71 protein-coding genes, 1 tRNA gene and 1 pseudogene (2 of these 73 cut by a window edge) are annotated in these 115,343 nt (G+C 61.6%); 55 read left to right on the forward strand and 18 right to left on the reverse strand.

Features of this window, described 5'->3' with window-relative positions; translation table 11 throughout:
• Window positions 1-138, forward strand: the 3' portion of a protein-coding gene (locus AC1DUY_RS21990; protein ID WP_478117049.1) for an ABC transporter ATP-binding protein. Its footprint begins 924 nt before the window's first position; only the last 138 of its 1,062 coding nucleotides appear in the window; its start codon lies off the left edge, out of view; it ends in the stop codon at window positions 136-138.
• On the forward strand, window positions 138-977 hold the full coding sequence (locus AC1DUY_RS21995; RefSeq protein ID WP_478117051.1) for a phosphodiesterase: 840 nt from the start codon (window positions 138-140) through the stop codon (window positions 975-977). Before AC1DUY_RS21990 ends, AC1DUY_RS21995 begins: the two co-directional genes overlap by 1 nt.
• A 1-nt stretch (window position 978) precedes the next feature.
• Here the strand turns inward: AC1DUY_RS21995 and AC1DUY_RS22000 are convergent, their stop codons facing one another.
• Both AC1DUY_RS22000 and AC1DUY_RS22005 read right to left on the reverse strand, forming a co-directional pair.
• A complete protein-coding gene (locus AC1DUY_RS22000) occupies window positions 979-2,457 on the reverse strand; it encodes a GH1 family beta-glucosidase (protein ID WP_478117053.1) in 1,479 nt (492 codons plus the stop codon).
• Window positions 2,458-2,488: 31 nt separating this feature from the next.
• Window positions 2,489-3,325, reverse strand: a complete 837-nt coding sequence (locus AC1DUY_RS22005; protein ID WP_478117055.1) for a siderophore-interacting protein — start codon at window positions 3,323-3,325, stop codon at window positions 2,489-2,491.
• 313 nt (window positions 3,326-3,638) lie between these two features.
• Here AC1DUY_RS22005 and AC1DUY_RS22010 point away from each other — a divergent pair, with 313 nt between their 5' ends.
• Window positions 3,639-4,460, forward strand: a complete 822-nt coding sequence (locus AC1DUY_RS22010) for an aspartate dehydrogenase (protein ID WP_478117057.1) — start codon at window positions 3,639-3,641, stop codon at window positions 4,458-4,460.
• Between the two features lie 3 nt (window positions 4,461-4,463).
• Here AC1DUY_RS22010 and AC1DUY_RS22015 read toward each other — a convergent pair whose 3' ends face one another.
• From AC1DUY_RS22015 to AC1DUY_RS22025, 3 genes are all read right to left on the reverse strand, one after another.
• Window positions 4,464-5,138 carry a peptidoglycan recognition protein family protein gene (locus tag AC1DUY_RS22015; protein WP_478117059.1) on the reverse strand — a complete coding sequence of 225 codons (675 nt, stop codon included), beginning with the start codon at window positions 5,136-5,138 and terminating at the stop codon, window positions 4,464-4,466.
• Window positions 5,139-5,259: 121 nt separating this feature from the next.
• Window positions 5,260-6,075 (reverse strand): MetQ/NlpA family ABC transporter substrate-binding protein, encoded by an 816-nt coding sequence (locus tag AC1DUY_RS22020; RefSeq protein ID WP_320444700.1) that lies wholly within the window; start codon window positions 6,073-6,075, stop codon window positions 5,260-5,262.
• Between the two features lie 33 nt (window positions 6,076-6,108).
• Window positions 6,109-7,017, reverse strand: a complete 909-nt coding sequence (locus AC1DUY_RS22025) for an aliphatic sulfonate ABC transporter substrate-binding protein (RefSeq protein ID WP_478117263.1) — start codon at window positions 7,015-7,017, stop codon at window positions 6,109-6,111.
• Between the two features lie 423 nt (window positions 7,018-7,440).
• Here AC1DUY_RS22025 and AC1DUY_RS22030 point away from each other — a divergent pair, with 423 nt between their 5' ends.
• From AC1DUY_RS22030 to AC1DUY_RS22050, 5 genes are all read left to right on the forward strand, one after another.
• Window positions 7,441-8,403, forward strand: a complete 963-nt coding sequence (locus AC1DUY_RS22030; protein ID WP_478117062.1) for an aliphatic sulfonate ABC transporter substrate-binding protein — start codon at window positions 7,441-7,443, stop codon at window positions 8,401-8,403.
• A gap of 207 nt (window positions 8,404-8,610) precedes the next feature.
• Window positions 8,611-9,732, forward strand: a complete 1,122-nt coding sequence (locus AC1DUY_RS22035) for a methionine ABC transporter ATP-binding protein (RefSeq protein ID WP_478117064.1) — start codon at window positions 8,611-8,613, stop codon at window positions 9,730-9,732.
• Complete coding sequence (locus tag AC1DUY_RS22040; protein WP_068732062.1) at window positions 9,722-10,387, forward strand: methionine ABC transporter permease; 666 nt, start codon at window positions 9,722-9,724, stop codon at window positions 10,385-10,387. The genes AC1DUY_RS22035 and AC1DUY_RS22040 overlap by 11 nt, the downstream gene beginning before the upstream one ends.
• 45 nt (window positions 10,388-10,432) lie before the next feature.
• A complete protein-coding gene (locus AC1DUY_RS22045; protein ID WP_439064235.1) occupies window positions 10,433-11,227 on the forward strand; it encodes a MetQ/NlpA family ABC transporter substrate-binding protein in 795 nt (264 codons plus the stop codon).
• A 1,144-nt stretch (window positions 11,228-12,371) separates the two neighbouring features.
• Window positions 12,372-12,445, forward strand: a tRNA-Gly gene (locus tag AC1DUY_RS22050).
• A gap of 72 nt (window positions 12,446-12,517) precedes the next feature.
• On the opposite strand, the gene AC1DUY_RS22055 is transcribed toward AC1DUY_RS22050, so the two are convergent.
• From AC1DUY_RS22055 to AC1DUY_RS22065, 3 genes are all read right to left on the reverse strand, one after another.
• Window positions 12,518-13,762, reverse strand: coding sequence for a hypothetical protein (locus tag AC1DUY_RS22055; RefSeq protein WP_478117067.1), 1,245 nt, complete (start codon window positions 13,760-13,762; stop codon window positions 12,518-12,520).
• Window positions 13,759-13,944, reverse strand: coding sequence for a hypothetical protein (locus AC1DUY_RS22060; protein WP_478117069.1), 186 nt, complete (start codon window positions 13,942-13,944; stop codon window positions 13,759-13,761). The genes AC1DUY_RS22055 and AC1DUY_RS22060 overlap by 4 nt, the downstream gene beginning before the upstream one ends.
• A 739-nt stretch (window positions 13,945-14,683) precedes the next feature.
• Complete coding sequence (locus tag AC1DUY_RS22065) at window positions 14,684-15,313, reverse strand: IS110 family transposase (protein ID WP_478117071.1); 630 nt, start codon at window positions 15,311-15,313, stop codon at window positions 14,684-14,686.
• 212 nt (window positions 15,314-15,525) lie between these two features.
• Here AC1DUY_RS22065 and AC1DUY_RS22070 point away from each other — a divergent pair, with 212 nt between their 5' ends.
• The 8 genes and pseudogenes from AC1DUY_RS22070 (at window position 15,526) to AC1DUY_RS22105 (ending at window position 33,816) form a co-directional block, all read left to right on the forward strand.
• Window positions 15,526-16,221 (forward strand): lytic transglycosylase domain-containing protein, encoded by a 696-nt coding sequence (locus AC1DUY_RS22070; RefSeq protein WP_478117073.1) that lies wholly within the window; start codon window positions 15,526-15,528, stop codon window positions 16,219-16,221.
• A 202-nt stretch (window positions 16,222-16,423) separates the two neighbouring features.
• Window positions 16,424-17,488: an IS110 family RNA-guided transposase gene (locus AC1DUY_RS22075; RefSeq protein WP_478117075.1), complete on the forward strand. Its 1,065-nt coding sequence runs from the start codon at window positions 16,424-16,426 to the stop codon at window positions 17,486-17,488.
• A gap of 627 nt (window positions 17,489-18,115) precedes the next feature.
• Window positions 18,116-18,544 (forward strand): annotated as a pseudogene (locus tag AC1DUY_RS22080) (DUF3363 domain-containing protein); the annotation flags it as partial.
• A gap of 295 nt (window positions 18,545-18,839) precedes the next feature.
• Window positions 18,840-19,421, forward strand: coding sequence for an STN domain-containing protein (locus tag AC1DUY_RS22085; protein WP_478117077.1), 582 nt, complete (start codon window positions 18,840-18,842; stop codon window positions 19,419-19,421).
• Window positions 19,418-19,969, forward strand: coding sequence for an RNA polymerase sigma factor (locus AC1DUY_RS22090; protein WP_478117079.1), 552 nt, complete (start codon window positions 19,418-19,420; stop codon window positions 19,967-19,969). Before AC1DUY_RS22085 ends, AC1DUY_RS22090 begins: the two co-directional genes overlap by 4 nt.
• 27 nt (window positions 19,970-19,996) lie before the next feature.
• Window positions 19,997-20,977: a FecR family protein gene (locus AC1DUY_RS22095; protein WP_478117081.1), complete on the forward strand. Its 981-nt coding sequence runs from the start codon at window positions 19,997-19,999 to the stop codon at window positions 20,975-20,977.
• A 119-nt stretch (window positions 20,978-21,096) separates the two neighbouring features.
• Window positions 21,097-32,160, forward strand: coding sequence for a filamentous haemagglutinin family protein (locus AC1DUY_RS22100; RefSeq protein ID WP_478117083.1), 11,064 nt, complete (start codon window positions 21,097-21,099; stop codon window positions 32,158-32,160).
• Window positions 32,161-33,372: 1,212 nt separating this feature from the next.
• The gene (locus AC1DUY_RS22105) at window positions 33,373-33,816 is read left to right on the forward strand and encodes a DUF1403 family protein (RefSeq protein ID WP_478117085.1); all 444 of its coding nucleotides are present in this window, start codon (window positions 33,373-33,375) and stop codon (window positions 33,814-33,816) included.
• Here AC1DUY_RS22105 and AC1DUY_RS22110 read toward each other — a convergent pair.
• On the reverse strand, window positions 33,768-37,754 hold the full coding sequence (locus tag AC1DUY_RS22110; protein ID WP_478117087.1) for a BTAD domain-containing putative transcriptional regulator: 3,987 nt from the start codon (window positions 37,752-37,754) through the stop codon (window positions 33,768-33,770). The two genes, AC1DUY_RS22105 and AC1DUY_RS22110, sit on opposite strands and share 49 nt — an antisense overlap.
• Window positions 37,755-37,933: 179 nt before the next feature.
• Between AC1DUY_RS22110 and AC1DUY_RS22115 the strand changes: the two genes are divergently transcribed.
• Window positions 37,934-41,053 carry an autotransporter outer membrane beta-barrel domain-containing protein gene (locus AC1DUY_RS22115; protein ID WP_478117089.1) on the forward strand — a complete coding sequence of 1,040 codons (3,120 nt, stop codon included), beginning with the start codon at window positions 37,934-37,936 and terminating at the stop codon, window positions 41,051-41,053.
• A gap of 596 nt (window positions 41,054-41,649) precedes the next feature.
• Here the strand turns inward: AC1DUY_RS22115 and AC1DUY_RS22120 are convergent.
• Window positions 41,650-42,732, reverse strand: coding sequence for a tetratricopeptide repeat protein (locus AC1DUY_RS22120; RefSeq protein WP_478117091.1), 1,083 nt, complete (start codon window positions 42,730-42,732; stop codon window positions 41,650-41,652).
• Window positions 42,733-43,056: 324 nt separating this feature from the next.
• Here AC1DUY_RS22120 and AC1DUY_RS22125 point away from each other — a divergent pair, with 324 nt between their 5' ends.
• Both AC1DUY_RS22125 and AC1DUY_RS22130 read left to right on the forward strand, forming a co-directional pair.
• A complete protein-coding gene (locus AC1DUY_RS22125; protein WP_478117093.1) occupies window positions 43,057-43,647 on the forward strand; it encodes an SMI1/KNR4 family protein in 591 nt (196 codons plus the stop codon).
• A gap of 360 nt (window positions 43,648-44,007) precedes the next feature.
• Entirely contained in the window at window positions 44,008-44,238 is a 231-nt protein-coding gene (locus AC1DUY_RS22130) for a ribbon-helix-helix domain-containing protein (protein WP_478117094.1), read from the forward strand.
• A gap of 1,061 nt (window positions 44,239-45,299) precedes the next feature.
• Here AC1DUY_RS22130 and AC1DUY_RS22135 read toward each other — a convergent pair.
• Window positions 45,300-47,795: an autotransporter family protein gene (locus AC1DUY_RS22135; RefSeq protein ID WP_478117265.1), complete on the reverse strand. Its 2,496-nt coding sequence runs from the start codon at window positions 47,793-47,795 to the stop codon at window positions 45,300-45,302.
• A gap of 528 nt (window positions 47,796-48,323) precedes the next feature.
• Entirely contained in the window at window positions 48,324-48,671 is a 348-nt protein-coding gene (locus AC1DUY_RS22140) for a hypothetical protein (protein WP_478117096.1), read from the reverse strand.
• 800 nt (window positions 48,672-49,471) lie between these two features.
• Here AC1DUY_RS22140 and AC1DUY_RS22145 point away from each other — a divergent pair.
• Together AC1DUY_RS22145 and AC1DUY_RS22150 are read left to right on the forward strand one after the other, a co-directional pair.
• Complete coding sequence (locus AC1DUY_RS22145) at window positions 49,472-49,717, forward strand: ribbon-helix-helix domain-containing protein (RefSeq protein ID WP_478117098.1); 246 nt, start codon at window positions 49,472-49,474, stop codon at window positions 49,715-49,717.
• A 755-nt stretch (window positions 49,718-50,472) separates the two neighbouring features.
• A complete protein-coding gene (locus AC1DUY_RS22150) occupies window positions 50,473-50,709 on the forward strand; it encodes a ribbon-helix-helix domain-containing protein (RefSeq protein WP_478117100.1) in 237 nt (78 codons plus the stop codon).
• Window positions 50,710-50,935: 226 nt separating this feature from the next.
• Here AC1DUY_RS22150 and AC1DUY_RS22155 read toward each other — a convergent pair whose 3' ends face one another.
• Window positions 50,936-54,043, reverse strand: a complete 3,108-nt coding sequence (locus AC1DUY_RS22155) for a bifunctional diguanylate cyclase/phosphodiesterase (protein WP_478117102.1) — start codon at window positions 54,041-54,043, stop codon at window positions 50,936-50,938.
• 750 nt (window positions 54,044-54,793) lie between these two features.
• Between AC1DUY_RS22155 and AC1DUY_RS22160 the strand changes: the two genes are divergently transcribed.
• The gene (locus tag AC1DUY_RS22160) at window positions 54,794-56,008 is read left to right on the forward strand and encodes a GGDEF domain-containing protein (RefSeq protein ID WP_478117104.1); all 1,215 of its coding nucleotides are present in this window, start codon (window positions 54,794-54,796) and stop codon (window positions 56,006-56,008) included.
• 217 nt (window positions 56,009-56,225) lie between these two features.
• On the opposite strand, the gene AC1DUY_RS22165 is transcribed toward AC1DUY_RS22160, so the two are convergent.
• From AC1DUY_RS22165 to AC1DUY_RS22180, 4 genes are all read right to left on the reverse strand, one after another.
• Window positions 56,226-57,068 carry a universal stress protein gene (locus AC1DUY_RS22165; protein ID WP_478117106.1) on the reverse strand — a complete coding sequence of 281 codons (843 nt, stop codon included), beginning with the start codon at window positions 57,066-57,068 and terminating at the stop codon, window positions 56,226-56,228.
• A gap of 833 nt (window positions 57,069-57,901) precedes the next feature.
• A complete protein-coding gene (locus AC1DUY_RS22170; RefSeq protein WP_478117108.1) occupies window positions 57,902-58,207 on the reverse strand; it encodes a hypothetical protein in 306 nt (101 codons plus the stop codon).
• 107 nt (window positions 58,208-58,314) lie between these two features.
• A complete protein-coding gene (locus tag AC1DUY_RS22175) occupies window positions 58,315-58,602 on the reverse strand; it encodes a GCG_CRPN prefix-to-repeats domain-containing protein (RefSeq protein ID WP_478117110.1) in 288 nt (95 codons plus the stop codon).
• Between the two features lie 75 nt (window positions 58,603-58,677).
• Window positions 58,678-58,986: a hypothetical protein gene (locus AC1DUY_RS22180; RefSeq protein ID WP_478117111.1), complete on the reverse strand. Its 309-nt coding sequence runs from the start codon at window positions 58,984-58,986 to the stop codon at window positions 58,678-58,680.
• Between the two features lie 178 nt (window positions 58,987-59,164).
• Here AC1DUY_RS22180 and AC1DUY_RS22185 point away from each other — a divergent pair, with 178 nt between their 5' ends.
• Together AC1DUY_RS22185 and AC1DUY_RS22190 are read left to right on the forward strand one after the other, a co-directional pair.
• Complete coding sequence (locus AC1DUY_RS22185; protein ID WP_478117113.1) at window positions 59,165-59,875, forward strand: response regulator; 711 nt, start codon at window positions 59,165-59,167, stop codon at window positions 59,873-59,875.
• A gap of 24 nt (window positions 59,876-59,899) precedes the next feature.
• A complete protein-coding gene (locus AC1DUY_RS22190) occupies window positions 59,900-61,237 on the forward strand; it encodes an ATP-binding protein (protein ID WP_478117115.1) in 1,338 nt (445 codons plus the stop codon).
• 576 nt (window positions 61,238-61,813) lie between these two features.
• On the opposite strand, the gene AC1DUY_RS22195 is transcribed toward AC1DUY_RS22190, so the two are convergent.
• Window positions 61,814-61,945 (reverse strand): sigma factor-like helix-turn-helix DNA-binding protein, encoded by a 132-nt coding sequence (locus AC1DUY_RS22195; protein ID WP_478117267.1) that lies wholly within the window; start codon window positions 61,943-61,945, stop codon window positions 61,814-61,816.
• 238 nt (window positions 61,946-62,183) lie between these two features.
• Between AC1DUY_RS22195 and AC1DUY_RS22200 the strand changes: the two genes are divergently transcribed.
• From AC1DUY_RS22200 to AC1DUY_RS22350, 31 genes are all read left to right on the forward strand, one after another.
• Window positions 62,184-62,858: a secretin and TonB N-terminal domain-containing protein gene (locus tag AC1DUY_RS22200; RefSeq protein WP_478117117.1), complete on the forward strand. Its 675-nt coding sequence runs from the start codon at window positions 62,184-62,186 to the stop codon at window positions 62,856-62,858.
• Entirely contained in the window at window positions 62,855-63,370 is a 516-nt protein-coding gene (locus tag AC1DUY_RS22205; protein ID WP_478117119.1) for an RNA polymerase sigma factor, read from the forward strand. Before AC1DUY_RS22200 ends, AC1DUY_RS22205 begins: the two co-directional genes overlap by 4 nt.
• Window positions 63,371-63,448: 78 nt before the next feature.
• The gene (locus tag AC1DUY_RS22210; RefSeq protein ID WP_478117121.1) at window positions 63,449-64,450 is read left to right on the forward strand and encodes a FecR family protein; all 1,002 of its coding nucleotides are present in this window, start codon (window positions 63,449-63,451) and stop codon (window positions 64,448-64,450) included.
• A 167-nt stretch (window positions 64,451-64,617) separates the two neighbouring features.
• Window positions 64,618-76,542, forward strand: coding sequence for a filamentous haemagglutinin family protein (locus tag AC1DUY_RS22215; RefSeq protein ID WP_478117123.1), 11,925 nt, complete (start codon window positions 64,618-64,620; stop codon window positions 76,540-76,542).
• 710 nt (window positions 76,543-77,252) lie between these two features.
• Window positions 77,253-77,606, forward strand: a complete 354-nt coding sequence (locus AC1DUY_RS22220) for a GrlR family regulatory protein (RefSeq protein WP_478117125.1) — start codon at window positions 77,253-77,255, stop codon at window positions 77,604-77,606.
• Window positions 77,607-78,628: 1,022 nt separating this feature from the next.
• Window positions 78,629-79,309, forward strand: coding sequence for a hypothetical protein (locus tag AC1DUY_RS22225; protein WP_478117127.1), 681 nt, complete (start codon window positions 78,629-78,631; stop codon window positions 79,307-79,309).
• The gene (locus AC1DUY_RS22230; RefSeq protein WP_478117129.1) at window positions 79,302-79,877 is read left to right on the forward strand and encodes an RNA polymerase sigma factor; all 576 of its coding nucleotides are present in this window, start codon (window positions 79,302-79,304) and stop codon (window positions 79,875-79,877) included. The genes AC1DUY_RS22225 and AC1DUY_RS22230 overlap by 8 nt, the downstream gene beginning before the upstream one ends.
• Window positions 79,874-80,833: a FecR family protein gene (locus AC1DUY_RS22235; protein ID WP_478117131.1), complete on the forward strand. Its 960-nt coding sequence runs from the start codon at window positions 79,874-79,876 to the stop codon at window positions 80,831-80,833. Before AC1DUY_RS22230 ends, AC1DUY_RS22235 begins: the two co-directional genes overlap by 4 nt.
• A 160-nt stretch (window positions 80,834-80,993) precedes the next feature.
• Window positions 80,994-92,114 carry a filamentous haemagglutinin family protein gene (locus AC1DUY_RS22240; protein WP_478117133.1) on the forward strand — a complete coding sequence of 3,707 codons (11,121 nt, stop codon included), beginning with the start codon at window positions 80,994-80,996 and terminating at the stop codon, window positions 92,112-92,114.
• 252 nt (window positions 92,115-92,366) lie between these two features.
• The gene (locus AC1DUY_RS22245; protein WP_478117135.1) at window positions 92,367-92,699 is read left to right on the forward strand and encodes a hypothetical protein; all 333 of its coding nucleotides are present in this window, start codon (window positions 92,367-92,369) and stop codon (window positions 92,697-92,699) included.
• A 511-nt stretch (window positions 92,700-93,210) separates the two neighbouring features.
• A complete protein-coding gene (locus tag AC1DUY_RS22250; RefSeq protein ID WP_320444642.1) occupies window positions 93,211-93,849 on the forward strand; it encodes an STN domain-containing protein in 639 nt (212 codons plus the stop codon).
• Window positions 93,850-93,859: 10 nt separating this feature from the next.
• Window positions 93,860-94,582, forward strand: coding sequence for an energy transducer TonB family protein (locus AC1DUY_RS22255; protein WP_478117137.1), 723 nt, complete (start codon window positions 93,860-93,862; stop codon window positions 94,580-94,582).
• A 146-nt stretch (window positions 94,583-94,728) separates the two neighbouring features.
• Entirely contained in the window at window positions 94,729-95,235 is a 507-nt protein-coding gene (locus tag AC1DUY_RS22260) for an RNA polymerase sigma factor (RefSeq protein ID WP_244499726.1), read from the forward strand.
• 226 nt (window positions 95,236-95,461) lie between these two features.
• Window positions 95,462-96,439, forward strand: coding sequence for a FecR family protein (locus AC1DUY_RS22265; RefSeq protein ID WP_478117139.1), 978 nt, complete (start codon window positions 95,462-95,464; stop codon window positions 96,437-96,439).
• A gap of 237 nt (window positions 96,440-96,676) precedes the next feature.
• Window positions 96,677-98,446 (forward strand): ShlB/FhaC/HecB family hemolysin secretion/activation protein, encoded by a 1,770-nt coding sequence (locus AC1DUY_RS22270; protein WP_478117141.1) that lies wholly within the window; start codon window positions 96,677-96,679, stop codon window positions 98,444-98,446.
• Between the two features lie 53 nt (window positions 98,447-98,499).
• Window positions 98,500-100,440: a DUF2341 domain-containing protein gene (locus AC1DUY_RS22275; protein WP_478117143.1), complete on the forward strand. Its 1,941-nt coding sequence runs from the start codon at window positions 98,500-98,502 to the stop codon at window positions 100,438-100,440.
• A 5-nt stretch (window positions 100,441-100,445) separates the two neighbouring features.
• Window positions 100,446-100,850 (forward strand): ExbD/TolR family protein, encoded by a 405-nt coding sequence (locus AC1DUY_RS22280; RefSeq protein ID WP_068731594.1) that lies wholly within the window; start codon window positions 100,446-100,448, stop codon window positions 100,848-100,850.
• 7 nt (window positions 100,851-100,857) lie between these two features.
• Window positions 100,858-101,337, forward strand: coding sequence for a hypothetical protein (locus tag AC1DUY_RS22285; protein WP_478117146.1), 480 nt, complete (start codon window positions 100,858-100,860; stop codon window positions 101,335-101,337).
• On the forward strand, window positions 101,334-102,059 hold the full coding sequence (locus tag AC1DUY_RS22290) for a TonB C-terminal domain-containing protein (protein ID WP_478117148.1): 726 nt from the start codon (window positions 101,334-101,336) through the stop codon (window positions 102,057-102,059). Before AC1DUY_RS22285 ends, AC1DUY_RS22290 begins: the two co-directional genes overlap by 4 nt.
• Before the next feature lie 62 nt (window positions 102,060-102,121).
• The gene (locus tag AC1DUY_RS22295; RefSeq protein ID WP_478117150.1) at window positions 102,122-103,981 is read left to right on the forward strand and encodes a putative porin; all 1,860 of its coding nucleotides are present in this window, start codon (window positions 102,122-102,124) and stop codon (window positions 103,979-103,981) included.
• A gap of 2 nt (window positions 103,982-103,983) precedes the next feature.
• Window positions 103,984-104,577: a hypothetical protein gene (locus AC1DUY_RS22300; RefSeq protein ID WP_478117152.1), complete on the forward strand. Its 594-nt coding sequence runs from the start codon at window positions 103,984-103,986 to the stop codon at window positions 104,575-104,577.
• Window positions 104,577-105,641: a peptidylprolyl isomerase gene (locus AC1DUY_RS22305; protein ID WP_478117154.1), complete on the forward strand. Its 1,065-nt coding sequence runs from the start codon at window positions 104,577-104,579 to the stop codon at window positions 105,639-105,641. The genes AC1DUY_RS22300 and AC1DUY_RS22305 overlap by 1 nt, the downstream gene beginning before the upstream one ends.
• A 27-nt stretch (window positions 105,642-105,668) precedes the next feature.
• Window positions 105,669-106,166 carry a YbjN domain-containing protein gene (locus tag AC1DUY_RS22310; protein ID WP_478117156.1) on the forward strand — a complete coding sequence of 166 codons (498 nt, stop codon included), beginning with the start codon at window positions 105,669-105,671 and terminating at the stop codon, window positions 106,164-106,166.
• Window positions 106,167-106,185: 19 nt separating this feature from the next.
• Entirely contained in the window at window positions 106,186-107,019 is an 834-nt protein-coding gene (locus AC1DUY_RS22315) for a lytic transglycosylase domain-containing protein (RefSeq protein WP_478117158.1), read from the forward strand.
• Between the two features lie 27 nt (window positions 107,020-107,046).
• A complete protein-coding gene (locus tag AC1DUY_RS22320) occupies window positions 107,047-107,409 on the forward strand; it encodes a hypothetical protein (protein WP_478117160.1) in 363 nt (120 codons plus the stop codon).
• 27 nt (window positions 107,410-107,436) lie between these two features.
• Window positions 107,437-108,237 carry a S1 family peptidase gene (locus AC1DUY_RS22325; protein ID WP_478117162.1) on the forward strand — a complete coding sequence of 267 codons (801 nt, stop codon included), beginning with the start codon at window positions 107,437-107,439 and terminating at the stop codon, window positions 108,235-108,237.
• A gap of 50 nt (window positions 108,238-108,287) precedes the next feature.
• On the forward strand, window positions 108,288-108,716 hold the full coding sequence (locus tag AC1DUY_RS22330; protein ID WP_086937012.1) for a hypothetical protein: 429 nt from the start codon (window positions 108,288-108,290) through the stop codon (window positions 108,714-108,716).
• Between the two features lie 389 nt (window positions 108,717-109,105).
• A complete protein-coding gene (locus tag AC1DUY_RS22335) occupies window positions 109,106-109,741 on the forward strand; it encodes an STN domain-containing protein (RefSeq protein ID WP_478117164.1) in 636 nt (211 codons plus the stop codon).
• Window positions 109,738-110,286: an RNA polymerase sigma factor gene (locus AC1DUY_RS22340; protein ID WP_478117166.1), complete on the forward strand. Its 549-nt coding sequence runs from the start codon at window positions 109,738-109,740 to the stop codon at window positions 110,284-110,286. Before AC1DUY_RS22335 ends, AC1DUY_RS22340 begins: the two co-directional genes overlap by 4 nt.
• 42 nt (window positions 110,287-110,328) lie before the next feature.
• Entirely contained in the window at window positions 110,329-111,315 is a 987-nt protein-coding gene (locus AC1DUY_RS22345) for a FecR family protein (RefSeq protein ID WP_478117168.1), read from the forward strand.
• A 132-nt stretch (window positions 111,316-111,447) separates the two neighbouring features.
• Window positions 111,448-115,343, forward strand: the 5' end (the start) of a protein-coding gene (locus AC1DUY_RS22350) for a filamentous haemagglutinin family protein (RefSeq protein WP_478117170.1). The gene runs 8,443 nt beyond the window's last position; the window shows 3,896 of its 12,339 coding nt (coding positions 1-3,896); it begins with the start codon at window positions 111,448-111,450; the stop codon falls past the right edge of the window.

Below are 115,343 nucleotides of genomic sequence, written 5' to 3' on the forward strand. Positions count from 1 at the left end.
CAGCGTCTCGTGGTGACGGGTGCGGCGAACAAGCCGTTGACGGTGGACGCGCCGAACACCATCAATGTGCGTGCAGGGGAGCGCGTCGGCCTGTCGGTCGCGCCTCAAGCGGTTCGCGTGTTGCCGAAAGAAGATTGATGTCGAAGCCCACCATCATCGCGCAGATCTCCGATCTGCATATCAAGGCGCCAGGCGAGCTGGCCTATGGCAAGGTCGACACGGCCAAGGCGCTGGAGCGCTGTGTGGCCGAGCTCAACGCGCTCGAACCGCGGCCGGATCTCGTTGTCATCTCCGGCGATCTCGTGGATACGCCGACGCCCGGCGAGTACGAGCATCTGTGGCGACTGCTGGCGCCGCTCAAGATCCCGTTCATCGGCGTCCCCGGCAATCACGACGCCCGCGACATGATGCGCGCGGCATTTCCCGATTGGGCCTATGCCAAGTCGTCGGGGCCGCTCGATCAGGCGCGGACGGTTGGTCCGCTCGATATCATCCTGCTGGACTCGCATGTTCCGGGAAAGCCGCACGGCACGCTGGAAGCGGCAACGCTGGAGTGGCTGGATGCCACGCTGGCATCGTCGCGCGAGCGGCCGGCATTGTTGTTCCTGCATCATCCGCCGTTCCGCACTGGCATCACCCATATGGACGTGCAGGACCTGTTCAAGGCGGATGAGCTCGCTACCATGGTCCGCAAGTATCCGCGCGTTAAGATCGTCGCCGCCGGCCACGTCCATCGCGCGACACTGACGACATTCGCCGGAACCGTCGCGACCATCTGCCCGGCGCCGAACCACGCGGTCGATCTCGATATCGCCGAATTGCGTCCGCCGTCTTTCCGCGTCGAGCCGCCGGCTTTCCACCTGCATGTCTGGTTTCCAGACGGCGAGGAGGGCGGCCATCTGGTGACCCATCAGGTGCCGATCGGCGACTTCGACGGCCCGCATCCGTTCTTCGGAGCGGATGGGAAGTTGCTCTAAGCTAGACGAGCGCGTTCGCCGCGATCAGGCTGCGATAGAACTCCGCGCTGAGCTTCGGCGCACGCTTCTGCGTTTCGAAATCGACGTGATACAGCCCGAAGCGTTTTTCATATCCATCCGACCATTCGAAGTTATCCATCAGGCTCCAGTGGAAATACCCTTTTACGGGGATGCCTTCCGACGTCGCGCGCTGCAGATGCGTGAGATAGTTCCTGAGATACATGACGCGGTCGAGGTCGTGGATCTTGCCGTCACCGGCCGGCCGGTCGGCGGCGGATGTACCGTTCTCGCTGATATAGATCTGCTTGACGTTCCAGACCTTGGCGACATTGCGCGGAGCCCAATACAGCGCTTCCGGCCCGATCCGCAGCCAGTCCGAATCCATGCGCGGGAACGAGGTCGGGAACGGCACCAGTGCGAAGCCGTTTTGATCCCCACTCGCCACCACATAATATTGCGGCATGTAGACGTTGAGACCGACGAAATCGACGGGGGAAGAAATGATCTTCAGTTCTTCGGCGGTGAAGCTCGGCGCATTCTTGCCGGCATAGGCGAGAAACGCATCGGTGTATCTGCCTTCGAGAATGACGGTCATATAGCCACCATTCATCTCGCGCGTTGCGATTTCGGAGGCGCGGATATTGGCCGGTGTTTCGATGGCCGGGACGCAGGATGCGACATTCTCGGCGAGGCCAACCCTGGTGTCGGCGCGTCCATTGGCGCGGATCGCCTGTACAGCCATGCCATGGCCCAGTGCGACGTGATGGCGAACCTGGTTGAGCTGCGGCTGTGGCAGCTTGAGGCCGGGCGCGAGCTCCACCGGGCCGCGGCCATAGCCGAAATCCACGAAGGTCCCGCATTCATTGATGGTGAAGATGTTTTTGACGCGGTCGGTGATGCGCTGCGCGACATGGGCGGCATAATCACCAAACGCCTTCGATGTATCCTGCGACGCCCAGCCGCCGACGCGGTCCTGCAGCGCCTGCGGCAGATCCCAGTGATACAGGGTGGCGAATGGCTCGATCCCACTGGCGAGCAATTCGTCGATGAGACGGTTGTAGAAATCCAGCCCTTGCGGATTGGGCGTGCCCACGCCGGCCGGAAACACGCGCGACCAAGAGATGGAGAAGCGATAGGCCTTCCCGCCCAGCGCCTTCATCAGTTGGACGTCTTCCTTGTAGCGATGGAAATGATCCACCGCGTGGTCGCCGTTGCCGCCGCCGCGGATCTTGCTCGGTGTGTGCGAATAGCTATCCCAGATCGAGGGGCCGCGGCCTTCGGCCGCGACGGCACCCTCGATCTGATAGGCCGACGTTGCGGTGCCCCAGACGAAATCCGCCGGAAAACGCCGGTCGTTGGGAAGCGCCGCCGGTGTGGCCGAGACTGTTTGAGCCTCAGCCTGCGCAGTCGGGACGGCGAGGCCGGCGGCGAGCGCGCCGGCCGCCCCAGTGAAATCGCGGCGCGTGAAACGATGGGACACCGGTACTCCCTGCTATCTGCAGATGTGACGATCAATCGTCATGCGGTTCATGATAGTTCTCTGCGCCGCCTTTCCAATAGCCAGACGCCTTGACCCACGCTTTGGGATGCTGGCGCTCGTCGACGAGAATCCTGCGGAGGCGCTTGGCGACTTCGGATTCCGTGGCAATAAAGGCATAGCCGTCGCCAACGGGAAGCTTGAGGCTGCGCAGAGCATCTTCCATCAGGGTGGTCGAACCGGCGCTCTGCTGGCCACGATGCAGCCAGTTGATGGTGACGGAGGCCTTCGCTGCGAAGACCTGCTCCTCGGCGGCGTCGGCGACTTCTGCGATCACGATGGCCCGCGTGGCAGGACGCAGTTCTTCAAGTCGGCGGCCGATGGCGGGCAGGGCAGTCTCGTCGCCGATCAGCAGGTACCAGTCGAAGTCGTCCGGCACCACGAACGAGCCGCGCGGGCCGCCGATACCGATTTTATCGCCCGGCTTCGCTTCGGTGGCCCAGGTCGTGGCAGGCCCAGCATCATGAATGGCGAAATCGATGTCGAGCTCTTTGGCGGCTGCGTCATAGCGCCGGGGCGTGTAGTCCCGCGCGATTGGCCGCGCGCTCTCATCGACCAGCACGCGGCCTTCGCTGAAGACGGGCATCAACGGTTCGTTTTCGCCGGGGCGCGGAAAGAACACCTTGACGTGGTTGTCATAGGACGCGCTGACGAAGCCATCGAGGTCGTCGCCCGTGAGGGTGATGCGCTTCATATGCGGCGTCACCGACGTCACGCGCTTGACGGTGAGCAGACGGCGCTTCAGCTCGTGACGAACGCGCGTGATGCGATGAAGGTCGTTGGAAATTGCTTCTGAAGATGTGTCGGTCATGTGGATTCCCGGGGAATCCAGATCGGCCTGTTTGACACGATGTCGCGCAGGTCGAGCCTGGATCAGGTTCGATCGGCGCGTTGGTTCACGTTAACGCTTACGTGCGGCCTCGCCGAGACAGCAATCACGGCAGAGGTAGCGAAACGTCCTTTTACGTGCAAGCCCGGGATTGTCGCACGTGCTGCACGATGGCGTGAGGCCGGAAGCCTTCTAAACTGGCTGACGTCACCGCATGGACATTGCGGCCTTTCCGGGGGAGAACCGTTTCCGGATGTGGCGGTATGCCCCTGAATCATTGAACGAGATCGACGTAATGAGCACTGAAGCAAAGTCTCCCACGCGCGTGGCCATTGTTGGTCTTGGCCCGATCGGCCGCAAGGTGGCCGAAGCCCTGGACCGCGGTATTGACGGTCTGGTTCTGGCGGCGGTCGCCGTGCAGAATCCGGAGAAGCATCAGGCGTTCCTGTCAGGTCTCGGCAAGGCGCCGCCGGTGCTGCCGATCGCGGATCTCGTGGATGTCGCCGATATCGTGATCGAATGTGCGCCCGCGGCGTTGCTGCCCGAAATCGTCAAGCCATTCGTCAGCAAGGGCAAGACCGCGATCGTGCTGAGCGCTGGAGCGCTGTTGTTCAATGAGGATCTCGTCGCGCTGGCCAAGCAGAACGGCGGTCAGATCGTGGTGCCGACTGGCGCCCTGATCGGGCTCGATGCGGTGACCGCAGCGGCCGAGGGCAAGATCAATTCGGTGAGGATGGTGACGCGCAAGCCGGTGAAGGGCCTCGCCGGCGCGCCCTATATCGTCGAGAACAAGATTGACATCGAGAGCATCACCGAACCGATGAAGATTTTCGAGGGCACTGCGCGCGAAGCCGCCAAGGGCTTTCCCGCCAATCTCAACGTCGCCGTCGCGCTGTCGCTTGCAGGCGCGGGGCCTGATGCCACGACGCTGGAGATCTGGGCCGATCCGGCGCTGACCCGCAACGTCCATCGTGTCGAGGTGGATTCGGATTCCGCACGGTTCTCGATGCAGATCGAAAACATCCCGTCAGAGAACCCGAAGACCGGCCGCATCACCGCGCTGTCGGTGATCGCCTATCTGCGCAAGCAGCGCGCGGCGCTGCGCGTCGGAACGTAAGGCCTACTTGCTGCTCTCGGCTTGATGCGCAGGGGCTATCTGCTGCGCAGTCTCGATTCCCTGGGTCCGGGCGATCCTGGCGAGTTCGCAGCCTTCGCAGTAGCGGCGATCCTTATAGTCGATCCAGTTATGGGCGAAGACACGCTCATTCGGGATGTCGTAGCGGGCCTGCAGCACGCGGACGAGTACGCGCCAGGCTGCGATCTGCGCATCAGTCGGCGGCTTGCGGACATTGGGGTAGTTGCCGACGAACTCGACCCCGATCGATGAGTCATTGTCGATCTGCTGATAGGTCCCGCTGTTGTCGATATACTTGTTGTCGTTGCGGTTGCCGCGGTTGAGATGGTTCGGCACCGCCCATTCGGGCGTCGACCAGTAAACCGTGCCATCGGTCTCGATCCAGATGGCGACGCCGCGACGATCAGGTTTCTGCATCTGCGCGACCGCGTTACGCCAGGCGGAGCCGACCGCGCCTTCCGACTGATGCACGACGATGTTGCGCCATTCACGGGCGTGGCGGAGATCGGTCCATGGCCTTAGCCAGACCATGTTGAGGCCGGGAATGTCGGGGGTGCCGCGGGAGCGGGCGGCGATCTCGAAGCTTGACAGCGTCTGGGCGGTCGCCGGTGTGGCGATCGCGTACAAAACCAGCAATAGCCCGACGACCCGACCTCTCATGTCCCTCGTTTCCGAAGGCGTCTCATAACGCCTCCGGAAAGCGTAACCGAGCCGCGCTGGGAGTCAAATCCGCGGTTCGGTATGATTGTCGCCTATGGCAGCCTGCGCGCGTAGGTTGCGCTCAGTTGAAGTATTCGGGCAGGGTGAAGCCGGCGTAGAACTTGTCGTTGCGGATGGCGGTCTTGAACGTGTCCGACTGATAGGCGGCAACGATGTCCTTCGCCCACGGCGCCTCGGCATTGCCCCGGCGGACGGCCACGACATTGGTGTAGGGCTTGGTCATCTTTTCCAGCGCGAAGGCCTCGGTCAGCTTCAGCCCGCTATAGATCGCGAAATTGCCCTGCACAGCGGCGAAGTCGGCATCACCGAGGGCGCGGGGAGCCTGGGCGTTTTCCAGGGGGACGATCTTGATGCCCTTTGGATTCTTGATCACGTCGAGCTCGGTGACATCGACGGGGTTATTGTCCTTGATCTCGATCCAGCCGAGATCGCGCAGGATCCACAGCGCGCGCTGCAGGTTTACGGGATCATTGGGCACCACCACGGTAGCGCCGGCCTTCACGGCATCGGATGTCTTGTGCTTGGTCGAATAGAGACCCATCGGCGGCGTCGGCACCGTGATAATGCCGGTCAGGTCGGTCTTCTGGCGCTGGTTATAGCTGTCGAGGAACACCGTGTGCTGCATCACATTGGCGTCGATGTCGTTCTTGAACACCGCGGTGTTGGCTTCCAGGCCCGTCGAGAACTCATAATATTTGACGGTGTAGCCCTTCTTTTTCAGCTCGGGCTCGACGCCCTTCTTGAAGCCGTCGATATAGGGGCCGGGCACGAAACCGACCTTCAGTTCAGGCTTGGTGGCGGACTGCGCATTGGCATGCTCGCCAAAGGAGACGAGTGCGAGCATCGCGGCGGCGATGACGGAGAGGGCGGTCTTCATTGTCGTTGTCTTTCAGGGAATGTCAGAATGGGATTATTTCGGCGCCCAGATCCTCACGTCGCTGGCGTCGACCTTCACGGGGATCAGTTTTTCGTTGAAGAAGGCGTCGGCGATGATCTGCTGCTCGGACAGGCCGGCCTTGGTGACGGCGCCGACCTTGTAGGAGCGGTGGCTGTTGGCTTCCTCGACAGTGGCGGCGTCGATGCCCCACAGGCTTGAGAGGAGCTTGGCGGCTTCCTTCGGCTCGGCCTTGGCCCATTTGCCGGTTTCATCGAGCTTCTTGAAAATGACGTTCAGGACATCGCCGCGCTTGTCGGCATAGGCGGCCGACGACAGGTAGTAGCGCTTGTAGCTGGCGAGTCCGTTACTGCCATCGGCAAGCACGCGCGCATTGGACTGACGCTGCGCGCTGGTGAGGAACGGATCCCACGCCACCCAGGCATCGACATTGCCGCCGACAAAGGCGATGCGACCATCGGCCGGTGGCAGATAGGCAGGCTGGATGTCCTTGAAGGTGAGGCCGGCTTTGCTCAGTGCGGCGAGCAGCAGGAAGTGGCTGCCGGCACCCTTGGTCACCGCGACCTTCTTGCCCTTGAGATCGGCGACCGTCTTGAGCGGCGACTCCGCTGGAACCACAATCGCCTGTGCGGCTGGCGAGGCGGCTTCCTCGGCGATGTAAGCGAGCTTGGCGCCGGCCGCCTGCGCGAACAGCGGCACGGTGTCGGCGACATCGGCGCCGAAGTCGACATTGTTGGTGTTGATGGCTTCGAGCAGCGGCAGGCCGCTGGTGAATTCATGCCAGCTGATCTTCACGCCGAGCGGCGCGAGCGCCTTCTCCAATTCGCCATTGGTCTTCAGCACGGCGATAAGCGTCGACGACTTCTGATAGCCGATGCGCACCGTGTCCGGTGTCTGTGCGCAGGCGAAGGAGACCGACAGCATGGAGGCCACGGCGGCCAGTTGCAGCGCCCGGGTGCGCCGGAACACGAAGCGTTCGATGAAGCGGGCGATGTGAATCGGAAGCATGTTGGGACTGCTTTGCTGATGATGTTTCGTGAGCAGCAAAGGTGCGAGAGCAGCGCGTTTCCGTCAATGAAATGGCCAACTGTAGTTCCGGGCGCGGCGATGCAGGCATGCTGCGATGGCCTTGTTGTGCAGCGGAAACGTTCTCCGCATGCCTTCTGGCTGGCTCCGGAAGAGCAGGTTATTTCCCTGCGGCGGAGATGAAGCTGCTCCCGGAGCTGACCTTCGGATTGCAAAACTTGCAGACTGCCCGCGACCTTTGAAAGCACAATCTTCGCAATCGCGCGTAGCGTTTCAGCATCACGCCCTTGCATCGCCCGGGCGCAAATGGAGCAACAGCGCATGTCCTATTCCCGACGATCTGTGGTCGCAGGTCTCTCTGCAGCACTGTTGCTGTCAGCCGGACTGATCGCATCGCCAGCCGCGGCGCAGGAGCTGAAGGAAATCCGCATCGGCTTTCAGAAGGCCGGTATCTTCCCGGCAGTGAAGCAGCGCGCGACGCTGGAGAAGGTGTTCAAGGAAAAGGGCATCAGCGTGCGCTGGGTCGAGTTCCAGTTCGGGCCGCCGATCCTCGAAGCGATCAATACGGGTAATGTCGACTTCGGCTATGCCGGCGACGCGCCGCCGATCTTCGCGCAGGCTGCGCGTGCCAATCTCGTCTATATCGCCGCCATCCCGTCGCGGGGCTACAATCAGGGCATCGTCGTTCCCGACAATTCGCCGATCAAGACGCTCGCCGATCTCAAGGGCAAGAAGGTCGGCTTCGGCAAGGGATCGAGCGCGCATAACACCATCATTGCTGCGCTGGAGAAGGCCGGATTGACCTATGCGGATATCACGCCGGTCTATCTCGGCCCCGCCGACGCGGTGGCAGCATTCGCCGGTGGCAATATCGACGCGTGGTCGATCTGGGATCCGTATCTCGCGCTCGCCGAGGGCAAGCAGGCGCGGGTAATTGCCTTCTCCAAGGACGTGCAGGATTCCATTTCGTTCTTCCTCGCCAACAAGGATTTTACCACCAGGCATCCGGATATCGTCGCGCTGTTCAACAAGACCTTTGCCGATGAAGGAAAGTGGGCCGAGGCCAATCGGCCGGAGGTCGCAACGAAGCTTCAGGAGGCGACCGGCGTCGACAAGGCGGCGACCACGCGCGCCGTCGAACGTTCGAACTACACGGTGGTGCCGATCAATGACCGGATCATTGCCACCCAGCAGGAAACGGCGGATCGCTTCCACAAGCTCGGCCTGATCCCCAAGGCGATCAATGTGAAGGACATCGTCTGGACCTGGACCCCGGGCTCGTAAGCTCCCGAAAACTCGCCGGGAGACGATTAGCGCTGTCACCAGCCGTCTCCCGGCACTCTTTTACTCCCGCAGGCCATTGAAACCGCTGGATTTTCCTCATTTGTGCAGTGCGGTTGAAATGTTGCCCGAAATCAGTAGGTTGCAGCCACGGCGCCCGCGACACGCAGGCCGGCCCCGTGCTTCACAACTGCGCAGAAACGTCATTCAATGAACGCTCCCCTGTCCAAGCCGACCGGAGCGCCCGTGCCAGTTCTCGATCCGCAAGATCCTGGCCAACAAGGGCGTGCCATCATCTCCTTCGATGGCGTCAGCAAGATCTTCCCGTCGCGGAAGGATTCCGCCGAGGTGAAGGCGGTCGACAACATCGACCTCGTGGTGCCCGAAGGCGCCATTGTCGGTGTGATCGGCAAGAGCGGCGCCGGCAAGTCGACGCTCATCCGTCTCATCAACGGGCTTGAGCAGCCGACCCACGGCAAGGTCACCGTCGACGGCCTCGACATCGGATCGCTGGATGAGAAGGCGCTGCGCCAGGCGCGCCGCTCGATCGGCATGATCTTCCAGCATTTCAACCTGCTGTCGTCGCGTACTGCGTTCGACAATATCGCGCTGCCGCTGGAGATCGCCGGCACGCCGCGCAAGGACATCAAGGGAATCGTCGAGCCGCTGCTCGACATGGTCGGCCTCGCCGACAAGCGCGACCGTTATCCGGCCGAACTCTCCGGCGGTCAGAAGCAGCGCGTCGGCATCGCACGCGCGCTCGCCACCAAACCGAAAGTGCTGCTGTCGGACGAGGCGACTTCCGCGCTCGACCCCGAGACCACCGCGCAGATCATCGCGCTGCTCAAGCAGATCAATGCCGATCTCAATCTCACCATCCTCTTCATCACCCACGAAATGTCCGTGGTGAAGAAGCTCGCGCAGCGCGTCGCCGTGATGGAAGGCGGCCAGATCATCGAGCAGGGCACCACCTACGAGATCTTCTCGAGGCCGACCCACGCCACGACCAAGCGTTTCGTCGGCGAAGTCACCGGCGGCAATGTGCCGGAATGGCTGCAAAGCAAGTTGCTGGCGGACTATGCGCCCGGCCGTCAGGCCGTGATCCGCATCGCCTTCACCGGCGCCGATGCCGATGAGCCCGTACTCTCACGGCTAACGCGTGCCTATGGCGTGGACTTCAACATCATGCATGGCCAGATCGAATATGTCGCCGACCATCCGTTCGGCACGCTGATCGCCTCCGTCGCGGCCGAGCCGGAACTGCAGGCGAAGCTGATCGCCGATCTCACCGCGACCCGCAACACCGTGGAGCATCTCGGCTATGTCGCCTGAACTGATCAACATGATCCTGTGGTCGACGCTGGACACGCTCACCATGGTGGCGCTGGCTGGCATTTTCGGCACGCTGGCCGGATTGCCGCTCGGCATCTTCCTGGCGACCAGCCGGGCCGGTGAGCTGTTCCCGGCGCCGAACGTCAATCGGCTGCTTGGCCTCGTGGTGAATGCCACGCGCTCGACGCCGTTCATCATTCTTGTCGTCGCCATCGTGCCGCTGACGCGGCTGATCGCCGGCACCTCGATCGGCACCAGCGCCGCCGTCGTCCCGCTGACCATTGCCGCGACGCCGTTCATCGCCAGGGTCATCGAAGGCGCCATCCGCGAAGTCGATCAGGGCCTCGTCGAAGCCGCGCGTGCCTTTGGCGCCAGCCCGCTGCAGATCGTCTGGAAGGTCTTGTTGCCGGAAGCGATGCCGGCGGTGACGCTGGCGCTGACGCTCGCGACCGTCAGCCTGATCGGTTACTCCGCCATGGTCGGCGCCGTCGGCGGCGGTGGCCTCGGCGATCTCGGCATCCGCTACGGCTATCAGCGCTTCATGCCGGAAGTCATGGCGACCGTCGTCGCCGTGCTGATCTGTCTCGTGCAGGGCGTGCAGAGCCTTGGCGACTTCATCTCGCGCCGCCTCGACAAGCGCACGCGACATTCCTGAGTGGTCACCCGCTGCAGCGGGCCCGCTCACACTCGTTTACTCACAATGGAAAACACAATGTCTCTTCGTCGCTATCTTCTCTCCATCCTCGCTTTCGCCGCGCTCACCGGCGCCGCGTCAGCCGAGACCATCAAGGTCGGCGTGACTCCCGGTCCGCATGCGCAGGTGCTGGAAGCTGCCAAGGCCGTCGCCGCCAAGAAGGGCCTCGACATCCAGATCGTCGAATTCTCCGATTACGTCGTGCCAAATGCGGCGCTGGAAGCCGGCGACCTGCAGGCCAATTCGTTCCAGCATCAGCCCTATCTCGACAACCAGGTGGCCGATCGCAAATACAAGATCGTCGCTGTGGGCAACACCATCAACTTCCCGATGGGCATCTATTCGAAGAAGGTGAAGACCTGGGACGAGGTCAAGTCAGGCGCCACGCTGGCGATCCCGAACGATCCGACCAATGGCGGCCGCGTGCTGATCCTGCTGCGCGACAAGGGCATCATCAAGCTGAAGGACGGCGTCGGCTTCAAGCCGACCCTGCTCGACATCACCGACAATCCGAAGAAGCTGAAGATCACCGAAGTCGATGCCGCGCAGCTCCCGCGCACGCTGCCTGACGTTGATGTCGCAGGGATCAACACCAATTACGCCACCCAGGCTGGCCTCGATCCCGTGAAGGACGCGATCCTGCGCGAGGACCCGAAGGGTCCTTACGCCAACATCATCGCCGTGCGTGCCGTGGACAAGGACAAGCCCTGGGTGAAGACGCTGGTGGAAAGCTATCAGTCGCCCGAGGTGAAGGCGTTCATCGACGAGAAGTTCAAGGGCTCGGTGCTCGCGACCTGGTAGGGCAGCGAGCGCTTCGCCGAGCAGGCGAGGCGTTCTTTCTTTTCCCTCCCCCTAGCGTGGCGCAGCCACGCGACGCGGGGAGGGTGGATCGATGCGAGCGTTCAGCGAGCATCGAGACGGGTGGGGTGTTTCCACAAGCGACGTACCGTGTGGCACCCCCACCCCGGCCTATCGGCCGACCCTCCCCGCAAGGGGGAGGGATTCCTCTGGCGTCCGTGCGCCATCGCAGATGTAAATTTCAAACAGCCCCACCGTCCTGAAAACACGCTTCCGCATTCTCGCGGCGCCAATGGCGTCCGAGTTTTGCGCATTCCTTCCCACCCTCAATCGAGAGGGCGTGCGGAACGCCGGGTGCCCGATGCACCCTTGGGCCTGATGCGAATGCGGTCTTCCGCATGGGGTAATGCATCAGGACTTTCGGAGGCGCCGAGCGATTGCCCGACGTTCCGCCTGCGGTGTTTTTTCGGTTGCTTGCACTTTGCCTCAGCGAACGATCCGATCACCGAATTAAAGTCCCAAGGCGATGGGAAGGGAGCCTCAAGCGAGTAAGCCGAACGCGTTTTGACTTGGTCGTCCGTCACACTGTCCAGGAGTCTTTCCATTCCAAGGTCGGCCGTCTCCTGCCAGTGGCAGTGCTGGCGCAGATCCGTCCTGCCCGAAGACAGACGTTCCCCCATGAACCGCGTGACGCCGCATCTCCGGCGTCCACCGCATCCCACCCCGCGAACGTGACGATCGCGATCGCCCCTCTCGGTGGGGCAGGACAAAGGAGAATATAAACCTGATGGGGATATTGTCAACGGGAGATAGGAAAAAATGTTTGGGCGCTGTCTTGCCGCCCCCACACTCGTCATTCCGGGGCGGGACCGGCGCCGCAGGTGACGGGACCGAGTCCGGAATCCCAGCATGTTCAGCGCTAAACACTCCGGGATTCCGGGCTCAGTCCGGCCCGCTTCGCGGTCCGTCCTGCCCCGGAATGACAAAGAGGGCGGCCCGGCATTGACGGCCGGCCTTCAGCCGCACATCGCATGTCCACACGCCATCCCCTTGAAATCCAACCGTAATCCGCCGGTCGCAGCGGGCAGGGGATGCGACCTCGCATGAGGTTGAGACCCGCCGCGCAACGTGTTACCTGACGCGACACGCGGGTATAGCTCAATGGTAGAGCAGCAGCCTTCCAAGCTGAATACGAGGGTTCGATTCCCTCTACCCGCTCCAATGTTTTCAATGACTTAGCGCGTCAAGAACATTCCATTCCGACAAGCTCGACAAATTCATTCCGACAAACGTTCACTTTTTGGCCGCCTGCTCGCGCCGTTTAATGCGCTTGATCTGAGCTTGCTGCTTGCCTTCGTCGTCGTCGTGCAGGTAGTTCGCCATCGCCGCCACCGACGACCACTGACCCTTGTCCATCAATTGCAACGTGGTCAGTCCCGACGATTTAGATTCAGTGGCCCCGCCGTGCCGACCGAACGATGTGAAGGTTAGCTCAGGTCGCAAGCCCGCAGCGATGATGATCTTTTTCGAGATGCGCTCCACTTGCGTCAGCATCTCGCCCTTGCCGCTCCACGGCAGGTTGCTGCCGTCCCGCCGCAACATCAGGCCGCCTGTTGGCCGCAGCGCCTTCATGGCATCCAGCTCAGCCATCAGCAGGGGATAAAGCGGCTTGCCCTTCTTATCGAACAACGGTTCCCATGAGCCGGTGCTGGTTTTGTAGTTGATGACGTAAACGTGGTTCGGGTGGCTGTCCGGGCGATAGTGCTCGGCCATAAATCGGATGAAGATATGCGCCTTGCGCTGGAGCCATTCCCAGCCGATCAGAACGCCGGTTGCCAGCGACGCGAATTCCATTTCGAATGCCTTGGCGCGGAAAGCCATCAGTTCATCAAAGTTCGCGTGCGGCGTCTCGCGCGATGTCGATCGCAGGCCCATCTTTTCGAATGGGTTTCGCGGCGGAAACATGTGAGGGTGCGCCCGTGAGATTGTGTTCCACGCGCCGCGCGCGGTTTTCATGGCGTGATTAACGGTAGTGCGGCGTTCGATCTTCTCGCTATCAACTTTTTTGTAGAGCAGCTTCTCGAACAGATCGTCAGCAAACGCCGTGTCGATGCTCGACACCCGCCGCGCGCCTAGACGTCTGCCATCCTGCAACAGATATTCGCAGATCATCTTGATGCCGGTTTCATGGACGCGGCATTGTCCGGGGCTCAACGGCTGCAATCGCTTCGCAGTTTTCTGTTTCCACGTCCGGCGGTACTCGTGAAACATCCAGTCCAGCGTTCCGATCACCACGCCGATGCCGACCGGATTTGCATCTTCGCCGCCGCTCAGCCAGCTGTCGAACGCGGGTAGTAATATCCTTTCGGCGCGCTGCACCGCCAAGTCGTAATCGGTACCCAGCGGTTCATTCTTGATTGGGCAACCGCTCTTGCGTGCCCACGTCGGCGGATCGAAAAAATATCCGATCCCGCCCTTCTTGAGGCGTTTGCGCCTCGTGTAGCGCGGCAAGGGCAGGGCAGATCGGCCAATTTTCACAGAAGCCTCCGCGACACCTCCGGATCATCTTCCGGGGCGATCGAGCGGTGTTTGTCCTCTTTGACTGTAATCGATATGCGTCCGTCAGGCCAGATATCAACGCTCGCGACCCTGCCGCCGCCATCGATGATGCCTTTCACGGCGCGCTTAACATCGGCTTCTGTGAATTTGGCTTTCGACATTATTGTAGCGCAAAAGGTGAAGTCTCTACGACCGGTGACTCAGTTTTTGGCTGGCCGTCTGCCGCGTCTTTACGGATCGCGCCAACCGAAATTCTGAAGTTGAGGCCCGTGCGTGCGTTCAAAGAATGCCTCCCGTGTCAACGAGGTGCTGCACCATCAAATCCGTTGAGTCTGTGTATGGAAAGAGCCCTTATTTCCGTATGCGGCAATTTGCGGTGATCGGGTGTAGATATGTCGATCTGGCGCAAGCAATCGAGCCTATAATCCGTCTACAGCGCTGCGGCTCGATGGCGCGCACCATGTCTTTGGTGACGACCCTGTTGGGAAGCGACCATCTGCGGGCCGCCTTTAAGCACCGTTTTATAAGCCTTCCAAAGATTCTTTGACGTTGCCCAGGCCAACCGAAAAGTAGGCCCGAGTGAGCCGTGGGCAGATGCGAGGAGCGATCTGGACTGTAGTGTAGGTCTTCCAGACGAGGTGCTTTTGGGAGGTTTGCGGTGGAAAGACCCTGACCGGATCGGCGCTCTACTATCCAAACATCGACGTGAGCGATCAGACCTGGCTACGTTCGGCGCTCCTGTACTGGGACAATATCTACACCATCGTGCCGAAGGCCATTCGGAAACCTTACGAGACCCCGGATACGCAAATTTGTGTCACTGAGGGCCACCTTCGGCCGCTTTATTGCGACGACTACCCGACGTCATTAAAAGCTTGGGAAATCATACGCTGGAGCTCCTTAAGCCTCAAAGGCCCCGCTGCCGTTTTGCTTGGATGTCTGCTCTTGCAAAGAGGTAAGTGCGATCAGCATCGGCTCGATGATCGTAAGCAGAATTGGGTGATCCTGGATGGCCGTCCGGACCAATTGAACGTACCGGAGTTGACTGCCGATCTTGAGCACCACTCCAAAGGTCTTGAGCAACCCGCGGACAGTATTTTTGATCTTCAAAGCCGTGCTGACGAACTGCGCTCGTGCGGTGGTCATGGCACGGACGGCGTGCGTCTGCATACTCTTTACCGGCACTTGCCGATACCAACCGACGCGCACGATTTGAGCAATGCCGTGCGCATCGTTCGCGCCTGTTTTGTTGATCTGCAGCGATACCGCCGCTTTAGCGGGACGCGCATCAATACAAACCACCGGCAGTCCGCAGCTCTTGAGTTCATGGAACAACCAGACCGAACGCATCCCCGTCTCGAGGCCAATGCGAGCGGCGTTCGGCGCATGCTTACTGACAAGCTTCTCAATGTCGTCCGGTATAGAGGCGCACTTACCGCGCCAGATCGGACGGCCGGATTCGTCGACTACGCAAGCTTTGGTTTCCTCAAGAGAGACATCGAGGCCAACATATTGGGCAATCGGTTGCATTTTGCTGCTCCTGTCATTGGGGATCAGAGCGCAAAGACTAGCAATGACGGCGCTCCGCGATAACCCATTTCCCGACCAACAATCGCAAAGCCGCCGCGCGCAGTTGCGGTCCAGGGCGGCCGCAAGGCCGGCGCGAAGAAGCTTCACCCTGGACGGGCGCGAGTACGGTGGCATGTTTGCGTCGTTTAGGGACGGTCGCTTGTACCGTCGTAATGGTGTTGTCGTTTGCGATCGTACCGGTGAATGCAGCACAAGCCGATAACGCATCAACCGGACATCCGGCGAGCGCACGACTTGCCGGACCGTTTGCGAATTTAATCGAAGAGGCCTCACGCCGCTTCGCTATACCGGCGCACTGGATACGCGCCGTGATGACCGTCGAAAGTGCTGGTGACGCGTGGGCCAGATCGCCAAAAGGTGCCATGGGGTTGATGCAGATCATGCCCGAGACCTGGGCAGATCTGCGCACGCGTCATCGCTTCGGTGACAATCCCTACGATCCGCGTGACAACATCCTGGCCGGTGCTGCGTACCTCCACGAACTGCACGACCGCTATGGCTCGCCCGGCTTCCTAGCTGCGTACAATGCGGGACCAGGCCGCTACGAACAATATCTCGGAGGCCGACCGCTGCCGGCCGAGACCCGCGCTTATGTGGCGACCCTTGCTCCTTTCTTCGGTAACGGTGAACTTGCCAATTCGATCTCCGTCGCAGCTGTTCATTCGAAGTCATGGACCGAGGCGCCGCTGTTCATCGGACGACCCGAACGCGCAACCGCTACCGATCGTGTGTCGGCTGAGCAGCGATCGGACCGCGCTCAGGCGGGCGATCCGATGCGCAATATCTCTGCAGTCCTGCCGCAAGCGCGAGGCCTGTTTGTTGCTCGATCCAGTGCGGGAGGCCTGTAATGACGGGATTTGCAGCTTGTCGTGCCATGGCGTGCTCCAGGATAGAACGGCCGGGAAGAGGAGAGCAGCAGGGAGGCACGACAGCGGGACGGCTCTTCAAATCGGGCTCCGAGAAACCGGTGCACGGGGATAAGCGAACCGTGGCGGAATCCGGAGCCTGGTGCAACGACTTAGGCTGTCGTTGGCACAAAGGAGAGCTCCGATGAAACTCTACGTTGGATTGGACGTCGGTCTTGAAGAAACCAGCCTTTGCATCGTCGATAGCGAGGGTCTCACGGTCCGCGAAGTTAAGATCAGCACGGAGCCCGCGGTGATCCGCGCCGCTCTTGAGGGCTGCGCGGATCGCCTCGATCGCGTGGGTGTTGAAGCGTCATCGCTTGGCATATGGCTGTATCGGGAACTGCAGCCCGTTGGGCTGCCGGTCATTGTCGTGGAAGCGCACCACATGCGGGTGTCGTTGTCGACCATGCGCAATAAGACCGATCGGAACGATGCGCGTGGCATCGCACAGATGATGCGGCTGGGCTGGTATCGTGCCGTCCACGTCGAGAATATCGAGATGCAGAAGATGCGCTCGTTATTGGCCAACAGGAAGCTCCTCACGCGCAAACTGATCGACATCGAGAACCATATTCGTGGCACGCTGAGGGCTTATGGCTTGCTGATTGGCGCAGTCGGCCGGGGAGGATACGAGGCTCGGGTCCGGGAGCTGATCGAGCACGGCGACCCGGTATTTTCTCTGATGATTGAGGCCATGCTGGACGTAAGGCGGGCGATCTTCGAGGGGTATGAACGACTTCACCGAGTGGTGCCGCAAGTGGTTCAGCACGATCCGGTCTGCCGCCGCTTGATGACGGTTCCAGGCGTCGGTCCGGTCGCCGCGCTCTCGTTCAAGGTTGGTGTGGATGATCCCTTGCGCTTCACTCGATCGCGAACAGTCGGTGCCCATTTTGGGTTGACGCCCAGGCGACATCAATCCGGCACCTCGATCGACTTTGAGGGGCGCATCACTAAACAAGGCAACGTCAACGTCCGCGAAGCGCTGTGCGAGGCGGCCGCGAGCCTGCTGCTGCGAATTAGAAGGTGGTCTGCGCTACGGGCGTGGGGCCTTCGCATCGCTAAGCGATCAAGCATGTTGTGCGCGATCGTCGCGGTGGCGCGCAAGCTTGCCGGAATCCTGCATCGCATGTGGATCAGCGAGACCGATTTCCACGTCGGCTTCGGCGCCAAGGTTACGCAGCGGCTGCGATTGAAACCTGCGCAGTAACTGCTGCACGGATCGCAAGGAATTAGCGCTGGTGTTGCATCCAGCATGTTGAAGAGGAGCAAAGATTAGAGATCCGCGCGCGCGGTGAGCGTCCCCTGGCGGGGCCGCGAAACGGGGAATGTCCGCTATCTCTTGCCTGCTTCCGTCCATGTGACGAGAGCGCCGGACTGCTTGGACAGCCCTGTTTACGAACCTGATGAAGAGCATGCGACAGCCAAGTGCTGAACGCGAAGGAACGCATGGACCCCGCCTGGAGAATGCAGATCGTGCACGTGGTCATAGCGGACTCTGCTCGCCATCAGCGCAGAGAGAAAGGAAATGGTGATATGCGGAAAATCGCGAAAAAGCGTAGTGAAGTGTTGACTTTGCACGCCCGATTAGGAAGGCGAGATAAAAGAGGCTCGCTGGTCGAACCACAAGCCATTGCGATGGCTTGGGTTCTGCCGTGCCGGTCGGTCGGGGCGCGTGCCGCCCCTGATGCTTTCGCCAATGAATTCAAGAACATTTTCGGCACTGCTCCACATTCCGCGTTCGTGGAGCCTTTGCCATGAGCGCAGGCGACAGCGAGTTACGCATCCGGCCTGGCCGCATCCGCGGCACACGAGCGCCAAAGCCGAAGAGCTTTATCAGACCGGCGCCGACCTCGTGATCTCCAGAGATTACATCAGCCGGGGCCTGCGCTCGCGCGTCGAGGAGTTCGCGTCTATCGAGCTTGGTCCAAAGCCCGAGCACGAGATCCGCAACGCTCTGGAAAAGGAGATTGCGGCCGAACGCTGGACGCGGCTCGACGTTGAGATCCGCATGGCCGCCGATGAGACGGGCGCCATCGACCTGCGCCCCGAAAATCCTGGCGCGGCCGACCCCGAAATCCGCCGCCTGATGATCGGACGGCTCCAGCACCTGGAGAAGATGGGCCTTGCCGCGCCTGCCGGCCCCGGCGAATGGATGGTCGGGCTGGAGGCCGAGCGCAATCTCCGCGACCTTGGCGTGCGCGGCGACGTCATCAAGACCATGCACCGCGTCTTCACCGACCGCGGGGAGGCCCGTGGCGTCGCAATTCCTGTTCATTGGATTGTCATACTATACCGGTATCACGCCGCCGATTGCCTTTGGCTCGCGGGGGTGACGTGTTGCTGGGCAATCCTGCGCGCAGAAAGGGTGGGGCATGCTTGGCCAAGGCGCTGGCGGCGCGATCGTCGCGCTAAGGGCATGTGTTCTGCTCGCGTCGTCCCTTCTCGTGACATTCCTCGAGCCGGTGCGTGCCGAAACAACGCGGGATTCGTCGTTATCAGGACCGGTAAGTTTCGACATCCCCGCGCAACCGTTGGGAGCCGCACTGGACGCCTATAGTATGACGACGGGGCTGGATGTCTTCTACAACGCTGCCATCGCCGAACGACGTCATTCCAATGCAGCGCACGGAACATTCACGCCGCTTCGCGCCATTCAGATCATACTTGGTGGTTCAGGCTATGTCGCGCATGTTACGGCACCCTGGTCCTTGACGATCGTCCCCGAAAACACTGGAGCGCGCGCAGCGTCCGGGCCCGGCAGGGCGGATGTGCGCTTCGAGCCGTATTTCTCGCTTGTTCAGCAGCAGGTTGACCAAATTCTCTGCGATCTCTCGGATGAGGCCACCGGCCGTACCGAAGTCTTGCTTCGGATGTGGCTCAAACCAACAGGCGAGGTTGTACGTGCGGATGTGCTCGCCGATGCAAACGGTGCAAGCCGGCCGCTCGCCAGTATCATTAGTCAGTTGAGGTTTGTCGCGCCTCCTGCGGACATGCCGCAACCCGTCACATTAGTGATTTTCCCGCCGGTGTCGAAAGCGGACCGGCAATGCTTGGTCGCGCCCCGCAAAGATTCTTCAAACGACGACGTCGGTAAAAAGTCGCCGCGGTCTGCACAACAGCTTGAAGCGGTGCAGCAATGACGCATTCAAACGGGCAAAGTCTTCGCCGGCTGCTGCTCGTCGATTATCCCGAGCTCAAGAAGCAACTTACCCGGCGGATCGGTTCTGCGGAGCGGGCGGAGGATGCCCTGCAGGATGCCTGGATGCGACTCGAAGGCGTGACGCCCGCCGAGCCGATTCGCCGGCCGTTTTCCTATCTGCTGCGTATTGCGTATTTTCTCGCTCTCAAACGTCTTCATAAGGAGCGCGTTAGCGCGACTATCGATGATGCCCGTTCGGCACTGGACCTGATCGACGAGACGCCGGATCCCGAACGGGTTGCGGTGGCGCGATCCGAGCTGGCTGCGGTGCGTGAAGCGCTTGCGGAGCTGACGCCGCGCCGTCGGCAGATTCTGCTCGCGGCCCGTATTGAGGGATTGCCGATGCGTGCGATTGCCGAGCAACATGGCATTTCGCTACGGATGACCGAACTCGAGCTGAAAGCTGCGATCCGGCATTGCGGCGAGCGGATCGAACGAAAGATCATCCAGCGTTTCGGTCCCAGGGCGGCCGATGCATCCGATACATGAGATACCTAACGCGACGATCGACGAAATATGGACGCGATGGCCAAGGCTGAAGACACATCGAGGCAGACAGGCCTTCCGGACCGCGACGCCTATGACTGGGTGGCGCGATTTGCATCGGGCGATGCAAGCCAGAAGGACATCGACGATCTGAAGCGCTGGGCGGCGCGCGATCCCGCGCATGCGGAAGCCTTCGATCGCGCCAGCCGGGCGTGGCAGACGATCGGCACCGCAGCATCGGAGACACCGCATCCGGCTGGTGCGATGCGCGTTGTGCGACCCAGCCGTCGGCTCTTTATTGGCGGTGCGTTGGCGGCGTCGGCTGCGGCAGCGACTGTCGTTGCTGTCCGCCCGCCGCTCGATCTGTGGCCGTCATGGTCGGAACTCGCGGCCGACTACCGGACCGATATCGGCGAGCGCCGGCAGATCAAGCTGTTCGACAATATCGCCGTCGACATGAACACGCGGACAAGCATCGCCATGCTATCCTCGAAGTCTGGCGACGATCGTATCGAATTATTGACTGGCGAGGCTGTGGTTGCGACGCCACTACAAAGCTCGTCAGCACTGACGGTCGTTGCGGGAGGTGGCCACATCGTCGCACGCCGTGCGCGCTTTAATGTGCGGCGCGACCCGGCATCGGTCTGCGTGACATGTATCGATGGTGAGACGACGATCGAGCGCAACTCAGCCAGACAAATCCTGACGGCCGGACAACAGATCGTCTATTCGGATCAAGGAGTCGGCGTCACATCGGCGGCCGATACGGGCACGGTGACCGCATGGCAGGGCGGCCTCATGATCTTCAAGGCAATGCCGGTTGCCGATGTTGTCGTTGAGGTCAATCGCTATCGACGCGGCCGGATCATCCTGACCAATGCGGCGCTTGGACGTGAACGTTTCAGTGCCCGGTTCAGGATCGAGAACGTGGACCAAGTCGTGCATCAGATAGAGCACATTTTCAACGCACGTGTGACAGCGCTGCCGGGTGGCATCATTCTGCTCGGTTGAGCGTTCTCAAATAAATTTCATTCGGTCGTTTCGGTTTGCGCCTGCAATCGGGATCAGCATGACGAGAGCATCGCAAACATTCTGTGATGCTTCGCTTTGCCAGATCTGAAAGTGCAGTCATGTCCGCATTCCATGCCAGTGCCCGTCGCTCCTCCCGCATCGTCCGCCGGGCGGTGTTTCTCGCAGGTGCCAGCGCACTGGCTTTGATTGGATCGATGGGCGCCGCCGGTGCCCGCAATCTGAACGGCAGCGCCTCCACGCCGGTGACCACGCAGGCCGCGGTGGCGGCACAGGCTGGCGCCCAGCAGGCCGCCCAAGCGGCGTCGCTGGCGATGCGTCGCGCATCGGCCGCGATGGAGAATATGCGTGGCGTGCAGGCGGCAGCGCGGGCAGCGGCTGCTGCCGCTGCGGCATCGGCGGTGCCGAATGGGCTGGCGCCGGGCGGCCTCGTCGTGGCGCCAGGTGCAGTCCCGGGCACGACTGATGGCGGCGCTGGTCTGTGGCAGGGCGCCAATCTACCCACGCAGACGGCCACGGGCGGACGGACGCAGGTCGAGATCAAGCAGACCGAGGCCAAGGCGATCCTGACCTGGGACAAGTTCAACATTGGTCGCGAGACGGATCTGTATTTCAACCAGACGGCCGGCGGTGCCGACAAGGCCAACTGGATTGCGCTCAACCGCGTCACAGATCCCTCGCTGGCACCGAGCCGGATTCTCGGTACCATCAAGGCGGATGGGCAAGTCTATGTCATCAATCGCAACGGCATCGTGTTCGGCGGAGCGAGCCAGGTCAACGTCCACACGTTCGTGGCGTCCTCGCTCAGCCTGAGCAACGAGCAGTTTCGAGCGGGTATCAACAACACGCTCTCCATCTTTGGGAGCGACGGCTTCGATCACGGTATTCCGACCTTCGGGGACAGTTCGACCGACACGGAGCCGACGAACATCGTTCATTACGGCCGGACGCCAGGAAATGTCGTTGTCGAGGCGGGCGCAATCATCGAAAGCCATAGCGGTGGCAAGGCGATGTTGTTCGCACCACGTGTCGCCAACGCCGGAACGATCCGGACGCCGAACGGCCAGGTGCTTTTCGGAGCGGGCGAAAATGTCTGGCTGGCGGATCCGAAGTTGAATGACGCGAGCACTACCATACGCGGCCTTGACTTTGCCGTGTCGTCGCCGTTGGCGGCTCTGCCGAATTATTTGCTATTGAGCAGGGCGGTCGGCAACCCCAACATAAGCCCGGCTTATGTGGCGGTGATGACTGAAATGGACGCGCGTGCCGCCAGCGTCGGATATCTCGTGTCGAATACCGGAGCCATCGAAGCTCCCCGCGGCAATATTACGATCAAGGGCCGGGAGATTCAGCAGAGCGGTACGGTGGTCGCATCGACCGCGCTCAACAATCAGGACGGCTCCATCAATATCAGTGCCTGGAGTCAGGGCATCGTGGGAGTTCACACCGACTTCCCGTCCGGTCGTGGCCTCTATTCGTGGGGCAGCGGAAAGCTGAGCCTCGGTTCGGGCAGCCTCACGATGGTCATGCCGGACCTGACCGATACAAGCGTCATCGAGCAGAGCAATGTCGGAACGCGTTATCGCGCGGGTACGATCGATCTGCGCGGCACGTTGATTGACATTCAATCCGGAGCCAGCGTCGTTGCACCTTCTGGCACGATCACGGTGATCGCCAGCAAGCTTCCGCCAACGATTCCCGGCGCCGTGCCTGGCGCGTTGGACAAGACTGACGATGGCAGCCGCATATATATGGATTCCGATGCGTTGATCAGCGTTGGTGGTCTGCGTGACGTGGTGCTCGCGATGGAAACCAATAATGTGACGGCGGAGCTGCGCATCAACGAGTTGCGTGACAGCGTTCTCTATATCGACTCGTGGTTGCGTGGCGCGACGGTTCATATCGACAAGCGCGTGAATGGGACGTTTGCCGATGGCCCAATGGCGGGCGTGCAGTGGTTCAAGGACAAGAGCGGCACTTACCAGACCGGACGCTGGGAAGGGACGCCGATCGGCGATGCGAGTGGATGGATCGGAACCGGCAACACGACCCTCGCCGAACTATCGACCGCCGGTGGCAAGATCTCTCTGAGGGCGGGCGGCGAGACGATCATTCGTGCCGGTGCGATGCTCGACGTGTCCGGCGGTTCGGTGCGCTACACCGATGGCTGGATCACCACGACCAAACTGCTGGGCGCCGATGGTCGTATCTACGATATCGGCAACGCAATGCCCGACCAGCAATATGTCGGATTTCCCGGCAGCTTCATGCGTCATCATGAACGCATCAACCTGACGGAGACGTGGCGAACTATATTCGATCGCAACACCGTAAGACGTTTCGAACTGGGCTATATCGAAGGCCGCAATGCCGGTAGCATCCTGATCTATGACGGTGCCGGTCTGGCCATGGAGGGTGAACTCGACGGCCACGTCATCACGGGCCGACGCCAGCTGGCAAATGGCAAGCCCGCCACCGCCGGTATATTGCAATTTGGGGGCGGCAGCGTTCCGGAGGGACCGTGGCTGGGTTCAACATTCGTGATCACGCATGCTGCGCCGACGCTTGGCAGTGGCTTTACCGTCGCCAGCAAATTGCCGAGTACCTTCTACGATCCGCGATTGAACGACGCCGATATGACGCGCGAGCAGCCTGCGCGCGCGAAGACAGTCTACATCGAGGATGGCATCCTCAACCGATCGGGCATGGCCAGGATCGACATCACTTACAACAAGATGTTCAGGCTTGAGGAGGGCGCGCAACTCGATCTGACGCCGGGCGCAACGCTGAACGTCCTCCAGCATGGCGCCCCGAGCGATGCATTACCAGCCACCGCAGAAATCAACGGCAGTATCCGCATCGCTGGCGGCACTATCAGTATTGGGGTCGGAAACAAGATAAGCGTGGGTACCAAAGCGGTTCTCGACGTCAGTGGAAGCTGGCTCAACGACGCTGCCGATGGCGGACCGGCGCCGTTTTCGCAGATCAATGGCGGCACGATTACGTTGGCGGTGGATGCCAATGCGCTGGCGTCAGGGGTCAAAGGCGAGGTCGCCATTGCATCCGGAGCCACCATCGATGTCTCCGGTGGCGCCAGACTGAGTGCGAATGGCGCAAAGACGAAACTAAAATTGGGCGACGCCGGCTCGATCACGCTCACCAACCTCTCCAACAAGAGTCTCGACGGTATCAATCTGCGTGGCTATGCGGCTGGATCCGGCGGCACGCTCAACATCGGCGTGCTGGCTGATGTACAGGTCGGCGGAACAGCGCCGGCAGATGCTGCAACATTCCATCTGCATGACACTTTGTTTGCAGATCGCGGCTTCCGCGCCGTCTCCATCTCCACGATGGGCAACGCCATGGTTCCCGTCGGCACAACGGTCAGTCAGTTGCCGCAGAATGTCGATCTGACTGGCGTCGACCCATCGTCCTTTGCCACGGGCACGAAGCTGACCGATATCGGCACCGTCCGGTTGCTTGATTTGCAAGAACGTCTGGCGCGTAAGCCGGCGAGCCTGGGCATCACGGCGTTCAATACGGTCACGGTGGGTGCCGGCGCTACTCTGATGACGGATGTTCGGGGAAGCATTGCCCTCTCGCAGCATACTGCGAGCACAATAAAGACGGGGGGCGTCATTGTTGCCGGCACGATCGTTGCCCCTGCCGGAGCGGTGTCGATCGATGCGAAGACCGTGACGCTGGCTGCCACGGCTCAGATCCTGGCCAGAGGCGAGGCAACGATCTACACGGATCCGCGCACCGGTCTGCGCAGCGGCAATGTTCTCGATGGCGGATCTGTCAGCCTGAAAGGCGGGCTCACGCTCGATCCATCGGCTCTGGTCGATGTGTCCGGCACCAGCGGCATGATCGACGATCCCCAGCGCGCACGGGACAGCGATGCGACATTACTGCTGACCAGCGACGGCGGCGAGATCACGTTGACGAGCGGAGGCATCGGCGGATCGAAGATCGACGCCAGGCTGATCGCCCGGGCGGGAGGGGCCGGCGCGTCTGGTGGCAGGTTGAACATCGTCGACCCGGGAGTGCCGTCCGGCTCCGTTCAGAACAGCATGGCCGGCACGTATATGGGATACTTCCGGCTGGTCGGAACTGGCGGCCAGTATTCCTTCGATGCGGCGACTGGCACATACTATGCGAACGCCGCGTCGGGCACGTACAATTTCATCGGCGGAACGATGGCGGGGTCGCCGATCTCCACGCTTGTCCTCGATCTCGATGTCTATGACGAATACGGGACGGCGGCGTATAAAATTCCCATTGCGATGAAAACTGCGATCAATGCACTGCCGTCGGTCATCGGGCTGACCCCGCGCATTGTGAGCGGCCGTGCGGCGGACGCGCAAGGAGGCGGTGCAGTCGTGCCCTGGGTCATCGATCCGACCATCGACCAGAAGGCCGTTGTTCTCATCAACAAGTATTTCTATCGCGCAACGCGTATAGGCACGACGAGCGTCTACACGCCGGGAGCGAAAATCCGGATCGACGACACCGTCTATGCCGGGATGACGATGTCTGCGGATGCCATCAGTGGCGGTGGCTTCGGCGGTGTCAATCTCCCCGGCATGCTGCGGCTCGACAACGGCGTCGTGCTCAATCTGCAGAATGCGGCAGTTTCGATCGCCGGCAAAATTTCGGCTGCGACGCCGACCGCGAGCGCGGAGATTCACGCAGGCTATCTCGCCCTCGATCTGGCTGTGGCGGATGCGAACACGAGCAGTGGTTCGGGAACGCTGCTGCTCGACGCCGGCCTGATCGACATCACGTCCGGTGTTATCCGCGGCTACGGCAACACCAGGCTCGTGGCCAATGAAATCCGCATGCACGCGTTCGAGGTTGGCGCGACGGCCTTGCTCGATGTCGATGGCGCGCTGACCTTGCAAGCCGGGCAGATCTATCCATCGACGCAAACGACGGCGATGATCAAGGCGCCAGAGAAAATCCTGGTATTGCCCAACGGTGCGCCATCCGCGCCGTTGTCGGCCGGCGGCAACCTCACTCTGTCGTCCAGAGACATCGACATCTATGGCTCCGTGCGCGTGCCGTTCGGCAGTCTGACGCTCAAGGCCACGCGCGAAATCACATTGGGGACGGGCGCCACCGTGTCGGTGTCGGGCGAAGGGCTGACGGTGCCTTACGGCATGCTGTTGAACGGTGAAGACTGGGCGTTGCCGGTGAGCAGCGGTCTGCCGACCGTGATCGCAGCGCCGCCGGAAAAGAAGCTTCTCCTCGATGCACCGGCGGTCAATGTGGCTGTGGGCGCGAAAGTCGATATTCGCGGCGGCGGCGATCTACGGGCTTCGGAATTCGTCGTTGGCAGCGGTGGCTCGCACGATATTCTGGCGATGAACGGCGTTTACGCAGTTCTTCCCTCGTCACGGTCGGCGACCGCACCGAAAAGCGGCGGTGTTGCAGTGGGCAGCCGCATTTGGCTGGCTGGCGGCGGCGGTCTCGAAGCGGGCTGGTACAATCTGTTGCCAGCGAAATACGCATTGTTGCCCGGCGGCTTCGCCGTCCAGGTCACAGCCGGGAGCACCGGAAACTCTGTCCGGAATGCTGTGAGGATGCTCGACGGGACATGGCTGATGTCCGGCCGTCTCGGCAGCGGTCTCGACGGCTCGGCAGATGTGCGCGCGTCGAATTGGCGTGTGATGGACGGCAGCGTGATCCGTTCCTATTCCGAATATAACGAAGCCGGCGCTAATGACTTCTTTGCTTCGGATACTTTCAAGCTGGTGCAATACCGCAAGCTCGGTCTTGATGTGGTGACGCCCCGGCTGCCGTCGGATGGCGGCGCCATCGTGTTCAGGGCCAGCAACCAGCTCGTATTGGATGGGCAGTTGCTGTCGCAGGCCGCAGCGGGTGGTCGTGCGGGTATCGTCGACATCGCAGCGGCCAATATCGCGGTGGTCGGGGCCGGAGCCGACACCAGTGGCCTTGGCGGCTATCTGATCATCGATGCAAGCCGGCTCAGCAATTTCGGTGCTGCAAGTCTGCTGCTCGGAGGCGTCCGCACGGGAACCAATCTCGGCGTCTCGCTTACGGTACAGGCCGGCAGCATCGTGGTTCGTAACGACGCGAACAGCGCCTTGACCGGCCCCGAGATGATCCTCGCTGCGAACGGCGACATCACCATCGCTGCCGGCAGCGTGCTACGGGCCGAAGGTGTCTCGACCAGCGATTCCGGGGATATCACGATCGTGCCGCAAGTGGCGTCGCCCGCGCGCGACTACGGCGCGCTGATGCGTCTGTCCAACGGCACCGTCGCCAGCGTTCGTCGCACCGATATCGATGGTACGGCGCCGGGCACTGTCGATATCGGTGCTGGTGCTGTGGTTGCCGGCGGCAAGGCACTGCTGATCGACGCTACCCGCAACACTACGCTTGCAAATTCTGCGCAGATCTCCGCTACCGACGTCACGCTGTCCGGCAGCAAGATCGGATTCGGCGGCGGTAGTTCGGGCCTCGTATTCGATGCGGCCGGTCTGGCCCGCTTCAGTCAGGCGCAGAATCTCACGTTGCGCAGTTACTCCACGTTCGACTTCCACACTGGAATCGATTTTGGCTCGGCCGGTCTCAGGTCGGTCACACTCGATGCGGCCGGAATGGTCGGTTACAGTGCTGGCGCGACGACGGTGACCGGCAACACGATCCTGCTGCGTAACAGCGGTGGTAGTTTCGTTGATCCGTTGGTTACGGCGCAAGGCACGCTTGCGGTCAATGCCGAGCGCATTGTGCTCGGTGCGGGCGCCAAGACGATGCGCGGTTTCAACGCCGTCACGCTGACGGCGGCGAAGGTCATTGCCGGGCAGGGCGATGGCAGTCTGGATGCATCTGGCAATCTCACACTGGTGGCGCCGCTCCTCATGGGCGAGAATGGTGCGGGCCAGTCCATCGTTACCACAGGCCACCTGACGGTCACGGCGCATGACACGACCGCTGCTCGTGACGTCAACAGTCTCGGTTCACGCTGGGCATTGACGGGCGCCGCCGTCGATTTCGGCGGTCGTATCGATGCGCTCGGCGGCAGCGTGTCGCTGACCGCAACCGGGGGCAACGTCAATGTCCTGGGCGGTGCCATTATCGATGTCGGCGGGTTCGGCAAGACGTTCAACGACGTCACGGACTATGCCAGTGCTGGCAGTATCGAGCTCACATCCGTTGGCGGCAGTGTTGTGGCCCATGCCGGTTCGACGCTGAATCTCTCCGCGGCGTCCGGTGGCGGAGACGCCGGAAAACTGGCAGCCATCGCCTCCGGTGGCGGTAGCGTGACCTTGAATGGTCAGATCGATGCGCATGCTGCATCTGGCAAGGGCGGCGCGTTCGCGCTCGATATCGGTGCGTTGCCCGATTTCGCCGGCTTCTCTCAACAACTGGCAACCGCCGGTTTCTCGCGCTCGCGCACGTTCCGAATCCGCAGCGGTGACATCGTGCTCAATGGCGTGACGCAAGTGGAAAACTTCGATCTCAGCACGGATGCCGGCAAGGTTACGATCACCGGCACCGTCGATGGCAGTGCGGCCTATGGCGGCAATATCGCGATTTCCGCCGGCAACGGTCTGGTGATGACGGGGACGGCCAATCTGTTCGCGCGGTCCACGACGGCGCTCGGCAGCGGCCGCGTCGCGCTGACTGCGTCCGGCGGGCGCCTCGATGTCCAGGGCGGCATCATCGATGTCTCCGGCGGCAATGGCGGCAAGGTGCGTTTCCGTGCCGAGCAGGTTGCCGGCCCCGATTATGTCGCCGTCGATACTCTGTCGGCCACGATCGTCGGTGCGCGGTCTACGGTGCTCGAGGGCGTGTGGCGTCCAGGAACGACGGTGACTACCGTCGATGCCGCCCTGCGTGACCATGCCAATGCGGTCGCCAACGACTTTGTCGGCCACGGCAACGATATCAAAGCGCGCCTGCATGCCGGCAACGATGTCATCGTTGCATCGGGCATCGAAATCCGCAGCGATACCGATCTCTCACTGAACGTCGATTGGGATCTGTCGGGGCTGACTGCGCGCGAAGGCGCTCTCACTTTGCGTGCCGCAGGAAACCTGAACATCAATGGTCATATCAGCGACGGCTTCAGTGACGTCACGCGGAGCGGCGCGCTGCTGGCGCAGGATTCGTGGGACATAAAGCTGGTGGCCGGCGCAGACCTCGGAGCCGCAGATGCCTTATCGGTCAAACCGCTCGCGGCGCTCGCAGCCGGCAAGGGTTCGCTGATCGTCGGCGATGCGACCCATGGCTATCAGATCCGTACCGGGACTGGCGATATCGCTGTGCAAGCCGGCGGTAACATCGAGCTCGCGCACTACGAATCGGTGATCTACACCGCGGGCCGCAACGATACGACGGTTCATTCCGACTTTGTCGCGCCGCCTGGCGCCGAATACGGTATCTTCGGCGGAAACCTCGCCATCGCGGCCAATGGCAATGTCAGCACCACACTGCCCGTCGATAATTCCGACAACATGCTCTACACCAACTGGCTGAAGAAGGATGGCGTGACTGACGACCAGCTCTTGTTCACCAGTCAGCAGGCGACCTGGTGGATCAACTACGGCCGCTTCACGCAAGGCATCGGCGTTCTCGGCGGCGGCAATATCGATGTGCAGGCGGGTGGTGATCTCGACAATCTGACCGTCGTGCTCGCGACCACGGGGCGTGTTCATGGAGGCACGGTCCAAGGCGCCTTGCGCTCGTTGCAGATCGACAATGGTGGTGCGCTCAACGTCGTCGCCGGCGGTGACATCAAGGCCGGCAACTACTACATTGCGCGCGGTGCTGGTGCGCTCGATGCAGGCACCTTCGCCATTGGGCGAACGGTTCGCGGGCGGTCGTTCGATACAGCCGTAGGTGTCATGACATCTTACGATATCGCGCCTGTGCTGGCACTCGGGGACGCGACCCTGAATGTTCGCACGGCAGGAGACCTGCGGCTGCAGGCCGTACTCGATCCGCTGATGACGTTGGACCCGTCCAAGCCAGTTTCCGACGGTCAGACCTTCATGCTCAGTCAGACCGACGATACGCGGTTAAGTCTGGCATCGACCGGCGGCAACATCACGCTGGTCAATCAGGTTCACTATCTGTCGCAGGACGTAAACACTACCAATTTCTGGCATGAGAACGCGAACGGTACGTTGTTTGTCCAGTTCGCGAATCTGTACGCGAATCTTTATCCGGCACTCACCAACATTGTTGCGCTGAACGGTTCGATTTCCAATCCCGGTCGCATGAACGTGCTTCCCGCCAGTAGTGGCGGATTGACGGTGCTGGCCGGGCAGGACGTCACGCTAGGCAATCTCGTGATGTCGCGTGCCACGCCTGAAATGCTGCCTACGGCTCTCCGGCCGTTCGGGAGTGGCATCAAGCTGAATCCGGGGTCGAGCCAGTCGGAGGCGCACTTCCTCGCGCTGTTGACCAATTCCATCGATCCATATGGCTACTACGCGCTTAGCATGGATTATTTCCGTGAGGTCGCCAATCCATCCGTACTTTTGAATGCCGGGGACAGGGAGCCGAGCCGTATCTATGCGATGACCGGCAGTATCCGCAGCGGCAACGTGACCACCAACGAACAGACGCTGATGTCGGCCAAAACGGATATCCGCGACTTGACGCTCAATCTGCGCAACCTTCACGCCACCGACGTAACATGGCTGAACGCGGGCAACGACATCCTCAACAACAATCTCAATACCGAACGTACCCTTGGCACCGTCATCCAGGGGCCGGGATCGCTGTTGCTGACGGCCGGACGTGACATCCATGCAGCCTCGCAGGTGATCATTAGTCAGGGCAATGAAAGCTATAACGCATCTGGACCGGTCAAGGATGCGCAAGTCAAAGGTCTCTCGGAGGCTGGGGCATCGATCGACATGATTGCCGGCCTGAATGGCCGACAGCCGGATTATGCCGCTGTGTCGAAAACCTATCTCGATCCGTCCATGGTGAGCACGATGCCCAACTATCTGACCACCACGGTCGATGGTCGGATACTGCCGCTCTATCTGGTCAACGAGACCAATGCTCTCGCCGACGGGAGGAGCAAACTGACCCGCACCGGCCTGGTCGCCTTCATCAAGCAGACGACCGGCGAGACTCTGTCACCGCTGCAGGCCTGGGAGACATTCCAGTCGCTTCCCGCGCTCACCCAGCAACGCTTCCTGCGCCAGATCTATATGCAGGAACTCCGGATGGCCGGCCGCGACCAGAACGAGCGCGATGCGGACGGGCGTCCGCTGAACGGGGGCTACCGGCGTGGCTATCAGGCCATCGCGGCGCTGTTCCCGGGCGACACCTGGAAGGGCTCCGTGCTGTCAGCCAATTCGCTAATCCGCACCGAACATGGTGGCGACATCAACATCTTGGTCCCCGGCGGCAGCCTTCAGGTTGCCGCATTGAATCAGGCCGTCAATCCGGGTGATGGTCTCGTTACTCTCGGCTTCGGCCAGGTTAATATCGCGGCCCGCGACGATGTGGTTGTGAACCGTTCGCGCATTCTCACCTTCAGCGGCGGCGACGTGACGATCTGGTCGACGCTCGGCGATATCGATGCCGGCAAGGGCGCCAAGACTACGCGCGTGCCGAAGGCGCCGTTGACGGAAACCGATGTGGATACGGTAACGCTGACCAAGGAGCAAGCCGACATCAGCGGTTCCGGCATCGGCACCATCGTCGGCTTCGCCGGCGTCGAGCCCGGCGATCTCGATATGGTCGCACCGTCCGGCACGGTGGATGCAGGTGATGCCGGCATTCGTGTCGCCGGCAACTTCAACGTCGCTGCGCTCGTTGTGTTGAACACCGACAACATCAAGGTTGGCGGCGAGAGCAAAGGCGTACCGAAGGCACAAGCACCGGTGGTCAATCTGATGGCCGAGACCAAGGACAAGGCGGCTGCTGATGCGGTCAAGGATGCGAGCCAGCAGGGCAATGGCAACGAACGGCCATCGGTGATCATTGTTGAAGTGCTGGGCTATGGCGGCGGAGACGATCAGCGTACAAAAGACGATGAGGATATCCGTAAACGCAGCGACAATCGGCTGCAGGATCCGCGCAGCCGGGTACAGGTGTTAGGCGCAGGCGAGTTTTCCTACGATGAAGCGCAGCGCCTGGCTGACGTGAAGCGTGGATCGCGGGGGGACTAGAGAGCGCAAATTCATGCATCTCGTCAAACTGGCCCGGTCGCCCACATGATGGCTTGTCCGTAAGGGCGTCGCCGACCGTCGTCATGGCCTGTCGTCGACTTGTGTTACTTCCGCCGGTGAACTCATTAGTGAAGGGCATTCACTAAGGGGCACTATGCCGATCCTGACGTTCGTTTGTCATCTGTATCTCCGCCGCCTTTCTCCGCACGAAAGCAGTCTTGCTGCGAGTACGCCAATTATCTCGACGTCGAAATCGGTGTTGCGATGATTGAGCTTTCCGAGCAATGCCATCGTACTGACCCGATGGATTCCTCGGCAGTTATGCCTCGGCGGCTACCGATACGGTCGTTCGCGGTGTCAAACTGCTCGCAGGCGGCCAGCATGCCAGAGCCTCGATCGCCGATCTCGCGATCCACAAGCCTCGGCAACCGAGAGGGCATCAGACCTCGGTGCTCGCTTCGCATTCGGAAGCCGCCCTGTACTTTCTTGACTTGATCGCGGAAGTTCTGGCGCCACCACTGCAGGCGGCCCGCTGCGCCGGGCTCGAACTAAGCGGCGGCCTGGATTCGTCATGCGTCTCGGTCGCGTTGCCGCGCACGGCGCGTAATGTCGGACGCTCCGCAAGACTTCTGAGCTACGGGCTCGTACACGCGGGTCCCGTCGACTCTCAGCAGATCGCACGTCGAAACGAGATTGTGCGGCTTCTAGCCCTGTCCGACATTGCCGAACCATCGTCTTCATGCTCGCCGTTCTCGTTCACGCCCGCCCCGGTCCGTCGAGTTCCGAGCGATGAATTCTTCAGATCTGGAATCGACGCCTGCATCGCGCCCCTTCCGCCCCCCAAAGCGGTGATAACCGGAATAGGAGGCGACGAGATCACCCCCTCGACGAGCCCGGTCCGAAGCGGGATGATGGCGTTGAACCGCGAACCCGCGGCGATTGACAACCCCGGTCTCGCGGGGTTGGGATTCTATTGCAGCTGATGGTCGCAACTTCCCCCGCCCAACGATCAATTAGCCGGAGCCGCACTCTCAGCCGGCACGGAGCCTTCCGAGAGATCGAATTCAGCACTGAGCCCCTCGGGACTCATTTTGATCCCCACGCGAAAAACGAACGATAAGGCAACATTATCGTTCGTTTTTATTAACCATAACCTGGGGCGGTTTCGGCCGTTTTAATGGCAATAAGCGCCGCGGCGACTTACGCTGCGGCATGTCCTCCCGTGCTCGAACGATTCCCGCACCACCCCGCCGCTTCCCGCCGATGCCGGGCTGGGCGCGGCTGCGCGATGTCCCGGGCGGCGCGGACGATGCGCCATTTGTGGCCGGCGCAGCGCTGGCGGCGCTGCACCCGATCGCCCGCGACGAGCATCTGCTCGGCGCGTTGTGGCGTCAGCGCCTCGCGCTCACATGCGCAACTAGGCTGGCCGGGCAGGGCGGCCGCAGCGAAGACGAAGCGATGCTGCGTGATCACTGGTATCTGCGCCAGAACCGCGATGATCCGGGCCCCGCCGGCCGACTGCTCGGCGCCTGGCGTCGCCTCGGGACCGGCAAGGCACTCACGCTGAAGGACACTTGCCCGGCTTGCTCATTATTCTCCAATGATAGCTACGCACGTATGGGCTTTCCATGTGAGCCATATGATCTGGAAGTCTGACGCATCTCAAATTCAGCCCGATCCAACCAAAATGACATATCCATTTCGCGGTACATAGCGGTCGCGGCGCCGAAGTGCTTGTCGGACTGATCCAGTTTGCCTGCACCGCGATAGATGTTAGCGAGCCCATGTAGTCCGTGAGCTACCAGCGGAGACATGCCAAGCTTTCTGGCGAGTGCAAGCGCACGACGAAAGTGTCGCTCTCCGGCTTCGGCATCTCGACCGGAATGTGTCACGATGTCCCCAAGCAAGAGATGCGCATGGGCCTCGAATCCCGGCTGCCGCCGCGAAGCCTCCAGCGCGCGTTCGCCCAGGCCATGCGCGTGCTCAAGGCGCCCTAGCGCCAGCGCGCTCCGGCCGAGCCGTAAAAAAAGCCATCCCAGAAGACCGAGGTAACCACTTTCGCTATGAAGCTGGACAAGTTGTTCGCCTTCCTTCAACCGACCTTCGGCTTCGTTCACGTCACCAAGCTGCGCGGTCACCCAGGCCAGGCAGGCCACCAATGACGGGTATAATACACCGACATTGCCCTGCTTGCTCATCATGGCCGAACGTTCGAGCAACGGGAGCGCGTGTGCCCATTCTCCCCTCAGCATGTGTACGGTCCCGGCGCTGATGTCTGCCCAGCCGATCGAATGCGCATGCTGCGTTGCCATGGCGCTTAAATGTGCCTCCGCCGCCGGTCTGGACGCTTCTTTGAAACGGCCGAGTTCTGCGAGGCTCATCATCAACCAGCCGCGATCGTAAACCGATGGAGGCGTTTCGATTCCGAAGGAGTCGGATGTCCAATCGCCCTGTAGCCTGGCAATGTTTTCGGTAGCGAGGTCCACGACGACCCGATGATCACCTCGGAAGAAATGCGCCTGCTCCAGATAAGTTGTTGCGACAACACGAAGCCGCTCGTCCGCCAAGCGATCAGCCGCTTTCAAGGCGCGTTTACCGCAGGCCAGAGCTTTGTTCAGTTCGGCGAGCAACGTGTGGGCGTTTGTCGTAAGCGCATGAATCCGGCCACGCCGGTGATGGTCATCCAGCCGGTTGGCGAGAATCTCGGCTTCGCGCAGGCACTGAAGCGCTCGCCTTGGTTCAGCGAGCTGCGCCAGAACTGCTCGCAACTCGAGCCGGGCGTCGACGGCTGCCGTCATGGCTTTGCTGGTCTGCGGCGATGTCGCCAGAAGACCAAGCGCCTTCTCAAAAAATTCGACGGCCTCGCGGTTGGCCCAGCGCGCTCGCGCGAGCCGTGCGGCCGTGATCCAGTACCCTATCGCTTCGCCTCCACGATCGGCCTTTTCGAGGTGGTGGGCGATGGTTTCGGGCTGGTTTTCCACCACCGCTGGGAAACGCTCGACAAGCGCAACAGCAACGGCGGCATGCAGTTGCCGGCGGCGGCTCCGGAGCATGGTGGCATAGGCCGCATCTCTCACAAGCGCATGCTTGAAAGAATAGCTAACGTCCGGCGGCGTCCCGCGGCGAGAAATGAGGCCGGAACTTATCAAATCTCCGATCGCCGCATCGAGTTCAGCGGAAGACCAGTTCAAGACCGCCGAGATCAGTCCGTGGGAGAATTCCCGCCCAATCGTGGCGCCGATGCGCGCCACATCTCGCGCAATTCCCAGCCGGTCCAACCGGCCCGCCAGAGAGGCTTGCAGTGTCGTCGGAACGGCGATCGGCGGCAGCGGTCCTTCACTGACATAGCCGTCGGCTGTCTCACGCAGGAGCCCGCTATCGAGCAGCGTGGCCGTGAGTTCTTCGACAAAGAGAGGAATACCATCTGTTCGCGACAAGATTTGCTCGACAACATCGTATGGTAATTGCTTGTGTTGCGTAATTTGACCGATGATGCCGATGCTATCGCTGCGGCGGAGGCGATTCAGGGACAGCATGGTGACATTTGGCTGGCTGAGCCAAGTCGGCTGAAATTCCGGACGGAAGGTAACGACCACCATTATCGGTAGAGCCGCAGCCCGGGTGACCAACCGGTCAAGGAGATCCAGAGATGTCGGATCAATCCAGTGAACGTCCTCTATGACTATAAGGACGGGACGCTGCGCGGCAGCACTGGTCAAACAGCCCAAAAGCATTGCGAAAGTCATCTCGCGCTTCTGCTCTGGGCTGGCAGTCAGCGCCTCGTACCGCGTATCGGGCGGGATCCCCATCAGCTCCGCGAGCAGCGTGACATCACGCGTTGGAAGGTGCGTTCCAGGCGTCAGAAGGTCGCGCAGCCGATTGAATTGCGATCGGGGGGCATCGTCCCTTTTGGAGTTCATCACCCGATTGAAAAGATCGATGAGGGGATGGAGCGAACTATGCGAATGATGTGGCGAGCAGGATAGGCGCAGGCGCGTATGCAACTCGTTCTCGATGCTTGTTAAAAGATTCTCCGCAAGGCGCGATTTGCCGATCCCAGCTTCGCCCGACAGCAGCACCACACTTCCGTCGCCAAGCTTGGCCTGCCTCCAGCGGCGAAGCAGCAATTCGGCCTCATCCTGGCGGCCCATCAGAGGGGATATCACTGGTCCTCGCCGCGCATGGAAGCGGCTGGCGGCTGGGCTCTCGCCGTTGACCTTCCAGGCCGCCAGCGGTGGCAAGGCATTGTCTTCCGCGGTACTCAAAGCTCGGCCATCGAACATTTGGCCAACGAGACGTCGTGTGCCCTCTGCAATGACAACCTCTCCAGATGCGGCCACCGCCTGCAGGCGCGCCGCCAAGTTCGGCGTATCGCCGATCGCGACGTGTTGCCTCTTGTCGCCGGCGATTGTTTTTTCGCCGACAACAACAAGGCCGGAGGCGATGCCGGCACTGGCCTGAAGCGCGGTGCCGAAGGAGGTTTTTAAGGTGCCGACGGCATCTAGAAGGGCACGACCAGCGCGAACCGCTTGCTCGGCGTCATGCTCACGCGCAGCGGGATACCCGAAATAGACAAGCGCGCCGCTGCCTTCATAGTGCGCGACGAATCCGTCGAACTGCGCCACTATTTCCGCGGTCATCCTGTGGAATGCCGTGATCAGATCGTGGACATCTTCCGCATCCAGCCGATCGGAAAACGAGCCGACTAATTTGCAGACAAGTATCGTCAACTGGCGTTGTTCGAGATCATCGATGTTCGCCGTAGTTGCCGCGTACCTAGCACGGCCGGCGGGGGGAAATGCTTCAACGACGGCAGGCGCGGCATGCTGCGGCTCGAAGCCGTGCGCCTCTGGCGTGTCGGCCGCTCCAGCGCCTCGGATTTCTGAGGCGAGCGCCCGCGTCGCAGCATCTGGCTCGGTGCTGAGCTCGCGCTTCAACATCGAAACGATATCTAGATAATACGTCAGCGCTTCGGTTCTACGGCCCTTGGCGACGAGCGCCTGCATGATTAAACGGTGGACGTCGTCTCGCATGTTGTTGAGAGCGTGGGCTCGTTGGCCCGCCTGCAAGGCTTGGTCGACACGGCCGGCGGTCAACTCTTGCCGGCCAATGCCGACCAGTGCGTTCAAAGCCAGTTCCTGGAGCCGCTCGCGTTCGCCGGTTAGCCACTCGCTCCAGCTCTCTTCGTTGACACCGATATCGTCCACGAATGGACCCCGGTAGAGAAGCGCCGCCGTACGCATCGCATCGTGGCTACCATCCCGGATCAGTGCCTCGAACCGGCCGACATCGCACGACACCACGGTTGGGTTCAGCCATACGGACTCGCCATCGCTTTTGATGGCGTCCGAGCCGATAACCTGACGAACTTTGAAAAGTGCCTGGCGCAGGTTCTGCCGGGCCTGGGTGTCGAAGTGGGAGCCCCATAGGAGCGTCGAAAGCCGCTCGCGCGGCTGGGGCGCAAGCCCCGTACAGCCCAGATAACTCAGCAGTGCAGCGAGCTTTTTGTTCGGCAGGCCTATTGCGCCATCGGGCCCCGTCAGGACGAAACGGCCCAAAAGTGAAAGATTGATCCTTGGGCTAACTGCGTCCACTGCTCGGCTTCCAGCTTTTCACCAAGCTGTAGCAGTTTTGGTTGTGCAACTTGCACGAATTCACCCCGCGCGAGAAATAATAACGCTGGAATGACGGTCCACTAACGTCATAGCCGTACCGAACTGCCCTTATGCGCACGTGTCGAAAGCAAATGCGCCTGGCGCTTTGGAGTTAAGTGATGAAGTTCGAGTTCGGTTCGACGACAAAGCAAACGGTGCAGCCCACCTTCAAGGATTCGCATCTTCGCAGCGCTTTTCTCAAAACCACCGCGCTGTGGCTGTCATTGTGCATCGTGACGATCGCCACCGGCGTCGGCGGCGCTCCCGCGCGCGCGGGTGGTGGTACGGGCGGAGAAGGAGCAACGGGCGCATTAGGGGCAGGCAGCGGCGGCGCCGATGATTTGTCGGGTGGAACGGGAGATCCCGGGATTTTCGGCTCTCCCAATGCAGGTGGGGGCGGCGGCGGCGGCGGTGGCGGATCTGGAGGGAACGCACAGGGACCGGGTACAGCGGGCGGCGCTGGCGGTGCTGGAAGTGGCGGTGCCGCGGGAGGAACGGGGGCGACCCAGGCGAACGCTTCTGCCGGAGATGGCGCTGCGGGTGCAGCCCCCGGCGACGGCGGTGCGGGCGGCGGCGGCGGCTTCAATATATACTACGGCAGCACATCTGTTTCCACCGGTGGCGGAGGCTTCACGGGAAGCGCCGGAGGTAACGGTGGTGCTGGAAACGGCACCGGAGGCGGAGGCGGAGGCGGAACGGGCGGTGCCGGTTTAGCGTTGTCCGGAAATGCCACCTACAATGTCGCGTTAAGTGCTCAGCGGATTGCCGGTGCCGGCGGTGCGGGCGGATCGAGCGCAACCGGGTTCGGCGGTTCGGGCGGTAACGGTGGATCCGGCGCGTTTTTCGCCGCCGGCGGAACGGTGAATGTGGAGACAGGCTCGCTGTTGAGCGGCGGCGCGGGCGGCGCCGGAGGCGTGGGCGGCGCCGGCAATGGCGCCAACGGCGCAGGGGGGGGCGGTATTTCCGGTACTGATATCACGATCTTCAACAGCGGGACGATCCAGGGCGGACTGAATGGTGACGGCATAACACGGGCCAATGCGATCAGCTTCGCAGGTGGCGCCAACACCTTGACTCTCGGCAATCCGACCGATGGCCTCGTTGGAAATATCGACCTCGGGGGCAGCTCGCTCACCCTTGCCCAATCGACCAACGCAACGCTCGCTGCAATGATTACCGGGAGCGGGTTCATTTCGAAAACCGGCGCCGGCACTCTGGTGCTGTCCGGAACCAACACGTTTGCCGGTGACGTCGCTATCCAAGCGGGTACGTTGTCCATTGCGAACGGCGTCAACTTGGGCAGCGGCAATAAACAGATCAAGATGTTCGATGGCGGAACGTTGGCCGTCACGGCCAATACCACGCTAGCCAACAACCTCACATTTGTGACCAGCGGCAATCCCAACTTCGACATCGCAGCGGGAACGACGACCGTCCTGCAAGGCGTGATCTCAAACGTGGTCGGGCCTCTCGGGAACGGCTTCGGCTTTACCAAGACCGGCGCCGGCACCCTGGAGCTGGCGGGGACGAACATTTACTGGGGTACGACCTATGTCAGCGCCGGCACGTTGCGGGCCGGATCTGCCGGCGCATTTGGACCTTTTGGAGTAGTCGACGTGTCAGCCGGCGCGACCCTGGATTTGAACGGCTTCAACCAGACGTTCTCCAACCTGAGCGGCGCCGGCACTGTAACGGGCGGCAACAGCACGATTTCCTTCGTGATGTCTGCCGGTGATCTCACCGTACCGGGCTCATCAACGAAGATTGCTGGCAATCTCGCGTTCCAGTCCAGTGCATTCTATACAGTTGCCGTCACTCCAGGTACGTCGACGTTTGCCAATGTCACCGGCACGGCCACACTTGGCGGCGCAACCGCGTTCGTCGTGTACGCCGACGGCGCCTATGTGCAAAAGACGTACAAGATCCTTACCGCGACCGGCGGCATCAGCGGCACCTTCTCGCCCTCGGTGTCCACCTACAATGCGCCGTCAAACTACAGTTCAACGCTGAGCTACGATGCCAACAATGTGTATCTCGGTCTGATTCTGGATTTCAGCATTCCAGGCCGCCTGAACACCAACCAGCGGAACGTCGGCGACGCGCTGACCAATTTCTTCAACAGCACCGGCGGCATTCCCGCTGTTTTCGCCAACATGTCCGCAAGCGGCCTGTCGCAGGCATCCGGCGAGACAGCCACCGGCGCCCAGCAGACCAGTTTCGACGCCATGACCCAATTCATGAGCGTGATGACCGATCCGTTCACCGCAAGCCGCGGCACGTCGCAGGCTGGCGCGGTGGGCTATGCCGATGAGACGCTGGCCTATGCCGCGAAGCGCTCTCCGAGCGATGCGCTGGCCGCCATCTATCGCAAAGCTCCGCCAATGGCACCGGTGTTCGAGGGGCGCTGGAACGTGTGGGCGGCGGCCTTCGGCGGCTCGCGTAACACCGACGGCAATACGGCGGTCGGCTCGAACGATACCCGGTCGAGCATCGGCGGCGTCGCGGTCGGCGCCGACTACTGGTTCTCGCCGACGACGCTGGCGGGCTTCTCGCTGGCTGGCGGCGGCACCAACTTCTCGGTGGCCAACGGCGGCTCGGGCCGCAGCGACCTGTTCCAGGCGGGTGCATTCGTGCGCCATACGGTTGGATCAGCTTACATCACAGCAGCGGCGGCCTATGGCTGGCAGGATATCACCACCGTTCGGGTTGTCGGCGGTGATCGCCTGCGCGCGCAGTTCAATGCCAACAGCTATTCCGGCCGCATCGAAGGCGGCAATCGTTACCTGATGTCGTGGCTGGGTGGCGTCGGCCTCACACCTTACGCAGCGGCGCAGGTCACAGCCCTCGACTTGCCTTTCTATGCAGAGACCGCCGGCGGCGGTGCCAACACCTTCGCGCTGGCCTATGCGGGCAAGACGGTGACCAGCACCCGCAGCGAACTCGGCTTCCGCACCGACAAGTCGTTTGCCGTGACTGACGCGATCTTGACGCTGCGCGGCCGCGTCGCATGGGCGCACGATTTCAATAGCGACCGTTCGGCTTCGGCGACGTTCCAGACGCTGCCCGGTGCGAGCTTCGTCGTGAACGGCGCGGCGCAGGCGCGCGATGCCGCGTTGACGACCACATCCGCGGAGATGAAGTGGACGAACGGTTGGGCCGTCGCCGGCATCTTTGAAGGCGAGTTCTCCGACGTCACACGCAGCTACGCCGGCAAGGGCGTGGTGCGGTACGCGTGGTGAGACGCTGACATTCGAGATGTTTCCATAACACCCGAACGGCGAAATTGGTGTGTTGCAGCAAAGTTGAGATGTCCGCTCTGTGCAAAGAGATGTCATCCGGGGGCTGACAGAGAGGGAAGACGGCGCCGCGGACTTTCATCGCGGCGTTTACACGCAAATTGAAGCATCTCAGCCCTCAATCGGGACGGCTGCTTTTGGTCAATTCTGCAATCTGAGCCCTCGTTAAGAGCGTCGCGATTGGCTTGGGTTGCTGTCGATCATCGTTTGGTCTCGCACCGATGCGGTCGGTCGCTCCATACCAAACTATGCAGAAAAACGTCCAAGCCATCAGCTTCCAAGATGGCTGCAGATCGCACCATGCCGCAACGATAGGCAATGGCAGCCCGAAAATCATGGGTCGCACGACCCAGCATCGCCAAGCATATCGTATGTCGATCTTCAACAAGGTTCGCACTCACGCCAAAAATGGTGGGTCGCCGGCCACTCCCTTTTGGTTCGAAAGATCGCGTTGCAACAAAGGATGTCCCTGTCTGTGCAGGAGCAGAGATGCCACCCGACGACTGTCAAGGGAGGAACGTCCTGCCATGATTCAGCGCCTATGTACGGGAGTTTGACGCGGCACGCGCCGCCTTGCCGATTAGTGTGCTTTGCGCCGCGACCCAGTCGGGATCAATCCGGGTCGCCTCAGCGATATCATTGAGTCCGCCCTCGGCATCGCCCGTCACGCGTTTCTGCACGCCGCGGTAATACAGCGCCTTGGCGTTGTCGGGCGTATGCGTCAGCACGGCATCGAAATCGGCGATGGCGCGCAGCGGCGCGTGCTTGTCAATCAGGGCCGCCCCGCGGTTGAACAGATAGAGCTCGGACTCTGGGTTGAGCTTGATGGCCATGCCGAAATCGGCGATGGCGCGGTCGAGATCGTTCCGCATGTAGTGGATGACGCCGCGGCTGTTATAGGCGCTGGGATAGTCCGGGCTGATCCGTATCGCTGTCTCGAAATCGGCGAGGGCGCGGTCCCCGTCGCCCTTGTCGTCCCAGGTGCGGCCGCGCCAATAGACTGTCACGGCATTGGTGGGATCGAGGCGGATCGCTTCGGTGTAATCCGCGATGGCCCGGTCGAGATCGTGCTTGTCTTTCCAGGCCCGGGCGCGGCTCTCATGGGCGGAGGCGTCGTCCGGCGCGAGGCGGATCGCGGCATCGAAATCCGCGATGGCCTGGTCGGGCTGGGCGGTGTCGAACCAGATGCTGCCGCGGCCCTTGTAGAAGTTTGCATCGTCGGGCCGCAGCTGAATGGCGGCGCTGAAATCCGCGATGGCCCGGTCATACACTTTCATGACCTTCCAGAGGTGGCCACGCATGACGTAGCCAGATGCGTCGTCCGGCTCGAGCCGGATGGCGGCGTCGGCATCAGCGAGAGCTTCATCCGTTTCGCTAAAGCTCTCATGCAAGAGCGAGCGGCTGCGATGTAGCGCCGCCAGATCGCCGCCGCGGTAATAGTCGAGCCCGATGGCGCGATCGCAGGCCGCCATCGCCTTGGTGCCGGGGCCTTTCAGGCAAATGGCATAATCGCCGCCAGGGCCGGCTAGTGCCCCGGTGGTGGCATAAGTCGGCGTTGCGGCGGCACTGGCGGCCAGCGCCATTGCCATCAGCGTGAGGCAAAACGGTGGGCGCGAGGACAAGCCTAATCGTGCGTTCGGGCGCATGTGTCGTGCTCGGATTGCGGAGAGCGCCGGGGCGGCGTTGCTTCTTGGTCGGCGGCGTCGGCCGAAAGGTTCGACGGCGCGTCGCGAAAGCAGCAGCGGGTGCGCACGCAAGATGGAAGCAACAACGCCCGATTCCGCATAGAAATGCCGTTAGCGGCCACCTAATCGAGCGAATGCTGAATGCGTAATTGGCGCGGCAAGATTACGCGTCGACCGCGACCGTGAACCTTGCCTTACCTCCGCAGCACCAAGGGAGGCACCGCTTAGGCGGGAAACCCTTACGCATAAGCGGAGTACATGATGGCGAACGAGTTCAGGTTCGAAGACTATCCCGATGCGATGACATTCAAGCCGGTGATGGACAAAGCCATAGCGGCTTTTGCCGCGGAGCAGGGCATCGAATTCTCGTCCGATTATACGGCGTTTCTGAAAGCGTATAACGGCTTCTATTTCGATCTCGATACAGCCAGCCCGCTGGCCGATGGCGTCGAGACATTCGATTCGGTGCGCTACCTGCGCGGTCTCGACACCGGCTTCGAATACAACGACCTGCGTGTGTTCCTCGCCGACGCCGATCTCTGGGACAAGTCCTTCCGTGCCTTCTGCTATCCGGTGGCGGAAAGTCACGGCGGCGATCCGATCGTCGCAATCTACAAGGGTAAGGCGAAGGGCAAGATCTACTTCGTCGATCACGAGGTCATCCCGGACATCAGCGAACTGGCTGATGCAGGCGTGAACCTGGAGAATGCCGACGACGTCCTCGCTTACATGATCGACAGACAGGGTTGCTTCATCGAAGTCGCCACGTCGTTCTCGAATTTCATCGGCAAGCTGGTGGCATATGACGATGACGGCAGCATCAATGTCAGCATCCGCCGCCCGCTGGCGTGAGCGAGCGGCGCATCACCTGAAAACAAAAACGCGGCGGGATGAACCGTCGCGTTTATTCTGTCGGGACAGCAGTGCAGGCGCCTAACAGACTTGGAGCGCTCAAGTCAGCTAGAATCTCAGTCGGACACCCTGGACGATCTGATTAGATTTTCATCCATAGCTTTAGAAGAGATGCGTTGACCTGCTCGCCTGAAATGCCCTCGATTTCAAGTTAGGGTTTTGTTCTCCATCGGGGAGACGGACGACGGCTAAAAAGGCTCTCCGGTTGGTGCCGTGACAAGGGCCGCTTGTACGGAACAGCGCAAGCCTCCAGTTTCTCTGATACATGGAACAAATGTCGCGTTCGGCCGCTAAGATTCCATGCCGCCCAAAAAACAGAGTTTCCAGAGACCAGACGGATCGACCACCAGCGTCAGCCTAGAGCCGGCATTCTTGCTGGCGTTTCAGGAAATAGCTGCCGAGCGAGGGGTGACAACGACCGCGCTCATGCGTGAGATCGATCAACATCGCTCGCAGGCCAATCTTACATCGGCGTTGCGATTGTTTGTGCTGGATCATTTCATCGCGCAGGCTTCCGAAGGAAATGAGTAGCTTGTTGCGTCAGCGTTCCTTGCATCTATAGAACACGAAACGAAAGCTTAGATGAACGTGCCTTAGATAATCTTGAAAGCAATAAGAATGACGACTAAAGAACGATGCCGATGCTGGCCTAGATCTTCGCAGCGTCGAAGAAATGATACGCGTTCGGAGCGGTTTCGTGCGCCCCATTCTCGAACATTAGCGCTCAGATCTTGCGGGTGGAGCTGGTCTACATAGCACTCGACCGCGAAGGTCCGGTGTGGGCAGTCGCCTCCCGGCGGAAACAGACATAAGACTGTCTGAAAATGTCCCGGTAGCAGAGGTTCTCCACGAGACAGGACTTCACCGGCACCAGATTATCAGCTTCGAGCTCGTCTTGTCCGCGCTGGAAGGGCTTCCGCTGTAAATCCGGCAGAAGCATCCACGCGATAAGACGAAATCATAAAAAAGGCGGCCCCGAAGGGCCGCCGGCGTTCATTATTTAGCGACAAACGCGCCGGGTAGTCACGACGCGCCGACCGTAAGGCCCGCGCCGAACGATCCGCTCGGTGCGACAAACGTGGGGCCGCATACGATGGCGATACTGCACTGCCTCGACATCACTGATGGCTCCGACCTTAAGCCCGTGCGCCGGCATCGCGATTGCCGGGGCGCTTACGGAGGCGATGCCAAGCAGCGCAACGCTAACGGCGGCGAGGATTAGCTTTTTCATGTTTTCTGGCTTCCGTTCATAAGATTCAATATTGCGATTTTTGGCAATTTGAAATGAACCTGCAATGAACGGCCGGCGGCGAATCTCGTCAGAAACAATCGACTGCTGATCTTTTAACGAACTCTCAGTCGTCTCTATCTAGTTGCCCAAGCAAGACGCTGTTCCGGTGATCCACGCTTCGCGCCCAACCAGCTAGAGGGAGTTCCTTTGCCGAGACTTGCCCAGGCCGACGTCTCACGGGTGTTTGGGGCGCCGCCGATTGGAACCTGAGGGTTGGAAATCGGACGATTGAATTTTCGTCTTCGACAAGCTTCGGCTTTCAAACCGGCAGCAGCTCAGATCTTCGCGCCGGCGCCATGCTTCACCAGACGATGCGGAATCCGCCAGTGCCCTTGTAGCTGCGGTTCGCCGCCGCGTCCTCGAGGCTCGCGCTATAGGAGACCTCGCCGAAGACAGCGTAGCGGCCATTGGCCCAGCTATAGGTGCCGCCGCCGCCGATGCTGCCCCACAGCCGGTCTTGCGCGCTGGCGAAGCCGGTGCCGGCCACATCGACACGGGTGCCGTCGAGGAACTCGTAGCGCAGGTTGCCGATGCCGTAGATATCCGAGCGCACGATGCCCGCACCATCGTTCCAGGTCTTCTGGTGGTTGAGCGCAAGTCCGGCGCGGCCGAGCAGGCTGTCGCCGTCGCGCAGCGACACCGGGGCGCCGAACCGATCGGCGAAGCGATCGAACTCGGCCTTCGAATAGGACAGCTGCGCCTGCGGCGTCAGCGACCAGCCGTTGCCGACAAAGAACCGCTTGCCGGTTTCAGCGCTGAAGGCATAGCCCACCCCTTCGTTGCCGTGGGTCAGGCTGCCGGCCAGCACCGAGGACAGATCGCTGCGGTAGAACATCGATTGCGCCTGGCCGTCGACATAGAAGCCGTTGTCGCCGAACCAAGTCAGCGTGCCGCCGACACCCGAACCTTCGACGCGGATCCGGCCATTGCCGAAGGCCGATGCGACATTGGCGGTGGTCAGGCCGTATTGCCCGGTGAGACCGACGATCAGCCTTCCGCGCTCGTTCTCCATCAGGAGACCGTCGAGGCCGGCCTGCACTTTCAACTGATCGGCCTTATAGGTGGAGCCTGTCGTGGTGGAGGGCTGTAAATCGGATTGGCCGCCTTCGATGCGGCCCCAGAACGCCGTGGGCGTCGGTGACGCCTCACCTGGCGCCGGAGCGACACCGGCGCGCGCCATGGCATCGCTGCCGCCCCAATAGCGATTGCCGACGCGCTGCTGCATAGTCGGCAGCTCGTTCATGCCGAGCAGCACCTGTGCATAATTCTCGTAAAGCGGAACGCCGGGCTGATACAGCGGGCCCGCAGTCGCTGCTGGACCCGATGCAGACTGCGGATTGATCAGGCTGGAACGCAGATACCAGTCGCCGTCGGTCGGCGTGCTGACGCCGTTCTTCTGCAGCGTATAGGCATAGGCGCCGCCGACCACGGCCTGCTGGCCCTGAACGACGTAATTGCCGAGCAGTGAGAACGCGCCGTTCGACGCGCCGCCGACATCGATGACCTTGATGCCTTCGACGGTTTGCGCGCCGCTGCCGCCGAGATTGATCACCCGCACATTGGTGCTGCCTGCGGTATTGCCGGTGACGACAAGCCGATCGGTCGGCGAGGAATCGCCGCCGAGCGCCGTCTCAATCTGCAACGTTCCGCCATTGCCGGTGTAGTTGCCCGCGACAGTGAGCGTTCCGATAGAGTTACCGGGCGCCACGATGCCTGCGTTCGACGTGTCGCAGACCGTGCCGGTGCCTTGCAGCGTGCCGCCGGCCAGCACGGTCATGGCGCCGCAGACGCTGCCGTTGACGCTGAGCGTGCCGCCGCTCACCGTAGTGCCACCAGTATAGGTGTTGACGCCCGAAAGGATCTGCATGCGGCTGCTAAGCGTTAGTCCGCCGGTGCCGGAAATGACGCCGGAGAACAGGTCGTTCGCATTGGTGATGGTCAGGTTCTTTGCGCCCAGCGCGACGGCGCCGCTTCCCGCCAGGCTCTGGATATCAGTGCCAGCCGCCGTGATACCCGAAACATCGAGCGTCGAATTGGCCACGACGCGGCTCGAATTGCTGATGGCGCCCGCGCCGGTCAGCGCCAGGGTACCGGCCTGGATCACCGTCTGGCCGGCATACGTGCTGCTGGCAGCGAGATTCAAAGTACCGGTGCCTGTCTTGGTCAATCCGCCGACACCGGTGAAGGCCGATGCCGCATCGGTGCCGGCCGTGAAAGTACCGGTGTCGATCGTCAGCCCGCCCGCGAGGATGTTAAGGTTCGGGCCGGAAAATCCACTGATGAAGGTTGCGTTGGTGGCAGTCGCTTTCAAAACGCTATTGTCGAAATTGACCTGCGCCGCGCCAGTCCCTCTTCGCAGGAAGCTGGTCTCCAGCGTACCGCCGCCGCTGACATTGAGCGTGCCTGAGCCCACGAGTTGCGCCCCCAGCCGCAGGCCGTTTTGGGCGGTAACCCGTGCGCCATTCTCGATATTGAGTATGCCTGTCCCGCTGAGGCCTACGTTGAAGGCGCCACCGGATAGAGTCCACTGCGATCCGGCCCCGGTCACGGTGGCCGTTCCGGCGCTTCCTGCTTGCGAGGCGATAGAAAGAAGTGCCCCAGTGCTAGTAAGTGTACTGCCATTCTGAATGGTTAGATCGGCCCATGTTCCAGTTGGGTTTTGGCCGACGGTGATGTTAGCAGTTGCGCCGCTTGCCGCGCCATTGACGCCAAGGACCGTTGGATTTGGCGATGACGGATTGATGGTGGCAAAAGTTAAGCTTGTCGGCGCGACACCGCTGTTCCAGTTCGAGCCGATGGTCCAATCGTTGCTCGTCGCGCCGGTCCAGGTTTGGGCGGCCGCCGCCCCCCCGGACAGGGCCGTCAGCGCCGTAGCCGACACGCTCACGAGCAACAAGTGGAACCAGAGCGCTCCGTGGTCAGGTTCAGGTTGCCGCGCGCGATCCAGAGTCTCCCGGCGGATGTCATCTGATTGTCGTCGGATTGTTACATCGCTCACGCATTCGCGCATGACGCTCATTCCAGTTTCGCTTGGGTCGGCACGGTTCGAGGATGCGAATCTCGAAGCGTGCAATCCGCGAAGAACTGTTGCGACGGTAAATGAGCTAAATCAATCGGACAACAACTGGAAGTGTTGCCGCGGAACAAACAAGCCGCGTGTGTCGCTCGCGCAACGAAACACGCTTAACAAAGCCTTTCGCGAGAGAACAAGGGCGTCAAACCTGCTTCTGCAGCTATCAGGCTGCCAGTGGGGGCAATCGGTGACATCGCATCACCATAGAAGGCGTGTCACGCGACGCCGTCCAGCGTCACTCCGCCGGAAGCCTCAATGCCGCATTTCTTCGCGCGGTCGGCTATTGATTTCACCGGTGGCCGCCTCGAAGGTGCCAGTGCTGCTGGTCCTGAACGAGGTATCGACGCCATAGAGCTCGCGCAGCCTTCTTTGCACCGAAGCGACCGCGCGAGTGGTGGCGAGCAGTTCAGATGGACCGGCACGGCTGACGTCTTTGGTGGGCCTCTGAAGATTCGCTATGCGCCAATTCTCTGAAAAACGATCATCGAATATAAGCTCAATCTCGACGCCGCTGACGTCCTCGCACCCGTAGCACGAGCGGAGCTCAACCAGCACTGCATGCTCGAGCGCGCCCTTGGGCAGAAGTTTTTTGCCATACACGTACTCCGAATTCCTACGCCGCCGCGGAATTAAGCCCGACGCACGACAGCGTCAGCCGGTACCGGGCGTCGAAAAGGATGCTGATTTTGTTCTTTTTTGGCGACCGGCGAGCCTCCGATTTGCGACTGTTTCGGACGTCGCCTCATAAGAGAGCCGGGCAGCTATCGATCCATCAAGGAGCAATTTTGTCGAACGTAAGCCGGACGAGCCCGTCCACGGTGAACGCGTCCTCCGCGAGAAACGACAGATGAGAACAGGAGGCATTACAATGCAAGGCTGGCCAACGTTCGTTGCGGGGAGCGCTCCCGAGAACGTTTTAATTCGTTGCCCGCTGAGCCGCGCGATAGGGCGCGGGCTCGAGTTCGCCCGGACGGTCTTTTGCCGCCGCGCTCTCAAGTCGATGATTCTCAGTGTAGCAATAACTGGCCTGTTTGGCCGCTCGCTCTAACGGCCGAACTTAGCTGCGGGCGCTATGCTGTCTTTAACAAGCTTCCGAGCAGCTTTCAGGAGATCGCGAGCGGCGATCTCGTCGGCGGTCCCGAGATATTCGTTTTGTCGAACGGCCATTGCACCTGCGACAACGGCCCCGCGGTCTCACGCCATTATAACCGACCGGCACCCCTGGGTGAAAACTGGTCATGTCGCCATGCATCCGGCGACGAGCTGGAGGTTAGACAGCGGTAGGTGCACCTGGGCCAATCAGCATTAAACTCGAGGTGCTAACGCTTGAAGAAATCGTTCATGGCGCGTTCAGGGTCGCTGACCTACATCCGTCCGCAGAATAGGCGGGAGAAAAGTAAGTGGGAGGCCTCAACGGTTCGGCGGCTGGAATTCGGAAGCGGTCAGTTGTGATAGGCGGCCACAAGACGAGCGTCAGTCTAGAGGATGAATTCTGGGACGCGATCAAGGAGATCGCTGCCGAACGCGAGCAGTCAGCATCAGATCTCATCAGTGCTGTAGCTGAGGGCCGCGATAGGACTAACCTCTCGTCGGCTCTGCGCATTTTTACGCTAAATCACTACAAGCAGATACGAGGAATTCGCTGAACGAGCGCTTAGATGTTCGGATAGGACACCACTCTCAACCGCACGAGATATCATTGATCGTTCTGGTTTTCTGATCATAAGTTACGTTCATCCGCATCCAAACCATGTCAGAGAGTCTAGCGCAAGTAGAACAGGCGAGTCGCCATGTCGCATTTGCTGGCCTCTCTGGAAGCGCGCCGATGCTCTGGCCAATGAAGCTTTGAAATTCCGAGGCACGGCACTGGTCGCCGAAATAATACTTCCGCGAGCCATCTTTTGATTCTGCGACCCAGATACCGGGTTGCCGCGAATGGTTGCGAACTGTCGAGTGTGCTGGCGCCCAGTAGGTAAACGGCGGCTGTGGATGGGCGGCCATCACGACACTCAGTGAAGCGTATGCTGACTTAGCAGCGGGAGCGGTCTCAGCAGTGGTGTAGTTGGTCAGCCCCGGCATGAAGCAAAATGCCATACCCAGGATACGGTATAAAGAAGATACACGCATAACGAACCTTTGCAGCAGCCATTCGCCCCAAGGTAGATTCGCAACGCGGCATAAACAAGGCGGGATGGCGCGCGCTAATAGCCGGTCATCTCTTGGCGCGCGCCTCTAGACGAGTGAATATCAATTGATTTAGCTAAGGTGCAGCAGCCCCTGCTGGGCGAATCACATCAACTTCGCCGCGTCATCCCTTGGATGGCGCGGTTTTTTCCTGCGGGCCGACGAGACATAGAGGGCCGCCCCGCTCACTGCCGCGCAAAAGTCACGTAAGGAGCAGATGGTGCAGTCGCTGGGAAAGTCGCCGGTCGTGAAGCGTGGAGTTGTCGTGCGTGGGGTAAGAACAAGCGCGACGTTAGAACAGGCGTTCTGGGATGGATTGAGGGAGATTGCCCACGAGCGAGGGGTCACCGTCAAGGATCTCGTTGCGGAAATCGAAGCAGCCCGCGATTACCCGAACATGTCGTCAGCGATCCGGCTGTTCGTCCTCGCACATTTTCGCGATAGGCCAGTTTGATTGGGACGGTCCGAAGTGTCTAGGGTGCACCCTTGGGCAGCTCGCAAGGCATTTTGACCGTTTAGGTCATCACTAAGTCAATCGAAGATAGTCCGCGTCCTCCGCCTTCAGGCGAAATAGACTGTCCTTCATTTGCTGAGCCCTGCTCAGAAGAGGGATCGGTCGGCTTGGTGACTTCGTCGAGAACCCGCAAGGAATCGCGGGATCATCAGCGGACAGCGGCGCTTTACGAACCAACTGATGACGCCGCTTGATAAGTCGCGAGCGGCTCCTCCGAGCCTAATCGCTGAGCGATCGCCACTCCGGGCATTGCCGCGCTGAACAAGTAGCCCTGTAGGTGAGTGCATCCGAGTTTGCTCAGGAGAATTCGTTGAGCTTCGGTCTCGACGCCTTCTGCCGTTGTCGTCATGCCGGAAGCAGCCGCAATGTTCATGACGGCCTCAACGACCGCCAGTGATTCTTTAGTCTCAAGGTCCTTCACGAACGACCTGTCGATCTTGATTTGGTCGAAAGGAAACCGCCTCAGGTAACTTAGCGACGAATAGCCGGTACCAAAATCGTCCAACGCAATCTGGATACCCATACCGCGGAGTTCATACAATGCCGGGAGCGCGGCATCGTCGTCTCCAATCAAAACAGCCTCGGTGATCTCGATCACCAGCCGACTGGGATCAAGCCCCGCGGACATGAGAGCACTCGCGACGGTCAAGGCGAAGGAGGTCGCCTTGACCTGCATCGGCGACACGTTGATCGCTATTCGGATATGGGCAGGCCAACCGGCAGCCTCTGCGCATGCAACCCGGAGAACCAAGCTGCCAAGTTCTGTGATCAAGCCGGTATCCTCAGCAACCGGAATGAATTCGGCAGGCGAGATCATGCCCCGGATGGGATGCCGCCAACGGAGGAGGGCTTCGCAGCAGACGATTGCACCGTTTAGATCGACGATCGGCTGGTAATGAACTTCGAACCCCTTAGCGGCGATCGCTTCCCGCAATTCCTGCTCCATCAATAGCCTGGCTTTTGCCCTCTCGGTCATCGAGCGTTCGAAAAAGCGATGCGTTCTCCGGCCGTCCAGTTTCGCAGCGTACATGGCGAGATCAGCATGTCTGACCAGATCGTCGATACCCTCGGCATCATTCGGAGCAATTGCGATGCCGATACTCGCGTCGCTGGACAGCCGATGCCCGCCAACGTCGAAAGGATTGCGGACGGCCTTTTGCAGCTTGCCCACGAGATCTGCGACTTCATCGCGTGTTTCAAAGCGACCCGTTACGACTGCGAATTCGTCGCCGCCCAGCCGTGCGATCAGGTCACCATCTTCCAAGCAGGATCGAAGCCGTGCCGAGATCTGTTGCAGCAGGCCGTCACCAACGTGGTGTCCGAGCGTATCGTTGATGCCCTTGAAGCCATCGATATCAATGTAGAGAAGCGCGAAAGGTCTTCCCTGAGTTGCTCCTGACCATCGCTCCTCCAACTGCATCCGGAAAAGTACTCGGTTAGGCAGATCGGTCAGCGCGTCATAGTGGGCAAGATGGGCAATCCTGGCGTTAGCAAGGCGGCGCTCGGTTACATCGTCGAGCACATTAATAATATACCGAGCACAACCGCCTTCATCACGTATACCGATGCTGCTCGACGTTATGTACCGTTCGCCGAGACCTTCTCTTACGCAGACATGTTCGCTTATAACGATGTTATCGCGGGAGTTGATGGTGCGTTCATCCTCGGCCGTGACCAAGCGGGCGTCGCTCTCGTTGAAAAACTCAAAAGCTGTCTTTCCAACCATCATTTCGGCGGAGAATCCGAAATGCGTTTCGGCGTTACGGTTGACCAGCAGATATCGCCGGGTTTGCGCGTCCTTAACGGTGATCAGGGACGGTATGTGGTCGATGATCTCCCGCACAAACGCAATATTCCGATCGCGATCGTGCTCAAGCCGGGTGCGCTCGGTTGTATCCTCGATCGTTGCCACCCATCCTCCCGTACTCAACGGTCGGTTAATAGCAAGGAACGATCGGCCGTCCTTCGCTTGACTACTGATGCGCTCGACGCTCCCTTTAGCAATCGCTCTCATGACGGTTGAGCAAAAAGCATCAACGTCGCCGTCGAAATGGCTGCGCCGCTGGCGCTCGGCCATCAAATCTCTGAAGTGCCATCCGACGGCGTCGGTGTCCGGCGGAAAGTCAAACATCTCAAGATAGCGGATGTTTATGGAAGTAACGACACCGGCCCTATCGTAGACAACCAAACCTTGAACCATGCCGTTTAAGGCGGTGTCGAGACGTTCCCTCTCCAGCTCCAATCGCCGCCGATTCTCGCGGTTGTTCAATACAATCTGTCTGACGACGAGTAGCATGACTCCAGCAACCGCCAGCGCGGCGAGTACCGCTGCAATGAGGGTGGAGCGGCTTTGCGAGTTCCAATCGGCAAGCGCCGCATCCGTCGTCTTAGCTGCGACGACAACACCGGGGAAATGGCTCAGTCGGACACCGGCCGCCAGTCGCGAAACTCCGTCCACCGGGCCGGTACCGCGGACCGTTAGAGTCGTCGCGTCGTCGGCCAGTTGGCTGACGAGAGAACCGTCAGGAAGCTTGCTGCCAACAAGGTGCGGGGCTTGCGGGTAGCGGGCAAGTAACGTGCCGTCATTTTGAAGCAGCGTTACAGCCAAGCCGCTCACAGGACCAATCGACGCCAGAAACTGTTCAAATTGCGCCGGCGCGATGCGGCGTATCATGACGCCTAAGAATACGCCGCCAACACCCGTCAAACGATGCGCGATGACGGTTTGCTGATTACCGGATACAAGGCTTGGCACTGTCTCGACCAACGTCGAGACAGACGCATCGGAAATAATCCGCTGAAAGTAAGCTCTTTTTGCGATGGATATCCGAGGTGCCGGGACCGGATGCGACCAGGAGATCATTTCGCCAGACGCATCGAAAAAGGATATGTCGCCGACGTACGAGACCCCTTTGGATCGAAAGACTTGCCGCGCCTCCTCAGCTGCCATCACGGCGCGAAATTCGGAGGCGGCGGGAATGTCCCGGATGTGGAGCCGGTCGATCATGTCGGAGGCGATGATCGTGGAATCGTCGAACTGGCGATCAAGATGGCGGGCCAGCATCGTCGCCATCTGGGTTAATTCGCGCTCGGTCTCGACGAGGGCTCGCTCCTTGGAGCGGCTTACAGCATGCAGGGTAAGAAGGAAGATTGCCGCGACCAGTGCTGCGCTGCATCCGCACAGCGTAACGACTGGCATGCGGCCGGGCGTCAGCGCTCGCGCCAGCAACCCGCGTTTTACCGCCTTCAATGCAACCTCGCTCGTCCCTCGCATTCGCTCTCTCCCCCGGTAGACATCTACGCAACATTGGTACCGAACTGATTGACGAACGCAGTTAACGGCCGCCTGCCGTTCTAGGTGGCATCTCGGGAACATTGAGGGTTTGGCGTCGTACGAAGAAGCTCTGATTTATGGGGCAGATGAGCGCACTTCGATCGCTAAGGTCGACTTTAAGTATTCATTAGCCATCTGAGGCGCCCCTAGGCTGCAAGCTATATGACACAGGAAGCTCAAAATGTTTTCACCCCATCAATGCCTTGGAATCCTGAGTCTTGGTTGCTTCCTGTTGATCGCATTGCAGATGGCAACCGGCATCAGCTTCCGGTGACGAGAAACGACCACACCAATGCATGTTGTCGTACTGCGTGAGAGGCGTGCAAGCGAGCAATATGCATTCGAAGAATTCAAAACCTCGACCGATCTCAGCTCTTCGCGAACTTCTTACCAACCGGTCGTGAGCTAATGTCGCGGACCTATTCTGGACGGAATGACTGCGCGAACTGCACGCGGTGCGCGCCGCCGTTGATTGTTGCCGTCGAGCAGGCTGGCCTGGGAAGCGCGCCAGTTCACATCGATTTTAAAAAGATCAACCCAGTTCTGGTGCAGCCATCCGACCGGTGACCGTCAATCAACTCGCATTTGAGGCATTTCGGATCGAATTTTATAGTGTTCTTTGGCTACGAGGCACCGTGCCCAAGCCGTGCGTCGCAACGGCTTGGGCGCCTATTGGAAAGTTTGAGCGAGATGGATGGGGTCATCGTCAAGACAACGCTCCAACTGATCACGCCCGGAATATTGTTCGTCTTCGGGGTTGCTTTCGTCTGCGCGTGGCTCATGGAGAAAAAGCGTAACTACCTGCTTTTGCTGGCCGGCGCGTGCGTCCTGTTTGCCCTCGGTGCGATGTCGCAGACCTTGAGCTTGCCGCCCGGCGTGGGGGCCAATGCCATTGTGTCAGGCGCGCTCTACACGTCGGCGGTTATTGCCGCCATGGAGGGCATCCTGGTGCGTTCGGGAAAGGGGTTCGGTCCGGTCATCGATATGGCGATCCTTGCCGGCTTCGTTCTTCTGCTCGCCTATTTCTTTTATATCGATCGTAATCTGATCGCCCGGGTCTACATCCAGAATTTCGGTTACTGCCTCCTGATGCTGATCGCAGCGGCGCGGCTCACCGCTTTGGCGCGCGGGCCGTATGTCGATCGGGCTCTGTTCTGGGTGCTGTTGCTGTTCGGGTTGCATTTTTTTCCACGAACCTTGCTGACCGTCGGATTTTCCGCGCCGATTGACAAGATCACGTTCGGCAATTCGATGTTCTGGCAGGCACTTCAGCTTTCTCTCGCCGTGCTTGGCGCTGGCCTGGCGCTGGCCATCCTCGCCGCGGCGGTGTCCGACATGATCGACGATCTCCGCCGCGAACGCGATCTCGATCTGTTGACCGGCATCCTGAACCGGCGCGGCTTTCAAGAACGGGTATCCGCCCATCTGCTCAAACACGGACCGAGCCGCGCTGCGCTCGCCTTGTGCGACATCGACAACTTCAAGAGCATCAATGATACCCTCGGTCATCACGTCGGAGACGATGTCCTCGGAGAGATGGGGCGCATGCTGCGCAACGCGTCCCGCAAACGCGATATTGTCGGGCGACTGGGCGGCGAGGAATTTGCGGTGTTCCTTCCGGATACAGACGAACAGGAAGCGGTTGATTATGCCGAACGGTTGAGGACAGCCATCGAGCAGAACAGCTTTTCTGTCCTGGGGGGAGCGAGGCAGGTCACTGCGAGCTTCGGCGTGGGGAAGCTGCAGCCGGGAGATAACTGGCCGAGCCTGTACAAACGGATTGATGGGCGACTTTACGAAGCGAAGCGGACCGGCCGAAACCGCACGATTTCGTCAGCGTCACCGAGCGCTGTGATCGATGCACGCGCTCGCGCAGAACGTTTGCGATTGGACCGGGCAACGTAGTCAGGATTGGCTCGCTCCGGAATTCGAACCAGGATCAGAGGGAGGCCACGCAGTTTTCGGCATGCCTGCCAAGGAGCCAGCTAGGCACAATCCCGCTCCGAATCGCATAACTTACGTTGTGGAATAAATCTGGGATCGATTGTGATGCGCTGCAGAACAGCGATATGGCCAGCAGTCGGACTACACATCTAGTCGGCCGAGACCTCCAATTTATAGATCAATGGGCGATCAGCGTCGGGACGGTGATGTTCCTGAGCAGTGATCGGGTGACGCCGCCGAAGATGAATTCTCTGGTTCTCGCATGGCTGTAGGCCCCGAGCACGATCAGGTCCGACCCATCGTGGGTTGCGAATTCGCGGATCACGTCGGCGATGGCTTTGCCATCGGACAGTCGTTGTTCGACGGTCGCGATGACGCCATGCCGGCAGAGATAGTGCGCTACATCGGCGCCTGGCTGTTCGCCGTGGGATGCATTCTTCTTCGCATCAATCACTAGCACGGTAACAGATTGCGCGGTCTTCATTAGCGGCAGTGCATCGCTAATCGCCCGCCGCGCCTGGCGGCTCGCATTCCAAGCAAACAGGATTCTGTTAGCGACACCGTCGCTGATCCAGCTCTCCGGCACGATCAAAAACGGAACACCAGTCGCCAGCAACATGCCCGCCGGAGTTCCCTGCGCTGGCAGGCCGCCTGGCGACGGATAGCCAACGATGACTAAGTCGCTGTGAAGCGAATGCAGGCGTGCCAATTCGTCGGCGTTGTTGGCCTCGATGGACCTGAATTCAAAGGTCACGCGCTCGCGGCCGGCTAGGGCTTCGAAATTCTTGATGGCTCCCGCAGCCGCCTCCCGCTCGAACAGGCTGTGGCGCTCGACCATTTCGCGCACGGCAACGGCTCCGGCGACGAAGCCATCGGCGGGATTTCGCCGCCAGCCTGTGGGCGCGATGAACACGCCGATCAGGTGCGCGTCGTGCTCAGCAGCAAGGCGGACGGCATAGCGGGTCCGGGCCTCGCCTCCTGGCGAAGGGTCGACGAAAACGATCAAAGACTTGATGGCCATGGTGCCTATCCGTTCTTCCGCGCGTCGCACCGGTTGCCAGTCGCAGTGCGAGCGATCTGCCCGGATTGCGCTGGCGGGCCGTCTACAGCGGGCCAATCCATATGTAAGACGGCGTTCGTCCGGTACAAAGATGACGTTGGCCTGCCAAGGGGAGGTACCGACGCCCCCGTGTATGTTGCACAAGCAGCAGCATGGTCCGGCGGGACTGAACAACCCCTGAACGAATCAGCGGACAGCGGCAAGTGACGTTCTCACCGCGCAATCTCTTCGGCCGACGGATATTGAGATCGAAGTAAACGCCATCGAGCGTGGCGGCGCCGCTATTTGCTTAGGTGCTCTGCAACAAGCCCGAGTCGCATGACATAGATAATAGAATACCAACCTAGACGTGTGAAGCGATTAGCGACTATGCCCGTCGGCGCGTCCGTTCTATACCGTCATTGATCTCGCTGTGGCATGCCTCTACAGCTAGCTCACGCGAGCGAAACGTGGCCGGCCCTTGTACCGAGCGATTGCCCGGATAAATGTTCCAGCGCCAAAGCCCCGGCTGGACCTCCTGCACTTCGTATTGAACTGTTCGATGTAGCATTCGGCGCAGTCCCCGATCCCAACGGGGGTATATCACAGATAGCGCGGCCAAACTGAAAATCGCGAGTCGGCCTTCGCAGAACATGTTCGCTGACAAGCTAACGACTCCGCCCCCGGGGGGTACCCCGGGTTATCGCGTCTGCCGAGGTTGAACTACATCGGCACCAGTGCTGCGAGCGAGGCCGGGTAGCGGGTACGCGATCTCGTACGCGTGGCCTTTAATCGGGCAGGGTTCGGCGAAATCGCTACGTTCGTGGCCCTGGAGGTCCTTTAGCTGCTGTCAAACCATCTTTGCAGGCCTGAGATAATTGATCTCGTTTCTGCAACATACATTCCTTGATCCGGCCGCCGCCCGGAACAACAGCCGCACATAAAGTACGGACGTCCGAAGAGCAGGCCTGCCGGATCGCCGAATTCGGTTGCGGAGATGTCTGCGCTTCCGCCGGAAGAGCGAAAGCCAGAATAACGAGCCAGCCAAAAATCAGAATCCAACCCAATAGCCCCGTGTTTATCTCGGGCCGCCAGTCGGGCGATTTCATCATGAACTTCATCGTATGTTTGTCCTCATGGTCACGGGAGCTGGTTAGTTCCGCCGATGCGGGTGGTGATGCGATTCTCCGCTGACGTCGAATAGGCGTGTTGCGTGTGTTCTCGGGGATCACCATGCGCAAACTTGGACTGGCCCCAATCGTCCTGGTCGCCACCAACAGCGGTGGTACGGCGCAGCATATGCGTAAGGCCCATATGCATAGGGATAGCCGTTTCGCCGACAGCCGCCCCAGGGGCCGCGGTGCCATCCAAGCCCACAAAGTCCGCGGACCTGAATGATGTCGGTTGAATCCATACGGCTTGGCAGTATCGGCGCTGCTTCGACACTCGTGGTCGCGAGCAGAACTGCCGCTCCAATTCCAAAGGTTGCGATGATTCTTTTCATAGTAGGCCTCATTGCTGGTTGTGTAGGAGAATTTCGGCCGCCGGACGAAGGGGGCTCGGCTCGTCCGGCGGCCGCGGCAGCAGCCTGTCAATAGCGAGAGACAGAGCCGCTGCGCGTTACGCTGTTGCCGTTCGGACCGGAGGTGGTGCGCGAGTAGCTGAAACTATCGGGACTAGTTCGCGAGACACTACCGGTTCGAGCGATGATTCCGCCGTTTGGGCCGGTTACGGAGCGTGAACGCGAGCATGTGCCGCCATAGCAACCGCCCGAAGCTGCGCCGTGATACGTACCGCGCCACGTCGTTACGGTGCCGTTGCGCGTCCAGGCGACGGCGTCCGACAAGGTGGCCAGACTGATCGTTCCGGCGACCGACAACGACACAAGAGCGAGCTTCATAGATTTCTCCTTTGCGGTTGTAGCTCGGCTGTTGCGTCATCGCCGGCTGATTGCATGGGAGCCATCTTCACAGCCGTTCTTTGCGCGGGCATTTCAGGAGAGCCCAGTTTTGTAACGTTTTGTAACGATTGCAGGCGAGCCGTTGCCTCGGCGCGAGCCAGCTTTAAAATGGCGATCCATGGCAGAGCGAACCATCTTAATCGTCGAGGACGACCGCGAGATACGGTCCTTGCTCGCGGACTTTCTCGGACGAGAGGGATTTAAAACGACCTGTGCGGCTGATGGTGCCGCGATGGATAAGGCGCTTGATCATGCGCGTCCCGACCTGGTCGTACTCGACATCATGTTGCCGGGCGAAGACGGTCTTTCCATCTGTCGAAGACTTCGAGCAAAAGGCAATCTTCCGATCCTCATGCTTACAGCAAGGGGAGAGGATGTGGATCGGATCATCGGACTCGAAATTGGAGCTGATGACTATCTGCCGAAGCCGTTTAATCCGCGCGAGTTACTTGCGCGTATTCGCGCAATTTTGCGTCGGGTAGATAGTGCCGGAGTTAAAGAGGCAAAGAGCCGTCTCGCCTTCTGCGCACTGTTGGCGGATTTGAATTCCCGGAGTGTTGTGACAGCTGGCGGTGCTTCAATTGATCTGACATCGGCGGAATTTGATCTGCTTGTCTGTTTCTTGGAGCGCCCAAAACGTGTGCTTTCGCGCGATCAACTCCTCGACTGGACTCGGGGGCGCAGCGCCGATCCGTTCGATCGCACAATCGATGTTTCAGTCAGCCGTCTGCGCCGCAAGCTCTTCGGTGCAGATCCCGCGGCGCGGCAAATCATAAAGACGGTGCGCAACGGCGGCTATCTCTTTGCCGCCGATGTGCAGGCCATCTGACGATCTCATCAGGAGAATTTTTCCATGGGCCGCATCACGATGGCGAGTCGGCTGACTCTGATTGTTGTCGGTGGTCTCATCGTAGCTCAGTTACTGACGCTTGGTGCATACTTTGTCGACCGTCGCCATGCCGCCGAAGGTGCGACCTTTGCCCCGCTGCTCGGGCAGATCGCAGCACTCACGCTCCTGTTGGACAAGGTTCCAGATGCGGACCGTTCGCTAGCTTTGCGCTCGGCTGCCGGCACCGGATTTCTTCCAAGCGTTCGTCCTGATGTTCCTGATGGCGTCTCCGATACGCCGCCGATGCGGCTTGCTGAGCGGCGATTACGCAAGTTGCTTGGCGATGGCGACGAACGCTTTATCGCTCTGACGCTTTTAGCCGACAGCCAGCGCGGCACTCAGTTCCGCAAGCTTATCAACTCGCGACTGCATGCCGTTATCGGACTGAAATCGGGCGACTATCTTGAAGTGCGGACCACCGGCGACCTCACGATGCGGATCTTGGGTGTTCCCGTAGGATTGGTTGCTGGAATACTCGGTATATTTGTCGCCATCGTTGCGCTCATCGCGGTTCGCCGTGAGACGCGACCGCTATCCGAGCTCAGCGCGGCTATCGAGCGATTCGGGCCGACTCTCGAATTGAGACCAGTTGCGGAGCGAGGAGCACCTGAGGTCCGCGCGCTGGCGCGCTCTATGAATATCATGCAGGCGCGTATCGTCGAACTGGTGCGTAGCCGAACTCTAGTGCTTGGCGCCATCAGCCATGACCTTCGCACCTATCTCACTCGCCTCAGGCTGCGCCTCGAAATGCTTCCCGAAAGCGAGCAGCGAACCAAAGCGTCATCCGACCTGGATGGCATGCAGGCCTTGGTGGATGATGCACTGGCATTTGCACGAGTTTCATTTGGAGATGGTTCGGACGAAGCGGCGGACCTTTCGTTCGTAGCTCAGGTGGAGCTGGACGCACGGATTGCTCTTGGCGACAACGTAACGCTGTCTGGCGCGGCAGCTCCTCTTTTTGTACGAGGATCCACCACCGCCCTCGCAAGGGTTGTAGCAAACCTCGTAAGTAACGCACTCGCTTATGGCGGTTGCGCCGAGCTGTCGCTGCTCTCATCGGAAGTGTGTGTGGAGCTACGTGTGGAAGATCGTGGACCAGGCATCCCCGCAGATGCGCGCACGACGGTGTTTGAGCCGTTCTATAGACTGGAACCATCGAGAAATCGCGACAGCGGTGGAGCGGGTCTTGGGCTTACTATCGTTCGGCAGATCGTGGAAAGCTACGGTGGCCGGATAGTCATTGAAGAAAGACCTGGGGGCGGTGCACGGGTCCGTGTGCATCTTCGGCATAGTGGTAAATGACCGGAAATGTAAATGCACTGCGGAAACAGCGGGCGTTTGGTAAAGAATTTTACGTGGTCGCGGCGCGAGAAGACAATGAGATCCTAATTCGCATAAGTTTCACTATGGAATAGACACCTAGACCGCTGGCGAAGCGACTAACCGCGAGTCGCCTGTCGGCGCGTCCGTTCAATGCCGTTATTTATCTCGCCATGGCATGCTTCAACAGCAAGCTCGTGAGCGAAACTTGGCGGGCCCCGTACGGAGCGATTGCCGGGATAGATGTTCCAGCGCCAAACCCCGGCTAAACCTCTTGCACGTCGTATCGCGCTGTTCAATGTAGCTTCGGCGCAGGCCCCATTCCCCGTCGGAGTATATCACAGTTGGCTAAACTGAAAATGCGAACTGGCCTATTCGAGCAAGTTCCGGGAAACAACCTGCTTGTTTACGCCCTTCGTAGACATGCCCCAGTGGAGTCATGGGATCGAGGGCGGTCCCCGAAGAGACAACCGAGGCCGGTGCTGCGTTTGATGCGGTCAGCCTAGCCGAAGGCTTTGCTTGCGGCGCCGTCCAGCCCGAGAAATATCAACGTACACGTCACGCAACAGGCGAACGAAGCCGCGTAAGCTCGGGCCTTCTCCAGCGCCTAATTTCTACTTGACGTACCCGCTCCCGTGACACGCTCAACTCTCCGGCCAACTCGTCAAGAGTTAGAGGACTGTCCGACAGCCATCATGCTTCGATGATGCGCCGTTCGCGGGCGGTAATTGCAGCCGATAGAAGGCCGCACTTGATTGATGGCGCCATGACGATGGCGACGATGCGCTCCACCAGATCGTCCTTCAGTTAGCTGTTTTAAAGCGCCTCAGCGCTGGCTATCGAGTGGCCTTTGACATGAGATTGTTATATCGCGTGCCTATACCTAGCCGCGCCATGACGCTCATGTGAATGCGTGAAGGGATATTGTGTGCTGGATGCGTCGTGCTCAGTCAAAAACTGGCTCGGCCGCAGGAGCCACGTTGTTGCGCTGGTTGTGGCCGTGCTGTCGGTTAATAGCGCGGCAACTCAGGAGATTCTGTTTTTATTCAATATTCCTGCACAACGACTGGCCGTGGCGCTTGAGCAGTATAGTGCCGTAACGGGGCGGGATCTTCTCTACAACAGCAATCTCGCTGCCGGCCGGCAATCGAACAGAGTACAGGGACGCTTGTCGGCGGACGGTGCTCTCGGTTTGCTGCTTGAAGGCACCGGGCTGTCTGCCCAGCGCATCACGCAGACGTCGTTCGTTCTTTCGCCGGTCTCATCTGCAATGAATCCGTCGACACCCGCTGACTTGGCCGCCTATTATGGGCAGATTCAGAACAGCCTGCGTCAAGCGCTATGTCACGATGGCCTTACCAGACCGGGGAGCTATCGGATTGCCATTCGTTTCCGCGTCGGTGCAGCAGGAACGGTGACGCAATATGAGCAATTCGGTTCGGGCGGCAGCAGCGATGTTGACGCCGCTATTCAGCGTGCCGTAAGTCATATCCGCATTGGAGAGCCTCCTCCGAATGGCTCAGGGCAGCCCTTTGTGATCGTTATCTTACCGCAGGCGCCAGGATTGACGGGATGTGAAACCGTTGCGACGCGGACGCCATGACTAACGCATCTCTCGTGCAAGTACGGCAGCTCTTGATCGACCGCTACGATGAACTTAGGCGGCGTCTGACGGTTCGGCTAGGATCTCCTGACCTTGCCGCCGATGCCCTGCAGGACGCATGGCTGCGGATTGACCGTGTCGAGTCGATCGGAACTGTCCGGAATCCCACAAACTATATTTTCGGGGTCGCCATGAATGCCGCGCGAGATCGGATGCGCGAGGCCAACAGCCGCTATCTCAGTGCCGCTGAAGTCGATAGTCTGCTCGACATCCCGGACGAGGCACCGGCGCCAGCGAACATCGTCGAGATGCGCTCCGACCTGCGGCAGTTAGAAGCGATCCTGCGCGAATTGCCTGAGCGGCAGCGCGACATCCTGCTTGCGGCCCGGCTTGATCAAATGCCGCGAGCCGAGATTGCGCGCCGGTTCGATATTTCGTTGAGTCTCGTGGAAAAAGAACTGCAGCGTGCGCAAGAGTATTGCCTCGCTCGGCGCGATAAATTTCGCATATGAATATGCGGAATTACCCGATGAAAAACGTCATCCCTAAAGAGATCTATGTTCGGCGCGGGCAATCTCAGAGAGACAACTATGACCGGTGCTGAACATGGCGAGGAGGAATTGGATTCTCTGAAACGGCAGGCAATCGTCTGGGTTCAGCGCCTGACTTCCGGCCGGGCCACGTCGGCGGACGCCGATGCGCTTAGGCGCTGGTGCGGCCTTAGCCCGGACCATGCGAAGGCCTTTGCGGCGGCGCGCCTGCTGTGGCGTGACCTGCAGGCTGCTGGCAGCAATCTGCGGCGCCACGACCAGCAAGCAAGGGGGCGCCCGATTACTCGCGGGAACGCGATACTCGGGCGACGAGCATTCCTGGGCGGTGGTTTACTGGCGGCATCGGTCGCCGGCGCCTATGCCGTAGTCCGTCCGCCGCTGGAGTTGTGGCCGTCCTTGACCGAGCTGGCGGCAGACTACCGAACCGGAACGGGGGAGCAGAAGAACCTGGCTCTGTCCGACGATATTTCGATCCGGATGAACACGCGGACCAGCATCGCCCGCCAACCGTCCGAGGTCGGGACCGACAGGGTCAAGCTGATCGCGGGCGAAGCGTCGTTCTCGACCTCGCAACAGGCTCACAAGTTTTCTGTTATCGCTGCCGACAGCGAGATTGCTGCCACGTCGGCTCGGTTCGATGTCAGCTATCTGCCCGGCGGCGACAGCGCAGTTGTGTGCGCTACATGCCTGCAAGGCGAACTGAACGTTCGACGCGGGGATGAGACGTCACTCGTCACAGCCGGGCAGCAGCTGAGATATGACCGCGGCGGCGCCAAGCATATACGCACCATCGATCCAGAGATCGCAACGGCCTGGCATCAGGGCGTCCTGATTTTCAGGTTCACCCCGTTGGACGACGTCGTTAGCGAGATCAATCGTTATCGACCGGGCAGAATCGTCGTCATGAATGCGCAGATCGGCCGGGTTCCTGTCAGTGGTCGGTTTCGCATCACCCGACTGGACGACATTCTTACCCAGTTGGAGCAAGCATTCGGTGCCAAACTCCGCTCGTTACCCGGTGGAGTCGTTTTGCTGAGCTGATTCAGCGTTCTCGGGCGACATTGCCCGAGCGTCTGCGGGCGCGTCTGACACGAAACTTTCACAAAAAAACTCGTGTGGTTTCGAAGGACCTACTCCCGTCACCAAAGTGACGTTCTCTTCATAGTCGGGAGAGCGGGCTGCAACACTGCGGCCGCGCAGGAGTGTCCATGTCCGATCTCGCTTTTGTTCGCCGTCGTCGCAGCAATGAGTTCCGTCGTGCGTTGCTCACCGGAACGAGCCTCGCTGTTCTTCTGATGACAGCACACGCGGCTTACGCGCGGCCCCTGAGCGGCGGTGCCACCGGCGTGGTGCCGGCGCCGACGGTCGCCTCGGATGCGGCGGCCTATGCGGCGCAGCAGGCGGCAGCGATGGCGCGGCAGACGCAGAATTCGCTGGCGCGGGCGGCGAGGACGATCCTGGACGTTCAGGGCATGCAAGCCGCCGCACGGGCAGCTGCTGCCGCTCGTCAGACGTCCACCACAGCGCCCGTTATCGTGCCGAACGGGCTCGGCGCCGGTGGCCTGCTTCCGAACGCTCCCGCTGGCTGGACCGGCGCCAATGCGCCGACGCAGAGCGTGGACAGTGCGGGCCAGACCCAGGTCGGGATCCGGCAGACCGAGTCTCGGGCAATCCTGAACTGGCAATCGTTCAATGTCGGTGCGCGGACCACGCTGACTTTCGATCAACAAGGCAACGCCAACTGGGTAGCGCTGAACCGCGTGAACAACGCGACCGCGCCCAGCCAGATCCTCGGCAACATCAAGGCCGACGGTCAGGTCTATGTGATCAACCAGAGCGGCATCATTTTCGGCGGCAACAGCCAGATCAATGTCGGATCGTTGATCGCTTCCAGTGCGGGGGTCACCGACGATCAGTTCCGCAAAAAAGGCATCTATTCGACCCACACCGGGACGACTTACGCGCCGTCGTTCACCGCAGCCGGCGGCAAGGTTGTGGTTGAGGCGGGGTCTTCGATCAACACCAATGCGCCGTCGTCGGTGACGTCTGGCGGCGGCTTCGTGCTGCTGCTGGGTTCATCAGTTGAGAATGCCGGTTCGATCGGCACGCCGAAGGGCCAGGCGATGCTGGCAGCGGGCGACGACTTCATCCTGCGTCCAGGCCTCGGAACTCAGGCCAATACGGCTTCCACGACCCGTGGGGGTGAGGTCGCGCCGGTGATCGCGGTCGGCAGCTCGAGCGGCAATGTCACCAACAGCGGTTTGATCTTCGCCCAGCAAGGCGACATCACGCTGGCTGGTCGCACGCTCACTCAGAGCGGCGCGTTGATCGCCACGACGTCGGTGAACACCCGCGGCACGATCCATCTGCTCAATTCGGCCTCGGACAGTGCAGGCAACATCACGCTCGGTGCCGGTAGCCTGACCAGTGTGATTCCCGAACTCGACAGCACCGAGACGGCGCTCGACAGCCAGCGTGATGCGCTGATCAAAGCATCGACCGCCGCCAACCTGCTGCGTGCTGGCAGCACCACCGGTGTCTTCGATAATCTCTCTTTGCTCGCCGACCGCCAGGACCAGTCCCGCGTCGAGATCGTCACCGGCGGCATCGTGACCTTCAAGGGCGGCTCGACCACCTCGTCACAAGGCGGTCAGATCGCGGTGTCGGCCGGCAAGCGCATCTTTGCTGAAGACGGTGCCTCGCTCGATGCCTCCGGCGTGCGCAATGTTGCGCTGGCGATGGCCTCCAACAACATCAAGGTCAACATTCAGGGCAACGAACTGCGCGATAGTCCGCAGAACCGCGATTCCGACGTGCTCAAGAACAATGACGTCTGGATCGATGTGCGCAGCCTCACGCTGGTCCCCGCCGGCACCGGCGGATATGCGTCGGATCGCTACTACACAGCGGGCGGGCTGCTTGAGGTCGGTGGCTATCTCGGCACTACCACCCACAAGATTGGCGAATGGGCAGCCATTGGCGGCAGCATCACGCTGGCGGCACCCGAAGTGATCGCGCAGAAGGGATCGACCTTCGACATCTCCGGCGGCTCGCTGGACTATGCCGCTGGCTGGATCCGCTCTACCAATCTGATCGGCAGCGATGGTCGCCGCTACAGTGTGGATCAGGCGCCGGCCGATCTCGATTTCGTAAACTTTGCCGGCGGTTTTTCTCGAACCCATAACATCCAGGGCCAGGTCGATAAGCGGTTGACCGAAACATGGTCCAGCATTTTTGACCGCGGCCGCACGTCCATGCGCTGGGAAGACGGCTACAGCGTCGGCCGCGATGCGGGCAGGCTGGTTCTATCAACGCCGACGAGCATGTTCGAGGGCGATATAATCGCCAAGGTCGTCAACGGCCAGCGCCAGAGCGGCGTGCGGCCGTCTGGCGTCGCCGACAGCTACAGGCTTACACAGAATACCGCGGCGCTGCCGGGCACGCTGGCGCTTCAGGGCTATGGTATCGTCAACAACATTCCGACGGTCTTGGCCTCAGACACGCAGGTCACCTTCAGTAACGCCGCGGCGCCCGCCGATCGCACCGGCACGAGCTGGTTCAGCGCCGATGCGATCAGCAGCTTCGGCCTCGGCGGCCTCACCGTTTGGTCGACCAAGGGCATCGCCGTCGTCGATGCCGTGATGCTGACTCCCGGAGGCAACGTCGATTTCGCCGCGCCAAGCATCGACGTCCATGCCGCTCTCACCGCGCGCGGCGGCAGCGTGTCGCTCGGCAGCCTGGCCGGTTCGGTGGGGCTGATCGATGCCAATGGCGCGGTCCATATCGGACTGCATGGCGGCGCCACGATCGATACCCGCGGGTTGTGGATCAACGCGCTCACCGATCCCTACGCCGATCTGTCGCGCCTTGCCTTTATCGATGGCGGCAAGGTTTCGCTCAAACTGACCGGCGGCGACAATACGCAAACCACCAAGTCTGGCGACGTCACGCTGGACAAGGGCTCGCGGATCAACGCTTCCGCGGGCGGCGCGATCCTCGCCAACGGCAAATTCACCGGCGGTAAGGGCGGCGACATCACGCTATCAACCTTCGACTGGACCGACACGTCGCATCAATCGTCGCTGATCGCTGCAACGCTGACGCTGGACGGCACGCTGGCTTCCTATGGCTTCAGCAAGGGCGGTGCCCTGACGATCCGCACCGGCGCACCGGTGGTGATCGGCGAGGCGACGGTCGATCTCTCCTCGGGGCAATTGCCGGCGGGCGTTGCCGCGCCCTACAGCCTCACGCTGACGCAGGATTTGGTCATTCCGGCCGGCGTGCCGCTCCCGGTCGACGCTGTGAGAACCTTCACCGTGGGCACGTCGCTTGTCGGAATCCCGATACCGGCGAAGCAGGCAAACGGCCCAATACAGGACAACGGTGCGACCACTGCCGACTGGGCCAACGTCCCGTACGATCTCACTTACGCTGCGCCGGGCAGAAGGGATGTCTTCTTACCGAAGGGCGGCACACTGCCGGCCGGGAGTATTCCCACCTTCCGATTTGCGGGGTTGCCCGACGACGCAACGATTACCATTCCGCAGGGTGTCTACGCCACATTCACAGCGAGATATTACCCCCTGAATGCGGCCTATGCTGCTGGAAATATAGTGCCCTTCAATTTGACGCTGCAAGCGGGCATCAACATCCCGCGCGGCGCAGTGTTGCCGCAGACGGCGGCGGTGCAGGTCCCACTGCAACTCGATCCCGGCCTGTTCGGCTCCGGTTTCTCCAACTATGCGGTCAATGGCAATCGCGGAGTCTACGTCAGCGACGGAGCCAAGGTCGATGTGACTATGCCCGTCTATCAACTCTCGGCGTCGGCCTATGGGCTGGCGGCCGGCAGCGATCGAGCACCTGCGGCAGATCTGGTGCTGCCGTCGCTCTATCTGGAAAATCCCAACAAGGGCACGCTGACCCAGCGGGCGGGCGCCAGCCTCGTGCTCGCAGGCAGTGAAATCAGGGTCGGCAGCGGCGCCAGCGTGGCAGTCGATCCCGCGCAGTCGATCCGTTTGACATCATCGAACCGGATCGTCGTCGAAGGCGAACTGCTCGCCCATGGCGGCACCATCGCCTTGCTGCCTGATCTCACAGCTGCGATTTCCAACAATAACAACGGCGTTCTCTGGATTGGAGAGGACGCGCTGCTTGACGTCTCGGGCGCGGCAGCCACCGGCATCGACAGTCGGGGGCGACGCTACGGTTTTGCGCAGGCCGGCGGCTCGCTGCTGATCGGGCTGGAGAGCAACTCGTCGACCGCCGACGCCGTTGGCAACTGGTCGATGCTGAATGCGATGGGGACGCCGGTGGTGATCCGGCCAGGTGCGCGGCTTCTGGCCAACGGTGCAGCCGCGACGATCGATGTCGCGCAGGCCTATGGTTTGTCCAGCGCGGCCACACCTGTCGCGCTGGCCGGTGAGGGCGGTCTGATCCGCATCGGTTCGACCAAGAGCATCTTCAACGACGGATTTCTGGAGGCGCGCTCCGGTGGTGCCAGTGCGGCTGGCGGCACGCTCAATTTCGTGCTCGAGTCCATGCTTGTTGCCGCTCAGCAGGGCTCAGTGCTGGATCCACGGTCGCGCATCGTGACCGTGACGCAGGATAGGGTCGGATCAGGTCTCAGCGCCGATCTGACACCTGCGGACGCCGGGGCTCTGCCAGTCGGTCAGGCGCGCATCAGTGCCGCCGAAGTCGCGGCCGGCGGATTCGCTACGCTCGACCTGTGGTCGCGGAACAAGTTCACCTTCGCTAGTGATGTCTCCCTGAACCTGCCAATGTCCCTGTTACTGCATCGCGGGATGCTCACGCATACAGAGGCAGCGTCGAGCGTCGTTCTGGCTGCGCCATATGTGCTTCTGGATGGCGCCGCTGCGGTCAAGGACGCTGCAGCGATAAACCTGGATGTCGGGGCTACCAACTCCGGCAGCCTGACAATCTCTGCTGCGCTCATCGATGTCTGGAATGCAGTGTACTTCGGTGCATCGTCTTCGTTCGGCGCGGTGCAGGATCGAGGCTTCGCGCATGTCGCGCTGAATAGCTCTGGCGACATCCGCTTCGCCGGGATCAGATACCTCCGCGATGCCTTGTTCGACCCCGCCGACCCAGCCAGCTACGCGATCGCCCCTGCGGGGCTATATTTGGGGGGAGGAAATCTCACCATCACCGCCTCGCAGCTCTATCCGGTCACTGGCGGGGTCGGGGTGATACAGGTCGGCCCGAACCAAAACCCGACCGTCGGCGATCCCAACTGGACGCTGACCATCAACGGCCTCGGCGACAACCCCGCCGTGCCGCTATCGGCGTTCGGATCGCTGACCCTGAATGCGCCGACTATCCATCAGAACGGTATCGTCCGCGCACCACTCGGGACGATCGCTTTCGGTAAAGAAAATTATTCCTATTATGACACTGTCAGCGGGGGCACTGTACAATATGTCTCGCATGTCACGCTCGGCGCCCGCAGCACCACCTCGGTCAGCGCCGACGGGCTGACAATGCCCTATGGTGGCACCGTGGACGGACTGTCCTGGCTCTATAACAAGGAGACAGTTTATTTTTCCGATCTGGCGACGTTCAACGGCGGCGTCGCCTTCGCCAGCGCGACGCTGACGGCCGAGCCGGGATCGCTGATCGACGTCTCCGGCGGCGGTTCGCTGACCGGAGCAGGCTTCATTACCGGACGCGGCGGCTCGGTCGATGTGTTGCGCACCGCATTGGTCAACGCCAATCCGGCCAACACCTACAGCACTGCGAAAGCGCAGGTCTATGCGCTGGTACCCAGCAATGCATCCGCCTACGCGCCGGCGACCCCCGACGCTGCGATGCCGGCGATCGGCAGGCAGATCACGCTGGACCGCGCGGTCGGCGACTTGCCGGCCGGCACCTACACTTTGATGCCGGCGACCTATGCACTGCTGCCGGGCGCCTACCGCATCGAGCTCGGAGCAAAGACCACCCTTGCTCAGGACGCTGTCCGGCTGGCCAACGGCTCCTATGTCGCCACCGGCATGCTCGGCACGGCCAATACAGGTTTGCGCGACTCATTGTCGACGCGGGTGATCATCACCCCGGCGGCGACGGTCCGCACTTATTCGCAATATAACGAGACCAGCTACAGCCAGTTCGCCATCGCCAATGCCGCCACCTTCGGCGGGGTAACCCCGCGCCTAGAGCGCGACGCTTCGTCGATCTCGATCGATTTTGGCTCCAACACCGGCAATGTGCTCGACTTCCGCGGCAGCGCCGACCTTACCGCCGACGACGGCGGCCAGGCCGGCACCTTGTTCGTGACCACTAGCAGCAGACTGGGCCTCGCCACCGCGATCGAGGTGAGGGCGGTGGGTTCCGCGGCAACCGCCGGCATGGCCTCGGTCACCGCCGAACACCTGTCGCGTTTCAACGCCGGCACGCTGGCGCTCGGCGGCGGCTACAGCCTCCAGAACGTGGTCAATCCGCAGGCGGTGGGCCCCACAACGTTCGGGTCGCAGGTCGTCCTCGCTGCCGCCTCCGATAACACGGTTCTGCGCGCCGGTGCGGTTCTTAAGGCCGGGCAGGTGTTCCTGCTGGCCAAGAACGCGGTCACCATCGAAAGCGGCGCGACGATCGACACGCGAGAGGGTGCCACCAACCTGCTCGATTCCTCGTTGGGCTACGTGTTCAATGTCTCGTCTCCCGGGAATGGCCTGGGCAGCAGCGCCGCGCTCGCGGTCGGCAACGGCCAGCTGAACTTTCTCGGCGCGACGGGCGGCTCCTCGCCCAGCACCATCGCCATCGCGGATGGCGCATCGCTCCTGACGCGTGGCACCATCGCGCTGTCGAGCAGCGGCGCGCAGACGCTCGGCGATGTCAATCTCGAAGCACGCTATCTCGCGCTGGCGGCCACGGCTTTCAACATCGGCAGCGCGCAAAGCCTCAATGATGGCGGCAGCACGGGCGGCATCAACCTGACCCAGCAAATCATCGATCGCCTGCTCGGATCGAGTACGCCGCTGGAGCAGATCACGCTGGCGGCCAGCCAGTCGATCAATTTCTACGGCAATGCGCGGCTCGACCTGACCGGCAAGGCCGGCGTGGCTCCAACCCTGGTGCTGGCGACGCCCGCACTTTATGGCTGGGGCGCCGTCTCGGACCAGGCCTCGATCGCCGCCGACACGGTAGTGTGGAGCGGCGTCAGCAGCGGCGTCGGCGTGCCGGGCAGCCCGTTCGTCAGCGCCACCCCCGGCGCGGTGACGGCAGGTGGTGCCGGCACCGGCGCCGGCAGCCTGACCATCGATGCCCGCAACATCGTGTTCGGCTATGCGCCGGGCGCCCGCAGCCAGGACCAGACCGCGCTCGACCGGCTGGCGCTCGGCTTCTCGGTGGTGAACCTCAATGCCCGCGAACGCATCACCGCCAACAACCGCAACACGCTCTCGGTCTATGCCTCGGGACCCAACCCCGGTGCGGGCTTCGACGCTAAGACCTATGCCGGCCAGGGTGGCGCGCTGAACCTCGTCACGCCGCTTTTGACCGGCGAGGCAGGCTCGTCGATGACCTATCGCACCGGCGGCGGCCTGAGCGTCAGCGCGCCGGCGGCGGGCGCCGCGGCGACCGCGTCGGTCACCGCACTCGGCGCCGACATCCAGCTGTTCGGCAACCAGGTTAGCATCGATACCGCCGTGGCGCTGCCGAGCGGCCGGCTATCCATCACTGCAGGCAATGGCATCGTGCTCGACCGCCGCGCCGCCATCGACCTCGCCGGCCGCGCGGTGCGTTTTTTCGACGTCACCAAATATAGTTGGGGCGGCGATCTCGTGTTGGAAGCCACCAATGGCGCCATCACCCAGGCGGCCACGTCCAGCATCGACATCTCGTCGACGCGCGGCGAGGCCGGGTCGATCACGGTCACGGCGACCGGCAACGGCGGCACCGTCGAATTCGCCGGCAGCCTGGCCGGCGCCGGCCGGCAGGGCGTAGCCTCCGGCAGCATCGATCTGCGCGTCACCAGCCTCGCCGATTTCGCCGGCTTCAACCAAAAGCTGAACGGCGCCGGCTTCTTCGAGGCGCGCAGCTTCGTGATCAAGACCGGCGACCTCACCATCGGCGACGAGGTGCGCGCCAGGACCGTCGCGATCTCCGCCGATGGCGGCTCACTCACCATTAATGGCCGGATCGACGCCTCGGGCACGCATGTCGGCAGCATCTCGCTGGCGGCGCGCGACGACCTGACCCTGGCCTCAACCGCCGTTCTCGACGTCCATGGCACGGTGCTCGCCGTTGATGGTCGCGGCGCGCCGATCGAGGCCAACAATCGCGGCCACATCGAATTGACCGCAAAGATCGGCACGCTGCGGCTCACTCCCGGTGCGACGCTGGACCTGTCGACGCCGGGTGGCGCCTATGGACAGGTGGTGCTCAACGCGCCGCGCACCGGCGAGACATCGGGCGACGTCAGGATCGAGGCCGGCGGTCCGCTCGCGATCAACGGCGCCGCCAGCATCGCGCTGAACGCGTTCTGGACCTACACACTGCCGGGCGGCAGCGTGATCACCCAAACCACGCTCGATGGCTACGATGCGGCGAATGTCAGCTTCATCAACGCCGCGCTCGGCAATGGCGGCTTGCAGACCCGCATCGCTGGTCTCACCGCCTATGGCAGTGCCTTTCACCTACGGCCAGGCGTCGAGATCGCTTCGAGGGGCGATCTCTCCACCGATGGCGATCTCGATCTGTCAGGCTATCGCTATGGCGCCAATGCTAACCGCGACGCAAGCTCGGCCACCTATGGCGCCGGCGAGCCGATGGCGCTGGTGATCCGCGCCGCCGGCACGCTCACCGTCAAGGGCAGCATTTCCGACGGATTTGTCGGCACGCCCGGCATCCCGGGAACGCCGAATATCTATGACGGCGTTGTCGATATTCCCGCGACATTCGATCCTGACGGTGCAGGGGGTTACTACAGTTTCGACTATAGCACCGAATACTACATGGCCACGGATTGGGTCGTTCCCAATACGCCGAGTTATGAGTTCGGACTTTACCTCGGCAACAACTCCTACAATCCCGGCGATACCGTCAGGGCGGGAACTCCGTTGTATTTAGGAGAGCTCTATATCGACCCAGGCGTTACGTTGCCGGTCATCGCCGCGACGTTTACGGCCGGCATCCCGAGCATTCCAGGCCAATCCGGCGCATCGGCGGGCGCGGTCATGCAGGCGTCGGGCACGCAAAGCGCTTCGCTGCGGCTGGTCGCCGGCGCCGATCTGGCGTCCGCCGACCTGCGCACGCTTGCGGCCGCCTCGGCATTGCGCGCCGTCGGACTTGGCTACGGCAGCCTGGTGCTGGATGCGCCGGTCACCACCAACCCGAACACCGGCCTTGAGGTCGCCTCGGTCCTGCGCACCGGCACCGGCTCGCTCGACCTGCGCGCCGGCGGCGATTTCAAGCAGAATTCGCTGTACGGCATCTACACCGCCGGCACGCAGGTGGCCGACACCGATGCCTATAACAAGACGGCGTCGGACACTCAGCGCATGTACTTCACTGATCACGGCGGCGATTTCAGCCTGACCGCCCAGGGCGATCTGCGTAGCTATGGGATCGAATATACTGATAGTGGCACGAACAGCAGCGATCCGTCCAACTGGCTGTGGCGTCAGGGTAACCCGTCGACGGGCGAGGCGACTTCCTGGGGCATTTATTTCGGCGGCTTTTCCGGCATCGGTACTCTCGGCGGTGGCAATGTCCGCGTGACAGCCGGCGGCGACGCCGGCTCCACCAGCAACTGGAATGTGAGAGACAACAGCGCGCCATATACGCACTCCGACGACTCCTTCAATCTCGTGGTCGCCGGCAGCGGCTATGTCGCGGGCGGCACGCCGAGCCAATTCGGCGGCGGCACCCTGCAACTCGATGTCGGCGGCCGCATCAATACCGGCGTTTATACCAACGGATCCCTCACCGATTTCCTGGGCTACGGCACCGGCGCCGTGGTCAATCTGCGCGGCGACACCGCAATCGAGGCCGGATCGGTCGGCCAGCTTCTGAGCAGCGGCTACGGCCTGCGAAATCCCGACGGTTCGTCCATCTACGACCCGCGCGCCGCCGACACCACCCAGCCGCGCGAGCGCACATTCTACACGCCGCTGCGGCTGGTGACTGCCGACGGCACCATCGACCTGCAGTCTCGCGGTACGGCGGCCGTGCTCACGGCCACCGATCTGTCTCCGAACGGTGTGTCGCTCTGGACCGAACGCAGCGGCACAAGGTTGTTTTCGGCCGGCGGAAGTCTCAGCCAGCTTCCGGTGGCGGGCCCGGGTGCCGGCAATAGCGACAATCTGATTTTCGATCCGGCCAACTTCACGGCCATCGCGCCCTCCGGTTCGATCACTGTGGCACTGATGCTGTCCCCGACCAGCACTGGACGCCTGGAATTGCTGGCCGGCGACAGCCTGTTCGGTAAAGCCATCATGACCAGCGGCACCACGGCGACCGATCTTCATGCCGGCGACCACGATCCGATCCGCCTCTATGCGACGGCCGGCGACGTGATGCTGACGGTCGGTGACTACTACAATAACGCCAGTCTCGGTAACGCCACCCAGCTGCTCGCGGCCAAGCCCGTCGTGATGCGGGCGGGCCGCGACATTCTCACCAATGCCTATATCCTCAACAACGATCCGACCGACGTCTCCGTCATCTCCGCCGGCCGCGACATCCTGAACTCCGTGATCGGAATCTGGGGGCCGGGCCAGCTCGAGGTCTCGGCCGGCCGCAACATCTATCAGAGCGACAAGGGCGATCAGTACCTGAGCGACAGGGGTTCGATCATCTCCTATGGCGCCGTCGTCTCCGGCGACACGCGCCCCGGTGCCTCGATCTCGGTGATGGCGGGCGTCGGCGCTGCCGGGCCGGACTATGCGGCGCTGGCACGGCTCTATCTCGATCCGGCCAACCAGGCGGTGGCGGGCACGCCGCTCGCCGACCAGCCCGGCAAGGTCGCCAGAACCTATCAGGACGACCTCATCGCCTGGCTCAAGGACCGCTTCGGCTATGTCGCCCGCGACGCCGCCGATGCCCGCGCCTATTTCGCAGCGCTGGCGCCGGAGCAGCAGAACATCCTGCTGCGCCAGGTCTATTTCGCCGAACTGAAGGCGGGCGGCCGCGAATACAACGATCGGACAAGCTCGCGCTACGGATCCTATCAGCGTGGCCGTGCTGCCATCGCCGCGCTGTTTCCGGCCGACCGGACCTATGACGGCGATATCACAATGCTCACAACGGCGGCCGCGCTCGGCCCCAATGTCAGGCCGGGCGGCGGCATTCGCACATTATTCGGCGGCGACATCCAGATGCTGACGCCGGGCGGCCGACAGATCATCGGCGTCGAAGGGCAGGTGCCGCCCGCGACATCGGGCGTCGTGACGCAGGGCGCCGGCAACATCTCGATGTATTCTAAGGACTCGATCCTGCTCGGCCTCTCACGCATCATGACGACCTTCGGCGGAAATATCCTGGCCTGGTCGGCGCAGGGCGACATCAACGCCGGCCGTGGTTCGAAAACCACGGTGGTCTACACCCCGCCGAAGCGGACCTACGACATCTACGGCAATGTCGCGCTGGCACCGGTGGCGCCGTCCTCGGGCGCCGGCATCGCGACGCTCAACCCGATCCCGGAAGTCCCGGCAGGCGACATCGACCTGATCGCCCCGCTCGGCACCATCGACGCCGGCGAGGCCGGCATCCGCGTCTCCGGCAACGTCAACCTCGCCGCATTGCAGATCGTCAACGCGGCCAACATCGCGGTGCAGGGCTCGTCCTCGGGCATCCCGACCGTGCAGGCGCCAAGCATCACCGCCGCGCTATCGACATCGAACGCAACGGCGGCAACGCAGCAGACGACGACACCACCGCAAGGCAGCGGCAACGCGCAGCCGTCTATCATCATCGTCGAAGTACTCGGCTATGGCGGGGGCAGTGACTCGTCGGCCCAGCCCGAAACGGAAGATGCGCCGAAGCGTCGTCGCCAGAACGACGACCGACAAAGCTATGATCCAAACTCAATGTTTCAGGTCGTCGGTAGCGGCATCTTGAACGACGAGCAGAAAAAGAAGCTGACGGATGAAGAGCGGGCGAAAATGTCTATCAGGTAGCGCTAGAGCGATTTGCGCGCGGGCAAGCGGTTGTGAACGGCTGTCACGAATAGTTTCACATCAATCGAGCAGCAGCGGCGTTTCAATCGTAGCACCAACGGCGCGTTTATCCGCACTTGCGGCACGGGCCCGTGCCGAACTAAACCCTTTGTGGCTCTGTCCCGGCACGGCAGCGTTCTCTGTGCCTGAGATCACGCTCAATCGCGTTGGTCGTCTGTTCGCCGTGACCAAAGGTTCTCGCGACGAGCAATTCGTCCCCACCGGACCACCGCCATCAAAGCGTGTAGACGTTGAATGATCGTCCCCCGAAGGCGATATTGATGACCAGGAGGACCGGAGTGCGCCGAAATGCCGCGGAGCTCGGCATGATGTAGATGATGCCGACAATCAGGAGGCCGGATGACTCGGCTTTGGTCCGGCGGAAGTCGGATGCCGCAGTTCCAGATGGACTAGAGTATTCCCATCTCGCTAGCTGGCTTCGCTTAACGACCGTTGCCGGCTTTGGTCGACTGTCATATGGATCAGGATCCATCCGTGTCTCAGGTCACCGATGTCCTTTTACGCTTTTGGTAATTTCTCAACGGAAGCGGGAACGCTCTAATGCATGCCTTAACCGAGATTCGATGTATTTATCTCGTTGTGAGCTCTAAATTTGTCCGCGCGACATTTATATTTGAGCCGACTTAGCCTCGTTCGAACCGGACCTGTCCATGCCAATTGCCAACGGGCTCTATTCGATACGCATCTCGATGGACGGAGAGGATCGACGCCGGGCGTCTGGCATCATCAACTTGCAGGATGGAGCGCTTATCGGAGGCGACAGCTTCTTTTATTACACAGGGACCTTCGATGCCAAGAATGGACGATGGCGCGGCGAGTTGATGACGCGTCAACACACCGATGCGCCCGGGAAGAACCTCTTGTTTGGTGGACGGGAAGTCAGCTGCGGGTTCTCCGGATCTTATGCCGGCAAGACTGCAAAAGTTGAGGGCACGGCCCTTGTCGGCAAAGTCAGCGTGGCTTTCAGAGCTGAGTTACAGCTGCTCGTACCAACGCAGGCTTGAAGACGATAGTCGCAAGCACAGATCGACTGGACTCGAATTAGAGCTGCTGAACGACCTTTCCCTGCGCATCGGCGTCGACGTCAATGTATCGCTGTGTCGTTCGAGGATGGACGTGACCCGCAAGGGCTCGGAATCTCGCCGCGCCGGGGCTAACGTGGCATGTTCATCAACGCGCGTCTGTCGTGGGGCGCTATTTACAACGATTGCCTGCTCCCGTTATCGATGCTGTTCGGGCTCGTCCGCGTGACCTCCGTTGCCTCGCTAGCTCGAAGCGCGCAGCCCGCGGGCCGCTCGGCATCCGTTATCGGACGTGATGTCGGAGGAATGCCCATGAATGATCGGAACCTTTGGACGCCGCGCTGCTGCGGTCCGGGGCGTAACGACTTTATCCCCTGTTCTGGCGCTGGCACGTTCTCGCGGCGCATCGTGTTCCCTTCGTATTTTGGTAGAGCGTGAACGGGACGCTCTACGTATGGTCCGAGAAGGGATGAATGTCTGGATGCCGCGGTCGAGAGGCGCGGCGGCGAGATCGCCGGCGGGATGCCTTAGATCGAGTGGCTCGTGGTGATCGACTAAAAGCCGATCGGCCGTACGCCGCGCTCCCGGCTCGCAAACTATACCGGCCTGTTGCATCATGTGCGGAAGCTGTTTGCTGCTACCAAGCAGGCCAAGACGCGGGGGCGAGAAACCGCAATTTACAAGCGAAGATCACTTCGCCAGTACATCTAACTCTCGATGGAGATCGGCAGCCGTAGCTCGGCAGCCCGATCCATTCGTGCCTGTTTCCGAAGCTCATGCTCGCGCTTCTCGAACGCAGCCATCTCATCCTGCACCGAGTTGGCCGGGGATGTCACCAAACTGTTACCTAAACGAGCGTAAGAAACGGACGGGCTATCGGTCGTTGCTGGCGTGCGACCGCATCGTATTCCTGTTCAGGATGTGTCGGCGTGAAGATCTGGTGCTCATCGAGCCGCTATCGCCGATGGCACGCAGTCATTCGCGTCACTTTTTTGGTATCCAGCGTGCTCCCATTCACCTTGATCGCGAATTCGCGGGTGGCACTATCCGAGACGGTCGCGCCGGACACGGTTTTGCAGTTTGACATTCCTCGGCAGTCTCTGGCGTCGGCGCTTGATCGATACAGCGCCACGACGGGCATCGTCGGGCTCTATCAGGGGCGTCTCACTGTCGGGCGCGTGTCGAAGACGGTGGCGGGGCGCTTCACGCCGACCGCGGCACTTGCGCTGCTCCTGCACGATAGCGGTCTGCGGGCGGAATACGCCGCGGCAGATGCTTTCGCGATCGTCGCGGCTCCTGGCGTCTCGCCGGCGATGAAACCGGTCAATGCTGTGGCGCGAGCGGGCATCATACAGCAGGATGCGATCCAGCAGGGTTACTCCGCGCTGCTTCAGGAAAAGATCAGCTATGTGCTGTGTGGAAGCACGCTGACGCGTCCGGGAGACTACCGTGTCGCGCTGAATTTCGGGGTCGGACCGGCAGGCGGGGTCGAGCATTTCAACCTGCTTGGATCGTCCGGCGACGACAAGCGCGACGACGCCATTTTCAACGCGCTGCAATCGCTTGCGATCGGGCGGCCGGCGCCCGCTCATATGCCGCAGCCGTTCACGATCGTCGTGCTGCCGACATCGTCCGGCGGCACCGTCGATTGCCGTCCGACCAGAAGTGCCGGCCGCAATGGCTGAGAAACCGCATTTGCCCGCCAAGCCGGAGCCGGCCGATCGCTTCTCATCGCGCCCGCAGAGTGCGTCGGCGCTGCTGGCGTTGCAGGAGCTTTTGATCAACCGGTATGGCGATCTCAAAACCCGGCTGGCGCGTCGCCTTGGCTCGCAGGAATGGGCCGAAGAGGCACTGCAGGACACTTATTTGCGCCTGAACGGCGCCGAGCTGACCGGGACGGTGCGCAACCCGACCGCTTATTTGTTCAGGACCGCCTTCAACATTGCTCTCAACCGCGTGCGCGCCGACCAGCGCCGGTTGTCGGCGGTCGAAGTTGAGGGGCTGCTCCACATCGCCGACGAAGCCCCCGATGCATTGCAGATATTCGAAGGCCGTTCCGATATCGCGCGTCTCGGCGCGATCCTCGCACGGCTGCCGGCGCGGCAGCGCGCGATCCTGCTGGCATCGCGCGTCGAAGGAGCGTCGCGGCTGCAGATCTCCAAACGTTTCTCAATATCGGTGAGCATGGTCGACAAGGAATTGCAGCAGGCGCAGGAATATTGCGCGACGCGGTTTGGCTGGAAAAAGATATGACGATGCAATCCACGCATGAACTGGCGCCTCTCGACCGTGAAGCCCATGCATGGGTCCGGCACCTCACATCGGGGGAGGCCACCGCAACCGACGCGGATGCGCTGCGCGAATGGTGCGGGCGGAGCCCCGCGCATGCAACTGCGTTCTCCGCCGCAAGCCGGCTGTGGCGTCAGTTCGGCCCCGCGGCGCGCGTTCTCGAGGACAGCCGGACGCCGTCGGATTTGTCTGCGCGACGCGCGAGGACGATGGGGCGCCGCGCCTTCATCGGCGGCGCGCTTGCAGCCTCCGCAGCCGGGGTGATGCTGGTGAAGCCACCGCTCGATCTCTGGCCATCGTTCGCCGAATTGCAGGCCGATTTCCGTACCGGTGTCGGCGAGCAACGGACTATCTCGGTGTCCGACGGGGTTGCGATCGAGATGAATGCACGAACGAGCATCTCGGTGGCGTCGGATGCCATCGAACTGATTGCAGGCGAGGCCTCGTTCGCGCTTCCGGAAAGCCGCCCGCGGCAGTTCGAGGTCGTTGCCGGCAACGGCAGGGCGTCCGCCACGAATGCGCGTTTTGATATCCGCCATATCGGTGCGCATGTGCGGGTGACATGCTTCGCGAACGAAGTCCGGATCGAGCATCCTGACCGCACCATGACGCTCGGCCCTCGTCAGCAGGTCAGCTATCGGGCCGACGTGATTGAAGATGTTCTTACCATCGATCCTGCGGTCGCTTCTGCGTGGCAGCGTGGGTTGATGATCTTCAACATGACGCCGCTCGGTGACGTGATCGACGAGTTGAATCGCTACCGGTCGGGCCGCATCGTTCTGCTGGACCGAAGCCTCGCAGAAAGCCCCGTCAACGGTCGCTTCAAGATCGATCGTCCCGACGATGCCCTGGCCCAGATCGAACTAGCGTTCAGCGTCCGTCGACGGACCTTGCCGGGCGGATTGATCCTGCTCGGCTGACCTCTGCCGTTACCTGCGCTGGCTCGCGATCGCAGTGACATGAAACATTCATAAATTTCCGGTGGGGGCCGCGGAGGCTCAGGTGTCTCAGGGAGGACGTTACATTTGCCGGAGTCGTTCCCGGCGAATCCTGTCTGCCTTCGGAATTGTGAGAGTCTCCATGGTCGTTCATGCCACCACTTCGCCATCGCGCCGCACGCGTAAGTCGTTCAACCGCAGCAGGATGCTCGTTGGCGTCAGCCTTCTGGCGTTGCTCGGCACGGTAGCGAAGGTAGATGCGCGCGGCTTGGGCGGCAGCGGCTCCACTGCGCCCAGCAGCCCGGCGGCGATCGCAGCGGCTGCCGCGGCTGCAAGCGCGCAGCAGTCGTCGGCAGCGGGGCGGCAGGCGGTTGAATCCATGGCGCGCGCCACCCAGGCGCTGCAGGGTATCCGTGCAGCTCAGACCGCTGCGCGTGCTGCCGCCCTCGCAGCCCCCGGCATCGCCGTTCCCAATGGTCTGATGCCGGGTGGTCTCGTCGTTGCGCCCGGTGCCGGCATCACGCCGGATGTCTGGACGGGAGCCGGCACGCCGACGCCGACGCAGGCCGGCGGTCGCACCCTGGTCGAGATCAAGCAGACCGAACAGAAGGCGATCCTCAATTGGTCGAGCTTCAATGTAGGCCGCGAGACCGATGTTTATTTCAATCAGAGTTCCGGCGGCGCCGACAAAGCAAACTGGATCGCGCTCAATCGCGTCACCGATCCGTCGCTGGCGCCGAGCCGCATTCTCGGCACCATCAAGGCCGACGGGCAGGTCTATGTCATCAACAAGAACGGCATCGTGTTCGGCGGGGCGTCCCAGGTCAACGTCAACAGTTTCGTTGCCTCCTCGCTCAGCCTGTCGGACGAACAGTTCCGCGCCGGCATCAACAAGCAACTTCTGATCTTCGACGACCCGTCGGGAGGAAGTATCGCCAAGCCGCAATTCGGCTATCTGGGCCAAGAAAACCCAAACAGATATATTGGCCTGAATGCCCCAGGTCAGGTCGCGGGGGTCGTGATCGGCGACGCGCCGGGCGATGTGCGCATCGAGGCAGGCGCGCAACTGACCATGGCCTCCGGCGGCAAGGCGATGGTGTTTGCGCCGCATGTCGTCAACAGCGGCCGAATTTCCGCGGTCGACGGCCAGGTAATTCTGGGGGCCGGCGAGCAGGTCTATCTGGCCACCGATACTTCCGGCATTCGCGGCCTGGATGTCGCCGTGTCGGCGCCGATGCGCTGGGTGTTCACCTATTTCCAGATGGACCGGTGGGCCAGTTCGACCCCCGGCAATTTCGGCGATTATCAGGACGGCCTGAACGCCATCGTATTTCCCGAAATGGCGGCGCGCGCTGCGTCGGTCGGCTATAGCGTCGTCAATAACGGTATGGTCAAAGCCGATCACGGCAACATCACGTTGATATCACGTGCCGTCACCCAGAACGGCGCACTCGAGGCATCGACCGCGCTGAACAATCGCGACGGTTCGATCCGGCTGCGCGCGTGGGAAAACGGAATGGCCTCCTATGGCGGCGATGTGCCGCCGGGTTCGCTGCGCTTCTGGACGGCAGGTTCGCTGACGCTCGGCCGGGGCAGCGTCACCACGGCGATGCCCGACCTGACGGATACCAGCGAGATCGAACAGACCTCCCTGGCGGCACGTTACACGCCAGGCCGTATCGAAATGCGCGGCAAGTCGATCGACATCGAGGCGCAGGCCAGTGTCATCGTGCCGACGGGCACCATTAGCATCGTCGCCAGCACATCGACGCTGTCGGGCGAGACGCCGATTGTCGGCGAGCCGGTCAAGCGCGACGGCAGCCGCGTCTATATCGGCGAAGACGCTTTTCTGAGCGTGGCCGGCCTGCAGGACATGTTGCTCACCATGGAGAGCAATACGGTCACCGGCGAACTGCGTATCAACGAACTGCGCGACTCGCCGCTGTATCGGGATTCCTGGCTGCGCGGCAAAACCGTCAGCGTGGACAAGCGCGTCGCCGGGCTGTTCACCGATGGTCCGATGGCGGACGTGCAGTGGATCTCGGGATCGCCGGGCGCCTGGGTGGGTACACCGCTCGGCGATTTCTCGGGCTGGATCGGCGTCGGAAAAACTACTTTAGGAGAGTTGTCTGCCAATGCTGCGAAGGCGTCGATTGCGATCAAGTCGAGCGGGTCGATCATCACGCGGCAGGGCTCGCTGCTAGACGTCTCCGGCGGATCGGTGCGCTACCAGGACGGCTGGATCACCACCACCCGGTTGCTCGGTGCCGACGGGCGCGTCCACGATATCGGCAAAGCGATGCCGGATCAGCTTTATGTCGGCCTCGCGGGTTCGTTTTCGCGGACCCATAACGTCCAGGGCAAGCTAGCCCCGAAGCTGACCGAGACCTGGTCTTCCGTTTTCGATCGCAATCAGTCGCGGCGTTTCGAGCGCGGCTATACGGAAGGTCGCGCGGCCGGCTCGATCAGGTTTTTTGCCGCCGAAGCCATGGTGCTCGAGGGCGGCTATTGGGGTGGTACGATTGCGGGAGAGCGCCAGGCGGCGTCCGGCAAACTTGCGACCGCAGGTTCGTTCATCATCGGCGGCGGCAGCGACGAACACCGGCAGTGGTTGGTCGGCGATCTCATCATCGCCGACAAGCCGAAACTGCTGCCGACCGGCTTCACCGCCACGAGCGCCCTCGACCCGATCTGGTATGTCGAACTTCCGGCCAGCGATCCGAGCGATCCGTCGGTGCGCCGGAAAACCACCTATCTCGACTCCGACGTTCTTGCCGACGCAGGCATGTCCAAATTCATTTTCCATGTCTCGACCGGCTTTACGCTGGCGCAGGACGAGAAGCTCGAACTGGCGCCAGGCACCAGCTTCAACGTCGTCGCCAATGTCAGCGCGATCAATCCGGCTAAATTCGCGATCGATGGCAGTATCCGTATCGCGGGCGGGCAGGTTGGATTGGGGGGGACCGCGACGGCCATCTATGGCGCCACGGCGGATATCGATGTCAGCGGCGTCTGGTTCAACGGCCCACGCGACTGGCTGCCACCCGTCATCAAGGGCGGTACGATCGACGTTGCCGGCGAATTCGCGCCGGGCGTTACGCTCGATGTCTCCGGCGGTGGCTGGTATGACACCACGGGCGTCAAGCCGAAGCTGAAGCTCGGCGATGCCGGTGCGCTGACGATTTCGCCGACGACGACCTCACAATTGGCGGGCCTCGACCTGCGCGGATATTCTGCGGCCTCGGGCGGCACGATCACCGTCGTATCGACCGGGTCGATTCGGATCGGCGGCCCAGCGCCGACCGATCCGGCCACTGGCTGGCTTCCAAACTCGTTGTTTGCCGAGCGCGGTTTCCGCGGATTTGCGCTGACGACGACGGGTGATGTCAGCGTTGTGGACGCTGCAGTGATCTCGCAGCTTCCGCTGAGCGTCGATCTGCGCGGTGTCAACCTCGCCGCCGTCGCGTCCGGCACGCGGATCGACGCTATCGGTCCGCTAACGGTTCAGCCACTTGTCGAACGTGCCACCTACAAGCCGACGGAACTCAGCCTGTTCGGCGCCAATGTCTCGATCGGCGCCGATGCAGTCATCACGACCGATGTTCGCGGCACGATCAATCTGGCGGCCACCGGCAATCCCGGCACCTCGGGCACATATGCGTCGGGAAATCTCACCATTCACGGCACCTTGAACGCCCCGGCTGGCACGATTTCGCTCAGAGCCGAAGGTGAATTGAAACTTACCGCCAATGCGCGGATTCTCGCGCGGGGCCTGGCGGTGGGTGACACCAACATCCGTGGTATGCGCTCGGGCAGCGTCCTGGCCGGTGGTGCCGTGAGCCTCGAAAAAGCGCTGAAGATGACGCTCGAAAACGGATCGGTCATCGATGTCTCCGGCGCGAGCGGCACGTTCGATCTCGACCGCGGCCGCAATGGCGCCGAGGCCTACACGCTGGCCAGCAATGGCGGCAGCATTTCGCTGAAATTCAGCGGTGAAGCGATGGATGTGGTCGATGCGACCTTGCTTGCGCATGCCGGCGGCGCCGGGGCGAGTGGGGGCCGTCTGAACATCAGCGTCGCGTCGGTCCCCGTAGTCGATAGTGCTTACCCTGAGCCGTATACGCTATATTATCGCGATCGCCGGGACGGTGTGATCAAGGTCCTCGACCTCGGTGAGGGCTATTATCTCGATCTGGACATCTATCACGAGTATACTTCAGGCGGCGATCTGGCGTTTGAATTCTACACCGTGATCACGCAGCTTTACGGCTTGACCAGCGGCCTCAATCGCTCCGGCGGTCTCGCATTCGTCAACCTCAAATCCGATACGTCTCCCGCCACCGTCAACCAGCCGTTGGCATTGCTCGCGCCCAGACTGATCGATCAGATCGATCTTCTCACGAGACATTTCTACGTCGATGCCGCTGCGACGGTTCCATTATCGCAGGAATTGCCCATCCTCAACATCAAGATGACCAAGGTCTCAGCCGATGCCGTCAACGGCGGCGGCTTCGCGACGCTCACCACCAATTCCAGTGTGCTGATGGTGGCGCCGGGCGTGGATCTTGCGGTCGGAAAATCCATCTCGATCGGCAGCCCGATTGTCAGCGGCGGCGCCGGTGCAGCTAGCATCACCGCGCCTTACATCCAGATCCTGTCAGGCAACGGCATGGCGGCCGCGGCCGGCAGCGGCAGACTGACCGTGACGGCCGACATGATCGACGTGACCCGCGCGACGTTCTCCGGCTTCGCCGAGACGCGGGTGGTGACCGGCGACCTGCGCATCGGCGCCCTCATCGGCGGCATCGACGGCACCGAGGATCGCACGTCCTATCTGACGGCAGATGGCCAGCTCACGCTCAAGGCTGCCCAGATCTATCCCGCAACGGGCATCGTGGCATCGATCAAGGCGGGCACGCAGCTCGATATCCTGCCCAACGGCGACAATGGCCTGCCGCTGTCCGCAGCCGGCACCTTGAAGCTGCGGGCTCCGGTGATCGTTCAGGGCGGCGTGGTGCGCGCGCCGTTCGGCAGCATCACGATGACGGCAACCGACAGTCTCACGCTCGGCGCCGGCAGCATCACGTCGGTCTCGGGCGACGGCCTGATCCTGCCTTACGGCACGCTGAGCAACAACGAGTTCTGGAACGCGCCAGCCGTAACTCAGTCCCTGGAGCAGGAGACACTGCCGCTGAGCCGGCTGCCAGAAAAGAACATCGTCCTGCAAGGTCCGAAAGTCACGCTCGCGGCGGGATCGGTGGTCGATATCCGCGGCGGCGGCGATCTCTATGCCTGGGAGCATGTGCCGGGCCCCGGCGGCTCGCACGATGTGCTGGCCCAGCCGGGGATGTACGCCGTCATGCCGGGGCTGAATGTCTCGGCGGCATCGCAGCAGAAGGTCTGGCTCGCTGGCGGCAACGGGCTTGCCGCGGGCTGGTACGCGCTGCTTCCGGCGCGCTACGCGCTGCTGCCGGGTGCCTTCGCCGTGTCGATGGTGAAAGGCTCCGCGAGCGCGCGCACGACGAATACGATGACGATGCCGGATGGCTCGACGACCATGGCCGGCCGTCTCGCCGACAACCATGGCGGCGGCTTCGACCAGCTCGCGTCGTCCTGGCGGGTGATGTCGGGCACGACGCTGCGCAGCTACAGCGAATATAACGAGGCCTATGCCAACACGTACTTCGCGTCGGATGCGTTCAAGCTCGGCCAGTACCGCCTCACTGGCGTCGATGTGGTGACGCCGCGCATGCCGGTGGATGGCGGCGCGGTGGTGTTCGAGGCGACATCGAGCCTGGTTCTCGACGGCACGCTGCAATCGCAGCCCGCAGCGGGCGGGCGCGGCGGACTGGTCGATATTTCCGGCAGCAAAATCGCGATCGTCGGGGCAGGGATGGACCGCAGCGATCTCGCCGGCTACCTGATCATCGATGCCACGTCGCTCAGCAGTTTCGGCGCGGGAAGCGTACTGATCGGCGGCGTGCGCCACGGCGACGCGCGCGGCGTGCGCATCGACGTGGCGGCCAGCGACGTGCTGGTTCGCAACGACGCCTCCAGCAGCCTCACCGGACCGGAAATCCTGCTGGCGGCGATCGGCGAGATCAGGGTTTCCGAGGGCAGCGTCATCGTCGCAGCGGGCCATTCACCGGGCAGCGGCGTCGATCTCGTGATCGCGCCCCGGGTTGCGGCCGTCTATGGCGATATCGACGGTCACAATGACTACAATCCCGCCAATGACGTGCTGATCTCTCCGTCGCGCGACTATGGCGCATTGATCCGGGTGTCGGTGAGCGATGCGGTGAACGTGTTGCGTGAAACGGTCGATACCTCGACGGGCGGCATCGTCACCATCGGCGCCAACGCCACGTTGTCGGGCGGCAATGCGCTGCTGCTGGATGCCACGCAGAACACGGTCGTCGCCGGCAGCGCGCGGCTGTCGGGCGCGGCGATGTCGCTGGCGAGCGGTCGCATCGGGTTTGGCGGTGGCAGCAGCGGCCTCGTACTCGATGCCGCGTCGCTGGCACAACTCTCCAACACCCAGGCGCTGACATTGCGCAGCTACAGCACGATGGACTTCTACACCTCCGTCAATCTGGGCGGCGCCGGTCTCGACAAGGTCGTGTTCGATGCCGCGGGCTTCGTCGGCTATGGTGCCGGCGCGATCGCCGTCACCGGCAAGACCATCGCCTTCCAGAACAGCGGGGGCACTTTCAGCAGTCCCGGTGCGGTCGGTTCGATCCTGCTGTCGATGAATGCCGATGAAATCGTACTTGGCAGCGGCGCAAAGACGCTGCGCGGCTTCGATACGGTCACGTTGTTCGCCAGCCGCCAGATCACCGGCGAGGGCAACGGCTCGATCGATGCGGGGACGGCGGCGGTCACGCTCGTAAGCCCGGTGGTGACCGGGCGCGCTGGCGCGTCGCAATCGCTGACGGCGCAGAACGCGATCCGAATTCTCGCAGGCGGTACCGCGCCCCTGGACAATCCGGAAGCCAGCCTCGGTGCACGACTCAATTTCACCGGCACCAGCGTCGAACTCGGCGGACGGATCGTGGCGCTTGGCGGTTCGGTCAACCTCGCGTCCACGGCCGGCGATGTCACGATCGGCCAGGGCGGCACGATCGATGTGGGCGGCTTCCGAAAACAGTTCTTTGACGTCGCGCAATATGCCGATGCGGGCAGCATCACGCTGACGGCGGCGGGTTCGGTGGTCGTGGCGCCGGGCGGCACGCTCAATCTGTCGGCCCATGCGGACGGCGGCGCGGCCGGCAGGTTGTCGCTGGTGTCGAATGGCGGCACCGTGGTGCTCGGCGGGCGCATTGAGGCGCATGCCGCGGCGGGCCAGACGGGCGGCTCCTTTGCCCTGGATATCGCCGCACTTCCCGATTTTGCGGCGCAGAGCCAGTTGTTGAACGCCGCCGGCTTCTCGGCGTCGCGTCAATTCCGTATCCGCTCCGGCAATGTGGTGATCGACGGCCTGACGCAGGTCGCGGATTTCGCGCTGGTCGCGGACCAGGGCTCGGTGACTTTGGCCGGCACCATCGATACCCGCTCCGGATATGGCGGCAGGATCTCGGTCAGCGCCGGCAATGGTCTGACGATGCTGGGCTCGGCCCTGCTGCAGGCCGGCGCGACCGGCGAGTTCGGCGGCGGCCGGGTGACGCTGGAAGCCAGTGGCGGCCAGCTCGATATCCGAGGCGGCACGATCGATGTGGCGGGAGGCGATGGCGGCCGCGTGCGGTTCCGCGCGTTGCAAGCGACGAACCATGACGAGATCGAGGTTGCGAACCTGCAGGCGACCATCGTCGGCTCGGGCTCCAGCGTTCTGGAGGGTGTCAGTGTCTACAACAGCGGGTCGGTGGATGCGGTTCGCGGCGATGCGATTACCGACGCCAATACGTTCTTAGCTAGCGCTGCAGCGATCGCAGCGCGCCTCAACGCGAATGCCAGTGGCGTCGCGGTGATGCCCGGCATCGAAATTCGCAGCACCGGGGATCTCGTTGCGGCGACCGACTGGAATCTGGCCGCCGATTTTGCTTCCGCTCGTATGGGCGCTCTTACGCTGCGCGCAGCCGGAAACCTCATTATCCTTGGCAATATCAGCGACGGCTTCTCGTCTGCGGGTCCCAGCGGCGTGCTGCAGGACATGGCGTCGTGGGACCTGCGCCTTGTCGCGGGCGCAGACCTGACCTCGGCGAGCGCGCTTTCCGTCAAGCCGCTGGCAGCCCTGGCGGCGAATAGCGGTACCCTCACCGTCGGCAACAGCACGGCAGGCAACGTGGTCCGCACGGGAACCGGCGATATCGACATCGTCGCCGGCCGCGATCTGCTGCTCGCGCACAACACATCGGCCGTCTACACCGCCGGCCGTGCCGACCAGACCGTCTATGCGGACTTCGTCACGCCGACGGGCGCGGCCTATGGCATCGGCGGCGGCAACCTGCGGATCGCCGCACAGGGCAACGCGACGTCGGTGCTCCCCTCGAATCCCGATGACAACCAGTTGTTCATGGAATGGCTGAAGAAGGTCGGCTCGCTCGACGCGAACTTCGTGTTCGAGACGGACCGGCAAAGCTCGTGGTGGATCGACTACAGCATGTTCCAGCAAGGTGTCGGCGCGCTCGGTGGTGGCAACGTGTTGGTGAAGACCGGCGGCGATCTCGTCAATATGCTGGTGGCGCTGCCGACCAACGGTCGCGTCCGGGGCGGGCGATCGAGCGGCGAAGCGATGCTTCTCGATATGCGCAATGGCGGCCTGATGCGGGTCGAGGCATCGGGCGCCGTTCGCGCGGGCTATTATTACGTCGGCCGCGGTGAAGGCGACATCAATGCGGGCGAGTTCGCCAATGGCCGCACCGTGTCTGCAGTTCTCCGGTCAAAACAAAATGTCGTCTACAATATCGCGCCGGTGCTCGCGCTGGGCGATGCCGCGATGAAAGTGAAGACCTCGGGCGACCTGATGCTGCAGACGGTCATGGACCCGCTGCTGCTCAATTCCGATACCTATCAGTCGGGCGGCATCACTCGCTACAATGCTTATATGAGCGGATACACGGAACGGACCTCACTGGAACTGCTGTCGGTGGGCGGAAGCGTTTCGCTCACCAACCAGGGGCGCTTCCTTTCCAAGCAGCTCGACCTGTCCGGCGGCTCCTATGACCCTGATGTCGACTATTCGCTGATCGGCCTGTTGGCGACAAATCTGTATCCATCGGTGACGCGCATTGCCGCGCTGAATGGATCGGTGACCAATCAGAACCGCATGTTCACCTCGACGGGAGCGAATCCCGAGCTCCGCATCCTGGCCGAGCGGGATATCGTGCTCGGCGAGATCACCATGTCGCGGGCCAATCCGGCGATGATGCCAAGTCCGCTGCGGCCCTACGGCGGTATGGCAGGTGCCGCGCTACAATTGCGCCTGGAAACGACACCCAGGGATTTCCAGGACGTGTCGGAAAGCGGCTTCACGGCCCTGCTTCGCAATGAGCTGGAAGCAAGATGGGGACCCAGCGATGGCGGCGCATTGCGCAGCTATCTTGAAAGCGTGCGTAATCCGCTGCGGCTGGTCAACGAGAATGACATGGAGCCCAGCCGCATTTTTGCGAAGAACGGCTCGATCGTCGGCTCGCTGATCGACACGGCAATGGGCCCGACGCTCGGCAAGGTGACGACCAACGAACAGACCTGGTTCCGCGCCGGAACGGACATCCGCAACATCGACTACAACTTGCGCAACCTGCACCGGACCGACGTGTCGGTGCTGGAAGCCGGCACCGACATCATCGGTGGCAAGGTCGATATCCAGGGCCCGGGCGCGATTGCGCTCGCCGCGGGACGCGACGTCTATGGCGCCGCGCTCCAGATCTTCAGTGGCGGCAATTTCGATAAATACGATGGCAGCACGCTTGGGAGTACCGAACGTGTCCGGGCCGACGCCCTCAGCGAAGTGCGCGGACTTGCCAAAGACGGTGCGTCGATCTCGGTGATGGCGGGACTGAAAGGCAAGCAGCCGACTTACGATGCACTGGCGGCGATGTATCTCGATCCGGCAAACCTGGCGTCAATGCCCGATTATCTGAAGGGCTATTCCACCGGCGGCGTCCTGATGCCACTCCATTGGCTGGATCTCTATGAAACCCGCGACGGCAAACCGCACCTGCTGCAGACGGGCATGGCCCACTTCGTCTATGATATGATAGGAGAGTACCCGAAACCGGCCGACGTCTGGGATCGCTTCAGGGCACTGCCAGTGCTCACCCAGCAACGTTTTCTCCGGCAGGTTTACTTCAACGAGTTGAGGGCTACCGGCGACGACCAGAACACGCCGGACGCCGATGGCCGGCCGCGCAATGGCGGCTACCAGCGCGGCTACAACGCGATCGAGGCGCTGTTCCCCGGTCAGGCCTGGAGTGGCAATATCCAGATCGGCAATTCGACCTTCCGGACCATGGCCGGCGGGAGCATCGAGACGCTGGCCCCAGGCGGCGGATTGCAGGTGGCGGCACTTGGCACGGTGGTGCCGGACGGCGCCGGCCTCGTGACCTTCGGCGGCGGCGGCATCAATATCTTCGCCCGCGACAGCGTCACGGTGAACCGCTCGCGCGTGCTGACCTTCGGCGGCGGCGACGAAGTGATCTGGTCGACGCTCGGCGACATCGACGCCGGCCGCGGCGCCAAGACGACGCGCGTTCCCTCGGCACCCGACATCACCACAAGTGTCGATGCGATCACCAAAGTGCAGGAACGCCCGGATATCGGCGGCAGCGGCATCGGCACGGTCATCGGCTTTGGCGGCGTGGAGGAGGGCGACGTCACCCTGGTTGCGCCGCACGGCACGGTCGATGCGGGCGACGCCGGCATTCGGGTCAGCGGCAACTTCACGGTGGCGGCGCTGATCGTGCTCAATGCCGAAAATATCAAGGTCGGCGGCGAAACCAAGGGTGTGCCGAAAGTGGCAAGCGCGCCGGTCAACCTCACCGTGGAAACCAAGGACAAGGCGGCGTCGGATACGGTGAAGGACGCGACGCAAACCAGCACCAGCGAGCGCCCCTCGGTCATCATCGTCGAGGTGCTTGGTTATGGCGGGGGCGGCAATGACACTCAGCAGCGTGAGGATGACGACCGCCGCAAGTCGGATGATCGACGCAGCTACAACACCAACAGTGTCATTCAAGTCGTCGGCAGCGGACCGCTGAATCAGGAGCAGAAACAGGTCCTGACGGACGCAGAAAGATCACGCCTCGCCGAGATTGCGGGGAGGTGACAGATTCGCTGAGAACGCCGAGATGATGCGATATGGAACCAAACGTGTGCAATACCGGGTTCCTGGCGGCGCAAAGCGTCGTCAACGCCGGAGGGAAGGCGGAATTCGCGATCGAGACGCTTCTCGGCAAGGGATATTCAGGAGTCAGCAATCCAATAACAGGGCACTGAGAATGAGTGCCGTACATCCTCGACGCACTTTTCCTTGCGAAACGGCGCCTCGCTTGGATGCCGGCGACGACGGACAGCGTGGATGATCGACGCGGGCGAGGTCGCCTCCGGAGTCTTCGGCAACGTCGATCTGGCGGCGCTGCAGGTGTTGAAAGTGGTGATCATCCGGCGCAAGGGCACGTCGATGGGCTTGCCGACCGTGCAGATGCCGGGCACCAGCGCAGCGTTGTCGAACTCCAATGCTTCAGCGGCGACGCGGCAGACGGCGAGGCCGATTCAGGGCAACGGCAACGCGTACCCCTCGGTCATCATCGTGGAGTGCTCGGTGATGGCTGCGGTGGAGGCGAGCTGGACGGCGCGCAAGCGGGGGAACGCCAGGTTATGTGGGCGCCACAGTCGACGCGCTAAACTATAACGATCGCAGCACCGTTACGTCGCGCGCTACAGAGCGCAGCCGGATGTCCAAGCGCAGATGCTGCCCCTGGAAGATCGACAAAGAATGATGACGGAGTGATTTGCGACGTGGTGCCAGCCGACAGTTGCGGTTGGCGCCATATTGAACGCCGATCTTTCGCGTTGAATCGAAATATAGTGAGATACATAACATGCCTGTCACAAAAACTACGTAAACGAGTGTGGCGGCTTAGCAATCGCTATCGTCGGTCTGTAGAGTTGGTGCGTCCGTATCCTTGCTGTATCATTGCGCGTCCGATATGAGTGCCTCACGCAACGTCGCCAGCGACTACGGGCATTGTCAGTGTTCTGGTCGAGGTCAATAAGTCGAAGTCTGTAATATGAGTGCTATTCGGCAGTGGGACGATCTCGATCTGTTCATGCGCCTTCGGTCGAGGGCGTGCTTCAGCGTTGCCTGTCACCGTTTCTTTCCGCTGTTGTTCGTTGGTGCTACCATCGTTGTGTTCGGTGCAATGATTTCGGCGCTGGCCGCGAGCGAACAGCGAGAAAATCCGGCGCTGATGCGCTTCCATATTCCGATTCAGCCACTGGCCTCTGCATTGCAGACGTATAGCAAGATCACCGGCGTTCAGTTACTGTATGAAAGCAGCGCGGCCAATAATCTTGTTTCAACATTGGTCGAGGGCGATTTCACCAGGGATACGGCGCTGCGGGTTTTGCTCGGCGATGTCGATCTGCTGATCCGCTACACGCGTGCCAATTCCATCACCTTGGTGCCGGCCTCGGCAGATCCCGACATGCCGCCCGTTGCGGTGTTTGATAAAGCCGATCTGGTGCTCGATCCGTTACGGGTTCGCAGTACACGGGAAAGTCGCGATCCATCGCAATTGCGGGTGTATAGCGGCGTGATCCAGTCCGACATTCAGCAGGCGTTGCGTAAGGAAGCTAAGACGCGCAATGGTAGCTATAGTGCGGGTATCAAACTCTGGATCGACGGACCGCGGACCGTGAAACGGACCGAGTTGTTCCGTTCGTCGGGCGACCAGGAGCGGGACGATGCCATCGGGCGGCTGCTTGATGGGCTACAGGTGAGCCAGGCCCCGCCTGCGAACACGCCGCAGCCCGTCATGGTCATGATCACCGTGCGCTAGGCAGGATCAGATGGCATCGCCAGCACATTGGAGAGCGCTGGATCTGACACGGAGCAATCCCGTATCCGATCAGTATGACGACACCTCGGGCAGCTTTGGGCATTGGCGCTGGCTGGCCGGTAGCGTCGTGCTGGTGCCGGTGATGCTCGCCGCCGGTGTTTATTGGCTGCATCATATGCCCACTGGTCCATCGGCGCGGCAGGGCAATTCGACGATTCAGGTCGAATTGCTTCCGTCGCCGACGCCTTCACCTGAAGTGAAGCAAGCTTCACTACATGCTAGCCCGCCGATTGCCGATTTCCAGGTGACGCCGACGATTTCGGAGCAGGTGCTGCCGCCGGTCGAACAGCAGGCGATGCCGCCACAGCCGCTGCTCCCGCCACGTCCCGCGGCATCTCCGGAGCAAAAGCCGGCGGGAGGCGGGCAGGCGCGCCCAGTCCCGGCAGGAACGGCAACGCGTTATCAGCGCCAGCTCGAAGCGCATATCGAGCGCTATCAGCGCTATCCGAACGATGCGCGCCGCGATGGCTCGCAGGAAACGGTGATGGTCATGTTCGCCATGCGTCGCGATGGCAGCATCGTTCGCGTCGATATCAAGTCGAGTTCAGGGCGTTCCGTACTGGACAGGGAAGCGATCGAAACGATCCGCCGCGCGCAACCGCTGCCGCGCATTCCGGCCGATATGCCCGAGCTTCTAACCGTGATGATCCCCGTCACCTTCGATGCGCGATAGTCTCACATCTCTGTTGAGTTCGAGGTGTTCTAGCTTCGTAATCAATCTGTCATGTGCGATGGGTAACACCGTGCTGCTGAGACGAGTATTTCTACGCGTAGGGGCTATAGCCGGTGACTGGGGCAAATCGTACAACTCTGCGGAACGTGTTAACGGCCGATTATAGCGGTCTGTTCAAGCGTTTGACGCGACGATTGGGGTCGGAAGATTTGGCTGGTGATGCGTTACAGGAGACTTTCCTGCGCATCGAGCAAATGCAGAATGCCCCGGCGGTGAACAGTCCGAAAGATTATCTGTTCCGCATCGCGCTCAACGTGGCGACAGATCGGCGTCGTGGCGAAAAGCGTCTGCTGAGTATGGATGCGATCGACGCCTTGCTCGACATCCCGGACGAGTCGCCCGACGCGGCGGCGATCGTCGAGGGCCGACAGGATATTCAGGCACTTGATCTTGCACTTGCCGAGTTGCCGAGCCGAGCCCGCCAGGTGTTCATGGCTGCCGTTGTCAGGAAAATGCCGGATCACGAGATCGCTGCGCAGCTTGGCGTCAGCGTCCGGACTGTCGAGATCGACCTTCGCAATTCGCTGAAGCACTGCGCTGCGCGCCTCGGCCGGACGTTGCTGCGACGATCCGGTGGCCCGCGTCCCAAATAATTGCGGTCTTACTGCCATTTCCCGCGTTTGATCACCGGGCCGTTGTTGCGGTCCCGCGAATCCCGTTAATTATTGTTATTTTCGCTTGCGGGATAGCCTTGCCTCAACCGTCTATACATCAGAAGGTAATTTTCGCGGCCCCCAATAGCAGAATCAGAAGCTCAGCGACGACAATGACTCACATCATTATCCCTGCCCAAGCTTCCGCCTTTTTGGTGGTGATCTCGTGAGCGCCCCTCTCGACGAAGCCGACTTGCTCGAGCGTGCGGCGGACTGGGTCCTGCTGCTGCGTTCCGGCAAGGCGACGACTGAAGATGCCGAGCAGCTGCAGCTTTGGCGCCGACGGAGCGATCTGCATGAGCAAGCCTTTGTTCAAGCGGTGCGCCTGTATCGCGATCTTGGCGCGATGGGAGCGGAGCTCGAGAACCGCAATGTCCGTCCCTTCGTGGCACGTGTGTCCGCCGCAAAACAGATGGTCAGCCGTCGTAGCCTGATCGGCGGCGCGCTTGCGGCATCCGTCGCGGGCTACATGATCGTAAAGCCGCCGCTGGAGATGTGGCCATCGCTAGCCGAACTGTCGGCGGACTATCGGACGGCAAAGGGTGAGCAGCTCGACGTCAAGCTGGCATCGAATGTCGCGCTCAAGCTGAACACCCAGACCAGCATCGCCGTTCGTGGGAATGATGTGAACCCGCGGATCGAGTTGATTTCCGGAGAAGCTGCGATCACCACGCGGCGCGACAGCTTCGAGCCCCTGGTGATGATCGCTGCGGATGGGCAAATTACTTCCAGCGCCGCAGATTTCAACCTGCGATGCATCGACGGTGTTGTTCTCGCGACATGCAATGAAGGCTCGGTGACCATCTCGCATGGCGGACGCAGCGTTCGGCTCGGCCGCGGCGAGCAGGTTAGTTATTCGGCGTCAGATCCTTTGGGGCGGCCGGTGTCGATCGTCGATGCGGGTTCTTCGAGCGCGTGGCGTGAGAAACTGCTGATCTTCCGCGATCAGCCGCTGTCGGCCGTCGTGGCTGAAGTCAATCGTTATCGCCCTGGTAAGATCGTCGTGACCAATGCGCAGCTTGGCCAGCGCCTCGTCAACGGTACGTTTCACACTGACAAGCTTGATGATTTCGTTGCGCAGGTGCGGCAGCTTTTTGCCGCCAACGTGCGCGCGCTGCCGGGCGGCATCGTCCTGCTGAGCTGACTGCTGTCCTCTCTCTTTCTCTTTTCTCTTTGGTTGTCTTCAAACCGTCGCATGTTGCGTGTTGCGCGCAGTATTCTTCGCGACCGTTTTGCTACCGCGCTCTGTCGGTGATTCGGGTGGCACCAACCTCTTAATTTTCTTTTGCGGGTTGCGACCGGCCCAAACGTCTTCAAGACGTAGGGACCTGAACATGGGCGTGCGGCTCGTGCTCGGTGTGCCCTCTTATGGGCTTGATATATGCTTCTTCTGAATAGAGACGGTGTCGGCGCAGGCCGGGCAAAGCAACACTTCCTGCGTTGTTCGGCGCCAGCCGCACTGATGCTCGCGAGCATCAGTGTTATTTTTGCATCGACGGTCACCGCCGATGCGAAGCCGAGCCAGCAATCGGATAAGCCCTCGGCCACTGTCAAGCCCGCAGCGGACGGCAAGGACGCGAAAGCCGCAGCGGATGCCAAGCAGGCGCCGGCAGCGCCATTGCAGCGCTTTGATATCGATGATTTCGCCGTGCAGGGCGCCGACACCCTGCCGCAGATCGATGTCGAGGAAGCGATCTATCCGTTCCTTGGCCCCGGCAGGAGCGCCGATGACGTGGAGAAGGCCCGAGCCGCGCTTGAAAAGGCCTATCACGACAAGGGTTTCCAGACCGTCAGCGTGTCCGTTCCGCAGCAGAATGCGTTGACCGGACGCGTGATCCTGAAGGTTTCCGAACTCAAGGTCGGTCAGGTGCGCGTCAAGAATTCGCGGTATTTCGATCTTGCCAATATCAAGAACCGCGCGACGTCGCTGAAGCAGGGGGCGGTACCGAACTTCAACGATGTGACGCGCGACATCGTCAGCCTCAATCAATGGCCTGATCGCCGCGTCACGCCGGCGCTGCGTGCGGGCGTCACCCCCGGCACGGTCGATGTCGATCTGGCGGTCGAGGACAAGGCGCCGATTCACGGCAGCCTTGAAGTCAACAATCGTCGCTCGCCCAACACATCGGCCACGCGCATGATCGGTACCGTGCGCTACGACAATCTGTGGCAGCTCGGTCACTCGTTCAGCTTCACCTATCAGGTTGCGCCGGAAAACAAGAGCGATGCCGAGGTGTTTTCGGGCTCGTATCTCGCGCGTGTCGAGGGTATCGATTGGCTGACACTGCTGGTTTACGGCGTGAAGTCGAGCAGCGACGTTGCGACCGTGGGCGGCATGAACGTGATCGGCCCCGGCCAGATCGTCGGTGGCCGTGCCGTCATGACGCTGCCTGCGCGCGATAACTTCTTCCACACGCTCTCGGCCGGTATCGATTACAAGCACTTTGATCAGACGGTGCGCGACTTCACCGGCGGCTTCTCGACTCCGATCACCTACTATCCGTTCGTCGCCAGCTATGGCGCGACGTTCCAGGCAGAGAAGTCGCTCACGCAGCTCAATGCGTCGGTCACGGCGAATATGCGCCCATCGAGCAGCGACTGGATTGCTTTCGACAACAAGCGTGCCTGGGCTTCCGGCAGCTTCTCGCATCTGAACGTTGATCTCACGCATACCCACGAACTGCCTGAAGGCTTCCAGCTCTGGGGCAAGATGCAGGGCCAGGTATCGGATGGCCCGCAGGTATCCAGCGAACAGTTCAGCGTCGGTGGCCTCGATACGGTCCGCGGCTATCTTGAGTCCGAAGTTCTCGGCGATGACGGCGTCGTCGGCAATCTCGAACTGCGCTCGCCCGATGTCGGGTCGATGCTGCAGAAGGAAATGAAGGACGAGACCGGGCAGGGCACACCGCGTTTCGTGACCTTCAACGAGTGGCGTTTCTTCGGCTTTGCGGATGCCGGCCATGTGCGCGTGCAGCGCCCGCTACCTGAACAACAATCGAAATTCGATGTCTGGAGCTACGGCGCAGGCACGCGTTTCAAAGTCTTCGACGGCGTCAACGGCATGCTCGCCTACTCGGTGCCCATGATCAGCCAGGCCTATTCGCAGGCCGGCTCGGGACGCGTCAATTTCCGACTTTGGGGTGAATTCTAATGGCTATGGGGTCTGGTCAAATGAGCAATGGCATTTCGGTCCTGCGCCGACGAATGAAAAATGCGGCTGCCGGGCTTGCGCTCGGTTTCGCTGCCTCGATGACGCTGTTTCCGTCCACAGCAAATGCCTGGTGGAACGACGAGTGGCAGCTGCGCAAGAAGATCAATATCGATGTCAGCGCCACCGGCGCCAACATCACCGATCCGATCGGCACTACGCCGACGCTGGTGCGTCTGCATATCGGCAATTTCCGTTTCAGCGTTGCAAAGGATGACGGTAGCGATCTTCGCTTCGTGGCCTCCGACGACAAGACTCCGCTGAAGCATCACGTCGAGAAATGGGACTCGCTGCTCGGCGAGGCCCTGGTCTGGGTATCGCTGCCGAACGTGGCACCGGGCGCCAAGTCCGAGTTCTGGATCTACTACGGCAACAAGAAAGCCGCCGCGACCAACGACGCCAAGGGCACCTACGATGCCGATACGGCGCTGGTCTATCACTTTAACGAACGCGGCACGCCGGCGATCGACTCGTCGGTCTGGGCCAACAACGCACAGAGCGTCGGCCAGCCGGCTGACGGTGCGCTGATCGGTACCGGTCTGCGTCTCGACGGCCGCAACATCGTCACCTTGCCGGCTTCGCCCTCGCTCGGCATGGCTGACAGCGCACCATTCACCTGGTCGGCCTGGATCAAGCCGGCTGCACCGCAGCCCAACTCGGCGCTGTTCAGCCGTCGTGATGGCGCAAATGCACTGATCATCGGTCTCGACAATGGTGCCCCATTTGTCGAGGTGAGCAATGCGGCCGGTACCCAGCGCAGCGGCGCTGGCGCGCCGGTCGCTGCAAATTCCTGGCACCATCTCGCCGTCGTTGCGGCGAGTGGCACGGTCACCGTCTATCTCGACGGCGCGGCCTATGCGACCGTGGCCGCGACGCTGCCGGCACTGACCGGCGTTGCCCGGCTTGGCGGAGATTCCGCGCCTCCCGCCGTCGCGGCGCCTGTCGCGCCTGCAGCCGATCCCGCGGCACCTGCTGTCGACGGAACAACGCCTGCTGTCGAAGCGGCTCCAGCGCCCGTCGCTGCAGCGGCGATGGCCGGCTTCGTCGGTGACATCGACGAACTGCAGATCGCAAAGATTGCGCGCTCGGCCGGCTTTATCAAGTTCTCTGCCGTCGAACAGGGCAGTGAACCCGCCAAGCTGATCACATTCAGCGCCGATGAAGAGACCGCCAGCTGGCTGTCCGGTCACTTCGCCATCATCCTGAAATCGGTCACCATCGACGGCTGGATCGTTATCGGCATCCTGATGATCATGGCGATTGCGAGCTGGTTCGTGACCTATGACCGGGTCACCTATCTGAAGCGCCAGGCCAACGCCAACGACCGCTTCATGAAGAGTTTCCGCAAGCTCGCCGATAACCTTACTGCGCTCGATCGCGGCGAGGCTGACGAGAATGCGGCTGTACTGGGTAGCCGGATCACCGACGATGAAGCGCAAGTCGTTCGCGCCTCCTCGCTCTATCGCATCTATCACGTCGGTGCCGAGCAAATCAGTCATCGCTTCACCAATAACGACAAGCTGATCCGCCTCAGCGGTCCGGCAATTGCGTCGATCCGCGCATCGCTCGACAGTGCATTCATCAAGGAAAGCCAACGTCTCAACAAGATGATGGTGGTGCTCACCATTTCGATCTCGGGCGGACCGTTCTTGGGTTTGCTCGGCACCGTGGTCGGCGTCATGATCACCTTCGCGGCTATTGCCGAGAGCGGCGACGTGAACGTCAACGCGATCGCGCCGGGTATCGCGGCGGCGCTCGTCGCCACCATCGCCGGGCTCGTGGTCGCGATCCCCGCGCTGTTCGCCTACAACTATCTCGTCACCCGCATCGGCGAACTGACCACCGACATGCAGGTCTTCATCGACGAGTTCGTGACCAAGATGGCCGAGGCTTACTCGCTTGAAGCCGTTGTGGATCACCGTCAGGCTGCGGAGTAACAACTGTGCAGCTCCAGAGCCGTAACAAACCCTATGACGACATCAATATCACACCGATGTTGGATCTGGCCTATGTGTTGCTGATCATCTTCATCGTTATGACGACGGCGACGGTGCAGGGCCAGAAGGTCAATCTACCAAAGGCCTCTGCAGCGCCAAGCCTGGCGACGCAGACCACCAAGGCGATCACCGTGTCCAATGACGGAAAGATCTTCCTGGACACCATTCCGGTGACGCTGCCCGAGCTCGAGCAGCGCCTGGTCCAGCAAAAAGCTCTGACGCCGGAATTCCCGGTGGTTCTGCGCGGTGATGCGCAGACCCAGTACCAGAGCGTCATGGATGTGCTTGATCTGCTCGGCCGTGTCGGCCTGTCCCAGGTCGGTCTCGCCACCAAACCACTCGTGAAGTAACACGCCGATGCACAGCGCCAGCCACATTCCTGACGAAACCAAGCGGGCGTTCGCGACCCTGTGGTCCTGGTTGCGCCGTGGGGCGTCGAAGAAGGAATCGATCCAGGTCGATTTGCCGCTTTACGGGGACTCGGAGCCGAGCCTGCATCAGGAGAACGGCACCGTGCTGCAATTCCCGCTGCGCGGCGAGGCGCTGTTGGTGCGATTGGCGGAACTGTTGCGCCGCCGGGTGGCGGAGCTCGTTCCGCAATTCGATCGTCTGTTGCTGACATTGTCGCGTCATCCGCTGTTGCGGCTATCGATCGATGAAAGCGCCTACATCGAATTCGATACGCAGAGCACCGAATTCGACCTGGTGATCGAAGCGCCAAGCGGGACGCGGATGATCATCCAGACGACGGACTTCGATGCAGTAGTGAAATTCGTTCTGCAATACGTGGTTGAAAAGCTGTCCGACGAGACAGTGCTGGAGGCTGCTGCGTCGTGAAGAATTCATTCGAACAGCAACAGGACGAGGACGCGCGGAGCAGCCGGACTGCCTATATCCGTTACGGAAGCGCCGTCGCCGTGATCACGGTGATGTTTGCCGGTGGTTGGTACTTCATGAGCGGTGGCAGCGATGTGCCGGCGCCGAAGCAGGTTCGCGAACTCACGGTTGTGAACATCGTGCCACCACCGCCCCCGCCACCTCCGCCGCCTCCAAAAATGATGGAGCAGCCGAAGGTGACCGAAGAGACCAAGATGGTCGAACAGCCGCTCGAGGATAAGCCCGTCGAGAAGCCGGCTGACGATCCTGTCAAGGACGCCAAGAACGAGGAGCCGCCGGGACCGCTGGCGCTCGACGCCAAGGCGACCGGGCCGGGCGATCTGTTCAATCTCGGCAGCAAGGTCGGCGGCAGCCCTTATGGCGGTCGCGGCGGCGGCGGCAGTCGTTGGGGGTGGTACGCATCGATCGTGCAGACGCAGATCGAAGCCGCGATCCGCGCCAACGAGAAGACCAAGAATGCGGTGATGCAGCTGCAGTTTCGCATCTGGGCGGACAACACCGGCCGCATCAGCCGCGTCGAGCTCGTCAACTCGAGCGGCAGTCCGGAAGTGGATGCCGCGGTTCGAAGCGATGTGATCGGCCGTTTGACGCTACGCGAACCGCCGCCCACCGACATGCCTATGCCCATCAACATCCGTGCGACCGGCCGGAAACCAACTTAGTTCGCTCGACCGGGGGACGGTCGGGAATACGCATCACGTTATCACTAGGGGACTCGAGACCGATGTTTGACAGAAAATCCGATATCGCCTGGCGCCTGGCGCCGCTCGCCGTATCGATGTGCGCACTGGCCTGTACCGTTCCTGCCCTGGCGCAGGATGGCGGCGGTCGTGCCGATGGCAAACGTCCGGCAGTGTCGCGCGCCAAGCCGATCTCGCCGAACTCGACCGCAAGCTTGGTCAATCTGCTGGTGAAGCAGGGCGTGATCACCGAGGAACAGGCAACGGCGCTGATCAAGCAGGCTGATGACGAAGCCTATGTCGCCCGCGAATCCGCCAAGGGCGCAACGGCGCGTGCGGAAGAAGCCGCAAAGACCGCCAACGCCGCCTCGGCCGCGGCGTCACCTCCGGGAACGAAGCACGTCACCTATGTGCCCGAGATCGTGAAGCGCCAACTGCGCGAAGAAATCAGGCGCGATGTCATGGCGCGTGCACATAGCGAGAACTGGGCGTCGCCAGGCAAGTATCCGGAATGGGCACAGCGTATCCGTTTCAGCGGCGACATGCGCGCGCGTTACGAAGGTCAGTTCTACCCGACCGGAAATGATCCGCGATTCTATAATTTCAACGCAATCAATACCGGCTCGCCTTACGAGCTTTCCGACAACAATCCGTACTTTGCGCCGACGATCAACACCAGCCAGAACCGCGATCGTGCACGCCTGCGCGTTCGTCTGGGTGCCGATATCGACATCGCCGACAGTTTCGTCGGTGGCTTGCGCATCGCAACGGGTGATAGCAATTCCCCGGTGTCTCTGAACCAGACCATGGGCGGCAGTGGCGGAAATTTCTCGAAGTACTCGCTGTGGCTCGACCGCGCTTTTGTGCGGTATCAGCCGTCGAGCGATTTCAACGTTGCGGTCGGTCGGTTCGACAATCCGTTCTGGTCGCCCACCGATCTCGCCTGGCATCGCGATCTTGGTTTTGACGGTATTGCTACGCAGATCAGGCACGAAGTGTCGCCCGGCGTAACGCCGTTTTTCGTGGCCGGCGCCTTCCCGACTTTCAATTCGGATCTGAACGTCGGCTACAATATCGACCAAAAGGACTTCAAGGACGGACTGCCAGGGAAATATAGAAGTAACGACAAATGGATGTTCGGTGCTCAGGCCGGCGTTGGCGTGAAGTTCGATCCGCAATCGAGTTTCCGGCTCGGCGTCGCCTATTACGATTTCACGAACACTCAGGGGCGTGGCTCGTCGCCTTGCTTCGCGGTTGGCCCGTCTGACGTCTGCGATACCGACCAGACACGTCCGTCGTTTGCGCAGAAGGGCAACACTTACGTCACATTGCGCAATATTCTGCCGGATGGATCGGTGACCCCTGCGACGCAGCCGTTCTATCAGTACTTCGGTTTGGCCAGTCAGTTCCGCCCCGTAGTTGTTAGCGGTCAACTTGATCTTGGCGACTTCCATCCAGTCCATGTCGTGATCGATGGTGAATACGTCAACAACACGGCCCTCGACCGCAATGCCATGCTCGCTCTTCCGCGTAACGTCGCCAATAACGCCGGCACGATCGGCAACAACACCGCTCCTACGTCGGATGGTTCGATCGGTGCTTATGACGGCGGTAATCAAGGCTGGATGGGCCGCGTGACCGTTGGTCATAAGGAAGTCAAACGACTGTGGGATTGGAATGTCCACGTAGGCTACAAGTACCTCGAATCCGATGCCACGATCGACGCGTTCGCCGACTCTGACTTCGGCCTCGGTGGTACCAACCTCAAGGGTTACTTCATCGGCGGTAATGTCGGCATTGCAGACAATGTCTGGGCGTCGCTCCGCTGGATGAGTGCCAACAACATCGCAGGCGGTCCCTATGCCGTCGACGTCGTCCAGTTCGACCTGAATGCGAAATTCTGATCATGACCAGACATTTGCTCACTGTCGTTGTTGTCCTCTCGTCGTTGGCAAGCGTGGAAGCGCATGCCGATGCCGAGTCGGACAAGCTTCGCGATGCCCTGCGTAGCGCAACGGCCCAGACACGTTCCCTTGAAGATCAACGCTCGGCATTGCAGGCCAAGGTCGCCGATGCCGAGCGTGAAAAGGCGGCACTGACTTCCCAGATCGCTGCGGCCAAGGCCCAGGTCAAGGAAGTCGAGAAGACCCATCGTGAAGCGGTGGACGAATTCAACCAGCGTCTGGAAGATCGCAATCAGACGCTGGAAAAGTGGAAGGGCGCCTATGAGGAAGCCGCCACGGTCGCGCGTACGAAGGACGCCGAGCGCGCCAAGTTCGAAGGCGAAGCGACGGCCTATAAAGCCAGCACCAAAAGCTGCGTGGCCAAGAATACCCAGCTGATGAAAGTCGGCCGCGAATTGCTGCGTCGCTACGAAGGCGTCTCGTTCGGCGACATTGCCGTGATCAACGAACCGTTGATCGGCGCCCGCCGTGTCGAGGTTCAGAACATCCTGCAGGACTACGACGACAAACTGCTTGAGCAAAAGGTTATCCAATAATGCCTACGCATTCCTCCATCTTCGCAACGAGCTTCGCCATTGCAGGCGTGTCTGCCCTCATGCTGACGGCAGCGCACGCACAGGCACCGGTTCAACCGACGCAGCCACGCGTGGCTCAGGCGCCTGCACCGGCGAAGCAGAAGGCCGCTGCTCCAGCAGCTCCGGCTCCGGTTGCTCCGGCGCTAGCTGCTCCCGCAGCGGCTGCGAGCACTGTGGCGTCGGCAAAGGCATCGGGCGAAGTGGTCGCTCGCGTCGGCAACAACGATGTCGGTGCGGACGATCTGCGCGCCTATCTCGCGACGCTCGGACCGCGCGAGCAGGCTGCGGTGGCTCAGGACCCGGCATTGCTGAGCCAGGCCGTGCGCATGATGTTGGCCAATCGCCTGGTGCTGCAGGAGTTGAATGCCAAGAAGTGGGACCAGCAGCCCCAGGTCACCGCCCAGCTGCAGAAGCTGCGCGAGAATGCGCTTGTCGAACTGTATCTTCAGTCGGTTTCGAATCCGCCGGCGAACTTCCCGTCGGATGACGATCTGCAGAAGGTTTATGACGCCAACCGCGGGGCATTTCTGGTGCCGCGGCAATATCAGCTGTCGCAGATCTTCATTCCCATGGCGAAGGATGCGGACAAGGCAACCGCCGACGCCGCCAAGAAGAAGCTCGACGAAGTTCAGAGGAAGCTGAAAGCGCCGGGTGCCGACTTTGCCGGGATCGCGCGTGCAGATAGTGCTGCGGGCGAAAGTGCCGAGCGCGGTGGCGATCTCGGCCTGCTGCCGGAAGATCAGATCCGTCCGGAAATCCGTGCGCAGATCACTGGCCTCGCGAAGGGTGGTGTGTCCGATCCAATTACGCTAGACGATGGCTACCACGTCATTCGTCTGGTTGACACAAAAGTGCCGTATACGCGCACGTTGCCGGAAGTGCGCGAACAACTTGTTCGCCAGATCCGCACTCAGCGCGCGGCCGCGTTGCGACAGAACTACCTCGCGGAAATGCTCAAGCAACAGCCGCCTATCATCAACGAACTCGCTCTTGCCAAACTGCTCGATGACAAGGCGCGGAACTAACAAGTTCGCAACTCAGGAGTTTCTGTAATGACCGATACCAATCTCGTCAGCGTCACGCTGGAATCGCTTCGCGATCTCATGCAGAATTCGGGCTACCGGGTCGATCTGGTTTCCGATCCCGCAGCCAACATCTCGCTGCTGCGCTCGTCGACCGCCGGCTTCGGCTTCGATGTTCGCCCCGGCAATCGCCTGGCAGCGGACGAGAACAGCTTCGTGGATTTCACGTTCAGCGCCTGGCTGAACATCGAGGGCGAGTTGCCGCTGGACGTTGTCAATCGCTGGAACGCGCTGCGTCGCTTCGGTCGCTTGCAGGTCGTTCCGGGTTTCCTGGCACTCACCATGGACGTATCGCTGATCGGTGGCGTTTCGCCGAACAATGTGCGCGCCAATGTGGAGATCTGGGATCATCTGGTGCAGGCGCTAGTGCCGTATCTGCGGGAGGAACTGCAGAAGCTTACCTCACAACAGGCGAACGTTGCTCCTGCGGCGCCTGATCAGTTGCCCGCCGAAGCCAAGGTTGCCTGACAGGACCCGGGATAAGTTCGTGCTCTCTTCCGCAAGCCACCGTGCTTCCCTCGTCATCCGGACTGCCTGCAATGCGGGCGCCCGGATGGCTCTTGGCGTCGGCTTGCTGGCAGCATGCATTGTCCCGTCGCTGGCTCAAACCATCGAGAACACCAGGGTCGCTTCGGTGCAGACCGAAGTTGCGGAAGCCCAGACTGATGCTGTGACTTCCGACAAACAGCGAACGGATGCTCCGCCGGCGTCGCCGATGGTGCCGGTCGCAACGTCACGCGCAGCCAATCCGCGTGCGCTCTACCGTTCGTTGATCGAGCAAGAAGTGCGTCTAACGAGCCTTCCGGCGGATGTCGCCGAAGCGGTGATGGGTGTGGAGAGTGGCTACGAGCCGAGCCGGATCGGCGCTGACGGCGAGATCGGCTTGATGCAGGTGATGCCGGCGACGGCGCGCATGCTCGGCTATTCAGGCGACATGGCTGGCTTCGCCGCGCCCGAGGTCAATATCAAATATGGTGTGCGCTATCTCGCGCAAGCGTGGTCAAAAGCCGGCGGCGATCTGTGTACGGCGCTGATGAAATATCGTGCCGGCCATGGCGAGACACGGTTCTCGCAATTGTCGGTCGATTATTGCACGAAGGCGCGGGCACGTTTGGCTGCTAAAGGTTATCCGCTGACCGGAACGGTGCCGGTTGCCACATTCGGTTTCCGCCCGGGTCTCGGTGGCGGCACGGCGATGGCGAGCTGCCGTAAGCGCTGTCTTACGTTGGGTGGCGTCGGCCGTGTGGACTTCGCAGCGCTAAACAATCGTCTCGCGCAGGTTGCCATTCAGATCAACGTCCCGAAGACGGCAGGAAAGTGAAGCGTAATGATCGCCAGGCTTTCCATCATGATCTGTTCCGTCTTGCTGTCGATGCCGGCATCGGCACAACAGCCGCCGCCAGCTGATGCACCAAAGCCTGAGGTGATCATCGGTGGTCAGGCAGCGCCGACGCGTACGTTCGAGCGCTGCGTAGACGTGGAGATCGGCGGCTCGCGGAGTTATGGTTGTCTCAATCAAACGCTGAAGCGGGATGTCGACAAGGTCAATCCGAGCCTGAACCTGCCGCCGATTGACGCCCGTTCGTCCGATACCCGGATCGGGATCGTGAACCTGCCTGGGGTTCAGCAGCAATATGGTCAGAACTACGGTCGCTCGATCGTGCCGTTCCGACTGCCGCAGCCGACGTTCAATGGCAATCCGCGGCGTTAGCCAGACATGTCTGTCCCGATATTGCCGATGACCGTCGCGCCTCCGGATCGCTTTGCGCAGCCGGGCAGGTCAGGCATCGCCAGATGGTGCGCCAGAGTGATCCTGTTGGTCGTCCCGTTTGCCGCGGGTTCGGTGTCGCCGGCTCGGTCTCAATTCCTGTTGCCAGCCCGAACCGACGTGCCCGTGCTTGCGCCGCCGAAGCCGTTGACGCGCGCTGATCTCCCGCCGGTGGAGCGCGGTGAGCGCGCGGGTACAGGGTTCTTCGTCGATGATGCTGGTCATGTGCTGACGGCGCGCCATGTGGTGCAGGCCTGCGGCCGTATCATGGTGCAAAAAGAGGGGCGCACCAGCGCCGCCCGACTGGTGGCCGTCTCGACACCCTATGATCTGGCCTTGTTGAAGACCGCGAAAACGCGTGGCCTAGCTGCTACATTCCCGCGCAGCATTGCTTCCGCTCCCAATGGCATCGTCTTCGCGGCCGACTACGCGAATTTGCCGACATCGCTGGCCAGGGGAGCGATGCTCGCCAACGCATCCGTGGGCACGACCAATGGAAGTGACGAAGCCGGGCATATCGCGCTCAATACCAACATCACCTTCGGCGCGAGCGGCGCGCCGGTTCTGGACTCGCGCGGGCTCGTCGAAGGCGTTGTCAGTCGCAAGACCGCTGTCAATCGCGTGCTCGCTGTCGGCGCTAATGGCGCAAAGGCGTTTCTTGCTGCCAGCAATGTGCGGCTTCAGGAAGACGATCGGCCTCAAATCAGCGGCTCCGCATCGCGGGCGCATCGGGCGGCAAGTATTTCCGCACGCGTCATTTGTTTAAATTAGAGGGCGTCACCATGAAACGAACGCGCAGCTCTTTCACGGGAGCCCTGAGAATGGGCAAGCTACGTGCACTGCTTGCTTCCGTCGGCCTGATTACGATTGCGGCGTCGCCGGCGATCGCTCAAGGTCTCGATTACCGCAGCCCTGACGCCGCGCCACCGGCGTGGGGGCAGTTTGCGAAGCTGGTGAAGTACAGGTTCGAGGAATGGATTTCTGCCGATGAAGCGATCGCCAATCGCTTCCGCTCCTGGCTGAAAGAGACGAACGGCACTCAGAATGGTGCGCCGGCATCGCTCGTCGTTAAGGCCTGGCTCAACCCCGATGGCACCGTTGAACGAGTATCATTCGCGCCGTTCAAGGACGAGCGCGCCAACACCGATCTGCGCACCGTTCTGACCCGCGGCAATATCGGCGAAGCGCCGCCGCCAGAGATGTTGCAGCCGATCAACCTGCGCTTCTCGCTCAATCTATCGAAAGACTAGCGAGGAGCCAGAAGTGGAAGCGAGGACGCCTGCCAGCCAGCTGAGCCACCCACAAGAAATGCGACGTCGCAGTTCACTCCCACACTCTATCTTTCCTGGAAGATTTGATTATTGCGCGCAGCGGTTGACGTCATTGCGCGACCTGTAGGTTGGACCGTTCTCGTCCAATCCCTGGGTGGTCGTCTATCTGTAATAATTGATCTCTAAGAGATTAAGTATGATCGGCGCGTTCGGATGCGCCGTCTTGTCGGGCGAAACGGCCTGGCTGAATTGCTCGTGATCGCGACGGCATGTACAAATATCAGATCGCGTATGCGTGGCCAGAAGCGCTTTTGAGGGTTGGGCAGCGGTCTTTTTCAGGCTGTCGGCTATTGGTGGCCGCGGCGGTCATGACGCTGACGGTTGCAACCGCACTTTACGCGAAAGACGATCAGCTCAGTTTCGACATCCCCGCGCAGTCGTTGGCATCCGCACTGGATGCCTATGCGACCACAACGAATATCGAGACCTTCTACGATAGTGAACTCGTGCGGACGCGGCGATCGACCGGGCTGAAAGGCATCCTCGCGCCTGATGTCGCGTTGCGGGTCTTGCTCGAAGGGACCGGTCTAACCGAAGTATCGACCGGAAAGGCCTTTGCGGTCGTGGCAGCAGCGCGGCCGACGCAATATGGCGGTGTGCGACTTTCCGAGTTCGGCTCATATTATAATGCCCTGCAGGTCGGCGTGGCGCGAGCCTTCTGTCGCCATGCCGAGACTATCCCGGGTGACTATCGCGCGGTCATTCGATTTTCCGTCGGCTTGTCCGGTGAGTTGCAGGGTCTCAACCTGCTCAACTCGACCGGCGACCTGCGGCGGGATTCGATCATCGCCGACGAGTTGCGCGGCGTGAGCTTCGACGCGCCGCCTGCGAGGCTGCCGCAGCCGGTGACGATGGTGGTCACGCCGCGCGCGCCTGGCGCGACCGGCGATTGCGATGCCGGGTCGGGACGGCAGGCCACGCGCTCAAAAGCGGGCAGGCCATGACCGACCCCGCCTGGATAGGCCTCCGCCAGTTGCTGGTGGACCGTTATGATGATTTTCGCAAACGGCTCACCCGGCGTCTGGGTTCGGCGGAGCTTGCCCGCGAGACCCTGCACGAGACCTGGCTTCACCTGCATCGCGCCGCACCGATAGGGACGATCGCCAGTCCGCCGAGCTACCTGCTGCGGATCGCCTTTAATATCGCGACCGATCGCGGTCGCAAACAGTCCCGGCTGGCGCGCCGGACGGAGGTGATGGCGGTGCTCGATATGGCCGACGATGCCCCGTCCGCCGAGCGCGAGCTCGCCGCGCGCCAGGAGATTTCAGAGCTTGAGGCCGCGTTGGAGGAGCTCACGCCGCGGCGGCGGATAATCCTGCTGGCATCGCGGGTCGAGGAGGCCACATTGCAGGAGATCGCCCAGCGGCTCGGTGTCTCGCAGCGTCTCGTCGAGATCGAACTGAAACATGCGCTGGACCACTGTGCCGAACGCCTGCAACGTCAGGTCGTTCGGAGATTCGGTCCAAAGCCGCGAGAAACGTCTATCTAATTAAGGCCGCGAATTTCCGCGCCGTCAGAACGAACAGCAACCGTGACCCCATCCATCGGCAATGACGACGATCTCACCGAGCTGCAGCGCCAGGCGCTCGGGAAGGTGCGCCATCTCATCTCCGGCGAGGCGACCATCGCCGACGTCGAGGACGCCAAGGCTTGGCACGCGCGCAGTGCCGCGCATAAGGAGGCTTTTGCCTTTGCCAGCCGGCTGTGGGGGCAGCTTGGGTCAGCCGGGCAGAACGTCCTCGCGCGCAGCGGTGAGGATCTTCTGGCGCCCGCGCGGCCAGCGTTTCGTCCTAGCCGGCGCCTGTTAGTAGGCGGCGCATTGGCAGCCTGCGCCGCCTATGTGGTGGTGCGACCGCCGCTGCAGCTCTGGCCGTCGATGTCAGAGCTTGCCGCAGATTATCGGACAGCGGCGGGCGAACAGAAGAGTGTCCGGCTTGTCGATGGCGCTTCAATTGAACTGAATACGCGGACCAGCGTGGCGCTGGCGAAGTCAGCGACCAACACCACAACCAACCAGATCGAATTGATCGATGGTGAAGCGCTGATCGATACCGGCCGCCAGTTGACCAGCCCACTGACCGTGATCGCGGGCAATGGCCGGGTCAGCGCCACCGGCGCGCGCTTCAATGTTCGCCATGACGACACACTGTCGTGTGTGACTTGTCTTGCGGGCGTGGTGGACATTGCGCGCTTTGGCGCCCCGAGGCGACTTGAGGCGCGTCAGCAATATACGTATGGCGGGCAGAATCCCGGGGCGATCGCGGCTGCCGACCTGACGGCGGTGACCGCGTGGCAGGAGGGCCTGCTGGTGTTCCATCAGACGCCGCTGACCAAGGTCGTCGCCGAGATCAACCGCTATCGCCCCGGCAAGATCGTGCTGATGAATGCCAGCCTGGGCGAGCGATCCGTCAATGCCCGTTTTCGCGTGCAGAATGTCGATGAAATCATGACGCTGGCGCAACAGGTGTTTGGCGCCAAGGTGACGTCGCTCCCGGGCGGCCTGGTGTTCTTGAGCTAGGCGGAAAAACTTTCCGGATCTTAAGATTTCTTTTCGGTCTCGCGGATCGGCGAACGTCCTTATCGGTCAGGAGGCGTTTGGTCTGCTGGCCCGGTGCCTTCCTGTTGAATTCATTCGTCCGGAAGGTTCGTCATGCTCATCTCCCGTTATGCTCAAGGTGTTGCCGCTCAAGGTCTCGCCGCGACGGCCATGTTGCTCGCAGGCACGAGCTTTCTGGCATTGACGCTGAGCGTGTCGGGTGCGGACGCGCGTTCCATGAACGGGGGCAGCAGCGGCGGCACATTCTCGGCACCGAACATTGCGTCGGACGCCGCTGCGCAGGCGGCGCAGCAGGCCGCAGCCGCGGCGCGGCAAGCACAGAACTCGCTGGCGCGCGCGGCACGTGCCATGCAAGACATGCAGGGCGTACAGGCCGCGGCGCGGGCTGCGGCAGCGGCACGGCAGACTTCCATGACGGCGCCTGTCAACGTCCCGAACGGCCTCGGTGTCGGCGGGCTTCTTCCGAACATGCCCGCCAACTGGACCGGGGCCAACGCACCAACGGAGGGCGTCGATGGCGCCGGTCAAACGCAAGTCAATATCCGCCAGACCACGCAACAGGCGATCCTGGACTGGCGATCGTTCAATATCGGCGCGCGCACCACGCTGACCTTCGACCAGCAGGGCAACAGCAAGTGGGTTGCGCTCAATCGCGTGACAGGCGCGACCGCGCCGAGCCAGATCCTCGGGAACATCAAGGCCGATGGTCATGTCTATGTGATCAATCAGAGCGGCATCATCTTTGGCGGCAACAGCCAGGTCAATGTCGGGTCACTGATCGCGTCGACCGCCGATATTACCGACACCCAGTTCCGCAACAACGGTATCTACAGCACCCAGACCGGCAACATCTACGCGCCGAGTTTCACCGCAGCCGGCGGCAAGGTCGTCGTCGAGGCCGGCGCATCGATCTCGACGCGCACGCCATCGTCGGTGACCTCGGGCGGCGGCTTCGTGCTGATGATCGGCTCGGAGGTCGAGAACGCCGGCTCCATCGCTACACCGCGCGGCCAGACGTTACTTGCGGCCGGTGACGACTTCATCCTGCGCGCTGGCTTTGGGACCGACGCGAACCAGACATCGACTACGCGTGGCAACGAGATATCGCCGGTTATTGGACTGAACAGTGCGGGCGGAACTGTCAGCAATCGAGGCCTGATCCGGGCGCAGCAGGGCGACATCACGCTCGCGGGCCGCGCGATTATCCAGAACGGTGCGTTGATCGCAACGACGTCAGTGAACACCCGCGGCACCATCCATCTGCTGAACAAGGCATCCGACGCGGTAGGAAACATCACGTTCGCCAGCGGCAGCCTGACCGCGGTCCTGCCGGAGCTCGACAGTAAGGAGACCGCGCTCGACAGCCAGCGCGATGCGCTGATCACGGCTTCCACGGCGGCAAACCTGCTACGTGCCACCAGCACCACCGGCAATTTCGACAACCTGTCATTGCTCGCCGACAGGCAGGATCAGTCGCGCATCGAAGTCGTCACCGGCGGCACCGTCACTTTCAAAGGCGGCTCGGCCACGGCGGCGCAAGGCGGCCAGATCGCCGTCTCCGCGGGCAAGCGCATCTTCACCGAAGACGGGGCGCTGCTCGATGCATCGGGTCTGCGCAATGTCGCGCTGGCGATGGCCTCGAACAATATCAAGGTCAACATTCAGGGCAACGAACTGCGGGACACGCCACAGAACCGTGATTCCGATGTGTTGAAGAACAACGACGTCTGGATCGACGTTCGCGGTCTCACATGGGTGTCGGCCGTTACCGGCACCTACGCGTCGGATCGCTACTATACGTCAGGTGGATTGCTCGAGGTTGGCGGTTATCTCGGCACCACGGCCCATTCGAGCGGCGAGTGGTCCGCCATCGGCGGCACGATCACGCTGTCTGCTCCGGAAGTGATCGCGCAACGTGGCGCGGTATTCGATATTTCCGGTGGCTCGCTCGATTATGCGGCGGGCTGGATCCGATCGACCAATCTTATCGGCAGTGACGGGCGCCGGTACAGCGTTGATACCGCGCCAGGCGATATGAACTTCGCAGGCTTCGCCGGAGGCTTCTCGCGCAAGCATAATATTCAGGGTAAGGTTGACGACCGCCTCACTGAAACATGGACCAGCGTGTTCGACCGCGGGCGCAATTCGATGCGCTGGGAGGAGGGCTACTCGGTCGGCCGCGACGCAGGGCGGTTGATCCTGTCGATGCCGACCGCGGTCTTCGAGGCCAATATCGTCGCCGACACGATCACGGGAGAACGCCAGACCACGAAACGCGCGAGTAGCCTGGCCGATGCCTACAAGGCCACGCAGACGACCGTCGCGCAGAACGGCACGCTGGCGCTCGGCGACTATAACGCCAATGGTCGCGTCAATCTCCATGGCAGCGATGTGCGCATCTCCACCGTCCCGAATGTGAGCGACGGGCTTGCCGCCGATGCCGCATCGGTGCTGCCGGCCGACCGGATCAACACCGTCTGGCTCGATGCCGCTCATCTCAACGCGCAAAAGCTCGGCGGGCTCGATCTCGGTACCCGTGGCACGATCTCCATCGATGCGCCGCTGACGCTGGCCGATGGCGGCAGCGTCAATCTCATCGCGCCGGTGATCGATATCAAGGCCGACGTGACCATCCGGTCAGGCAGCTTGACCGCAACCAATATTTTTACGGCAGCGGATGCCAGCGGCCTGTCGGGCCCGCTGACGCTGGCCGGTGCGTCCACTCTGACGGTTCATCGCGGAGCGACCATCGATCTGCGTGGCAACTGGGTCGATCAGCGCGAGGATGCGGCTGCGACCGGACTGGCCTATCTGAATGGCGGCGCAGTCTCCTTTGTGTCAACGCATGATATCGCGGTGGAAGCTGGCAGCCTGATCGATGTGTCTTCGGGTGCGGCATTGCTGCGCAAAGGATCGATCAAGGGAGGTCGCGGCGGCGACGTGACCCTGTCGGCGGATATCGAAGGATTTAGCGTCGCCGGCGGTGGATCGCTCAGGCTGGCCGGCGCCATCGCCGGCTATGGCGCCAGCGGCGGTGGCATGCTCAAGCTCGAATCAGGATCGGCCGTGGTGATCGGCAAGCCGGCCGTCGCCGGCACGGCGCTGGTGCTCGATGTCGAGCGTTTCAAATCAGGCTTTTCCAGTTACGACATCAACGGCCATGCCGGGCTTTCGGTCGCTGTAGGAACGGTGCTTGATGTCACGGTCCCGGTCTACACGCTGGCCGCTTCCGGACAGGAAGGCGTCTTCGGCGCTGGTGGCCGCGATTTGTGGACGCCGCCGCTCTATCTGGCGTCCTTCGCGTCGAACAGGATTGTCCAGCGCGCGGGTGCCGATCTCGTTCTGCGTTCGCAGCGTCAGTTCGAGGGCGGTGACATCGCGATCGGCGCCGATGCGCGGATCACGGTGGATGCCGGACGCAGCATCAGCCTGATCGGCGGCGGCACCAGCCAGATCACCGTCGATGGCGCCCTGCATGCCAAATCCGGCAAGATTGCCATCGATATCGTGGCGGCCCTGACTTCGGCGCAGACATCACCATCGGCGACGGCCAATCATCGCTCGATCTGGATCGGCGAAGGGGCGGTGCTCGACGTTGCCGGCATCGCGGTGACGGCGATCGATGGCCATGGCCGTGGTTTCGAGAAAGTGCTCGACGGCGGCACCATCGCCATCGGCGGCAATATCGACTGGGAATCGACGGGGGCATCGATAACCGCGCCTGATATCGCGGTGATCGTCAGGTCGGGCGCATTGCTCGATGCGTCCGGCACCCATGCGGTGATCGACGTGCAGGGCCCGAATGGTTTCGTGGCAACCAACGTGGCCAGCAATGGTGGCATCATCGTGCTGAAGTCGTCGCGCAGCCTGTATCTCGACGGCATGATGCGGGCGCAGGCCGGTGGCGCCGGCGCGGCGGGCGGCACTTTGGCGATCGCACTGGAAACGCCGGTGCTCAGCGTGAACGCGGCGGCGGATGACGCCGTCCG

The sequence above is a fragment of the Tardiphaga sp. P4_G1 genome (assembly GCF_056401215.1).

What these genes read in the sequence shown, in the direction of transcription:
- AC1DUY_RS21995 (WP_478117051.1), top strand. Translation starts at nt 138, where the DNA reads ATGTCGAAGCCCACCATCATCGCGCAGATCTCCGATCTGCATATCAAG.
- AC1DUY_RS22005 (WP_478117055.1), bottom strand. Translation starts at nt 3,325, where the DNA reads ATGACCGACACATCTTCAGAAGCAATTTCCAACGACCTTCATCGCATC.
- AC1DUY_RS22010 (WP_478117057.1), top strand. Translation starts at nt 3,639, where the DNA reads ATGAGCACTGAAGCAAAGTCTCCCACGCGCGTGGCCATTGTTGGTCTT.
- AC1DUY_RS22015 (WP_478117059.1), bottom strand. Translation starts at nt 5,138, where the DNA reads ATGAGAGGTCGGGTCGTCGGGCTATTGCTGGTTTTGTACGCGATCGCC.
- AC1DUY_RS22020 (WP_320444700.1), bottom strand. Translation starts at nt 6,075, where the DNA reads ATGAAGACCGCCCTCTCCGTCATCGCCGCCGCGATGCTCGCACTCGTC.
- AC1DUY_RS22025 (WP_478117263.1), bottom strand. Translation starts at nt 7,017, where the DNA reads ATGCTGTCGGTCTCCTTCGCCTGCGCACAGACACCGGACACGGTGCGC.
- AC1DUY_RS22030 (WP_478117062.1), top strand. Translation starts at nt 7,441, where the DNA reads ATGTCCTATTCCCGACGATCTGTGGTCGCAGGTCTCTCTGCAGCACTG.
- AC1DUY_RS22035 (WP_478117064.1), top strand. Translation starts at nt 8,611, where the DNA reads ATGAACGCTCCCCTGTCCAAGCCGACCGGAGCGCCCGTGCCAGTTCTC.
- AC1DUY_RS22040 (WP_068732062.1), top strand. Translation starts at nt 9,722, where the DNA reads ATGTCGCCTGAACTGATCAACATGATCCTGTGGTCGACGCTGGACACG.
- AC1DUY_RS22045 (WP_439064235.1), top strand. Translation starts at nt 10,433, where the DNA reads ATGGAAAACACAATGTCTCTTCGTCGCTATCTTCTCTCCATCCTCGCT.
- AC1DUY_RS22060 (WP_478117069.1), bottom strand. Translation starts at nt 13,944, where the DNA reads ATGTCGAAAGCCAAATTCACAGAAGCCGATGTTAAGCGCGCCGTGAAA.
- AC1DUY_RS22065 (WP_478117071.1), bottom strand. Translation starts at nt 15,313, where the DNA reads ATGCAACCGATTGCCCAATATGTTGGCCTCGATGTCTCTCTTGAGGAA.
- AC1DUY_RS22070 (WP_478117073.1), top strand. Translation starts at nt 15,526, where the DNA reads ATGGTGTTGTCGTTTGCGATCGTACCGGTGAATGCAGCACAAGCCGAT.
- AC1DUY_RS22075 (WP_478117075.1), top strand. Translation starts at nt 16,424, where the DNA reads ATGAAACTCTACGTTGGATTGGACGTCGGTCTTGAAGAAACCAGCCTT.
- AC1DUY_RS22085 (WP_478117077.1), top strand. Translation starts at nt 18,840, where the DNA reads ATGACGACGGGGCTGGATGTCTTCTACAACGCTGCCATCGCCGAACGA.
- AC1DUY_RS22090 (WP_478117079.1), top strand. Translation starts at nt 19,418, where the DNA reads ATGACGCATTCAAACGGGCAAAGTCTTCGCCGGCTGCTGCTCGTCGAT.
- AC1DUY_RS22095 (WP_478117081.1), top strand. Translation starts at nt 19,997, where the DNA reads ATGGACGCGATGGCCAAGGCTGAAGACACATCGAGGCAGACAGGCCTT.
- AC1DUY_RS22100 (WP_478117083.1), top strand. Translation starts at nt 21,097, where the DNA reads ATGTCCGCATTCCATGCCAGTGCCCGTCGCTCCTCCCGCATCGTCCGC.
- AC1DUY_RS22105 (WP_478117085.1), top strand. Translation starts at nt 33,373, where the DNA reads ATGTCCTCCCGTGCTCGAACGATTCCCGCACCACCCCGCCGCTTCCCG.
- AC1DUY_RS22115 (WP_478117089.1), top strand. Translation starts at nt 37,934, where the DNA reads ATGAAGTTCGAGTTCGGTTCGACGACAAAGCAAACGGTGCAGCCCACC.
- AC1DUY_RS22125 (WP_478117093.1), top strand. Translation starts at nt 43,057, where the DNA reads ATGGCGAACGAGTTCAGGTTCGAAGACTATCCCGATGCGATGACATTC.
- AC1DUY_RS22130 (WP_478117094.1), top strand. Translation starts at nt 44,008, where the DNA reads ATGCCGCCCAAAAAACAGAGTTTCCAGAGACCAGACGGATCGACCACC.
- AC1DUY_RS22150 (WP_478117100.1), top strand. Translation starts at nt 50,473, where the DNA reads ATGGTGCAGTCGCTGGGAAAGTCGCCGGTCGTGAAGCGTGGAGTTGTC.
- AC1DUY_RS22155 (WP_478117102.1), bottom strand. Translation starts at nt 54,043, where the DNA reads ATGCGAGGGACGAGCGAGGTTGCATTGAAGGCGGTAAAACGCGGGTTG.
- AC1DUY_RS22160 (WP_478117104.1), top strand. Translation starts at nt 54,794, where the DNA reads ATGGATGGGGTCATCGTCAAGACAACGCTCCAACTGATCACGCCCGGA.
- AC1DUY_RS22165 (WP_478117106.1), bottom strand. Translation starts at nt 57,068, where the DNA reads ATGGCCATCAAGTCTTTGATCGTTTTCGTCGACCCTTCGCCAGGAGGC.
- AC1DUY_RS22170 (WP_478117108.1), bottom strand. Translation starts at nt 58,207, where the DNA reads ATGAAGTTCATGATGAAATCGCCCGACTGGCGGCCCGAGATAAACACG.
- AC1DUY_RS22175 (WP_478117110.1), bottom strand. Translation starts at nt 58,602, where the DNA reads ATGAGGCCTACTATGAAAAGAATCATCGCAACCTTTGGAATTGGAGCG.
- AC1DUY_RS22180 (WP_478117111.1), bottom strand. Translation starts at nt 58,986, where the DNA reads ATGAAGCTCGCTCTTGTGTCGTTGTCGGTCGCCGGAACGATCAGTCTG.
- AC1DUY_RS22185 (WP_478117113.1), top strand. Translation starts at nt 59,165, where the DNA reads ATGGCAGAGCGAACCATCTTAATCGTCGAGGACGACCGCGAGATACGG.
- AC1DUY_RS22190 (WP_478117115.1), top strand. Translation starts at nt 59,900, where the DNA reads ATGGGCCGCATCACGATGGCGAGTCGGCTGACTCTGATTGTTGTCGGT.
- AC1DUY_RS22205 (WP_478117119.1), top strand. Translation starts at nt 62,855, where the DNA reads ATGACTAACGCATCTCTCGTGCAAGTACGGCAGCTCTTGATCGACCGC.
- AC1DUY_RS22210 (WP_478117121.1), top strand. Translation starts at nt 63,449, where the DNA reads ATGACCGGTGCTGAACATGGCGAGGAGGAATTGGATTCTCTGAAACGG.
- AC1DUY_RS22215 (WP_478117123.1), top strand. Translation starts at nt 64,618, where the DNA reads ATGTCCGATCTCGCTTTTGTTCGCCGTCGTCGCAGCAATGAGTTCCGT.
- AC1DUY_RS22220 (WP_478117125.1), top strand. Translation starts at nt 77,253, where the DNA reads ATGCCAATTGCCAACGGGCTCTATTCGATACGCATCTCGATGGACGGA.
- AC1DUY_RS22230 (WP_478117129.1), top strand. Translation starts at nt 79,302, where the DNA reads ATGGCTGAGAAACCGCATTTGCCCGCCAAGCCGGAGCCGGCCGATCGC.
- AC1DUY_RS22235 (WP_478117131.1), top strand. Translation starts at nt 79,874, where the DNA reads ATGACGATGCAATCCACGCATGAACTGGCGCCTCTCGACCGTGAAGCC.
- AC1DUY_RS22240 (WP_478117133.1), top strand. Translation starts at nt 80,994, where the DNA reads ATGGTCGTTCATGCCACCACTTCGCCATCGCGCCGCACGCGTAAGTCG.
- AC1DUY_RS22245 (WP_478117135.1), top strand. Translation starts at nt 92,367, where the DNA reads ATGATCGACGCGGGCGAGGTCGCCTCCGGAGTCTTCGGCAACGTCGAT.
- AC1DUY_RS22250 (WP_320444642.1), top strand. Translation starts at nt 93,211, where the DNA reads ATGATTTCGGCGCTGGCCGCGAGCGAACAGCGAGAAAATCCGGCGCTG.
- AC1DUY_RS22255 (WP_478117137.1), top strand. Translation starts at nt 93,860, where the DNA reads ATGGCATCGCCAGCACATTGGAGAGCGCTGGATCTGACACGGAGCAAT.
- AC1DUY_RS22270 (WP_478117141.1), top strand. Translation starts at nt 96,677, where the DNA reads ATGCTTCTTCTGAATAGAGACGGTGTCGGCGCAGGCCGGGCAAAGCAA.
- AC1DUY_RS22275 (WP_478117143.1), top strand. Translation starts at nt 98,500, where the DNA reads ATGAAAAATGCGGCTGCCGGGCTTGCGCTCGGTTTCGCTGCCTCGATG.
- AC1DUY_RS22285 (WP_478117146.1), top strand. Translation starts at nt 100,858, where the DNA reads ATGCACAGCGCCAGCCACATTCCTGACGAAACCAAGCGGGCGTTCGCG.
- AC1DUY_RS22295 (WP_478117150.1), top strand. Translation starts at nt 102,122, where the DNA reads ATGTTTGACAGAAAATCCGATATCGCCTGGCGCCTGGCGCCGCTCGCC.
- AC1DUY_RS22300 (WP_478117152.1), top strand. Translation starts at nt 103,984, where the DNA reads ATGACCAGACATTTGCTCACTGTCGTTGTTGTCCTCTCGTCGTTGGCA.
- AC1DUY_RS22305 (WP_478117154.1), top strand. Translation starts at nt 104,577, where the DNA reads ATGCCTACGCATTCCTCCATCTTCGCAACGAGCTTCGCCATTGCAGGC.
- AC1DUY_RS22310 (WP_478117156.1), top strand. Translation starts at nt 105,669, where the DNA reads ATGACCGATACCAATCTCGTCAGCGTCACGCTGGAATCGCTTCGCGAT.
- AC1DUY_RS22320 (WP_478117160.1), top strand. Translation starts at nt 107,047, where the DNA reads ATGATCTGTTCCGTCTTGCTGTCGATGCCGGCATCGGCACAACAGCCG.
- AC1DUY_RS22325 (WP_478117162.1), top strand. Translation starts at nt 107,437, where the DNA reads ATGACCGTCGCGCCTCCGGATCGCTTTGCGCAGCCGGGCAGGTCAGGC.
- AC1DUY_RS22330 (WP_086937012.1), top strand. Translation starts at nt 108,288, where the DNA reads ATGGGCAAGCTACGTGCACTGCTTGCTTCCGTCGGCCTGATTACGATT.
- AC1DUY_RS22335 (WP_478117164.1), top strand. Translation starts at nt 109,106, where the DNA reads ATGACGCTGACGGTTGCAACCGCACTTTACGCGAAAGACGATCAGCTC.
- AC1DUY_RS22340 (WP_478117166.1), top strand. Translation starts at nt 109,738, where the DNA reads ATGACCGACCCCGCCTGGATAGGCCTCCGCCAGTTGCTGGTGGACCGT.